Source organism: Streptomyces sp. NPDC025793 (assembly GCF_055558375.1).
The window spans coordinates 111,813-225,625 of sequence record NZ_JBVHMR010000011.1 but is presented as its reverse complement, the minus strand read 5'-3'; the positions used below and the strand labels follow the sequence as shown (position 1 = coordinate 225,625).

At 73.3% G+C, this 113,813-nt stretch carries 91 protein-coding genes and 5 pseudogenes (2 of these 96 cut by a window edge); 46 read left to right on the top strand and 50 right to left on the bottom strand.

The features are described 5' to 3' along the window. Window positions 1–1,006 carry the 5' portion of a ricin-type beta-trefoil lectin domain protein gene (locus tag ACZ4MF_RS22480; RefSeq protein WP_467493753.1) on the bottom strand. The gene continues 965 nt to the left of window position 1, outside the view, so the window shows 1,006 of its 1,971 coding nt (coding positions 1–1,006); the start codon lies at window positions 1,004–1,006; its stop codon lies beyond the left edge, outside the window. 258 nt (window positions 1,007–1,264) lie between these two features. Here ACZ4MF_RS22480 and ACZ4MF_RS22475 point away from each other — a divergent pair, with 258 nt between their 5' ends. Next, window positions 1,265–2,497, top strand: a complete 1,233-nt coding sequence (locus ACZ4MF_RS22475) for a glycosyltransferase (protein WP_467493752.1) — start codon at window positions 1,265–1,267, stop codon at window positions 2,495–2,497. A 133-nt stretch (window positions 2,498–2,630) separates the two neighbouring features. Here the strand turns inward: ACZ4MF_RS22475 and ACZ4MF_RS22470 are convergent, their stop codons facing one another. Further along, window positions 2,631–3,656: an alcohol dehydrogenase gene (locus ACZ4MF_RS22470; RefSeq protein WP_467493700.1), complete on the bottom strand. Its 1,026-nt coding sequence runs from the start codon at window positions 3,654–3,656 to the stop codon at window positions 2,631–2,633. A 201-nt stretch (window positions 3,657–3,857) separates the two neighbouring features. Next, window positions 3,858–4,517, bottom strand: coding sequence for a TetR/AcrR family transcriptional regulator (locus ACZ4MF_RS22465; protein WP_467493699.1), 660 nt, complete (start codon window positions 4,515–4,517; stop codon window positions 3,858–3,860). A gap of 165 nt (window positions 4,518–4,682) precedes the next feature. On the opposite strand from ACZ4MF_RS22465, the gene ACZ4MF_RS22460 reads away from it, so the two are divergent. Further along, window positions 4,683–5,936 (top strand): YncE family protein, encoded by a 1,254-nt coding sequence (locus tag ACZ4MF_RS22460; RefSeq protein ID WP_467493698.1) that lies wholly within the window; start codon window positions 4,683–4,685, stop codon window positions 5,934–5,936. Window positions 5,937–6,010: 74 nt separating this feature from the next. Here the strand turns inward: ACZ4MF_RS22460 and ACZ4MF_RS22455 are convergent, their stop codons facing one another. Both ACZ4MF_RS22455 and ACZ4MF_RS22450 read right to left on the bottom strand, forming a co-directional pair. Further along, window positions 6,011–7,879: a cellulase family glycosylhydrolase gene (locus ACZ4MF_RS22455; protein ID WP_467493697.1), complete on the bottom strand. Its 1,869-nt coding sequence runs from the start codon at window positions 7,877–7,879 to the stop codon at window positions 6,011–6,013. A 74-nt stretch (window positions 7,880–7,953) separates the two neighbouring features. Beyond that, window positions 7,954–9,936, bottom strand: coding sequence for a GTP-binding protein (locus ACZ4MF_RS22450; RefSeq protein WP_467493696.1), 1,983 nt, complete (start codon window positions 9,934–9,936; stop codon window positions 7,954–7,956). A 282-nt stretch (window positions 9,937–10,218) separates the two neighbouring features. Between ACZ4MF_RS22450 and ACZ4MF_RS22445 the strand changes: the two genes are divergently transcribed. Next, window positions 10,219–11,322: an XdhC family protein gene (locus ACZ4MF_RS22445; protein WP_467493695.1), complete on the top strand. Its 1,104-nt coding sequence runs from the start codon at window positions 10,219–10,221 to the stop codon at window positions 11,320–11,322. A gap of 121 nt (window positions 11,323–11,443) precedes the next feature. Here ACZ4MF_RS22445 and ACZ4MF_RS22440 read toward each other — a convergent pair whose 3' ends face one another. Both ACZ4MF_RS22440 and ACZ4MF_RS22435 read right to left on the bottom strand, forming a co-directional pair. Next, window positions 11,444–12,037 (bottom strand): GNAT family N-acetyltransferase, encoded by a 594-nt coding sequence (locus ACZ4MF_RS22440; protein ID WP_467493694.1) that lies wholly within the window; start codon window positions 12,035–12,037, stop codon window positions 11,444–11,446. 23 nt (window positions 12,038–12,060) lie between these two features. Continuing rightward, entirely contained in the window at window positions 12,061–12,561 is a 501-nt protein-coding gene (locus ACZ4MF_RS22435; protein ID WP_467493693.1) for a metallophosphoesterase family protein, read from the bottom strand. A gap of 159 nt (window positions 12,562–12,720) precedes the next feature. Between ACZ4MF_RS22435 and ACZ4MF_RS22430 the strand changes: the two genes are divergently transcribed. The 4 genes from ACZ4MF_RS22430 to ctaF all read left to right on the top strand — a co-directional run bounded on the left by ACZ4MF_RS22430 (window position 12,721) and on the right by ctaF (window position 16,200). Next, on the top strand, window positions 12,721–13,158 hold the full coding sequence (locus ACZ4MF_RS22430; RefSeq protein WP_356029516.1) for a MarR family winged helix-turn-helix transcriptional regulator: 438 nt from the start codon (window positions 12,721–12,723) through the stop codon (window positions 13,156–13,158). Window positions 13,159–13,441: 283 nt separating this feature from the next. Further along, complete coding sequence (locus ACZ4MF_RS22425) at window positions 13,442–14,026, top strand: hydrolase (RefSeq protein WP_467493692.1); 585 nt, start codon at window positions 13,442–13,444, stop codon at window positions 14,024–14,026. 114 nt (window positions 14,027–14,140) lie between these two features. Next, entirely contained in the window at window positions 14,141–15,820 is a 1,680-nt protein-coding gene (gene ctaD, locus ACZ4MF_RS22420) for an aa3-type cytochrome oxidase subunit I (protein WP_467493691.1), read from the top strand. Beyond that, entirely contained in the window at window positions 15,817–16,200 is a 384-nt protein-coding gene (gene ctaF / locus ACZ4MF_RS22415) for an aa3-type cytochrome oxidase subunit IV (protein ID WP_467493690.1), read from the top strand. The genes ctaD and ctaF overlap by 4 nt, the downstream gene beginning before the upstream one ends. Here ctaF and qcrB read toward each other — a convergent pair. The 3 genes from qcrB to ACZ4MF_RS22400 all read right to left on the bottom strand — a co-directional run bounded on the left by qcrB (window position 16,136) and on the right by ACZ4MF_RS22400 (window position 20,483). Next, window positions 16,136–17,671, bottom strand: a complete 1,536-nt coding sequence (gene qcrB, locus ACZ4MF_RS22410; protein WP_467493689.1) for a cytochrome bc1 complex cytochrome b subunit — start codon at window positions 17,669–17,671, stop codon at window positions 16,136–16,138. The two genes, ctaF and qcrB, sit on opposite strands and share 65 nt — an antisense overlap. After that, window positions 17,668–17,943: a hypothetical protein gene (locus tag ACZ4MF_RS22405; RefSeq protein WP_467493688.1), complete on the bottom strand. Its 276-nt coding sequence runs from the start codon at window positions 17,941–17,943 to the stop codon at window positions 17,668–17,670. The genes qcrB and ACZ4MF_RS22405 overlap by 4 nt, the downstream gene beginning before the upstream one ends. An 80-nt stretch (window positions 17,944–18,023) precedes the next feature. Further along, the gene (locus tag ACZ4MF_RS22400; RefSeq protein ID WP_467493687.1) at window positions 18,024–20,483 is read right to left on the bottom strand and encodes a SpoIIE family protein phosphatase; all 2,460 of its coding nucleotides are present in this window, start codon (window positions 20,481–20,483) and stop codon (window positions 18,024–18,026) included. A 262-nt stretch (window positions 20,484–20,745) separates the two neighbouring features. Between ACZ4MF_RS22400 and lanKC the strand changes: the two genes are divergently transcribed. The 4 genes from lanKC (at window position 20,746) to ACZ4MF_RS22380 (ending at window position 27,252) form a co-directional block, all read left to right on the top strand. After that, entirely contained in the window at window positions 20,746–23,358 is a 2,613-nt protein-coding gene (lanKC, locus tag ACZ4MF_RS22395) for a class III lanthionine synthetase LanKC (protein ID WP_467493686.1), read from the top strand. Between the two features lie 36 nt (window positions 23,359–23,394). Next, a complete protein-coding gene (locus ACZ4MF_RS22390) occupies window positions 23,395–23,508 on the top strand; it encodes a SapB/AmfS family lanthipeptide (RefSeq protein ID WP_356029508.1) in 114 nt (37 codons plus the stop codon). 11 nt (window positions 23,509–23,519) lie between these two features. Beyond that, window positions 23,520–25,340, top strand: a complete 1,821-nt coding sequence (locus ACZ4MF_RS22385) for an ABC transporter ATP-binding protein (protein WP_467493751.1) — start codon at window positions 23,520–23,522, stop codon at window positions 25,338–25,340. Between the two features lie 112 nt (window positions 25,341–25,452). Continuing rightward, entirely contained in the window at window positions 25,453–27,252 is a 1,800-nt protein-coding gene (locus tag ACZ4MF_RS22380; RefSeq protein WP_467493685.1) for an ATP-binding cassette domain-containing protein, read from the top strand. 10 nt (window positions 27,253–27,262) lie between these two features. Here the strand turns inward: ACZ4MF_RS22380 and ACZ4MF_RS22375 are convergent, their stop codons facing one another. Then, window positions 27,263–27,874 (bottom strand): response regulator transcription factor, encoded by a 612-nt coding sequence (locus ACZ4MF_RS22375; RefSeq protein ID WP_356029506.1) that lies wholly within the window; start codon window positions 27,872–27,874, stop codon window positions 27,263–27,265. 372 nt (window positions 27,875–28,246) lie between these two features. Here ACZ4MF_RS22375 and ACZ4MF_RS22370 point away from each other — a divergent pair, with 372 nt between their 5' ends. After that, entirely contained in the window at window positions 28,247–30,397 is a 2,151-nt protein-coding gene (locus ACZ4MF_RS22370; RefSeq protein ID WP_467493684.1) for a SpoIIE family protein phosphatase, read from the top strand. 116 nt (window positions 30,398–30,513) lie between these two features. Here the strand turns inward: ACZ4MF_RS22370 and ACZ4MF_RS22365 are convergent, their stop codons facing one another. After that, window positions 30,514–31,968, bottom strand: a complete 1,455-nt coding sequence (locus ACZ4MF_RS22365; protein WP_467493750.1) for a S1 family peptidase — start codon at window positions 31,966–31,968, stop codon at window positions 30,514–30,516. Between the two features lie 207 nt (window positions 31,969–32,175). Here ACZ4MF_RS22365 and ACZ4MF_RS22360 point away from each other — a divergent pair, with 207 nt between their 5' ends. From ACZ4MF_RS22360 to ACZ4MF_RS22340, 5 genes are all read left to right on the top strand, one after another. Continuing rightward, complete coding sequence (locus ACZ4MF_RS22360) at window positions 32,176–32,589, top strand: PaaI family thioesterase (RefSeq protein ID WP_467493683.1); 414 nt, start codon at window positions 32,176–32,178, stop codon at window positions 32,587–32,589. 526 nt (window positions 32,590–33,115) lie between these two features. After that, on the top strand, window positions 33,116–33,331 hold the full coding sequence (locus ACZ4MF_RS22355) for a hypothetical protein (protein WP_067044133.1): 216 nt from the start codon (window positions 33,116–33,118) through the stop codon (window positions 33,329–33,331). A gap of 153 nt (window positions 33,332–33,484) precedes the next feature. Next, complete coding sequence (locus ACZ4MF_RS22350) at window positions 33,485–34,288, top strand: HlyD family efflux transporter periplasmic adaptor subunit (protein ID WP_356029501.1); 804 nt, start codon at window positions 33,485–33,487, stop codon at window positions 34,286–34,288. Next, window positions 34,285–36,522 (top strand): NHLP family bacteriocin export ABC transporter peptidase/permease/ATPase subunit, encoded by a 2,238-nt coding sequence (locus ACZ4MF_RS22345; protein ID WP_376292320.1) that lies wholly within the window; start codon window positions 34,285–34,287, stop codon window positions 36,520–36,522. The genes ACZ4MF_RS22350 and ACZ4MF_RS22345 overlap by 4 nt, the downstream gene beginning before the upstream one ends. Window position 36,523: 1 nt before the next feature. Further along, entirely contained in the window at window positions 36,524–39,349 is a 2,826-nt protein-coding gene (locus tag ACZ4MF_RS22340) for an NHLP bacteriocin export ABC transporter permease/ATPase subunit (protein ID WP_467493682.1), read from the top strand. On the opposite strand, the gene ACZ4MF_RS22335 is transcribed toward ACZ4MF_RS22340, so the two are convergent. The 3 genes from ACZ4MF_RS22335 to ACZ4MF_RS22325 all read right to left on the bottom strand — a co-directional run bounded on the left by ACZ4MF_RS22335 (window position 39,350) and on the right by ACZ4MF_RS22325 (window position 41,172). After that, complete coding sequence (locus tag ACZ4MF_RS22335; protein ID WP_467493681.1) at window positions 39,350–40,216, bottom strand: ribonuclease BN; 867 nt, start codon at window positions 40,214–40,216, stop codon at window positions 39,350–39,352. Window positions 40,217–40,296: 80 nt separating this feature from the next. Next, window positions 40,297–40,821: an SRPBCC family protein gene (locus tag ACZ4MF_RS22330; RefSeq protein ID WP_467493680.1), complete on the bottom strand. Its 525-nt coding sequence runs from the start codon at window positions 40,819–40,821 to the stop codon at window positions 40,297–40,299. 6 nt (window positions 40,822–40,827) lie between these two features. Continuing rightward, entirely contained in the window at window positions 40,828–41,172 is a 345-nt protein-coding gene (locus ACZ4MF_RS22325) for an ArsR/SmtB family transcription factor (RefSeq protein WP_356029495.1), read from the bottom strand. 212 nt (window positions 41,173–41,384) lie between these two features. Between ACZ4MF_RS22325 and ACZ4MF_RS22320 the strand changes: the two genes are divergently transcribed. After that, on the top strand, window positions 41,385–42,911 hold the full coding sequence (locus ACZ4MF_RS22320; protein WP_467493679.1) for an MFS transporter: 1,527 nt from the start codon (window positions 41,385–41,387) through the stop codon (window positions 42,909–42,911). Window positions 42,912–43,287: 376 nt separating this feature from the next. Here the strand turns inward: ACZ4MF_RS22320 and ACZ4MF_RS22315 are convergent, their stop codons facing one another. After that, window positions 43,288–43,722 (bottom strand): subtilase-type protease inhibitor, encoded by a 435-nt coding sequence (locus ACZ4MF_RS22315; protein ID WP_467493678.1) that lies wholly within the window; start codon window positions 43,720–43,722, stop codon window positions 43,288–43,290. A 421-nt stretch (window positions 43,723–44,143) separates the two neighbouring features. On the opposite strand from ACZ4MF_RS22315, the gene ACZ4MF_RS22310 reads away from it, so the two are divergent. Further along, window positions 44,144–45,316, top strand: coding sequence for a lactate 2-monooxygenase (locus tag ACZ4MF_RS22310; protein ID WP_467493677.1), 1,173 nt, complete (start codon window positions 44,144–44,146; stop codon window positions 45,314–45,316). A gap of 430 nt (window positions 45,317–45,746) precedes the next feature. Here the strand turns inward: ACZ4MF_RS22310 and ACZ4MF_RS22305 are convergent, their stop codons facing one another. The 3 genes from ACZ4MF_RS22305 to ACZ4MF_RS22295 all read right to left on the bottom strand — a co-directional run bounded on the left by ACZ4MF_RS22305 (window position 45,747) and on the right by ACZ4MF_RS22295 (window position 48,404). After that, entirely contained in the window at window positions 45,747–47,489 is a 1,743-nt protein-coding gene (locus tag ACZ4MF_RS22305) for an RICIN domain-containing protein (RefSeq protein WP_467493676.1), read from the bottom strand. Between the two features lie 294 nt (window positions 47,490–47,783). Further along, the gene (locus ACZ4MF_RS22300; protein WP_071371403.1) at window positions 47,784–48,161 is read right to left on the bottom strand and encodes a toxin Doc; all 378 of its coding nucleotides are present in this window, start codon (window positions 48,159–48,161) and stop codon (window positions 47,784–47,786) included. Window positions 48,162–48,164: 3 nt separating this feature from the next. After that, window positions 48,165–48,404: a hypothetical protein gene (locus tag ACZ4MF_RS22295; protein ID WP_071371402.1), complete on the bottom strand. Its 240-nt coding sequence runs from the start codon at window positions 48,402–48,404 to the stop codon at window positions 48,165–48,167. A 178-nt stretch (window positions 48,405–48,582) separates the two neighbouring features. On the opposite strand from ACZ4MF_RS22295, the gene ACZ4MF_RS22290 reads away from it, so the two are divergent. Beyond that, on the top strand, window positions 48,583–49,098 hold the full coding sequence (locus ACZ4MF_RS22290; protein WP_467493675.1) for a methylated-DNA--[protein]-cysteine S-methyltransferase: 516 nt from the start codon (window positions 48,583–48,585) through the stop codon (window positions 49,096–49,098). Between the two features lie 13 nt (window positions 49,099–49,111). On the opposite strand, the pseudogene ACZ4MF_RS22285 reads toward ACZ4MF_RS22290, so the two are convergent. After that, window positions 49,112–51,169, bottom strand: a pseudogene (locus ACZ4MF_RS22285) (glycoside hydrolase family 2 TIM barrel-domain containing protein); the annotation flags it as partial. Window positions 51,170–51,283: 114 nt separating this feature from the next. On the opposite strand from ACZ4MF_RS22285, the gene ACZ4MF_RS22280 reads away from it, so the two are divergent. Continuing rightward, on the top strand, window positions 51,284–53,662 hold the full coding sequence (locus ACZ4MF_RS22280) for a SpoIIE family protein phosphatase (protein ID WP_467493674.1): 2,379 nt from the start codon (window positions 51,284–51,286) through the stop codon (window positions 53,660–53,662). A 13-nt stretch (window positions 53,663–53,675) separates the two neighbouring features. Here ACZ4MF_RS22280 and ACZ4MF_RS22275 read toward each other — a convergent pair whose 3' ends face one another. Next, window positions 53,676–54,224, bottom strand: coding sequence for an RNA polymerase sigma factor (locus ACZ4MF_RS22275; protein WP_356029477.1), 549 nt, complete (start codon window positions 54,222–54,224; stop codon window positions 53,676–53,678). A gap of 47 nt (window positions 54,225–54,271) precedes the next feature. Here ACZ4MF_RS22275 and ACZ4MF_RS22270 point away from each other — a divergent pair, with 47 nt between their 5' ends. The 4 genes and pseudogenes from ACZ4MF_RS22270 (at window position 54,272) to ACZ4MF_RS22255 (ending at window position 58,475) form a co-directional block, all read left to right on the top strand. Further along, window positions 54,272–55,669, top strand: a complete 1,398-nt coding sequence (locus ACZ4MF_RS22270; RefSeq protein ID WP_467493673.1) for a serine/threonine-protein kinase — start codon at window positions 54,272–54,274, stop codon at window positions 55,667–55,669. 152 nt (window positions 55,670–55,821) lie between these two features. Beyond that, on the top strand, window positions 55,822–56,523 hold the full coding sequence (locus ACZ4MF_RS22265) for a DUF4232 domain-containing protein (protein WP_467493672.1): 702 nt from the start codon (window positions 55,822–55,824) through the stop codon (window positions 56,521–56,523). 223 nt (window positions 56,524–56,746) lie between these two features. Then, window positions 56,747–57,991, top strand: coding sequence for a polysaccharide deacetylase family protein (locus ACZ4MF_RS22260; RefSeq protein WP_467493671.1), 1,245 nt, complete (start codon window positions 56,747–56,749; stop codon window positions 57,989–57,991). Window positions 57,992–58,083: 92 nt separating this feature from the next. Continuing rightward, window positions 58,084–58,475: pseudogene (locus ACZ4MF_RS22255) on the top strand (universal stress protein). Here ACZ4MF_RS22255 and ACZ4MF_RS22250 read toward each other — a convergent pair. Then, window positions 58,445–60,337: an RICIN domain-containing protein gene (locus tag ACZ4MF_RS22250; RefSeq protein ID WP_467493670.1), complete on the bottom strand. Its 1,893-nt coding sequence runs from the start codon at window positions 60,335–60,337 to the stop codon at window positions 58,445–58,447. The pseudogene ACZ4MF_RS22255 and the gene ACZ4MF_RS22250 overlap by 31 nt on opposite strands. Window positions 60,338–60,629: 292 nt before the next feature. Then, window positions 60,630–61,514 carry a helix-turn-helix domain-containing protein gene (locus ACZ4MF_RS22245; protein ID WP_467493669.1) on the bottom strand — a complete coding sequence of 295 codons (885 nt, stop codon included), beginning with the start codon at window positions 61,512–61,514 and terminating at the stop codon, window positions 60,630–60,632. Between the two features lie 70 nt (window positions 61,515–61,584). On the opposite strand from ACZ4MF_RS22245, the gene ACZ4MF_RS22240 reads away from it, so the two are divergent. Next, window positions 61,585–62,394 carry a phytanoyl-CoA dioxygenase family protein gene (locus ACZ4MF_RS22240; protein WP_467493668.1) on the top strand — a complete coding sequence of 270 codons (810 nt, stop codon included), beginning with the start codon at window positions 61,585–61,587 and terminating at the stop codon, window positions 62,392–62,394. Window positions 62,395–62,409: 15 nt separating this feature from the next. Here the strand turns inward: ACZ4MF_RS22240 and ACZ4MF_RS22235 are convergent, their stop codons facing one another. Then, window positions 62,410–63,378, bottom strand: coding sequence for an aldo/keto reductase (locus ACZ4MF_RS22235; RefSeq protein WP_467493667.1), 969 nt, complete (start codon window positions 63,376–63,378; stop codon window positions 62,410–62,412). Between the two features lie 468 nt (window positions 63,379–63,846). On the opposite strand from ACZ4MF_RS22235, the gene ACZ4MF_RS22230 reads away from it, so the two are divergent. Continuing rightward, window positions 63,847–64,710: a hypothetical protein gene (locus tag ACZ4MF_RS22230; RefSeq protein ID WP_467493666.1), complete on the top strand. Its 864-nt coding sequence runs from the start codon at window positions 63,847–63,849 to the stop codon at window positions 64,708–64,710. A 4-nt stretch (window positions 64,711–64,714) separates the two neighbouring features. Here the strand turns inward: ACZ4MF_RS22230 and ACZ4MF_RS22225 are convergent, their stop codons facing one another. After that, on the bottom strand, window positions 64,715–65,248 hold the full coding sequence (locus tag ACZ4MF_RS22225) for a flavoprotein (protein WP_356029455.1): 534 nt from the start codon (window positions 65,246–65,248) through the stop codon (window positions 64,715–64,717). A 25-nt stretch (window positions 65,249–65,273) separates the two neighbouring features. Next, window positions 65,274–65,732: a nuclear transport factor 2 family protein gene (locus ACZ4MF_RS22220; RefSeq protein ID WP_467493665.1), complete on the bottom strand. Its 459-nt coding sequence runs from the start codon at window positions 65,730–65,732 to the stop codon at window positions 65,274–65,276. 144 nt (window positions 65,733–65,876) lie between these two features. Between ACZ4MF_RS22220 and ACZ4MF_RS22215 the strand changes: the two genes are divergently transcribed. Next, window positions 65,877–66,464: a TetR/AcrR family transcriptional regulator gene (locus ACZ4MF_RS22215; protein WP_467493749.1), complete on the top strand. Its 588-nt coding sequence runs from the start codon at window positions 65,877–65,879 to the stop codon at window positions 66,462–66,464. Here the strand turns inward: ACZ4MF_RS22215 and ACZ4MF_RS22210 are convergent. After that, window positions 66,439–66,645 carry a ferredoxin gene (locus ACZ4MF_RS22210; RefSeq protein ID WP_467493664.1) on the bottom strand — a complete coding sequence of 69 codons (207 nt, stop codon included), beginning with the start codon at window positions 66,643–66,645 and terminating at the stop codon, window positions 66,439–66,441. The genes ACZ4MF_RS22215 and ACZ4MF_RS22210 overlap by 26 nt on opposite strands. Before the next feature lie 12 nt (window positions 66,646–66,657). Beyond that, the gene (locus ACZ4MF_RS22205) at window positions 66,658–67,887 is read right to left on the bottom strand and encodes a cytochrome P450 (protein WP_467493663.1); all 1,230 of its coding nucleotides are present in this window, start codon (window positions 67,885–67,887) and stop codon (window positions 66,658–66,660) included. Window positions 67,888–68,406: 519 nt separating this feature from the next. On the opposite strand from ACZ4MF_RS22205, the gene ACZ4MF_RS22200 reads away from it, so the two are divergent. After that, window positions 68,407–68,856, top strand: a complete 450-nt coding sequence (locus ACZ4MF_RS22200) for a nitroreductase family deazaflavin-dependent oxidoreductase (RefSeq protein ID WP_467493662.1) — start codon at window positions 68,407–68,409, stop codon at window positions 68,854–68,856. A gap of 141 nt (window positions 68,857–68,997) precedes the next feature. Here ACZ4MF_RS22200 and ACZ4MF_RS22195 read toward each other — a convergent pair whose 3' ends face one another. Both ACZ4MF_RS22195 and ACZ4MF_RS22190 read right to left on the bottom strand, forming a co-directional pair. Next, complete coding sequence (locus tag ACZ4MF_RS22195) at window positions 68,998–69,462, bottom strand: pyridoxamine 5'-phosphate oxidase family protein (protein ID WP_467493661.1); 465 nt, start codon at window positions 69,460–69,462, stop codon at window positions 68,998–69,000. A 44-nt stretch (window positions 69,463–69,506) separates the two neighbouring features. After that, window positions 69,507–70,226, bottom strand: a complete 720-nt coding sequence (locus ACZ4MF_RS22190) for a TetR/AcrR family transcriptional regulator (protein WP_467493660.1) — start codon at window positions 70,224–70,226, stop codon at window positions 69,507–69,509. Between the two features lie 146 nt (window positions 70,227–70,372). On the opposite strand from ACZ4MF_RS22190, the gene ACZ4MF_RS22185 reads away from it, so the two are divergent. Beyond that, complete coding sequence (locus ACZ4MF_RS22185) at window positions 70,373–71,884, top strand: APC family permease (protein WP_467493659.1); 1,512 nt, start codon at window positions 70,373–70,375, stop codon at window positions 71,882–71,884. 33 nt (window positions 71,885–71,917) lie between these two features. Next, window positions 71,918–73,543, top strand: coding sequence for an amidohydrolase (locus ACZ4MF_RS22180; RefSeq protein ID WP_467493658.1), 1,626 nt, complete (start codon window positions 71,918–71,920; stop codon window positions 73,541–73,543). 1 nt (window position 73,544) lies between these two features. Here ACZ4MF_RS22180 and ACZ4MF_RS22175 read toward each other — a convergent pair whose 3' ends face one another. Next, on the bottom strand, window positions 73,545–74,513 hold the full coding sequence (locus tag ACZ4MF_RS22175; RefSeq protein WP_467493657.1) for a GlxA family transcriptional regulator: 969 nt from the start codon (window positions 74,511–74,513) through the stop codon (window positions 73,545–73,547). 71 nt (window positions 74,514–74,584) lie between these two features. Between ACZ4MF_RS22175 and ACZ4MF_RS22170 the strand changes: the two genes are divergently transcribed. Continuing rightward, entirely contained in the window at window positions 74,585–75,535 is a 951-nt protein-coding gene (locus ACZ4MF_RS22170) for an NADP-dependent oxidoreductase (RefSeq protein ID WP_467493656.1), read from the top strand. Between the two features lie 157 nt (window positions 75,536–75,692). Beyond that, the gene (locus ACZ4MF_RS22165) at window positions 75,693–76,073 is read left to right on the top strand and encodes an anti-sigma factor antagonist (RefSeq protein ID WP_467493655.1); all 381 of its coding nucleotides are present in this window, start codon (window positions 75,693–75,695) and stop codon (window positions 76,071–76,073) included. Window positions 76,074–76,105: 32 nt separating this feature from the next. Here the strand turns inward: ACZ4MF_RS22165 and ACZ4MF_RS22160 are convergent, their stop codons facing one another. Together ACZ4MF_RS22160 and ACZ4MF_RS22155 are read right to left on the bottom strand one after the other, a co-directional pair. Beyond that, on the bottom strand, window positions 76,106–77,050 hold the full coding sequence (locus tag ACZ4MF_RS22160; protein ID WP_467493654.1) for a ribose-phosphate diphosphokinase: 945 nt from the start codon (window positions 77,048–77,050) through the stop codon (window positions 76,106–76,108). Between the two features lie 42 nt (window positions 77,051–77,092). Then, window positions 77,093–79,549 carry an ArnT family glycosyltransferase gene (locus tag ACZ4MF_RS22155; protein WP_467493653.1) on the bottom strand — a complete coding sequence of 819 codons (2,457 nt, stop codon included), beginning with the start codon at window positions 79,547–79,549 and terminating at the stop codon, window positions 77,093–77,095. A gap of 258 nt (window positions 79,550–79,807) precedes the next feature. On the opposite strand from ACZ4MF_RS22155, the pseudogene ACZ4MF_RS22150 reads away from it, so the two are divergent. Further along, window positions 79,808–80,656 (top strand): annotated as a pseudogene (locus ACZ4MF_RS22150) (glycoside hydrolase family 16 protein); the annotation flags it as partial. Window positions 80,657–80,674: 18 nt separating this feature from the next. Here ACZ4MF_RS22150 and ACZ4MF_RS22145 read toward each other — a convergent pair. Further along, entirely contained in the window at window positions 80,675–80,920 is a 246-nt protein-coding gene (locus ACZ4MF_RS22145; RefSeq protein WP_467493652.1) for a hypothetical protein, read from the bottom strand. Between the two features lie 125 nt (window positions 80,921–81,045). Here ACZ4MF_RS22145 and ACZ4MF_RS22140 point away from each other — a divergent pair, with 125 nt between their 5' ends. Beyond that, window positions 81,046–82,080, top strand: coding sequence for a PHP domain-containing protein (locus ACZ4MF_RS22140; protein ID WP_467493651.1), 1,035 nt, complete (start codon window positions 81,046–81,048; stop codon window positions 82,078–82,080). 160 nt (window positions 82,081–82,240) lie between these two features. On the opposite strand, the gene ACZ4MF_RS22135 is transcribed toward ACZ4MF_RS22140, so the two are convergent. The 4 genes and pseudogenes from ACZ4MF_RS22135 to ACZ4MF_RS22120 all read right to left on the bottom strand — a co-directional run bounded on the left by ACZ4MF_RS22135 (window position 82,241) and on the right by ACZ4MF_RS22120 (window position 88,674). Then, a complete protein-coding gene (locus ACZ4MF_RS22135; protein ID WP_467493650.1) occupies window positions 82,241–83,122 on the bottom strand; it encodes an alpha/beta fold hydrolase in 882 nt (293 codons plus the stop codon). A gap of 141 nt (window positions 83,123–83,263) precedes the next feature. Then, complete coding sequence (locus tag ACZ4MF_RS22130) at window positions 83,264–84,553, bottom strand: ROK family transcriptional regulator (protein WP_467493649.1); 1,290 nt, start codon at window positions 84,551–84,553, stop codon at window positions 83,264–83,266. Window positions 84,554–84,645: 92 nt separating this feature from the next. Then, a pseudogene (locus tag ACZ4MF_RS22125) lies at window positions 84,646–85,151 on the bottom strand (phosphotransferase family protein); the annotation flags it as partial. Window positions 85,152–85,494: 343 nt separating this feature from the next. Continuing rightward, window positions 85,495–88,674 (bottom strand): cytochrome P450, encoded by a 3,180-nt coding sequence (locus tag ACZ4MF_RS22120; protein ID WP_467493648.1) that lies wholly within the window; start codon window positions 88,672–88,674, stop codon window positions 85,495–85,497. A gap of 260 nt (window positions 88,675–88,934) precedes the next feature. Between ACZ4MF_RS22120 and ACZ4MF_RS22115 the strand changes: the two genes are divergently transcribed. Further along, window positions 88,935–89,582 (top strand): response regulator transcription factor, encoded by a 648-nt coding sequence (locus ACZ4MF_RS22115; protein ID WP_467493647.1) that lies wholly within the window; start codon window positions 88,935–88,937, stop codon window positions 89,580–89,582. On the opposite strand, the pseudogene ACZ4MF_RS22110 reads toward ACZ4MF_RS22115, so the two are convergent. Next, a pseudogene (locus ACZ4MF_RS22110) lies at window positions 89,527–90,367 on the bottom strand (DUF3626 domain-containing protein). The gene ACZ4MF_RS22115 and the pseudogene ACZ4MF_RS22110 overlap by 56 nt on opposite strands. 87 nt (window positions 90,368–90,454) lie before the next feature. On the opposite strand from ACZ4MF_RS22110, the gene ACZ4MF_RS22105 reads away from it, so the two are divergent. From ACZ4MF_RS22105 to ACZ4MF_RS22090, 4 genes are all read left to right on the top strand, one after another. After that, a complete protein-coding gene (locus ACZ4MF_RS22105) occupies window positions 90,455–90,949 on the top strand; it encodes an FBP domain-containing protein (protein WP_356032873.1) in 495 nt (164 codons plus the stop codon). A 75-nt stretch (window positions 90,950–91,024) separates the two neighbouring features. Beyond that, complete coding sequence (locus ACZ4MF_RS22100; RefSeq protein WP_467493646.1) at window positions 91,025–92,278, top strand: FUSC family protein; 1,254 nt, start codon at window positions 91,025–91,027, stop codon at window positions 92,276–92,278. 70 nt (window positions 92,279–92,348) lie between these two features. Beyond that, on the top strand, window positions 92,349–93,374 hold the full coding sequence (locus tag ACZ4MF_RS22095; protein ID WP_467493645.1) for a hypothetical protein: 1,026 nt from the start codon (window positions 92,349–92,351) through the stop codon (window positions 93,372–93,374). A 109-nt stretch (window positions 93,375–93,483) separates the two neighbouring features. Then, on the top strand, window positions 93,484–94,686 hold the full coding sequence (locus ACZ4MF_RS22090) for a lactonase family protein (protein ID WP_467493644.1): 1,203 nt from the start codon (window positions 93,484–93,486) through the stop codon (window positions 94,684–94,686). Here the strand turns inward: ACZ4MF_RS22090 and ACZ4MF_RS22085 are convergent. Together ACZ4MF_RS22085 and ACZ4MF_RS22080 are read right to left on the bottom strand one after the other, a co-directional pair. After that, the gene (locus ACZ4MF_RS22085; RefSeq protein WP_467493643.1) at window positions 94,654–95,379 is read right to left on the bottom strand and encodes a DUF2470 domain-containing protein; all 726 of its coding nucleotides are present in this window, start codon (window positions 95,377–95,379) and stop codon (window positions 94,654–94,656) included. The two genes, ACZ4MF_RS22090 and ACZ4MF_RS22085, sit on opposite strands and share 33 nt — an antisense overlap. An 81-nt stretch (window positions 95,380–95,460) precedes the next feature. After that, a complete protein-coding gene (locus ACZ4MF_RS22080) occupies window positions 95,461–96,066 on the bottom strand; it encodes a TetR/AcrR family transcriptional regulator (protein ID WP_467493642.1) in 606 nt (201 codons plus the stop codon). Between the two features lie 142 nt (window positions 96,067–96,208). Between ACZ4MF_RS22080 and ACZ4MF_RS22075 the strand changes: the two genes are divergently transcribed. Continuing rightward, window positions 96,209–97,807 carry a cytochrome P450 gene (locus ACZ4MF_RS22075; RefSeq protein WP_467493641.1) on the top strand — a complete coding sequence of 533 codons (1,599 nt, stop codon included), beginning with the start codon at window positions 96,209–96,211 and terminating at the stop codon, window positions 97,805–97,807. Here ACZ4MF_RS22075 and ACZ4MF_RS22070 read toward each other — a convergent pair. From ACZ4MF_RS22070 to ACZ4MF_RS22030, 9 genes are all read right to left on the bottom strand, one after another. Beyond that, the gene (locus tag ACZ4MF_RS22070) at window positions 97,769–98,644 is read right to left on the bottom strand and encodes a pentapeptide repeat-containing protein (RefSeq protein WP_467493640.1); all 876 of its coding nucleotides are present in this window, start codon (window positions 98,642–98,644) and stop codon (window positions 97,769–97,771) included. The genes ACZ4MF_RS22075 and ACZ4MF_RS22070 overlap by 39 nt on opposite strands. A 36-nt stretch (window positions 98,645–98,680) precedes the next feature. Further along, window positions 98,681–99,982, bottom strand: coding sequence for an alpha/beta fold hydrolase (locus tag ACZ4MF_RS22065; protein WP_467493639.1), 1,302 nt, complete (start codon window positions 99,980–99,982; stop codon window positions 98,681–98,683). Window positions 99,983–100,079: 97 nt separating this feature from the next. Next, window positions 100,080–101,105, bottom strand: coding sequence for a LacI family DNA-binding transcriptional regulator (locus ACZ4MF_RS22060; RefSeq protein WP_356032897.1), 1,026 nt, complete (start codon window positions 101,103–101,105; stop codon window positions 100,080–100,082). A gap of 58 nt (window positions 101,106–101,163) precedes the next feature. Continuing rightward, window positions 101,164–102,525 carry a BNR repeat-containing protein gene (locus tag ACZ4MF_RS22055; RefSeq protein WP_467493638.1) on the bottom strand — a complete coding sequence of 454 codons (1,362 nt, stop codon included), beginning with the start codon at window positions 102,523–102,525 and terminating at the stop codon, window positions 101,164–101,166. Next, window positions 102,522–102,842 (bottom strand): L-rhamnose mutarotase, encoded by a 321-nt coding sequence (locus ACZ4MF_RS22050; protein ID WP_467493637.1) that lies wholly within the window; start codon window positions 102,840–102,842, stop codon window positions 102,522–102,524. Before ACZ4MF_RS22050 ends, ACZ4MF_RS22055 begins: the two co-directional genes overlap by 4 nt. A 17-nt stretch (window positions 102,843–102,859) precedes the next feature. Further along, window positions 102,860–103,936 carry a rhamnose ABC transporter substrate-binding protein gene (rhaS, locus tag ACZ4MF_RS22045; protein ID WP_467493636.1) on the bottom strand — a complete coding sequence of 359 codons (1,077 nt, stop codon included), beginning with the start codon at window positions 103,934–103,936 and terminating at the stop codon, window positions 102,860–102,862. Between the two features lie 38 nt (window positions 103,937–103,974). Beyond that, window positions 103,975–104,964, bottom strand: a complete 990-nt coding sequence (locus ACZ4MF_RS22040) for an ABC transporter permease (RefSeq protein ID WP_467493635.1) — start codon at window positions 104,962–104,964, stop codon at window positions 103,975–103,977. Further along, complete coding sequence (locus ACZ4MF_RS22035) at window positions 104,957–106,027, bottom strand: ABC transporter permease (RefSeq protein ID WP_467493634.1); 1,071 nt, start codon at window positions 106,025–106,027, stop codon at window positions 104,957–104,959. The genes ACZ4MF_RS22040 and ACZ4MF_RS22035 overlap by 8 nt, the downstream gene beginning before the upstream one ends. Next, window positions 106,024–107,541: a sugar ABC transporter ATP-binding protein gene (locus ACZ4MF_RS22030; RefSeq protein ID WP_467493633.1), complete on the bottom strand. Its 1,518-nt coding sequence runs from the start codon at window positions 107,539–107,541 to the stop codon at window positions 106,024–106,026. Before ACZ4MF_RS22030 ends, ACZ4MF_RS22035 begins: the two co-directional genes overlap by 4 nt. 276 nt (window positions 107,542–107,817) lie before the next feature. Between ACZ4MF_RS22030 and rhaI the strand changes: the two genes are divergently transcribed. The 5 genes from rhaI to ACZ4MF_RS22005 form a co-directional block, all read left to right on the top strand. Then, complete coding sequence (gene rhaI / locus ACZ4MF_RS22025) at window positions 107,818–108,984, top strand: L-rhamnose isomerase (protein WP_467493632.1); 1,167 nt, start codon at window positions 107,818–107,820, stop codon at window positions 108,982–108,984. Window positions 108,985–109,116: 132 nt separating this feature from the next. Continuing rightward, complete coding sequence (locus ACZ4MF_RS22020; RefSeq protein ID WP_467493631.1) at window positions 109,117–111,156, top strand: bifunctional aldolase/short-chain dehydrogenase; 2,040 nt, start codon at window positions 109,117–109,119, stop codon at window positions 111,154–111,156. Next, entirely contained in the window at window positions 111,153–112,601 is a 1,449-nt protein-coding gene (locus tag ACZ4MF_RS22015; protein ID WP_467493630.1) for a rhamnulokinase, read from the top strand. The genes ACZ4MF_RS22020 and ACZ4MF_RS22015 overlap by 4 nt, the downstream gene beginning before the upstream one ends. 118 nt (window positions 112,602–112,719) lie before the next feature. Next, window positions 112,720–113,475, top strand: a complete 756-nt coding sequence (locus ACZ4MF_RS22010) for a (Fe-S)-binding protein (protein ID WP_467493629.1) — start codon at window positions 112,720–112,722, stop codon at window positions 113,473–113,475. Next, window positions 113,472–113,813, top strand: partial view of a LutB/LldF family L-lactate oxidation iron-sulfur protein gene (locus ACZ4MF_RS22005; protein WP_467493628.1) — the beginning only. It continues 1,170 nt past the right edge of the window; only the first 342 of its 1,512 coding nucleotides appear in the window; it begins with the start codon at window positions 113,472–113,474; its stop codon lies beyond the right edge, outside the window. Before ACZ4MF_RS22010 ends, ACZ4MF_RS22005 begins: the two co-directional genes overlap by 4 nt.

Sequence of the window (113,813 nt, the reverse complement as noted above, 5' to 3'; positions counted from 1 at the left end):
GGTCGACGGCGACGACCTCGGGGTTCTTGAGGATCCCGGCCGTCGCGCTCGTCATCGTCGTCAGGTCGTTTCCGGCCAGCAGCGGGGCGCCGGAGATCGCCCACAGGGCCATGTGGGTGCGGTTCTGCGCGGCGGTGAGGCCGGGCATACCGGTCATCAGCATGTCGGGGTCGTTGTAGTACCCGGTGTGCTGGGCGGCCGGGTGCTGGGCCTGGTCGAAGTTGGACAGCATGTTCGCCTGGGAGGGCGTGTTGCCGTAGTAGATGATGTCCGTGCTGGTGCGCCACATGGTGGCGAGGCCCGGCGCCCAGTTCCAGGGGTTCCGCCTGCCCCAGTTGCACGCGGACAGGATGAGCGGGCGGCCGGTGGCCGCGGTCGCCCTGGTGACGGCGGAGCTGATCGAGGTGTACGCCGTCTTCGCGTCCAGGCCCTCGGCGTCGCCGCCGCACCAGTCGACCTTGACGAAGTCGAAGCCCCACTTCGCGAACTGGAGCATGTCCTGGTCGTAGTGGCCCTCGCTGCCGGTGTTCGGGGCGGCGGGGCGGCCGGTCGGGTAGTAGTAGCCGCAGCCGTTCTTGCCGGCGTCGGTGTAGATGCCGACCTTCAGGCCCTTGCTGTGGATGTAGTCGGCGACGGCGCTCATGCCGCCGGGCCACTCACCGGTGTCGACGGTGATGTCGCCGGCGCTGTCGCGGGTGCCCTGCCACCAGCCCTCGTCGATGTTGATGTACCGGTAGCCCGCGGCGGGCAGACCGGCCGCGACGAACGCGTCGGCCTGCTGTTTGATGACGTTGTAGTCGATCTTCGCGGCGAAGCTGTTCCAGGAGGCCCAGCCCATCGGCACGGCGGGCACCGCGATCTGCCGGACTGTCGCCGCCCGGGCGGGGCCGGGCTGGGCGAAGAGGAGGGCGGCGGCCGCGGTCAGCGCCAGGACGAGCGCGCGGACGGCGCCGGCTCTGCACCGGTGCAGCAGGCCTTGGGCGGTCGGAGGGGGTGGGGGATACATCGGCGCCTCCGCGTGCGGAACGGAATCCACGCTGATCGATACGTCGACCGGTCTGGTCGTCGGTATCGTCGACATGGCCGACATGGTCGATATTTCGAACACAGATCGACAATCCGAACGTGTCGCGGGCCGACCGTAGAGCCGCCCGGGGGTGAAGTCAACGGCTGCGACGCGGGCGAACCAGGTGTACCCGCAGGGCCGTTGGGTCCCGCGCGGGGGGTCGTGCCGCCATACTGGGTCATCGTGCGCATTGCGATCATGACGGCCGGATCCCGGGGCGACGTCGCCCCCTACACCGGACTGGGGCACCGACTCGCCCGCGCCGGGCACGAGGTCACCCTGGTCACCCACGCCCGCTTCGAGCCGTTGCTCCGCGGCTCGGGCGTGCGCTTCCACCCGCTGCCGGTCGACCCCCGGGCGGAGCTGGAGTCGCCGCGCGGCCGGGGCCTGCACCGCAGCACCGGCGAGGCCACGAAGCTGCTGCGCCTCGCGGACATGGCGCGCCGGCTGGTCGGGCGGATGACGGAGGACCTGCTCATGGCGGCCCGGGACAGCGAGGTACTGCTGCTGTCCGCCTCGCTCGCCCCGCTCGGCCACACGATCGCCGAGGGACTGCGCCTGCCGAGCATGGGGGTGTACCTCCAACCCCTCGCCGGAACACGGGAGTTCGCGCCTCCCGCGCTCGGCGGCGGCTCCTGGGGGCCGGTCGTGAACCGGGTCGCCGGGCACGGGGTGTGCCTCGCCACGGAACACATCTTCTCGGGCGCCCTGCCCGGCGTGCGGGGGCGGCTCGGACTGCCCCCGGTGCGCTCCGGCGCCGCGCTGCGGGCCCGGGAGCGGCGGCTGTGGCCGGTGCACCACGGCTTCAGCCCGCTGGTGGTGCCCCGGCCCCGGGACTGGCGGCCGGGGCTGGCGGTGAGCGGCTACTGGTGGCCGTACGACACCGAGGATGAACTACCAGCTGCCGTAAGGGCGTTCCTCGACGCCGGTCCGGCGCCGGTCTTCGTCGGGCTGGGCAGCGCGACGGTGCCGGACGCCGCACGGCTCAGTGCCCAGGTGGTGGCGGCGCTGCGGCGGGCCGGGCTGCGCGGGGTGATCCAGCGCGGCTGGGGCGGGCTCGCGGCCGACGGCGACGACATGCTGACCATCGACGACGTGCCGCACGCGCTGCTCTTCCCGCGCATGGCCGCCGTGGTCCACCACGCGGGTGCGGGTACGACCGCGGCGGGCCTGCGCGCCGGGGTGCCCGCCGTGCCGGTGCCGATCCAGTTCGACGCCGGCTTCTGGTCCGCCCGCCTGGTCGCGCTGGGCGTCGCCCCGGCCGCCGTACCGCTGCGTCGCCTCACCGTGGACGCCCTCTCCTGCGCCCTGCTGCGGGCCACCCGCCGGCCGGGGTACGGGCAACGGGCCCGCTCCCTGGCCGCCCGCATCCGCGCGGAGGACGGGGCGGCCCCGGTCCTGGCCGCACTGGAGCGGCTGGCCGAGGGCTGACCCGCCCGGCCGGGGCACATTCGCACAGGCAGCCGCGGGGCGACCGGGAGACGGCTGGGGGTGCCGCCGGGGCCGCTCTCGGTCGTCGCCGCCCGGAAGGATCCCGCCATGGCCCGGGGCGGCGTCGCCCGGGTCAGCCGTTCGTGAGGACCATGCGGAAGCGGGCCTTGCCGGCCATCATCTTCTGGAAGGCGCCGTCGACGTCGTCCAGCGGGACCGTCTCGGTCATCGGGCGGATGCCGTGCAGGGCGCTGAACTCCATGGTGTCCTGCACGTCCTGCGCCGTGCCGGACGGGTGTCCGCGCACGACCCGGGCGCCCATGATCAGCTGGAGCGGGCTGATGCCCATGGCCTCCGGGTCCGCGCCGATCACCACCAGCTCTCCGCGCGGTGCGAGACCGTCCACGGTGGCCGTGATGGCGCCGGAGTTCCCGGCGGTGGCCAGCACGACGTTCGCCCCGCCCAGGGACTGCAGGGCCTCGGCGACCGGGGTGCCCGCGGTGCTGTCCACGTAGTGGTGGGCGCCCAACTGCTTGGCGAAGTCGGCCTTCTCGGCGCCGCGGGCGATCGCCACGGTCTCGAAGCCCATCGCCGCCGCGTACTGCACCCCGAGGTGGCCGAGGCCGCCGAGGCCGAGCACCGCGACCAGGTCCCCGGGGTGGGCGGAGCTGTGCCGCAGGCCGTTGTACGTGGTCACGCCGGCGCAGGCCATGGGGCCCGCGTCGCCCGCCGCCAGCGCGTCCGGGATCCGGGCCAGGGCGTCGACGGGCGCGATCATCTTCTCCGCGAAGCCGCCGTCGTAGGCCCAGCCGGGCACCTTGAGGTTGGCGCACACGATGAAGTCGCCCCGCCGGCAGGGCGTGCAGTGGCCGCAGCTGCCGCCGAACCAGCCGACCGCCACCCGGTCGCCGATCCGCCAGCCCCAGTCCTGGGTGCCCTCGCCGAGCGCGTCCACGCGGCCGGCGATCTCGTGCCCGGGGACCTCCGGGAAGGTGATGCCCGGCACCGCGGCGTGCACGAACATGGCGTCGCTGTGGCAGATGCCGCACGCCTCGACGGCGATGCGCACCTGGCCCGCCCCGGGCTCCGGCACCTGACGCTCGGCCAGCTCGAACGCGCCGCCCGCGCCCCTCACCTGCGCGACTCGATACGTGCTCATCACACTCCCTCTCTCCCGCTTTCCCGCTCTCCCATGTCTCGCGGTGGCCGTGCCGCCCGGCGCACGGGTACCGCACGGGTACGACGCCCCCGCACCAGCAGACCAGCTCCGGGCCGATCCCGCGCGCCGAACGGCACGGACCGGCGCTGACCTGCGCCGACAGGCGATCAGCAGCCGGGGGCTCAGGCAGCGCCCCGGCCGTCAGGTGCGGGTCCGCCAGCCCTCGGGCCGGAGCATCCCGAGCAGCAGCCGCACCAGCTCGTCCACCAGCTCGTCGAGCGTGGCGTCCACCCAGCCGGCGCTCCAGTCGTGCAGCAGGCCGTTGACACTGCCGATGAAGGCCGTCGCCGCCAGCCGGTAGTCCCGGGGCGCCGCCTCGCCGCGCACGACGGCCGCGTCCGCCTCGGCGCGGATGAGGTCGACCCAGCGGGCCCGGCGGGCCAGCCGCTGCTCCTCCAGCCGGGAGCTGACGCCGACGATCTCCACGAAGGCGATGCGGATACGGCGCGGATCGCAGGTCACGTCGCGGGCGTAGGCCCGGAAGAGCACCGTGGCCCGCTCGGCCAGCGGCAGCCCGTCCGCCGCGCCGAGGGCGTCCAGCACCGCCTGCTCGGCCCAGCCGTTGACTTCCAGGTGCAGCGCCGCGAGGACGTCCTCCAGGGTGCGGAACTCCTCGTAGAACTGACGCGTGGACAGTCCGGCGGCCTGGCTGAGTGCGGCGACCGTCGTGCCCCGGTAGCCGGGCGGTCCGCCGAACAGTTCCAGGGCCGCGTCCAGGAAACGCCGGCGCCGTTCGGCCTGCCGTGCCTCGGCGGACCGGCCGCCGTAGCGGCCCGTCGGCGCCCTGAGCCTTCCCGCCACCTGTCCCCCTCCGTCTCCCCGCCGCCGGCCCGCCCTCACCGCACCGGCTCTCAATCCTGTCGTGCACACCTCTTGTCGAGTAACCCACCCCCTCCTTACTTTTCAGTAAGTTCACTGTGAAAGCACGCGTGTTCAGACTTCTCCCCCCGAGGAAGGAGAGCAGTCATGCCTGCCTCCAGAACCAGGCACCTGTGCTCCGTGGCCGCCGCGCTCGTCCTGACCGTCGCCGGTCCGGCGACCGCCGCCTCCGCCGCCACGGCCGGCTCCCACGGTCTGCGCGAGGTGATGTTCGTCGGCAACAACTGGGACGGCACCGCCGACGTCATCAGGTCCACGGGTGACTTCGCGAAGATCGGCCGGATCGATGTCGTCCCCGACAAGGCGGCGCGACTGGCCGAGATCAACGCCGACCCGATCAAGTGGATCTACTACACGTCCATCCGCAACGAGGTGGGCCAGGGGCACGACCAGTACGTGGACGACATGTACTCCACGCCCGACGGCAGGTCCGTGGTCGTCTCCCGGCCGAGCTTCGCCGACGTGGTCTCCATCGACCTGGCCACCGACAGGATCAACTGGCGCTTCCCGGTGGCCGGTTACCGCGCCGACCACATGGCGGTCTCCCCCGACGGCACCCGGGTCGCCGTGTCGGCGTCGACCGCGAACAAGGTGCAGGTGCTGGACATCGACACCGGCAGGGAACTCGGCGAGTTCGCCACCGGGGACAAGCCGCACGAGAACTTCTTCACCGACGGCGGAAAGTACCTCTGGAACATGTCCATCGGCGAGGTCACGACCTCCCTGGACGATCCGGGCTGGGACTGGACCAAGGGCGACCGGCACATCACGATCGTCGACGCGACGACGTTCAAGCAGGTCAGGACCATCGACATGCGGCAGCGGCTGGACGCGATCGGGCTCAAGGACTTCTCCGGCGCGGTCCGACCCGCCGCCTTCACGCCCGACTGGTCCAAGCTGTACTTCCAGGTGTCGTTCTTCAACGGCTTCCTGGAGTACGACGTGGCCGCGGACAGGATCACCCGGGTGAAGACGCTGCCGGCGAACCCGGCGACGAACCCGGACCGCACCACCTGGCTGCTGGACTCGCGCCACCACGGCATCTCGATGAACCCCGAGGGCACCAAGCTGTGTGTCGCCGGAACCATGGACAACTACGCGACCGTGGTCGACCGGGCCTCCTTCGACGTCGGCCCGCTCATCACCGCCTCGACGCCGTACTGGGCGACGGTGAGCGGCGACGGCAAGGACTGCATCATCTCGGAGGCCGGCGCCGACCAGGTCACGGCCATCGACTTCGCCACCGGCCAGAAGGTGCTGTCCGTACCGGTCGGCGACCATCCGCAGCGTGTCCGGCTGGGGCATGTCCAGGCCGACTGGACGGGCCCGACGGGGAGTTGAGCGCCGGCGGCCTCCGGGGGGACCCCACTCTCCACGGGGGCCGCTCGGCTTCCTCGTCAGGGGTCACGGGTGTCTCAGAAGTGGGCCGCCGCCCACGCGGCCAGCTCGGAGCGGGCCGCGCTCAGCAGGTCCGCCGAGGGGGACGTGGCCCCGTCGGTCACCAGCGCGTAGTGCAGGACGCCCGAGTCGGTGTCGCCGAGCAGCAGCCGGCGGCTTCCGGTGCCGCCCGGTTCGGGGGCGAGGGCGACCGGTGTGCCGGCCCCGGTGTAGGCGGGCGGGGCGTACACGGTGCCGAGGTCGGAGACGACGGTGGTCGACGCGGCCGGGAAGGACGCCGGCAGGTGCAGTTCGGTCGGCGCGGTGCCGTCCCCGGAGCGCCACACGAGCAGCCCGTACCGGCCGGAGCCCACCAGTTGGGCCACGTGCGGCAGGCTGCTGGGCACCGGGTTCCAGGTGAGGGTGGTGGAGCCGTCGCGGGAGCGGTCCTCGTAGGTGAAGGCCAGGGCCGTACCGGCCGTGGCGCTCGGGTACAGGCGGTCCAGCAGCCGCGCGTCCTGCCGGAGGGTGACGTCGCCGGAGCCGTCCAGGTCCACGGCGGAGAGGTCCTCGCCGTTCCAGGCGTCGCCGGAGGTCTGCACCTTGTCGGGATTGCCGTTCATCAGCTCGTGGTGCCGGCCGCTGTAGATGTCCCACTGCCACTGGGTGCCGGACAGGACCGGGCCCGAGGCGGCGGGGTCCGACCACCAACTCGCCCCCGGCAGGCGGGAGTCGAGGGACTGGTACATGGCCTTCAGGACGGTCGGCGCCTTGTCGGACACCGTGCCGGACAAGGGGTGCCCGAACTCGCTGACCAGGGCCGCGGTACCGGCGGAGGCGGCGCGGTCGCGGACGGCGGCGAAGTCGGAGGCGTACTGGCCGTCGGCCGCCTTGCCCCACATCAAAATCCCGGAGATGGCCTTCTGGTCGTAGAAGTGCGTGTTGAAGACGTACCGCGGGCCGAGGGTGCCCGCGTCCAGCAGGCCGCCCTCCTGCTTCTGGGTGGAGATGTTGGAGTTCCAGAAGAGGCCCGGCTCCACGAAGGCGGGCTTGTCCTGCCAGCCGGCGGCGTCCATGGCGGCGCGGAACCTCACGTAGAACGGCCACAGCAGATCGCGTTCCCAGGCGCGGGAGGTCTGCCCGGAGTCGTAGCTTCCGGCGTAGGGCTCGTTGTACGGGTCGAATCCGGCGACGGCGGCGAACTCCGCGGCGGTCAGGTGCTGTTGGAGGTAGGCCATGGCCGTCCGCGCGGTGGCGAGGAAGGCGTCCTGGAGACCGTGGGTGTCGTGCCAGAAGTCGTACTGGGCCTTCTGCACGGCCGCGTTCTGGGTGATGTTCTGGCCCCAGAAGAGGCAGACGCCGCAGGACTCGGCGGGGTAACTCCCGGCGTCCACGGCCCACTTGGGGGCGCCGTCGCCGGTGTACCAGCTGCCCGTGTTGAACAGGTGGCGGGAGTAGAGGTCCTGGTGGAAGTCGGGGAAGACGCGGATTCCCTCGTCCAGGAAGGCGCGCATCTGGTCGGTGACGGCGGCCAGATAGGCGGTGTCGACCTGGCCGCGTACGGGTTCGGCGTGGGCCCAGGAGAGCAGGAAGCGGACCGCGTTGCCGCCGCCGAGGGCGCGCAGCGCGGTCGCGGACGTGCGGGCGTCGGCGACGGAGGCGAACGGCAGGCCGCTGTTCTCCTCCAGTTTGGTCTCGCCGGAGACGTTGTAGCCGCGCAGGACGATCTCGCGCCCCCGGCCGTCGGTGAACCGGCCGTTCTGCACGGTGAGCGCGGAGCCGTCGAACCAGAGGGAGTCGGAGGGGAGAGCCGAGGTGGCGGCGGTGGCGGGCGGGGCGCCCGCCACCGTCAGGAATCCGCTGAGGACGACCAGGACAACCAGCAGACGTGCCCGGGTGTTCGACATGTCCACCACAGTCCGGCCCGCCGAAAGCCGCGTCAATACCACCTGACCCATAAGTAAGTTGACTCACAGTCAGTTCATGCCGTCCCGTCCCCGGTCCTGCGCATCACGTTCAGCAGGTACTCCTTGCGGTGGAGCGGGTTGTGGTCGGTGCGCGGCCGCTCGGGGACGGCGCCCCGGGTGATCGGCGCGTAGTGGTCGAACGCCGTCTCCAGCTCGCCCTCGCCGCGGGTGAGCCCGGGCAGCCGCTGCTGCAGCTCGTGCACCCGGGCGGCGGGCACCGTACCCTCCAGCACGGCGGCGGCCCCGGCCGCGGCGGTGCTCTCCGGTACGGCGCCGAGCCGGGCGAGCACCGGCAGCAGTGCGCCCAGCGTGTCCGCCGGGGCGTCGAGCCGGAAGCGGTGCACCGGCTCGTGCACGACGGTGCCCGCGCGGCGCAGCGCCTCGGCCAGCACGAGCGGCGTCAGGCCCCGGAAGTCGTAGCCGGTGCTCGACATGCTCTTGTCGAAGCCCTGGTGGGCGTGGCTCTGCCGGGGCGAGTACCCGCTGTGGGTCATGGTCACCGTGCAGTCGGGCACCTGCCAGCCGTGCAGCCCCTGGCCGAGGCTCTCGCGGACGGTGTCCTCGACGGCCTTGAAGAAGGCGTACGGCATCGAGCCGAGCTCCACCTCCAGCCGGAACGCCACGCCCGCGCCGGGCGGTGCGGGCTCGACGCGCAGGCCGACGGTGGCGAGGAACGGGTTGCCGTCCTTGTTGTTGAACTCGACGGCGTGCCCGGTGCCGACGGGCCGTTCGACGCACAGGGTGGTCGTCTCGCGGAAGGCGACCTCCAGGCCGAACTCCTCGGCGAGGGTGGCCTGGACGACCTCCTTCTGGACCTCGCCGTAGAGGGACACGGAGGTCTCCCCGCGCCGTTCGTCGTGGCGGACGCAGATGAGCGGGTCCTGTTCGGCGAGGTGGGTGAGCACCAGGTGCAGGGTGCGCCGGTCCGTGCCGGGGCCGGGGAGGACGACGGTCTCCAGGGTCGGCGGCGCGAAGTGGTGCTCGTACGCCCGTCCGGGCGTGCCGAGCGTGTCCCCGATCCGGATGCCGTCGAGGCCCCACACCTTGACGATCCGCCCGGCACCGGCGTGGTCCTGCCGGGTGTCGGTACCGCCGTCGAAGACGCTCACTGCGGTGACCCTGCCCGTCACGCGGCGGGCGGCGCCGTACGGGACGCGGTCGCGCACGCGCAGGGTGCCGGTGCGGAGCCGCGCGTAGGCGATCTTCTCGCCCGCCGAGCCGCGTTCGACCTTGAAGACCGTGCCCGACAGCGGGCCGTGCGGGTCGCCGCCGGCGCGGGGCAGCAGCCGTTCGACGCCGCCGACCAGTTCTGGCACCCCGGCGCCGGTGATCGCGGAGCCGAAGTAGACGGGATGGACACGGGAGCTGCGGGTCTGGGCGGCGAGGGCCTCGTGCAGACGGCCGTCGGGGATTCCGCCGTCGAGGTAGGCCGCGAGCAGTTCGTCGTCGTGCTCGGCGAGCACCTCCGGGGCGGCCGGGGCGAGGCCCGGCACGAAGCGGGCGGCGCGGGTGCCGCTCGCGGCGGGGCGGCCCATCGGGACGAGCGGCACGGCCAGCCGCCGGGACAGCTGGTCGAGCACGGCGGAGCCGTTCGCGCCGCGCCGGTCGATCTTGTTCACGAAGATCAGCGTGGGGATGCCCAGTCGGCGCAGGGTACGCATCAGCACCCTGGTCTGCGCCTGGACGCCCTCGACCGCCGAGACGACCAGGACGGCGCCGTCGAGGATGCCGAGCACGCGCTCGACCTCGGCGATGAAGTCCGGGTGACCGGGGGTGTCGATGAGGTTGACGGTGACGCCGTCGAGCGGGAACGACACGACGGCGGACTTGATCGTGATGCCGCGCCGCCGTTCCAGCGCGAGCGTGTCGGTCCGGGTGTTCCCGTCGTCGACGCTGCCGATCTCCTCGATGACCCCGGCCGTGTGCAGCAACCGTTCGGTCAGGCTGGTCTTACCGGCGTCGACATGGGCGAGAATTCCGAGATTGAGCAGGTGCACTGAGCGTGATGTCCTTCGGCATGGGGTGGATTCCTTCCTGGGCGGACATGCACGCAGCGCGCATCGCTGGACCTTCCTGTGTGACGTACGTCGGAACCCGCGCAGTGCAGCAGACTCCGCTACCCGGCGGCAATGGATTAACGTTCAACGAAACCCCCTCCGCCGCGCTCGCCGCACCCCGGACGCGGCCGTAATGTGACGTACGGCCGTCATTGGGTCGCTTTCTCCACGGTGCCGACCCGGCGGGCGGTGTTCACGCGGGGGCGGGGAGAGGAGTGGAGCGTGCGGGAGATTCTGCCGACGTTGGCGCGCTGGCACGCGGCCGGGGCCCCGTTCGGGCTGGCCACGGTCGTCGCCGTCAGCCGCAGCGCCCCGCGCGGTCCCGGTGCCGCGATGGCGGTGGGCCCGGACGACGAGGTGGTGGGGAGCGTGTCCGGGGGCTGTGTGGAGGGGGCCGTGTTCGAGCTGGCGCGGGAGGTCGTGGCGAGCGGCGAGGCGCGGCTGGAGACGTTCGGGTACAGCGACGCGGACGCCTTCGCGGTCGGCCTCACCTGCGGCGGCGAGATCACGCTGCTGGTGCGGCCGGTGACTCCCGCGTCGGATCCGGCGTTCGGGGCGGTCGCCGCGTCCGTCGCGGCGGGCGAGCCGGTGACGGCGGCCACGGTGGTGGACGGGCCCGCGCCGCGCGGCGCCACGCTCGCCGTCCGGCCCGACCGGGCCGACGGCACACTCGGCGCGCCCGGCCTCGATGTCGCCGTCACCGCCGACGCGCGCGGCGAACTCGCCCTCGGCGCCTCGGTGATGCGGCACTACGGGCCCCACGGCGAGCGCCGCGAGGACGATGTGACGGTGTTCCTCCAGTCGTTCGCGCCGCCCCCGCGCATGCTGGTCTTCGGCGCGATCGACTACGCGGCCGCGGTGGCCCGCGTCGGCGACTTCCTCGGCTACCGGGTGACCGTGTGCGACGCCCGCCCGGTCTTCGCCACGCCGAAGCGTTTCCCGGCCGCGGTCGAGGTCGTGGTCGACTGGCCGCACCGCTACCTCGCCGGCACGCGGACCGACGACCGCACGGTGATCTGCGTCCTCACCCACGACCCGAAGTTCGACGTCCCCCTGCTGGAGGAGGCCCTGCGCCGCCCGGCCGCCTACGTCGGCGCGATGGGCAGCCGCAAGACCCACGACGAGCGGCGCGCCCGGCTCGCCGAGGCCGGTCTGGGCGAGGCCGAGCTGTCCCGGCTGCGCTCGCCGCTCGGGCTGGACCTCGGGGCCCGTACGCCCGAGGAGGTCGCGGTGTCCGTCGCCGCCGAGATCGTCGCCCTGCGCTGGGGCGGCTCCGGCGCACCGCTGACCACGACCGCCGGGGCCATCCATCCGCCCGCCGTGTGAGAGGGCCCACCGCGTCCGGGAAGCGCGGGTCGCGCAGCAGCGCTTGGCGCAGGGCGTGGGCAGGTCGTGGGGCGAGTCGTGGGGCCGCGCCACGAGTTCGCCGCCCCGCGGCGGCGCCCCGCTACGCGGTGTCGCCCGCCACGCGTGCGTGCAGGTGCTGGTCGTGCCAGCCGTCGGCGTGCAGGAGGGCGCTGCGCTGGGTGCCCTCGTAGGTGTATCCCGCCTTCTCGGCGACCCGGCAGGACGCCGGGTTGGCGACCGAGTGGCACAGGCGCAGGCGGTGCAGGCCCAGGTCGTCGAGGGCCCACTGGCTGAGCCTGCGCGTGGCCTCGACGGCGATGCCGCCGCCGCGTGCCTCGGGCAGGAGCCAGTAGACGATCTCGGCACTGCCCTCGTGCAGATCGATGTCGCCCCATGCGCACAGTCCGACGGCGGGTCCGCCCGGCGCGGCGACGGCCCACACCGCGAAGGTCTCGGCTCGCCAGCGCGCGTGCATCCGCTCGATCCTGGCGAGCGCGTCCTCACGGCTGCCGACGGCGAGCCGGTTCCACCGGCGGATCGCGGGGTCCTGGGCAGCGGTCAGCAGTGCGCCGGCGTCGTCGGGGCGCCAGGGGCGCAGCTGAAGTCCGCCGGGCAGGGCGAGCACGGGCTGCTCGCTGCCGGCCATGCGACCCGCCGGAACGACGTCCCCCGGTATGCCGTTGTCAGAGGTCATCCCGGCATCCTGGCACAGGGCCGCTACCGCTGCGGCAGCCGGTGCAGGGTCACGTCGGTGAGGGTGCCGTCGGCGAGCATCGCGGTGAGGTGGGTGCAGTACGGCTGGCGACGGCGGTCGGTCGGGGAGCCCGGGTTGAGCAGGCGCAGGCCGGTTGGGGCGGTGGTGTCCCAGGGGATGTGGCTGTGGCCGAAGACCAGCACGTCGAGGTCGGGGAAGCGGGCGGCGCAGCGGGCCTCGCGGCCCTGGGCGGGACCGGTCTCGTGCACGACGCCGAAGCGCAGGCCGTCCAGTTCGGCATGGGCCACCTCGGGGAGCCGGGCCCGCAGCTCGGGGCCGTCGTTGTTGCCGTGGACCGCGATCAGACGGCGACTGCGGCTCTCCAGCAGGTCCAGGGTGGCGGTGTCGACCCAGTCACCGGCGTGGAACACCACGTCCGCGCGCGGGAGTTCGGCCAGCAGTTGTTCGGGGAGCCGCTTGGCGCGCCGGGGCAGGTGGGTGTCGGACATCATCAGCAGACGCACCCGGCCAATCTAGCTAGGGGGTGTCGTTTGGATCATGCCGGCGTCGCGGGGCCTGGCACGCACATCTGCCGAGTCGCGGCCGGCGGACGCCAAATCAATCAGTCGGAACTGAACAGTTCGAGCTGGACAGTTTCGACTGTCGGACCTACGCTGGTGGGCATGGCCGACACCTCCGACTCCGCCACCCGCGCCGCGCGCGATCTGCGCGTGGTCTTCAGCCGGCTGCGGCGCCGGCTCCGCGAGGTCGCGCAGGACACCGATCTCAGTCCGTCCCAGGAGTCGGCGCTCACCCTGGTCGGCAAGCACGGTGCCGCCACGGCCAGCGCGCTCGCCGCCACCGAGGGCGTACGCCCGCAGTCGATGGCGACGACACTGGCCGCCCTGGAACAGCAGGGGCTGATCCTGCGCGCCCCCGATCCGGCCGACGGCCGCCGCCAGCTGGTCACGCTGACCGAGGCCGGCCGGGCCCGCGTGGAGGGCAACCGGCAGGCGCGCAGCGAGTGGCTGGCCCGCGCCTTCCAGGAGCGGTACACCGAGGAGGAGCGGCAGGCCGTCCTCAGGGTGCTGGAGCTGATGGACCGGCTGTCGGAGCCCTGATACGACCGTGGCGGCGGGGCCCGCCGGACGCACGGAGCGGACCAATCCGCCCCTGACCCGGTCGACTCCTCGATGACCGCCGTGGCGCCGTGGCGCTGGTGCCCGTCGGCGCGATCAGCGTCGCCTGCGGGGCCCTGCCCGCCGAGACTCCCGGGCCGTACCGCGCCCGGCCCCGTTCCCGCTCGCCCGCTCCGTCCTGTTGCCGGCGACGACCTTGCCGGACCGTTTCCCCGGCCGGCTCACCCCCTCCCCCACCGCACCACTCGGAAAGGCCTGACCGACCATGTCGCTCACCACGCTCGACCCCCGTACCGCCCTCGTCGCGATCGACCTCCAGAACGGCATCGCCGCCATGCCCACCCAGCCGTACGCCGGCCCCGAGGTCGTGGCGCGCACGGCGGAACTCGCCGACGCCTTCCGCGCCCGCAACCTCCCGGTGGTCCTCGTCCGCGTCTCCTTCTCGGCCGACGGCGGGGACGTCGTGCCCGGCCGTACCGAGCGCCAGGCCCGCGGCCTCGCCTTCCCCGAGGGCTGGGACGTCATCGTCGACGAACTGAACGGCCACGCCGGCGACATCCGCGTCACGAAGCACAACTGGAGCGCCTTCCACGGCACCGACCTGGATGTCCAGCTGCGCCGGCGCGGCATCACGCAGATCGTGCTGACCGGCATCGCCACCAGCATCGGCGTGGAGTCCACCGCCCGTGACGCATACGCGCACGGCTACCACGTCACCCTCGCCACCGACGCGATGGCCGACGCCGACGCCGAGGCGCACGCGAACAGCGTGGAGCGGATCTTCCCGCGGCTCGGCGAGAGCGGCACCACCGCCGAGGTCCTGGAACTGCTGGCCAAGACCCACGCCTGAGCACCGCCCGACCGCCCCGGCCCCTGCGCCCCGGACATCGACGGCGGTTTGCCGGGCGGTGCCCAGGCGTGGCGTGGGCGGGGCGTTCGGGCACCCGGAGTAGCGTCGCCCGGGATGACCGAACTACCACAGATGTCCGACAGCCGCGAGGCCGTCGAACGGTACACGGCCCCCGCCCCGCGGCCCGGCCGGACCCTGCTGCGCTGGGCGGCCACGACCGACCACAAGGTGATCGGCCGGCTGTACATGGTCACGGCGTTCTGCTTCTTCCTGTTCGCCGGGCTGTTGGCGCTCGCCATGCGGGCCGAACTGGCCCGGCCGGGGCTCCAGTTCCTGAACGAGCACGGCTACGACGAGTTCTTCACCGTCCACGGCACGATCATGATGCTGCTGTTCGCGACGCCCATGTTCGCCGGGTTCGCCAATGCCGTGATGCCGCTCCAGATCGGCGCCCCGGACCTGGCTCTGCCGCGGCTGAACGCGATGTCGTACTGGATGTACCTGTTCGGGGCGCTGATGGTGGTGTCCGGCTTCCTGGTGCCGGGCGGGGCCGCCGCGTTCGGCTGGTTCGCGTACGCGCCGCTGAACAGCGCCTACTTCTCGCCCGGGGCGGGCGGCGACCTGTGGGCGATGGGGCTGGTGGTCACCGGTGTGTCGACGACCCTGACCGCGGTCAACTTCATCACCACGATCCTGTGCCTGCGCGCGCCGGGCATGACCATGTTCCGGATGCCGATGTTCACCTGGAACGTGCTGTTCACCTCGATCCTGGTGCTGCCCGCGTTCCCGGTGTTCGCGGCGGCGCTGCTCGCACTGGAGGCGGACCGGAAGTTCGGGGCGCACGTCTTCGACGCGGCGAACGGCGGCGCGATCCTGTGGCAGCACCTGTTCTGGTTCTTCGGGCATCCGGAGGTCTACATCGTGGCACTGCCGTTCTTCGGGATCATCTCGGAGATCGTGCCGGTGTTCTCCCGCAAGCCGCAGTTCGGCTATCTGCCGATGATCGGCGCGACCGTCGCCATCACGATGCTGTCGGCGGTGGTGTGGGCGCACCACATGTTCGCCACGGGCGCGGTACTGCTGCCGTTCTTCTCCCTGATGTCGTTCCTGATCGCGGTGCCCACCGGGATCAAGTTCTTCGCGTGGATCGGGACGATGGTGAACGGATCGGTGTCGTTCGAGACGCCGATGCTGTGGGCCATGGGCTTCCTGGTGTCGTTCCTGCTCGGCGGGTTGAGCGGGGTGCTGATCGCCTCCCCGCCGCTGGACTTCCACGTGACCGACAGCTACTTCATCGTGGCGCACCTGCACTACGTGCTGTTCGGCACCGTGGTGTTCGCGATGTTCGCCGGGTTCTACTTCTGGTGGCCGAAGTTCACCGGGAAGATGCTGGACGAGCGCCTCGGCAAGCTGCACTTCTGGCTGCTGTTCCCGGCGTTCCAGCTGACCTTCCTGGTGCAGCACTGGCTGGGCGCGGCGGGCATGCCGCGCCGGTACGCGGACTATCTGCCGACGGACGGCTTCACCCTGCTCAACACCCTGTCCTCGGCGGGCGCGTTCCTGCTGGGGATCTCGACGCTGCCGTTCCTCTACAACGTCTGGCGCACCGCCGCCCGGGGCGAGAAGGTCACCCTCGACGATCCGTGGGGCTGGGGCCGGGGCCTGGAGTGGGCCACCTCCTGTCCGCCGCCCCGGCACAACTTCACGGCCCTGCCCCGGATCCGCTCGGAGTCGCCCGCGTTCGACCTGCACCATCCGGAGGCCGCCCGGGCCGGGGAGGAGACGGCCGGATGAAGACCGAGTCGATGCTGTTCGGCGGGGTGGCGCTGTTCTTCGGCGGGTCCGCCGCGCTGTACGGGGTGTGGTCCGGGGACGAGACGGGCACGGTCGCGCTGGTCGTCGCGTGCGGGATGGCGGCGCTGGTGTCGTTCTTCTGCCTGATCCAGTACCGGCGGCGGGGCAGCCGGGCGCAGGACCGCGCGGAGGCGGAGGTGGCCGACGGGGCGGAACCGGTGGCGTTCTTCCCGGACGAGAGCATGTTCCCGATCATCACCGCGCTCGGGTTCGCCCTGAGCGCCGGCGGGGTGGTCTACGGACTCTGGCTGTTCCTCATCGGTCTGGGGGTGCTGGCTCGCGGGGTGTTCGGGATGGCGTACCAGTACGCGCAGCGGTGAGCGGCCTGCGCGGGGCACCGGGCCGGAAGGACGCCACGGGTGCGTGGTCGCTCTCGTAACCGCCGGCGATGTTCTGCCGGATCTCGCCGGTGGACACGCCCTGCGCCAGCCGGTCCCGCTCGGCCTCGGTGAGGGCCCTGCACAGCCAGCGGGTCACCAGGAACGCGAGGACGGGCAGGACGACGACGGCGACGCGCAGCACCCAGGTGAGGGCGTTGACGGAGATCCGGAAGGTCTGCGCGACGACGTCGTTGCCGCCGGCCAGCAGCAGCACGCCGTACCAGACGATGCCCGCGACGCCGAGGCCGGTGCGGACGGGGCGTTCGCGCGGGCGGTCGCAGAAGTGCTGCTCGCGGCGCCACTCGCCGGTGCGGCGCTGCTCGACGAACGGATAGGCGTACAGCACCGCGAAGAGCAGGCCGGGCAGGACCACGGCGGGCAGCAGGACGTTCCACATCAGGGTGTGTCCGGCGAGGTTCGTCTCCCAGGCCGGCATCAGTCGCAGCGCGCCCTCCAGGAAGCCGACGTACCAGTCGGGCTGGGCGCCGGTGGAGGCCTGGTCGGGGCGGTAGGGGCCGTAGTTCCAGACCGGGTTGACCTGGGCGAGTGCGGCGAGGAGCACCAGGACGCCGAAGACGATGAGGGACAGCCCGCCCGAGGAGGCCGTGAACTGGGGGAAGAAGGGCTTGCCGACGGCGTTGTCCACGCGGCGGCCCGCGCCGCGCCACTGGGTGTGCTTGAGGCGGACCACCAGGATCAGATGCACGGTGACCAGGGCGATCAGGGCGCCCGGGAGCAGCAGCACGTGCACCGGGTACAGCCGGGTGACGATGTCGTGCGCGGGGAACGCACCGCCGAAGACGAAGAAGGCCACGTACGTGCCGACCAGCGGGATCGAGGTCATGATGCCCTGCGCGATGCGCAGTCCGGTCCCGGAGAGCAGGTCGTCGGGGAGCGAGTAGCCGGCGAAGCCCTCGGCGAGCGAGACCACGAACAGGGTCAGGCCGATCACCCAGTTCAGCTCGCGGGGGCGGCGGAAGGCGCCGGTGAGGAAGATCCGCAGCAGGTGCACGCCGATCGCGGCGACGAAGACCAGCGCGGCCCAGTGGTGGGCCTGCCGCAGCAGCAGTCCGCCGCGCACGTCGAAGCTGATGTGCAGGGTGGAGGCGAAGGCGGTGGACATGCGCACCCCGCGCAGCGGCGCGTAGGGGCCCGCGTAGACGACCTCGCGCATCTCGGGCGTGAAGAACAGGGTCAGCCAGACGCCGGTCAGGAACAGCACCAGCAGGCTGTAGAGCGCGAGTTCACCGAGCAGGAAGGACCAGTGGTCGGGGAACGCCTTGCGCAGCAGCGGGCCGCCGTCGAGGACGGGCAGCCGGGCGTCGGCCGCCCGTACGAGCCGCTCGGCGCGGCTCACCTCCCCGCCGCCCCCACGGCCGACGCCGCTCGTGTCGCCTGCCGCTGCGCTCATGTCTCCTGCGGCTCCGCGGCCGCCCGGACCACCTCGGCCTCGATGTCGGCGCGCGTGCGGCCGGTCTCCCTCGCGTAGTCGCTCAGCGCGGTCTGCGCCTCGCGGGCCAGGTCCCGCGAGGCGCGCAGCGCCGTTTCGTAGGTCTCCGACTGAGCGCCCGTCATACCCCGCTCGGCCGGCGGGCCGTAGGCCTCCCGCAGTTCGTCGACCGTGCGCTGGGCCGCGTCGGCGGCGCGCTGCTTCGCGACCAGTTCTTCGAAGGTGTGTGCCACGCCGATCGACCCTAGGCACGGCCGCCGGGCGAGCCCCTTCGACCTGCCGGGGGCGCGCGTACCCGTACCCGAGTGGCGGGTCAGCCGCCGGGCACGAGATCGGCCCACACCTGTTTGCCGCCGCTGACCGGGACCGTCCCCCAGGCCGCCGAGACCGCCTCCACCAGCAGGATGCCGCGCCCGCCGGTGGCCTCCCAGCCGATGCTCGTGGGCTTGACCGGGCTGCGCGGCGAGGCGTCGGCGACGGCCAGCCGGAGCCGGTGGTTGACCAGGCTGAGGTCGAGGCGGACCTGGCCGCCGGTGTGCACGAGGGCGTTGGTGACGAGTTCGGAGACCACCAGCAGGGCCGCGTCGAGCGTGTCCGGGCTCACGCCCCAGGTGCGCAGGGTGCGCCGGGTGAAGCGGCGGGCGTGCCGGACCGCCTCCGGTACGCGCCACACCGTCCAGCTCTCGCGCAGGGGTCGTACGGCCATCCCGTCGTAGCGCATCAGCAGCAGGGCGACGTCGTCGGCGCGGTGGGCGTCGGTGAGCAGCGCGTCGGCGACCAGGCCGAGGTGGGCGGGGTCGGCGGCGGACAGGGCGTGGGCGAGCCGCTGCATGCCGGTGTCGAGGTCGGTGTCCGCGGACTCCACCAGGCCGTCGGTGGTCAGCGCGACCACCGTGCCGGGTGCCAGGCGCAGCGGGGTCATCGGGAAGTCCGCCTGCGCCGTCACGCCGAGCGGCGGCCCGCCCTCGGTGCGCAGGATCTCGGTGCTGCCGTCCGGGTGACGCAGGACCGGTTCGAGATGGCCGGCGCGCACGATCCAGGCGGTGCCCTCCTCCATGTCGACGTCGACGTAGGCGCAGGTGGCGAAGAGGTCTGTCTCCATGTCCAGCAGCAGCCGGTTGGCGTGGGCGACGACCACGTCCGGGGTGTGGCCCTCGGCGGCGTAGGCGCGCAGCGCGGTGCGCATCTGGCCCATCAGGGTGGCGGCGCCCGCGTTGTGGCCCTGTACGTCGCCGATGACGAAGGCCACGTGGTGGTCGGCGAGCGGGATCACGTCGTACCAGTCGCCGCCGACCTCCAGCCCGGCGGTGGTGGGCAGGTAGCGGGCGACGGCGACCGCGCCGGGCAGCCGGGGCAGGCGGCGCGGCAGCAGGGTGCGCTGGAGCATGCCGACGAGTTCGTGCTCGGCGTCGAAGGCGTGGGCGCGCAGCAGAGCCTGGCCGGTCAGGGCGGCGCAGGCGGTGAGCAGGGCGCGTTCGTCGGGCCCGAAGTCGTGCGGGTCGTCCCAGCCGATCAGGCAGGCGCCGGCCACCCGGCCGGCGGCGGGCAGCGGCAGCACGGCGAGGCCGCCGGGGCCGACCTCGGCGAGGGCGGGCTCCAGGGTGCTGCCGGCGGGCCAGATCCGGGCGCGGCCCTCGCGCAGCGCGGCCGCGAGCGTGGGCATGGCGCGCACCGGCGCGTCGGGCCACTCGGTGCGCCATTCGGTGCGCCACACCTCGGGCCACGCCTCGGGTTCGGGCGGGTCGAGGACGGTGACGACGAGGCGGTCGTGCTCCAGTTCGGCGAGCGCGATCCGGTCGGCCCGCAGCGGTACGCGCAGGGCGTCGACGACGGCCCGGCCGACGTCCTTGACCGTGCCGGCGGTGGCGAGGGCGGCGGCCAGGCGCTGCACCCGGGCCACGTCGGTGACGTCGGAGCGCAGGGTGGAGGCGTCGGCGACCGTGCCGACCAGCCGGGCCGGGCGGCCCTCCCCGCCGGACAGCAGCCGGCCGCGCAGCCGCAGCCACAGCGGCGCGCCGGAGGGCTGCAGGATGCGGAACTCCAGCTCGCGGTCGCCGATGGACATGTGGTCGGCCTCGACCACGGACATCAGCGCGGGCAGGTCCTCGGGCACGGCGCGCGCGAGCAGGGTCTCCACCCGGCCGTCGAAGGAGTCCCGGCCGAGCCCGAACAGCCCCAGGATGGCGGCGCCGACCTCGACCCGGCCGGTGTCCATGGCCAGGTCGAAGGCGTTCTCGGAGAGCTCACCGGGCTCCCCCGCGGCGGCCGGGGCGGGGACGGCGACCGCGCCGGCGACCAGCTCCAGGCAGGCCCGGTCATCGGTGCCGAAGCCGCCCGGACGCTCGCTGACGGCCACCAGCGCGCCCGCGCCCGGCGGGTCGAGCGGCAGGACGGCCACGGAGAAGTCCGGGGAGGGCGTGCGCCGCGCCTCGGGGCACCCGGCCAGTTCCTCGGGGCCGAGCCACCGCGGGCGGCCGGTGCGGTGGGCCTCGGCGACCGGCGACGTGCCGGCGGCCGGGTAGCCGTCGCGGAGCCCGTACAGGGTCCGCGGCAGACCCGCCGATTCGGCGAGAGACAGCTGCGCGGGATCGTCGCCGGGCGTGTACACACCGACGAAGGCCGCGCCGGCGAACACCAGCGCCTGTTCGAGGACGCGGTGGAGCCGGTCCGGGGTGCCGGGCGAGGCGCCGAGGGCGTCGAGAGCGGCTGCGGCGCGCTCCGGCCCCGTCCTCGTGCCGCCGACCGCCGCGCCCTCGCTCACCACGTTCGCCATTACAGCGCGTGTGAGGCTCCTGCGCAGCCCCTGTGAACGCTACGGGTGGCCCTGGCGAACGCCCGGGGCCGCGCGGGCCGGATCCGCTCGAAAGCCGCCGAACACATCTTGACCCGTGAGTTCCGCACGGTGACCTCGTGACAGTCGTGACTGTCCGCGGCCGTGCGACGCCTGCGAGTGTCTCTTCCGGTCACCGGGGACGAGGGTCCGGTGACCGAGAACAGGGCGCCGAGGGTGCCGGGGACGACGAGGGCGGAGGGGCATGGACAAGCGGTACGAGGTGTACGCGCTGGCCGACGGGCACTTCTACGACACGCCCGACCGGCTCCCGGACGCCGGCGGCGCGCAGACCGCCCAGTTCACGGCGGCGCGCCGCACCGTTCCGGACGGCTGGCACGCGTCCCGCTCCGGCGACTGGCTGAATCTGACCCCGCTCGGCGCGGACGGCGCGCCGCTGCCGGCGCCGGCCCAAGGCTGGAAGATCCACTCCTCGGCGACCGCCGCGAACGCGGAGCGGATCGCCGAGATCGTCTGGGACTACTGCGTACCGCGCCGCATCCCCTTCAAGTTCGTGCCGGGCCCGCAGCTGCTGCATCTGCGCAACGCCAAGTACGCGGGCCGCGACACCAGCGGCAAGTTCGTCACCGTCTACCCGGCCGACGAGACGCGGCTGCACGAGGTCCTGCGCGAACTGGGCGCCCTGCTGGCGGGGTTCGAAGGGCCGTACATCCTCACCGACCTGCGCTGGGGCGAGGGTCCGCTCTACGTCCGCTACGGCGCCTTCGCCCGCCGGTACGTCGTCGACGAGCGCGGCACGCTGGTCCTCGCGGTGGCCGACGGCGAGGGCAGGCTCGTGCCGGACCGCAGGGCGCCGTCCTTCCAGGTCCCCGAGTGGGTGACCCTGCCCGCGTTCCTCCGGTCGCATCTCGCGGCCCGCAACACCACGACGGTCGGCGAACTGCCGTACCGCATCGAGAAGGCGCTGCACTTCTCCAACGGCGGCGGGGTGTACGCCGGCACCGACACCCGCGACGGGCGCAAGGTGGTGCTGAAGGAGGCCCGGCCGCACGCGGGGCTGGCGGCCGACGGCGCGGACGCGGTGACCCGGCTGGAGCGGGAGAAGGCGGCGCTGGAGCGGGCCGCCGGGACCGGTGTGGTGCCCGGGGTGCGGGACTGGTTCCTGCTCGGCGAGCACCGGTTCCTGGTCATGGACTTCCTGGCGGGCCGCCCGCTCAACTCCTTCTTCGCCGAGCGGCATCCGCTGCTCACCCCCGACCCCGACCCGGCGCGGGTCGCCGCGTACACGGCGTGGGCGCTGCGGATCCACGCGGCGGTGGAACGGGCGGTCGAGGCGGTGCACGCGTGCGGGCTGGTCTTCAACGACCTGCACGTCTTCAACATCATGGTGGCCGAGGACGAACAGACCGTGCATCTCATCGACTTCGAGGCCGCCGCCCCCGCCGCCGACAACGCCCGGCAGACCGTCGCCCATCCCGGCTTCTTCGCCCCGCCGGACCGCCGCGGCCCGGACGTGGACCGCTATGCGCTGGCCTGTCTGCGGCTCGCCCTGTTCCTTCCCGTGACCACGCTGTTCGTGGTGGACCGCGGCAAGGCCGCCCATCTCGCGGACGTCATCGCGGACCAATTCCCGGACGTACCCCGGGAGTTCCTGGACGAGGCCGTCGCGGAGATCACCCGGGACACGGCGGGCGGCCGACGCGCCCGCACCGCCCCGCCCGTGGTGCCGGGCGACTGGCCGTACAGCCGCGACTCGATGGTGAAGGCGATCCTCGCCTCCGCCACCCCGGAGCGCGACGACCGGCTGTTCCCCGGTGACATCGCCCAGTTCTCCGACGGCGGCGGCCTCGGCCTCGCGCACGGCGCGGCCGGGGTCCTGTACGCCCTGGAGGCGTCGGGCGCGGGCCGCTACGACGAGGGCGAGCGCTGGCTGCTCGACCACACCGCCCCGCCGCCGCCCGGCACCCCGCTCGGCCTGTACGACGGCCTCGCCGGCGTCGCCCTCGTCCTCGACCTGCTCGGCCACCGGCAACGGGCGTTGGACCTGGTCGACGGCATCCTGCGGGAGAACTGGCGCAATCTCGCCTCCGACCTGCACGGCGGGCTCGCCGGACTCGGCCTGGTCCTCGGCCGGCTCGCGGACACCACCGGCGAGCCGTCCTTGCGGCAACACGCCGCCGAGGCCGCCGACATCGTCGTACGACGGCTCGCCGAGCCCGTGCCGGACAGCCCACGCCGGCGCGCCGGGCTGCTGCGCGGCGCGAGCGGTCCGGCGCTGTTCCTGCTGCGGCGCCACCAGGAGACCGGCGAGGACCGCTATCTGGCCGCGGCGGCCGTGGCGCTCCGCCGTGACCTGGACTGCTGCGTGACCCAGAAGGCGGGCGGCGGCCTGGAGGTGGACGAGGGCCGGCGGACGCTGCCCTATCTCGGCGACGGCAGCGCGGGCATCGGCCTGGTCCTGGACGACTACCTCACGCACACCGACAACGAGGCGTTCGCCCGCGCCCGGACCGGCATCCTCACCGCCGCCACCTCACGCTTCTACGCCCAGCCCGGACTGTTCCAGGGCCGCGCCGGAATGATCCTGCACCTCGCCCGCTCCACGGCGCCCGGCGCCGACCGGGAGCGGCTGGCGCGGCAGATCGAGGGGCTCGGCTGGTTCGCCATGGACTACCAGGGCCAACTCGCCTTCCCCGGGCACCAGATGATGCGTCTGTCCATGGACCTCGCCACCGGTACGGCGGGCTGTCTGCTCGCGCTCGCCGCGGCCTGCGACGACCCCCGCACCGCGCACCTGCCGTTCCTCGCGCCGCCACCGGCGGCCCCCGCACGCGGCTCCGCACGGACGGAGCCGTGATCCAACCCCCGTCCCCGACAAGGAAAGGACCCTGCCATGGCACTGCTCGACCTTCAGACCCTCGACTCCGACGAGCACGACGGCGGCGGCGCGAGCACCGTGAGCCTGCTCTCCTGCGTCTCCGCCGCGAGCATTCTGCTCTGTCTCTGACCGAGCGGGTGATCCACCGGCTCCGGACGGCCCCCTTCCGCCGGGGAGGGGCCGTCCGGGGCCACCCCGGTGCGCCGCCTGCCGACTCCCGCTCCGGCGGCGGCACTTCGGCGGCCGGCCGCGCCCTGTCGCGCGCGGTGCTGCGCCACGGCCGCGCCCGCTGTGCCGCGCTGTGCGCCGTGAGTACGGCCGACACGGCCGCCGGCCTGCTGCTGCCGGCCCTCCTCGGCCACACCCTGGACCTGCTCCTCGCCCATGCGCCGGCCGCCCGCTGGGTCGCCTGCTGTGCCGGTGTCGTCCTGCTGCTCGCCCTGCTGGACGGCTGCGCGGGCGTGCTCACCGGCACGGCCACCGCGCACGCCACCGCCTGGCTGCGCCGCCGTGTCACCGGGCACGTCCTCGCGCTGGGCCCGCGTGCGACGGCCCGGTTCGGCGCCGGGGACCTGGTGGCGCGCGGGGTCGGCAACGCCGCGCAGGCCGGGACGGCGCCGGGTGCGGTGGCCGTGCTGCTCTCCGCGCTCGCCGGGCCGGCCGGGGGCGTGGTGGCGCTCGGCGTCATCGACCCGTGGCTGGCGGCCGTGTTCCTCGCCGGAGCGCCGGTCCTGGCCCTGCTGCTGCGTGCCCTCGCCCGGGACACGACGGAATGCGTGGCCGAATACCAGCAGGTGCAGGGCAGGATCGCCGGCGCGCTGGCCGAGGCGATCGGCGGCTCCCGGACGATCCGGGCGGCGGGCGTGGCGGACCGGGAGACGGCCCGCATCCTGGCGCCGCTGCCCGAACTCTCGCGCGCCGGGCGGCGGATGTGGCAGGTCCAGGGGCGGGCCGCCGCGCAGGCGGTCACCGTGGCACCGCTGCTGAACCTCGCGGTTCTCGCGGTGGCCGGGCTGCTGCTGGCCCGGCACCGGCTGTCGGTCGGCGACCTGCTGGCCGCCTCCCGGTACGCGGTGCTCGCGACCGGCGTCGGCGCGCTCGTCGGCCGGCTGACCGCGCTCGCCCGGGCCCGCGCGGCGACCGGCCGGCTCGCCGAGGTGACCGCCGTACCCCGCCCGGACCACGGCACCCGCCGTCTGCCCCCCGGACCCGGCCGGCTGGAGCTGCGCGCGGTGACCGCCGTCCGGGGCGGCCGCGCGGTCCTCGACGGACTGGATCTGACCGTCGCGGGCGGTACGACCCTGGCGCTCGTCGGGCGCTCCGGTGCCGGGAAGTCCCTGCTCGCCGAGGTGGCCGGCCGGCTCACCGACCCGGACGCGGGCGAGGTCCTGCTGGACGGCGTCCCCCTCCCCGGCCTCACCCACGACGAGCTGCGCCGCGCGGTCGCCTACGCCTTCGAACGCCCGGCCCTGCTGGGCACGACGATCGAGGACGCCCTCGCCCTCGGGCTCGCCGACCGGAGCCCGGCCGCCGTCCGGTCGGCCGCCCGGCGCGCCCACGCCGACGACTTCGTCCGCAGACTGCCCGACGGTTACGCGACGCGCGTCGCCGACGCCCCCCGCTCCGGCGGCGAGTCCCAACGCCTGGGCCTCGCCCGCGCGTTCGTCCGCGAGAGCCGCCTCCTCATCCTCGACGACGCCCTGTCCAGCCTCGACACGGTCACGGAACACCGCATCACCCAGAGCCTGTTGGCCTCCGGCCCGGCCCGTACCCGCCTCCTGATCGCCCACCGCCCGACGACAGCGGCCCACGCGGACCGCGTCGCCTGGCTGGACGACGGCCGCGTCCGGGCTCTGGGCACCCACCGGGAACTGTGGCGGGACGCGGCGTACCGGGCGGTGTTCGGGGTGCAGGGGGAGAGCGACGCCGGGGCCGCGCCGGGGTGCGAGGAGCGGGGCTGATGGGAGGCGCATGGGGCCGGACGGCCATCGGAACGCAACGGCCCGAGGGCTTCATGTGCCTTGCCGGGGAAGGGAGTTGAGCGGGGTGCGCGGTGAGGAGGACCGGCGCGGGGTGGCAGCGGATGCGGCCGGCGGGCGTCCGGTGCCGCTGCGCGGGCGGGCGGCCCGGTTTCTGCGGGACCGTTGGCGGGTCCTGGTGCGGCTCGGGGCGTGGTCCGTGCTGGAGGCGGGGCAGACCTTTGTCGTCGGTTACGCGCTCGCGCGGGCGCTGGACTCCGGGTTCCTGGCCGGAAGCGTACGGACCGGGCTGGGGTGGCTGGGGGCGGCGGGGCTCGCCGTGTGCGCCGGGGCGTACGGGACCGGGCGGGTCTACGGCGTGGTCGCCGAGCTGGTCGAACCGGCCCGGGACCGGCTGGTGACCGCCGTGGTCGGGCGGGGGGTGCGGGAGGCGGACCCGGGTGCGCTGTCCGGGCTCACCCAGCAGGTGGAACTGGCCCGGGACACGCTCGCGGGCGTGGTGATGGTGTCGCGCTCGTTCCTGTTCACGGCCGCCGGCGCCCTGATCGGCCTGATCTCGCTGGCCCCTCTGCTGCTGACCGTCGTGCTGCCCCCGCTGCTGGCCGGGGTGGCCCTGTTCGTCGTGACCCTGCGGCCGCTGGCCCGCCGTCAGGAGGCGTTCCTCACCACCGACGAGGCGCTCGCGCGGGAGCTGGGCGCGCTGTGCCCCGGACTGCGGGACGTCACGGCGTGCGGCGCCGAGGAGCGCGTCGCGGCGGACCTGGGGCGACGGATCGACGCCGAGCTGGCCACCGCACGCGCCCTGGCCCGCTGGAGCCTGGCGCGCACGGCGGCGCTGGCCGTCGGCGGCGAGCTGCCCGTGGTGCTGCTCCTGGTCACGGCCCCCTGGCTGCTGCGCCACGGAGTGACCGCGGGCGCCCTGGTCGGCGCGCTCGCCTACGTCACCCAGTCCCTGCTCCCCGCACTCCAGAACCTGGTCCACGGCCTCGGCACGAGCGGCTCGCGCCTGACGGTGGTGCTGCGCCGCCTGACGAGCCGAGGACCGCGCACCCTTCGACTCCGGGAGGCGCAACCGGCCCAGGGGCGCGGAGCCGCGTCCGTCAGCGGCTCCGCCGCGGGGCGTGACCAGCCACCACGGACCCGCACCCGCCCGCCCATCACGAGCCCCCCGTCCGCGCCCGCCCTCGCCCTCACCTCCCTCACCTTCGCCTACGGCCCCGCCAGCGAGCCGATCCTCGACGGCCTCGACCTCACCCTGCCCACCGGCGCCCACCTGGCCGTCGTGGGCCCCAGCGGCATCGGCAAGTCGACACTCACCAGCCTGATCGCCGGCCAGCTCACCCCGGACCGAGGCACGATCCGCGTGCACGGCCACCCCGTGCCCGCGCCGCGGGCGACCGTCCTCATTCCCCAGGAGGCCTACGTCCACGGCGGCACCCTCGCCGAGAACCTGGCCCTCTTCCGGCCGGGCCCCGTACCGGAGGCCGAGCTGCTGGCCGCGGCCGACTCCGTCGGACTGACCCCGTTGCTGCGGGCACTGGGCGGGCCGGACGCCCGGGTCGAGCCGACGGCGCTGTCGGCCGGGGAGCGCCAACTGATCGCGCTGACCCGGGCCTATCTCTGCGCCGCCCCTCTCGCCCTGCTCGACGAGGCGACCTGCCATCTCGACCCGGCGGCGGAGGCACGCGCCGAGCGGGCCTTCGCCGAGCGGCCGGGCGGCACGCTGCTGGTCGTCGCCCACCGGCTCGGCTCGGCCCGCCGGGCCGGGCGGATCCTGGTCATGGACGGCGCGCACACCGCCTGCGGCACCCACGACGACCTGCTGCGCACCTCGGCCCTGTACCGGCAGCTCACCACCGGACGCCCCCCGTCACCGACCGCACTCCCCCGCTAGCCGGTGCCGGTCAGAGCCACCCTTCCCCCCGCGATATGCGTATGGCGTCGATCCGGTTCCGCGCGCCCGTCTTGCGGGTGATCGACGCCATGTAGTTGCGGACCGTGCCGTGCGACAGGTGCAGGCTTCCGGCGATCTCCGCGATCGACGCGCCCCCGGCCGCCAGCGACAGCACGCTCAGCTCGCGTCTGGTCAGTGGCATCTGGGCCGCCTTGAGGAAGCCGAAGCCCAGTGAGGCGTCGACGAAACGTTCCCTCGCGGCGACGCTGCGGATCGCGCGCAGCAGCCGGTCCGGTGAGCCCGCCTTGTCGACGAAGCCGAGGGCGCCCGCCTCGGCGGCCCGCTTCAGCAGGCCCGGCCGGTTCGCGTGGGCCATGACCACCAGCGCCGGCGGCCGGCCCGCCCCGGCCCGCGCCGGGGACAGATCGCCGAGCGGCGGTATGCCATGGCCGTCGACGCAGTCCAGGTCCGCCGCGCACACGTCCGGCGACGACGACCGTATCCTCGCCGCGGCGCCGCGCCACGGTGTGTCGTCCACGTCCAGCCCCGGTTCCCGGCCCAGCCACTCCGCCAGCACCGCCCGCACCAGACACGCGTCGTGCACCAGAAGCAACCGAATCACTGCCCGCCCCCTCGCAAGCTCGTCGTACCCCGCGCTCATCGCCCGGCCCCACCGTCGCGATCCGCCCCCTCGTACCCGCCCGCCCGCTCGCTGTGCGGTCGGTGCGGAAAGCGCCTGCCCATTCTTGGGCGCGTCCCGTGTTCACGGGCGCGGAGAATCGGCCATCAGGGTGCGCGGGGGCGCACGCGGAGCGCCCGTACGCCGCCCGCGCTTCCGATGTCTGCGGCACATGTCCGGGCGGACCGGTTGGCCAGCGGCTCCGTGGCACGGGCGAGCAGGGCGGGGCCGGGGGCGCTCGCCGTGCGCGGCGCGCTCCCGCGAGGGAGTCTGGTGCCCGGGGCACGACGCGCGGCCGTACGAGGAGGTGGTGGCGTGTCCGACGGGCCGGGCTCAGGGCCGGTACCGGCACCGGCGGCCGAGGACACGGTGGCCGCCCGGCCGGTGCTGTCGCTCGCGCTGGCCTCGATGCTGGAGGAGGTGCGCGCCCACTCCGGCGCGGTGTATCTGCTCCGACCCGACCAGCAGGTCCTGGAGATGGCGGTGCACGCCGGCATGCCCCGGGCGTTCGCGGCGCCGTGGGAGCGGGTCGGGCTGGGCGCGCGGATCCCGGTCGCCGACGCGGCGCGCGAGCGCCGGCTGGTGTGGGTGGGCGGCGAGGAGGAGATGGCCGGCAGGTATCCGCGGATCGCGCTGGTGCTGCCGTACCCGTTCGCGCTGGCCGCGATGCCGGTGGCGACCGAGAACCGGCTGTACGGAGCGGTGTTCGTGACGTGGCCGGGTGCGCATCCGCCGGAGCTGTCGGACGTGGAGCGCGCCGGTCTGACCGCGGCCTGCGACCGGCTTGCGCTGCGGCTGGAACGGGCCGCGGCACAGAACCGGCCGCTCGGCCCCGAGGCCGACGTGCTGGCGGTGCCGGTGCCGGCGGTCGCGGCGGGCACGGCGGGTTCGGCCGAGGCGGCGCGGATGGTGGCCCGGCTGCCCTGCGGGCTGCTGTCGCTGGATCTCAACGGCCGGATCGCGTTCGCCAACGCGGCCGCCACCGAACTGCTCGGCCGGACGGCCGGGGAACTGCTCGGGACGCTGCCGTGGGCGTCGGTGCCCTGGCTCAACGACCCGATGTACGAGGACCGTTACCGGGGAGCGCTGCTCAGCCAGCAGGTGACGTCGTTCGTGGCGCTGCGTCCGCCGGGCGAGTGGCTGTCGTTCCGGATGTATCCCAGCCGCAGCGGGCTGAGTGTGCGGATCACCCGGGCCGGGGCGGTGGCGGACATGGCTCAGGAGGCGCCGCGGGCCGGTCCGGCGCCCTCCCGGCTGGTGACGATCTCGCAGGTGCTGAGCCTCGCGGGCGCGCTGACCGAGGCGGTGGGCGTGCAGGACGTGGTGCGGCTGGTGTGGGACGAGGTGACCCCGGCGGTCGGCGGGCAGGCGATGGTGATCCTCGGCTCGCAGGGCGGGCGGCTGCATGTGCTGGGCCACCGGGGGTACGACGACCCGCACATCGTCGAGCGGTTCGACGGGCTGCCGCTGGCCGAGCGCACCCCGGGCACCCATGCCCTGACCAGCGGGGTGCCCGCGTTCTTCGACTCGCGGGAGCAGTTGGAGCGGTTGTATCCGCAGCGGCACGAGACCCCGGACGGCTTCGCGGCCTGGGCGTATCTGCCGCTGATCGCGTCCGGCCGGCCGGTGGGCACGTGCGTGCTGGCGTACGCCGAGCCGCATGTCTTCCCCGCCGACGAGCGGGCCGTACTGACCTCCCTCGGCGGGCTGATCGCGCAGGCGCTGGAGCGGGCCCGGCTCTACGACGCCAAGCACCGGCTGGCGCACGGCCTCCAGCAGGCCCTGCTGCCCAGCTCGCTGACGCCGCCGCCCGGCATCGAGGCCGCCGCCCGCTATCTGCCGGCCATGCACGGCATGGACATCGGCGGCGACTTCTACGATCTGGTGCCGACGCTGCCGCTGTCGTCGGCGGTGATCGGGGACGTCCAGGGGCACAACGTGACGGCGGCGGGCCTGATGGGGCAGATCCGTACCGGCGTGCGGGCGTACACCACGGTCGGGCAGGAGCCGCACGAGGTGATGAGCAGCACCAACCGGCTGCTGATCGACCTCGGCGCGGAACTGTTCGCCAGCTGTCTGTATCTGCGGCTGGATCCGGCGCGCGGGCGGGCCGTGATGGCGCGGGCGGGGCATCCGCCGCCGCTGCTCAGGCGGCCGGACGGCCGGGTGCGGGTGCTGGACCTGGCGGGCGGCCCGCTGCTCGGGATCGACGCGGGTGCCGTGTATCCGACGACCGAGGTGTCCCTCGCACCGGGTTCGGTGCTGGTCCTCTACACCGACGGTCTGGTGGAGTCCCCCGGCATCGACATCGAGGACGCGCTGGTCGACCTCGGCGGGCTGCTGTCGGAGTGCGGGCAGCGGCCGCTGGAGGACCTGGCGGACGAGGTCGTACGGCACAGTACGGCGGCCCGGGGCCGGGCGGACGACGTGGCGGTGCTGCTGCTGCGGGCCTGCCCCGTTCTCTGACTCACCTCGACGAGAGGAGTCCGGCCCTCCCGCCGGAGGGCCGGACCGTGACCCCGCCGGCCGGGAACCGCGGGTGGGGCCTGGCGGGGCGCGGGGGTGGGCCGTCCGGCTCGCGGTCAGTTCGAACCGGTCACGGACGAGCCGTTGTTCGCGGTGCTCGCGGTGCCGCTGCCGGACTGATCGCCGGTGCCGGTGCCGGACTGATCGCCGGTGCCGCTGCCGGACTGATCGCCGGTGCCGGTGCCGGTTCCCGCGCCGGACTGGTCGCTGCCACCGGCGCCGGCGCTGCCGGACGGGTCGGTGGCCGAGGCGGACGGGTCGGCGGAGCCGCCGATCTGGGCGCCGCCGGCGCCGGCCGGGTCGCTCGCCGAGGCCGACGGGGCGGCGGAGCCGGACTGGCCGCCCGCGCCGCCGTTGCCCGCGTTGCCGCCGGCGCCCAGCGTCGCACCGGTGGCCTGGAGGGCGGCGGTGACCGGCTGGAAGAAGGTCTCGCCGCCGCTCGTGCAGTCGCCGCTGCCGCCGGAGGTCAGGCCGACCGCGCTGCCGTCCTGGGTGAACAGGGAGCCGCCGCTGTCGCCGGCCTCGGCGCACACGTTGGTCTGGATGAGGCCGTTGACGGTGTCGGTGCCGCCCGGGACGGTCTCGCTCGCGAAGTTCACGGTGGCGTCGAGGCCGGTGACCTGGCCGTTGTGCAGGCCGGTGGTGGAACCCATGCGGAACACGGTCTCGCCGACGGTGGCGTCCGCGGCCTTGGTGATCTGCACGGTCTGGCCGTTGCCGGCGTTGACCTCGCTGGGCGCCTGGGTGGTCTTGTCGTTGTACTTGACGAGCGAGAAGTCGTTGCCGGGGAACTTCGCCTGGTCGACGGTGGCGATCGGCTGGCCGGTCTGCGAGTCGGACCAGTCCTTGGCCGCGACCCCGCAGTGACCGGCCGTCAGGAAGGCGGGGCTGCCGTCGGAGGCGGTGACGTTGAAGCCGAGGGAGCAGCGGACGCCGCCCTGCTGGGTCTGGGCGAAGATGGCGTCGCCGCCCGAGACGAAGGTCTTGAAGGTGCCGGCGGACTTCTTCAGGGTCGCCATGTTCGAGCCGAGGCTCTGCACGGTCGACTGCAGCCTGTTCCACTTGGCGCCGGTGACGCTGGAGTCCGCGGTGACGAGGATCTTGTTGGTGCGCGGGTCGACGGCCCACGAGGTGCCGGGGATCGTCGCCCTGGTCTTGAGCGTCCCGGCGGCGGTCCTGAGCGCCTTGGTGCTGTTCTGCACCTCGCGGACGATCGCGCCCGCCTTCTTCGCCTGGGCCGTCAGGGTGTTGTCGCCGTTGACCACGTTCACGACGAGCTGCTGCTTGGCGCTGTCGTAGTACGAGCCGGCGAAGGCGGTGCCGAGGGTCTTTTCGAGCTGGGCGGCGAGGCCGGAGGCGTCCGAGGCCTTCAGGGTCCGCGCGGTGCCGAGGGTGCCCGCGGCGTTCGTGTCGTTCTTGTCCTGGGACGCCATGGCGTTGGGCAGCAGGAGAGCCGCCGCTCCGAGCGCCGCGACACCGCCCACCGCTATCGCGGCCTTGCGCTTGGGCATTCGCTTGTGACTCAACTTCTCGACCTCCTGGGGACGGGGGTCTGCCGCTCTTGGGCAGTTCGATTCGGCGCCTGGATGGCCGTACGTACGCACCGGGCGCGCGCCGTGTTCAAACGGGCGGCGCAACTGCCGTACGGGGTGGGGGGAATCGGCCAGGGTCGGCCGCGGTGTGCGTGGTGGCGGGGGCGGCTGGGAACAATCGCCCATATGACGATGACCACCGCCGAAGCCGACACGATCCTCGCCGACCGCTTCGCGCCCTGGGTGCGCGATCTCGGGCTGAGTGTCGAAGGTATCGGCGAGGACCGGGCGGTGCTGCGTCTGCCCTGGTCGCAGCGGCTGGCCCGGGAGGGCGGCGGGCTGTCGGGGCAGGCGCTCATGGCGGCCGCCGACACGGCGACGGTGATCGCGGTGTCGGCCGTGCGGGGCGCCTTCGTGCCGATGACGACGGTGCAGCAGTCCACGTCGTTCCAGCGGCCGGTGACCGGCGCGGATGTCCTGATCGAAGCGGTCCTGACGAAACTGGGCCACCGGATGGCGTTCGCGGACGTCACACTGTCCGACGCGGACTCGGGGGCGCTCGCCGCCCGGGCGAGCACCGTGTACGCGATTCTGGACTGACGCCCGGCGGCTCCCCGGCCGGCTCCGGCTCCCCCGTCGGCTCTCAACCGACTCCGATCCGACACGTTCCGCCACCGATCAGTAACGGTCTGTTTCGCGCGCGTAACGGAATCCTGGCTTCAGCGAATCTGCACATCCAATACCCACGCGGGTCACCGACGGCGACGGATCTGCACATCCCCGCGTCTCCGGACACGGCTTTGGCGCGGAGTGCCGGATTCGCCGTCGGTAAGACAAGGGGAAGACCAGCAAGCGATTGCGACGATGCCGCGCGGCTTGTGAAGGAGTCGCCGACAAGCCGTGCGCACACCTGCACGGATGAACCCGTTCCCGGGCCAAGTGCCCTGGTGAGCGCGTGGATTGATTGGAAGCCCGCCCGGCGTGCGTGCTTTGATCCATCGCACCGCAGGGTCGCTGCGGCCTCCGGGCCACGGGGGTCGGCCGCCCGCGGTCGCGGCCGTCCGTCTGTCCCCAGAGGGGGCCGCTCCCCCCTTGTGAAATATCCTTTAGGAAGGGAAGTTCCATCATGAACTCCACCCCCCAGGTTGAGACCGTCGAGATCTCGGACGCCGAGCTGGACAACGTCTCCGGCGGTCTGTCCGTGAACGCCCTCAACACCGTGACGGGCGCCGTCAACGGCATCGCCCCGGTTTCCGGCCTGGTCAACACCGGCATCAGCACCGTCGAGGGCGTCACCGGCCTGAACGTTCAGCCGGTCACCGACCTGGTCGCCGGTCTCTGATCGCACCCAGTGTCAACCGAAGTCCCGGAGCCGTTTCCCGGCTCCGGGGCTCTCGGGTGCCCGCCCGCGGGAGCCGGACCGTTTCCCTCGGTCCCTCGGCGGGTGCCCGTCCCTTCGTCGTAACGCTGTCTCATCTCGGGTGAGGGAAGTCCCGTGCAGTTCCGCCAACAGGCCCTCGCCAAGCTCCAGTCGCCGGAAGAGCTGGACCTTCCGGTGCGCCTGGCCCGTCCCCAGGGCTGGCTCGCGCTGGGGGTCACCGTCGTCGTCATGGCCGCGGCCTCCGTCTGGGCGGTGACCGGTTCGGTCGCCTCCACGGTGAGCGCGCCCGCCATCCTCACGCACGGCCAGGGCAGTTACCTCCTGCAGAGCCCGGTCTCCGGCCAGGTCACGGCCGTCCTCGCGCAACAGGGCGAACAGCTGCCCGCGAACGCGCCCGTGCTCAAGGTCCGTACCGTGCAGGGCGACTCGGTCGTCCGCACCGTCGCCGCGGGCCGCGTCAGCGCGCTCGCCGCCACCATCGGGCAGATCATCCAGACCGGCACGAACGTCGCCTCCGTGGAGAAGGTCGCCCACGCCTCGGACCCGCTGTACGCGACCGTGTACGTCCCCGCCGAGGACGGCGCCTCCATCCCCGCGCACGCCTCGGTCGACCTCACCGTCTCCTCGGTGCCGACCCAGACGTACGGCGTGCTGCGCGGCCGGGTGAAGTCGGTGGACCGCGAGGCGCAGTCCGCCCAGTCGATCGCCGCGTTCCTCGGCGACAGCCAGCTCGGCCAGCAGTTCACCCGCAAGGGCCGCCCGGTGGCCGTCACGGTGCTCCTGGACACGTCGGCGACGAAGAGCGGCTATCGCTGGTCCACCTCCGACGGGCCGCCGTTCGGGCTCGACTCGATGACCCTCGCCTCCGCCTCGGTCAAGCTGGCCGACCAGCGTCCGATCGATTGGCTGCTGCCGTGAGCCCTCAGACAGGAACCGGCCAGGACACCCGCGGCCGCAGAAGGGCCGCCCCCGCCAAGCGGCCGGTGCCGAGGCCCCGCGGCGGCACCGTCCGCACCCCCACGGTCCTCCAGATGGAGGCCGTCGAGTGCGGCGCCGCCTCGCTGGCCATGGTCCTCGCCCACTACGGCCGGCACGTCCCGCTGGAGGAGCTGCGCATCGCCTGCGGAGTCTCCCGGGACGGCTCACGCGCCTCCAACCTGCTCAAGGCGGCCCGCAGTTACGGCCTGACCGCCAAGGGCATGCAGATGGACCTGGCCGCGCTCGCCGAGGTCGCGGCGCCGGCCATCCTGTTCTGGGAGTTCAACCACTACGTCGTCTACGACGGCATGGGCCGGCGCTTCGGCCGCCGCGGGGTGTACATCAACGACCCCGCCAAGGGCCGCCGGTTCGTGCCCATGGAGGAGTTCGACGGCTCCTTCACCGGTGTGGTGCTGGTGCTGGAGCCGGGCGACGGCTTCAGCAAGGGCGGGCGCAAGGCGGGCGTGCTCGGCGCGATGCCGGCCCGGCTGCGCGGCACCGCCGGCACCCTGCCCGCCGCCGTCCTCGCCAGCCTGCTGCTGGTCGCGGTCGGCGCCACGGTGCCCGCACTCAGCCGCACCTACATCGACACGTTCCTCATCGGCGGCCGGACGTCCCTGCTGGGCGTGCTGTTCGCCTCGATGGGCACCTGTGTGCTGCTCACCCTGGTGCTGACCTGGCTCCAGCAGGCCAACCTGCTGCACGGCCGGATCATCTCCTCCACCCTGTCCAGCGCCCGCTTCCTGCGCCATCTGCTGCGGCTGCCGGTCACCTTCTTCTCCCAGCGCTCCCCCGCCGACCTGGTGCAGCGCCTGCAGTCCAACGACCAGGTCGCCGAGACCCTGGCCCGCGACCTCGCGGCGGCCGGCGTGGACGCGATCGTCGTCGTGCTGTACGCCGTGCTGCTCTACACCTACGACCCGCAGCTGACCTTCGTCGGCATCGGCGTGGCCCTCCTCAACGTGGTCGCCATGCGCCTCGTCGTACGGCTGCGGGCGACCCGGACGGCGAAGCTGCGCGCGGACACGGCACGGCTGACGAACACCTCGTACACCGGTCTGCAGCTGATCGAGACGATGAAGGCGACCGGCGGCGAGGACGGCTACTTCCGCAAGTGGGCCGGGCAGCACGCCACCACGCTGGAGGAGCAGCAGCGGCTCGGCGTGCCGAGCGCCTGGCTCGGCGTGGTCGCGCCCGCGCTCGCGACGTTCAACAGCGCGCTGATCCTGTGGATCGGCGGGATGAAGGCCGTCGAGGGGCACATCTCGGTCGGTCTGCTGGTCGCCTTCCAGTCGCTGGTGACCCGCTTCACCGCCCCGCTCACCCGGCTCAACGGCGTGGCGGGCCGCATCCAGGACTTCGCGGCCGACGTGGCCCGCCTGAAGGACGTGGAGAACTTCCAGGCCGACCCGCTCTACGCCCGCCCCGGTGGCGGCGGCGACTCCACGCGCCGGCTGCACGGGCACATCGAGCTGGAGAACATCACCTTCGGCTACAGCCCGCTGGACAAGCCGCTGCTGAGCGGCTTCGACCTGACCGTGGGCCCCGGGCAGCAGGTGGCGCTGGTCGGCGGCTCGGGCAGCGGCAAGTCGACGGTCTCCCGCCTGATCTCGGGCCTGTACGCCCCCTGGGACGGCGTGATCCGCATCGACGGCCGCCGGCTGGACGACATCCCGCGCGGGGCGCTCGCCTCCTCCGTCTCCTTCGTCGACCAGGACGTGTTCCTCTTCGAGGGCTCGGTCCGCGACAACATCGCCCTGTGGGACCCGTCCATCCCGGACGAGGCCGTGGTGGAGGCGCTGAAGGACGCGGCGCTCTACGACGTCGTCATGCGCCGCCCTGGCGGCATCCACAGCAAGGTCGAGCAGGACGGCCACAACTTCTCCGGCGGGCAGCGCCAGCGCCTGGAGATCGCGCGGGCGCTGGTGCGCCGGCCGAGCATCCTCGTGCTGGACGAGGTGACCAGCGCGCTGGACGCGGAGACCGAGCTGGTCGTGATGGACAACCTGCGCCGGCGCGGCTGCGCCTGTGTGGTGATCGCGCACCGGCTGAGCACGGTCCGCGACAGCGACGAGATCGTGGTGCTCCAGCACGGCACGGTCGTCGAGCGCGGGCGGCACGAGGAGCTGGTGGCGCACGGCGGTGCGTACGCGGCACTGGTCAGGGAGCGGTGAGATGACGACTGTTCAGGAGGGGTACGACGGCGACCTCGTCCTCGGCGCGCTCGGCTCGCTGGGCGCGCGCGTGGACTGCGCGGGCTTCAACCGCGTGGACCTGGAGGGCCCGCAGGTACTGTGGCTGGTCGCGGCCGGCGCGCTGGACCTGTTCGCGGTGGACGCGGCGCAGCAGGGCCACTGGCACCACCTCGGCCGGCTGGAGGCGGGCACCCTGTTGCTCGGCCCGGTCGCCGGCCCCCAGCACACCCTCGTCGCCCGCCCGGTGCGCGACTGTGTGCTGCACCGCGTCAACCTGCGCGAGCTGTACCAGCCCGCGAACACGCAGACCTGGTCGTACGACGAGTACGGCAACCCGCAGTACGTCCCGCCGGCCACCAGCCCGCTGGAGTACGCGGTCGCGCTCGGCGTCGGCCGCGGTCTGTCCGTCCTGTTCCAGGCGCCGATGGCCGAGGACCGCTCCCAGGCGCCCACCGACGACGACGTGTTCTGGATGCAGGTGCCGCCGGGCAGCGTGCAGTACGGCTCCCTGTACGGCGCGGAGGCCGCCGCCGATCTGCTGATGGACCCGGCGCTGTGGCAGTCCATGGTGGACCAGCAGTACCGGCTGCTGACCGCGCTGGACCGGTGGATCGAGCAGCTGGAGCGCACCCACGAGACGCGGGCCGCCGCCGGCATCAAGGCCGGTGAGGAGGTCCGCGCCCAGGCCGACCAGACGCTGCTCGCCTCCATCGGCCGCCGCTCGGCCCGCCGGACCACGGCCGCCGACGCGGACGCCGGGTACGCGGCCTGCAAGCTGGTCGCCGAGGCGGCCGGGATCACCCTCGCCGAGCCCGCGCAGAGCGGCACCGAGAGCGAACGCCTCGACCCGGTGGAGCGGGTGGCCCTCGCGTCCCGGGTGCGCACCCGCACCGTTCGGCTGGACGGGCGCTGGTGGCGGGAGAACGTGGGCCCGCTGGTCGGGCACCGGGCTCTGTCCGGGGCGCCGGTCGCGCTGCTGTGGCGCCGCGGCGGCTATGTGGCCGTGCATCCGGGCACGGGGCGCGAGACGCCGGTCGAGAAGGCGAACGCGGAGGAGTTCGAGCCGCGTGCGGTGATGTTCTACCGGCCGCTGCCCGACAAGGCGCTCACCCCCTTCGGACTGCTGCGGTTCAGCCTCCAGGGCACCCGCGCCGACCTGGTCGGGCTGCTCCTCGCCGGACTGGTGACGGTGGCGATCGGCGCGCTGGTCCCGGTCGCGACCGGCAAGGTGCTCGGCGAGTACGTGCCGACGGCGCAGTCGGGCCTGATCGTCCAGGTGTGCCTGGCCGTGATGGTGAGCGGTGTGGTGGCTGCGGCCTTCACCCTGCTGGAGAACCTGTCCATCCTGCGCCTGGAGGGCCGTATCGAGGCGGCGCTGCAACCGGCCGTGTGGGACCGGCTGTTGCGCCTGCCCACCCGGTTCTTCACCCAGCGCTCCACCGGTGAACTGGCCAGCGCCGCCATGGGCATCAGCACGATCCGCCGGCTGCTGGCGGGCGTCGGACCCGTGGTCGCGCAGTCGGTGACGGTCGGCGCGATGAACCTGGGCATGCTGTTCTGGTACAGCGTGCCGATGGCCATGGCGGCGCTCGGCATGCTCGTCGTCATCGGGGCCGTCTTCCTCGGGCTCGGGCTGTGGCAGGTGCGCTGGCAGCGGCGGATCGTGGTGCTCGGCAACAAGCTGAACAACCAGGCCTTCCAGACCCTGCGCGGGCTGCCCAAGCTGCGGGTGGCGGCGGCCGAGAACTACGCGTACGCCGCCTGGGCGCGGGAGTTCGCGCGCAGCCGGGAGCTCCAGCAGAAGGTCGGCCGGATCAAGAACCTGTCGTCGGTGCTCGGCGCTGTCTACCTGCCGATCGTCACGCTGCTGATGTTCATGCTGCTGGCGGGCCCGGCGAAGGGCGCGATGTCGGCGGCGGACTTCCTCACCTTCAACACCTCGGTGACGATGGTGCTGACCTCGGTGACCCAGCTGACCGGCTCCTTCGTCTCGGCGGTGGCCGCGCTGCCGCTGTTCGAGGAGATCAAGCCGGTCTTCGAGGCGACCCCCGAGGTGCGCTCGGCGAGCACCCGGCCGGGCCGGCTGTCCGGCGCGCTGGAGGCCCGGCGCCTCTCCTTCCGCTACGCCGACGACGGTCCGCTGGTCCTGGACGACGTGTCCTTCGCGATCCGGCCGGGCGAGTTCGTCGCGGTCGTGGGCCCGAGCGGCTGCGGCAAGTCCACCCTGCTGAGGCTGCTCATCGGCTTCGACAGGCCGGTCTCCGGCAGTGTCCTCTACGACGGCCAGGACCTCGCGGCCCTCGACCAGTCCGCCGTCCGCCGCCAGTGCGGAGTGGTCCTCCAGCACGCCCAGCCGTTCACCGGCTCGATCCTGGACGTCATCTGCGGCACCGAGCCGTACACGCAGGAGGAGGCGATGGCGGCGGCCGAGATGGCGGGCCTCGCGGAGGACATCAAGCGGATGCCGATGGGGCTGCACACGATCGTGTCGGCGGGCGGTGCGATCTCCGGCGGCCAGCGCCAGCGCCTGATGATCGCCCAGGCCCTGATCCGGCGCCCGCGCATCCTCTTCTTCGACGAGGCGACCAGCGCGCTGGACAACGACACCCAGCGCATCGTCATCGACAGCACCCGCAAGCTGAACGCGACCCGCGTCGTCATCGCCCACCGGCTCTCGACGGTCCTGGACGCCGACCGGGTGATCGTGATGGAGGACGGCAAGGTCGTCCAGCAGGGCAGCCCGGCCGAACTCCTCGCCGACACCGGCGGGCGGCTGCACGAGCTGGTGCGCAGGCAGATGGCCTAGCTAGGGGATGTCGTCGCGGTCGCCCGGCCCCCGGGGGGCCCTTCCGGCCCGGTGGGGGCGCAGGGACGGCCAGTGGTGCTCGCAGAACCAGCGGCCGAGCAGGGCTCCGCCGTAGATGACGAACCCGACGCCGATCAGCCAGGACTCGACCACGAGGACGGTGCCGACCGCGCCGTAGCTGAGCGCGTTGGTGACGATCAGCGGGGTGAAGACGAGGTAGGAGAAGGCGCGCAGGCCGGAGAGGCCGAGGACGGTGGCGACCGCGCCCGGCAGCAGGGCGCGCCAGTGGACCTGGCCGCCGAGCAGGAAGCGCTGCCCCCACCAGAAGAAGAGCACGCCGGTCACCGCGGACAGCACGATCCTCTGGCCCCCGGACAGCGCCGTCTTCGTGGCGGCTTCCTGGTAGAGGTAGGCGGTGAGCACCACGAGCCAGGTCGCCTGCCGCCACACCCGGTGCCAGGGGCCGGAGGCCAGGCCCCAGATCCGTTCGTAGGCGTTCTGCACGCTGCCGCCGAAGGTGACACCGAAGACGCCGAGCAGGACGAGACTGAAGGCGCTCGTCGTGCCGATGACGTTGCGCGACGGGCTGATGACGTCCGTGAGCGCGCGGGCGGACGCGCCGGACAGGCCCATGCCGTCGGTGAGCCAGGCGGCGAAACCGCCCCGGGCCAGCGGGTCGGCGGCGGCGACCACGATCAGCAGCGGGGCCAGCGTCACCAGGGCCAGGGTGGCGAACCCCATGGCCCGGTGCAGCAGTTCCAGCTCACGGCCGTCCTCGAACAGGGCCCGCACCCGAAGCCACCGCCAGGCGCGGTGCAGGCCGCGCCGCCACCGCTTCACGGCTCCTCCCGGGCTCGCCACCGCCATGCTCTCCTGAGCCGATTCATCCACCCCCACGCGCTCCGGGCAACTCGCGCGCACCCCCGTGCGGCGGCCGGCCCGCCCCGTCAGTCCAGCCCCGGCACCGGCGCCCCGGACGGCACGCCCGCGTCGAGGTAGGCGGCGTAGAACTCCTTCCAGGGCGCGCTCACCCCGGCATGCGGGCCCTCGAAGCGTTCGCCGCGTGCCTTGGCGTCGAGGGCGGCGAGGCACACCTCCCAGCCGGCGCCGTTGCGGGCGGCCGTGTTCGTCTCGCCGAGCACGTGGGTGAGCGTGAACCGGGTGCGCCGCTCCCCGACGGCCTCCAGGTCGAAGTGGAGTTCGTCGCCGCCCCACTCGAAGGACAGGTGCCGCAGCGGTTCGACGGCGAGCACCGTGCCGGTGAACTCGGGCGTCTTCGGGTCGGTGAAGCGGATGCTGCCGCCGGGACGCAGCTCCATCTCGGCGCGGAACGGGAACCACTGCTCCAGTTCGTCGGGATCGGTGGCGAACTGCCAGACGCGGTCCACCGGGTGGTCGTAGGTGCGGGTGAACCGGACGGCGGGGCGGCCGTCGTCGAGGGTGAGATAGGTGCCGGTGAGGTCGACGGGCATGGTGTCTCAGTCCTTCGGTGGTGGAGGGTGCGGGGTGTCGTCCGAGGTCGCGTCGAGGCGCCGGCCCAGGGCGTCCAGGCTGCTGTTCCACAGCCTGCGGTAGGGCGCCAGCCAGGCGTCGAGGGCGGCGATCGGGGCCGGGTCCAGGGCGTGGACACGGCGCTGGGCGTCCTGCCGGACCCGGACCAGGCCCGCCTCGCGGAGCACCTTCAGATGCTTGGACGTACTCGGCTGGCTCAGCCCGCAGGCCTCGGCGATCTCTCCGACCGGCCGGGGGCCGGCCAGCAGGAGGTCCACGATCGCCCGCCGCTGGGGGTCGGCGAGGGCGGACCAGAGCGCTGCATCGGACATACAGCGAATATGCATCGCCAGTTATATGCCCGTCAAGGAATGCAAGCGCGCGTGACGTGCGACACCCAGCGAAACGTTGCCGTTTCGCAGCGGGTGCCCTAGGCTCGCCCTGTACGAAACCGTTTCGTTTACGTGTCGTCCACGGCGGCACGCTCGCTGTGCCCCTGTTCTGTCCCGAAGTTCCGTCCCGAACGACTTCCCTGGAGTGGTTCATGTCCCAGAAGACCCTCGCCGAGGGCTCCCGCGCCGGAGCCGTCGGGATCGACAAGGCCGGTGCGGACGCCGGACCGGGCACGGCCCCGGCGAAGCGCTGGTGGATCCTCGCGGTCGTCGCCGTCGCCCAGCTGATGGTCGTGCTCGACGCCACGATCGTGAACATCGCCCTGCCGTCCGCCCAGACCGACCTCGGCTTCTCCGACGGCAGCCGGCAGTGGATCGTGACGGCCTACGCCCTCGCGTTCGCCTCACTGCTGCTGCTCGGCGGCCGCATAGCCGACCTCTTCGGCCGCAAGCCCGCCTTCCTCGTCGGTGTCGTCGGCTTCGCCGGGGCCTCCGCGCTCGGCGGCGCCGCGAACGGCTTCACCATGCTGGTGATCGCCCGCGCCCTCCAGGGAGCCTTCGGCGCCCTGCTCGCGCCCGCCGCGCTCTCGCTGCTCAACACCACCTTCACCAACCCCAGGGAGCGGGCCCGCGCCTTCAGCGTGTACGGCGCGATCGCCGGCGCCGGCGGCGCCGTGGGTCTGCTGCTCGGCGGCGTGCTGACCGACGCCCTCGACTGGCGCTGGACCCTGTACGTGAACGTGGCCATCGCCGTCGTCGCCTTCGTGGGCGGCTGGCTCCTGCTGAGCAACCACCGCGACGCGGCGAACGCCAAGCTCGACGTGCCCGGCACCGTCCTGGTCGCCGGCGGACTGTTCTCCCTGGTGTACGGCTTCTCCAACGCCGAGACCCACCACTGGGGTTCGCCGCTGACCTGGGGCTTCCTGATCGCCGGCGGTCTGCTGCTCGCGGCCTTCGCCTGGTGGCAGACCCGCGCCGCGCACCCGCTGCTGCCGCTGCGCATCCTGCTCGACCGCGACCGCGGCGCCTCCTACATCGCGGTGCTCATCACCGGCGCGGGCATGTTCGGCGTGTTCCTCTTCCTGACCTACTACCTCCAGCTCAACCTCGGCTTCAGCCCCACGAAGACCGGTGTGGCGTTCCTGCCGATGGTCGGCGCGCTGATGGTGACCGCCCAGGTGGGCACCACCCTGCTGCTGCCCCGCATCGGTCCCAAGGCCGTCATACCGCTGGGCTTCGCGATCGCCACGGCCGGCATGGCCTGGCTGACCGGCATCGGCCTCGGCGCGCACTACGCGAGCGCGGTGCTGCCCCAGCTGATCGTGATCGGAGTCGGGCTCGGCCTGGTCATGCCGCCGGCCATGCAGCTGGCCACCGGCGGGGTCGCGGCGGAGGACGCCGGCGTGGCCTCCGCGGCCGTCAACGCCATGCAGCAGGTGGGTGGTTCGATCGGTACGGCGCTGCTGAACACGCTCGCCTCGACCGCCGCCACCCACTATCTGACCGGGCGGGACGCCACCAGCAAGCTGGTCCGGGCGCAGGCGACCATCGAGAGCTACACGACCGCGTTCTGGTGGTCCGCGGGACTCTTCGCCGCGGGCACGCTGATCGCCTTCCTGCTCTACCGGCGCGGGGTGCCGCAGCAGGACGCGGGAGCCGCTCCGGTCGTCCACATGTGACCGCCGGAAGCCGATGAGCCCGAGGGGCCGCCGTCAGCAGGGAGACGGCGGCCCCTCGGCCCGTTCCGGCCCCGGGCCGGACCTGAGCCGTGTCGCTCTGCGTGTCCGAAACGTCCGGCATGTGAGACGCCTCTTCAGGGCGGTGCTGACGGCCCTGATTGAAACCGGTGTTTTTTCGCCGCTCCCCGGGAAGGCCCCCCACGGGCCGTACCCGGGGAGCGGCTGTGTGCCCGGAAGCCGGCGGGCGGCCCCACTCCGCCCGTCGGCCCCGGCACGAGATCGCTGGTTCCCCGCTCCAGTGGCCGCACTCCCCAGTTGCGGACCTGCTCCGGCGCGTACGGGTACCCTGCGATCCCGGTCCTGACAGGCGGGTCGCCTAGAAGGCGAAGACACCGCCGGTGATGGAGTCCTTGACGCAGGCGTTGCCGAAGGTCCGCTCGTAGGAGACGCGTTGGCCCTGCCAGACACCCTGGACCGTGACGACGACCGGGTTGTACAGCTCGGTGCACCACACGCCCTCGGCGGGCTTCAGCGCGTTGAAGTCACCGCCGGTGCCGCGCAGTTCCGCGCAGGCGCGGGCCGCGTCCGGGTGGGTGCCGGAGGCCGTGGGGGCACAGGTGAGGGTGACGGCGCGCTCCGGCATGGCCGTCGCCGCGTCGTTGCCGTGCCCCACGGTGAGCACCAGCGCCGAGGGTGCGTACAGCGACGACGGGGCGGCGCCCGGTGCAGCGACGGCGGCCCCGGTCAGGGGTCCGCAAACGGCGGCGGCCGTGAGGCCGAGGGCCGCTGCCCAGCGCGCGGTGTTCCGCATTGTGTGCATCCTTCCGCTCAATCGGACGAGGTGCCACCCCGTGCCCGGATCGGACGCCGGAGCGGCGAGCGCCACTCTGCCGAGTCCCCGGTCGAAACACACATCGAACGCACAGGTTTCGGTAACCTTTCGTGTTGAATCAGTGGCGTGATGTCACGGAATTTGCACACCGTGACCCGGGAACTGAGCGGGTTCCGCGCTCCGCGAGCCATCCGATGGCCGAAAATCACCGCATCGTTAATCGTCCTGAAACACTCCGGCCCGGTCGCCCTTGAAGCGATTCATGACTCCTCGTGTTCATCTGGCGATCATGAAGTGATCACCGGCCCCGGGCCCCGGCCGACGCCCGCCCGGCTACCCGCCAGTATGGTCGGGCTGCACCTGAACCCCATCTCATCGGCGACGAGAGGCGGACGGCCGGATGGCGAAGCACTGGGCCGACTTCCAGTACGAGATCTATCTGAACGGGATGACGGGTGCCGTGCCCCGGCTGCCCACCGATCTGACCCGGCTGGAAGAGCTGGCCGAACACCGGCTCGCCCCGGGTCCGGTGGGGTACGTGGCGGGCAGCGCGGGCGACGGCAGCACGGCCCGCGGCAACCGGGCCGCGCTCGCCCGGCGCCGGATCGTGCCGCGCATGCTGCGGGACGTCGGCGAGCGCGATCTGTCGACGGAGGTGCTCGGGCGGTCCCTGCCGGCGCCGCTGGCGCTGGCCCCCGTCGGCGTGCTGAAGATCATGCATCCCGATGCCGAACTGGCCGCCGCCCGGGGCGCCGCCGCGCAGGGCGTGCCGTACATCCTGTCGTCGGCGTCCAGCACGCCGATGGAGCAGGTGGCGCAGGCGATGGGGGACGCCGAGCGGTGGTTCCAGCTGTACTGGGGCAAGGACCGCGAGGTGACCCGGAGTTTCCTCGGCCGGGCGAAGGCCGCCGGGTTCTCGGTGCTGGTGGTCACGCTGGACACCCAGCTGCTGGCGTGGCGGCCCCGAGACCTGGACCAGGCGTACCTGCCGTTCGTGCACGGGGTGGGCACCGCCAACTACTTCACCGACCCGGCCTTTCGCGCGGGGCTCGCCCGGCCCGTGGAGGAGGATCCGAACGCGGCGGTCCTGCACTTCCTGGGCCTGTTCGGGGATCCGGGCAAGTCCTGGCCCGACCTGGCCTTCCTGCGGGAGCACTGGGACGGCCCGATCGTCCTGAAGGGCATCCTGCACCCGGACGACGCGCGGCTGGCCGCCGACGCCGGGATGGACGGCGTGGTGGTCTCCAACCACGGCGGCCGGCAGGTGGCCGGGGCGGTCGCGGCGGCCGACGCGCTGCCCCGGGTCGCCGCGGCCGTCGGCGACCGGCTGACGGTGCTGTTCGACAGCGGGGTGCGCACCGGCGACGACGTGTTCAAGGCACTGGCTCTGGGCGCGCGGGCGGTGCTGCTGGGGCGGCCGTACGTCTACGGGCTCGGCCTGGACGGACAGGCCGGCGTCGAGCATGTCGTCAAGTGCCTCCTGGCCGAGTTCGACCTCACGCTGGCCCTCTCCGGGCACACCGACCCGGGAAGCGTGTCAGCAGCCGACCTCGCCCCGGACCCCGCGCACTGACGGCCCGTCGGCCGCACGGCCCCCACTGAGGGAGCACCGCATCGCACACGGCCGCCTGCCCCTCACCCTCTCCGGGCACACCCGCCCGGGAAGCATGTCAGCGGCCGACCTCGCCCCGGACCCCGCGCACTGACGGCCCGTCGGCCGCACGGCCCCCACTGAGGGAGCACCGCGTCGCGCGCGGCCCCGCCTGCCCCTCGCCCTCTCCGGGCACACCCGCCCGGGGAGCGTGTCAGCGGCCAACCTGACCCCGGCCCCGCACGCTCAGGGGCCGTTGGGCGCACGGCCCCCGCCCTCCGGGAGCACCGCATCGCACACGGCCGCCTGCCCCTCGCCCTCTCCGGGCACACCCGCCCGGGAAGCATGTCGCCCCGGACACCGCGCGCTGACGGGCCGTTGCCGGTGGCGGGCGGAGCGCCACCGGCGGGGGTCAGGCGTCCTTCTCCGGCGGCCGCGCGGGCCGTGCGGAGGGGGCGCCCGTGCCGGCCACGGACAGGGAGCCTGGGCTCGCCGACGGCGTGTCGGTGACCCAGCGCTGGCCGGCCGACCGGTCCCGGGCCTTGACGACGAGGTCGGCGCCCGGGGCCGCGCCGGCGCCCGCGAGGGCCAGGGTGCGGTCCCAGCGGGTCAGCAACTCGCCCTGGGCGGTGCGGTCGTAGCGCACGTCGGCGGCCCGCTGCGAGCCCTCCTCGGCGCAGTCGCCGAGGATCACCACCCCGGCGTCGGCGTGCGAGTCCAGGCACAGGCCCGATTCGGCCGCGCTGCGCAGCAGCCCGTCCGTGCCGTACGTCCACTGCTGAGTGGCCGCCGGGGAGCAGACGGCCAGCACCGCGCCCGCCCCGGCCCTCGGTGTGCCCCTGATGTCGAGGCACAGGTCGGAGTCGGCGTTGCGCAGCCGGGTGGGCCGACCGGACGTGGGCAGGCCCGCGGTGCCGGGGGCGCCGGCGGAACCGGCGGCCGACGTGCCGTCGGTGCCGGGGACGGCGCTGGTGGAGGCGACCGGGTCGGTGCCGTCGCCGCCGTTCGGCCACACGCTGATCACCAGTACGGTCGCGAGCAGCCCGGCCGAGGCCAGCCCGACCCCGGTGAGCAGCGTCCGGGAGGAGACGGCGGTGCCGGACACCCGGAGCACGGCCGCCGGTGTCCGGGCGAGCGGTCCGCTCGCGCCGCCGCCGCGCCGCCGGCCGCGGGGCGCCCGTGCGCGGGCGCGCGGTTCGCCCGGTTCGCCGTCGGCGTCGCCGCGCCCGCCGGACCGGGCGACCCGGTCGAGCAGCCCGGGTCTGCCGCCGCCGCGGCGGCGTCCGCCCGAGCGCCGGGAGCCGCCGCGGGCGGGGCCACCGCGGCGGCCGGGGCGGGAGTCGAGGTAGCGGCGGGCGCCCCAGCCCAGCACGGCCTCGGCGAGCAGCACGCCGGGCGCGGCGTCGGCGTGGCCGAGTTGCTCGGCGGCGTGCCGGCAGTAGGGGCAGGCGGACAGGTGCTCCTGGACGTCGGGCAGCAGGGCACCGCCGCGGCGGATCGGGACGTCGAGCAGGCGGTTGTAGTAGCGGCAGTCCTTTCCCGGGGCGAGTTCCCGGTGGGCGCGCACCAGGCCCTCGCGGAATTTCTCCCGCGCCTGCGCGAGCGCGGCCGTCGCGCTGTCGGTGTCGATACCGAGCAGTGCGGCGGGGACGGTTATCGGCTCGGCCTCGACCTCGGTGTGCCAGAGCAGCGTCTGGTCCAGCCGGGGCAGGGCGTGGAAAGAGCGGTCGGACAGGGCGCGGTTTTCCGGTATCAGCGTCTTGGCCGCGCGCATACCGCGGCCCCCGGCGGGCTTTCCGAGGCCGGGCAGTACGGCGGTGATCCGGTCCGTGGCGGACCAGTTGACGACGGTGTCCCGGACTGCCACGAGCAGCCGGGGACGCAGCGCCTCGGCCGGTTCGCCGAGTGCGAGGCGCCCGAGGACCTGGTGGAAGGCGGTGGCGGTGACCATGTGGGCGAGCGGCCCGGACAGGGCGAGGCAGATGACCGCGTAGTCCTGGGCCGGCTGCCAGTGCCGGGCCATGAGCAGGGCGGCGGACCGCGAGCCTTCCGCATCGGAACCGGCCCGCAACGGGCCGGCGAGGGACTCGTCCGGTTCCCCGGGATCTCCGCCGGGCGGCGGATAGGGGGGACGAGGAGGGTGGGGGGTGGGCACTGAGCGGATTCCTTTGATGCGTGATGCGTGATGCGTACCTCTGCGGCGCGCACGGGGAGGCGAGTTCATCGGCGCTCGGCCGGTGAAGGATCCGCAACTGCCGGAAGAACTCCGGACTTTACCCCCCGCACGGGCGTGCCAACCCTCGCACAACTTCCACACGAGCAACAAGGCGCCCGCACAACATCGACAGTTTTGAAAGAAAGTCAGAAATCAAACGCTCACGGCTGTTCGCGGGTGACCGCATTCGATATTCCGAGCACCCCGGTCGCGCTCGGATCCGCCAGGAACCGTTCAGATCTGCCAGGAACGCAGCCGGTCGGCCGCGCCGTACACGTCCGCCTTGCCGGAGATCAGGTCGCGGGCGAGGTCGACGAGGGCGCCGTAGGGCGGGTCGATGCCGACGCCGCTGACGAACATGTAGGCCACGGCGGTCGCACAGGCGAAGCGGGCGTTGGCCGCGGGCAGCGGTTTGAGCAGGGCGAGGGTGTGCAGCAGGGCGGCGGCCCGCCAGGCGGGGTCGGAGTCCACGCCGAGCCGGGGCGGGTCCACCCGGTGCCGGGCGACGGCGGCGACCAGCGCGGAGAAGTCGTCGACCGCGGGCTGGTCGGGCAGGACCTCCTCATGGCGCTGGAGCAGCCAGGGCACGTCGATATGGATGACGGAGGACATCGATCAGGCGGCCTCGTCCTTGGTGGCGGGTTCGTCGTCCGGGAAGGCCGCGGCGAACTCCTCGGCGTGCGCGGCGAAGAACTTCCGGAAGGCCTCGGCGCCCTCCTGGAGCGCCCGGTGCCGGGCGATGTCGGCGGCGGCGGCCTCACGCACGAGGGCCTTCATCGACGTACCGCGCTCCTTGGCGATCTGCCGCAGGTCCTCAAGTTCCCGGTCGCTGAACTCCACGTTGAGAGCTGGCATGTCCCTCACGGTACCGCGCGGGTACTCACCCGTAAATACCAGCAGGTCAGACACTCCCCGGCACGGTACCTGCGGCGCCCGACAGCCATGTCCGATTCCCGCCGGTCCCGGGGCGCACGACGCACCAGACTCGGCAGCGGAGGACAGGAACAGACGCCAGGAGACAGAAGGAACCGCCATGGACACCCGAACCCGCACCGTGCACACCGTCCACCCGAGCCCGCTGGGCGATCTGCTGCTGACCGGCACCGTCTCGGCGGCCGGCTGCGCGCTCACCTCGCTCACCCCGCCCGGGCAGCGCGGCGCGCCCGCCGTGCGTGCCGAGGACCGTGACGACGCGCCGTTCGCCGCGGCGCACCGGCAGCTCGACGGCTACTTCGCGGGCCGCCCGATCCGCTTCGACCTGCCGTTCTCGCCCGCCGGCACCCCGTTCCAGCGGACGGTGTGGCAGGCCCTGGACGGCATCGCCCACGGCACCACGACGACGTACGGCGAACTGGCCGCCCGGCTGGGCGTGCCCCGCGCCGAGCTGCGCGCGGTGGGCCGGGCCCTCGGCTCCAACCCGCTGCTCCTGCTGCGCCCCTGCCACCGGGTGATCGGTGCGGACGGCTCGATGCGCGGGTACGCGGGCGGCGTCGAGAACAAGGTGTGGCTGCTGACGCACGAGGGCGCGCTGCCGCCCACCTTGTCATGAGTGGACGACCTCGCTACACGTCCAGCCGGCTGATGCGCACGGCGCCCTTCGCCGTGCCGGGGTCGGCGCTGGTGAGCGTCAGCCGCAGCCGTGAGCCGCGCACCGCGTCGAAGGTGATCACCGTCGGCGTGTCCGAGGCCGTGGCCCACTGCGTCCTCGCGCCCCTCACCGGCACGTACGCCCGCCCGTCCCACACCGCCACCTCGGCCCGCGCGGGCACCGTGTGCCCGGCGTCCACGGTGAAGGAGACCTCCACCCGGTCGAAGGCGCGGGTCCGCCCGGCGTCGACGCAGACCCAGTCCGTCGCCCGGGCCCCGCTGAAGGCGGGCAGCAGCCCGGTGGCCTGCTTCACGAAGGCGTTGGACCAGCCGGTGGCCGGATCGCCGTCCAGCATCGCGGCGGGCGGGGTGTCCTCGCGGCCGGAGTAACCGGCGTCGGCGTAGGGGTAGTCGACGGGCGCCGGGTGGTCCGGCCGGAACTCGGGCGCCGGGGTGCGGGACGCCTCGCGGGCCGCGGTGGCCGGCACACTCACCCGTCCCGTGCGCAGACCGGCCACGCGCGCGGTGACCGTCAGCTCGCCCGGTCCCGTGCCGGACCGCACGATGGCGAGGGCCTTGCCGTGGAACGCGGTGCGGGTGCTCGCCTGGTAGCGCTCGGCGCTCTCCTCACGGCCGTTGTCGACCCCGGCCAGTGAGCCGCCGGTCACGGCGAAGGTGATCAGGTGCTCGGCGTCGGGCACCACCACCCCCTGTGCGTCGACGATGTCGGCGGTGACGAAGACCAGGGAACGGCCGTCCGCGGCGACGGAGTCGCGGTCGGCCGTGAGGCGCACGGCGTGCGGGGCGCCGGCGGGGCGCAGCACGTCGGTGGCGACGACCCTGCCGTCCCGCCGGGCCACGGCCTTCAACTCGCCCGTACGGTACGGCACTTGCCACATCAGGTGCAGTTTGCCCGCGCTGCCGTTGGGGCTGGTGCAACTGCCCGGGTAAGGGCCGTCGGTGAAGGTCTTGTCGTCGCCGGTGGCCTCGGTGGTCTCCAGGTACGCGCGCCCGTCCGTGGTGCTCTTGACGTCGAACTCCCTTGTTCCCAGGGACTCTCCGTTGAGGAACAGCTCGACGGACGGCACGTTGGCGTACGCCCAGACCTCCACGGTGGCGCCCTCGCCGAGGTTCTCGTGGTTCCAGTTCATCGGCAGCAGATGGACCATCGGTTCGGTCGTCCACTGGCTCTTGAAGAGGTGGTACATGTCCTTCGGGAATCCGGCCGTGTCGACGGCGCCGAAGAAGGACGCCTTGACCGGGAAGACGCCGTACGGCGTCGGCTCGCCGATGTAGTCGGTGCCGGACCACAGGAACTGCCCCGCGAACCACCTGCGGTCCCGGTCCTTCTTGTGGCCGTACTCGCCGCTCATCGTCCAGGAGGCGAGGTTGTTGTCGTAGGAGGAGGTCTCCCGTCGGCCGGGGGTGTGGTTCTCGCCGGTGTTGAGGTGCTCCGGCTCCTGGTAGGCGCCCCGGGTCGAGGTCTCCGAGGAGGACTCGGACTCGAAGAGGAACAGGTGCGGGTACTTCGCGTGCAGGGCGTCGACCGACTTCGCGGTGTTGTAGTTGAGGCCGAGGTCGTCGAGCTTGGCGAGCATCAGGTCGGCGGGCGAGCCGGTGGCGGGCACGCCGTGGTACTTGTTGGAGCCGATGACCACCGGGCGGGCGTCGTCGGCGGCCTTGATCGCGCCGATGATCCGGTCGGCCATGGCGAGCCCGGCCGTGGTGGTGGAGTCGGGGATCTCGTTGCCTATGGACCACAGGACGACGGCGGGCGAGTTGCGGGCGGCCGGCACCATCTCGGTGGCGTCCCTCTCGCACCACTCGTCGAAGAACCGGCCGTAGTCGTATGCCGTCTTGCCGGTGCGCCAGCAGTCGAAGGCCTCGACCATCATCACGATGCCCAGTTCCTCGCACGCCTGGATCATCTGCGGCGAGGGCGGGTTGTGCGAGGTACGGAAGGCGTTGACGCCCATCGACTTCATGATGCGCATCTGTCTGCGGACCGCGTCGAGGCTGATCGCCGCGCCGACGACCGGCCCGGCGCGGCGCCGGGGGCGGCGGTTCACGGGCGCGCCGGAAGCACTACCCTGGAACGGAAGCGGTGCCACCTGTTCACTGTGAGTGTGCGCTTGGGAGCGGCGACGATGAGCCGGGTCTATCCGTTCGACGACGCGGCGACGGCCCGGGCTGTCATCGACGACGCCGGAACAGTGGTGGAGTGGAACGAGGGTGCCCATCGCCTGCTCGGCCACCCCCCGCAGGCCGTGGTGGGCCGACCCGCCGCCCTGCTGCTGGCCGACGAGCCCCCGGCCGTCCCCACGGGCCGCCGCTGGGAGGGAACGCTCGGATTGCGCCACCGGGACGGCCGTACGCTGCCCGTCTGGCTGCTCGCCCACCGCAGACCGCCCCGCGGCGCGCACGCCGGCGGCTGGCTCGTGGTCACCCCGCTGACCGGCGGCGAGCCGCCCGCCGCGGACGACCCGCTCGCCGAGGCGGTCCTGGTCCAGTCGCCGTGCGCCCTCGCCGTGTACGACGACACGCTCCGGCTGCGCCGCATGAACGACGCCATGGCCGAAGTCGTCGGCCTGCCGGAGGACCGGGTGCGCGGACTGCGGCTCGCCGAGATCGGCGGCAGGGCGCAGAGCGAGGAACTGGAGCAGGCCCTGCTCCAGGTGCTGGTCGACGGCCGCGCGCAGGACGTGCAGACCGTCACCCGCACCGGCGGCGAGGACCGCTCCCACGCCTGGCTCGCCCGGCTGGCCCCGGTCCGGGACGGCGACGGCCGGGTGCGCGGGGTATGCCTGGCCGCGCACGACATCACCGACAACTACCGGGCCCGGCAACGGCTCCAGCTGGTCAACGAGGCGAGCGTGCGCATCGGCAGCACCCTCGACGTGAGCCGGACGGCCGAGGAGCTGGCCGACGTGTGCGTGCCCGCCCTCGCCGACTTCGTCACCATCGACCTGCTGGACCCGCAGGAACAGGGCGGCGAGCCCCCGGCCCGCGTCACGGCGCCGGTGACCCTGCGCCGGATCGCCCACCGGTCGGTGCACCCGCACGTGCCGGAGGCCGTGATCAGCCCCGGGCAGGCCGAGGCGTACCCGGCCGGCTCCCCGCAGGCCGACTCGCTGACCGCGGGCCACACGATCGTCGCCTCCGTGGCCGAGGGCGACATCGACGAGTGGCTTACCTGGCACACCGCGCGCGCCCGGCGGGTGCGGGAGTTCGGCATGCACTCCTCGATGTCGGTGCCGATCCAGGCGCGCGGGCTGACCCTCGGGGTCGCGGTCCTCACCCGGTACCGGCGCCCGGACCGGTTCACCGCGGACGACGTGCTGCTGGCCGAGGAGATCACCGCCCGCGCCGCCGTCTGCGTCGACAACGCCCGCCGCTACTCCCGCGAGCGGGAGACCGCCCTCGCGCTCCAGCGCAGCCTGCTGCCCCGCACCCTGCCGCGCACGGCGGCGCTGGACGCGTCCTCGCGCTATCTGCCGGCCGCGCGGGCCGGGGTGGGCGGCGACTGGTTCGACGTGATCCCGCTGTCCGGGATGCGGGTCGCCATGGTCGTCGGGGACGTCGTCGGACACGGCGTAGAAGCCTCGGCCACCATGGGCCGGCTGCGCACCGCCGTGCGCACCCTCGCCGACATCGACCTGGCCCCGGACGAGCTGCTCACCCACCTGGACGACCTGGTGGTCCGGCTGTCGCAGGAGTCCGGCGGCGAAGACAGCCCCGGCGAACTCGGCGCGACCTGCCTGTACGCCGTCTACGATCCGGTGTCACGGCGCTGCACCGCGGCCCGCGCCGGGCACCCGCCGCCGGTGGTGATCCGGCCCGGCGGCACACCTCAGGCGCTGGAGCTGCCCGCCGGTCCCGCGCTGGGCCTGGGCGGGCTGCCCTTCGAGTCCACCGAGGTGGAGCTGCCCGAGGGCACCGTCCTCGCGCTGTACACGGACGGGCTGGTGTCGGCCCGGGAGCAGGACCCGCAGACGAGCCGGGACACGCTGTTCGAGGCGCTCGGGGTGTACGCGGGCTCCCTGGACGAGACCTGCGACCGCGTCCTGCACCGCCTGCTGCCGCCGGGCGGCTGCGCCGACGACGTGGCGCTCCTGCTCGCCCGCACCCGGGGCCTGCCCGCCGCTCAGGTGGCGACCTGGCACGTCCCGGCCGACCTGGCGCTGGTCGCGCCGATCCGCAAGCAGGTGGTGGAGCAGCTGGACACCTGGCGGCTGAGCGAGGCGTCGTTCACGGCGGAACTGGTGGTCAGCGAGCTGGTCACCAACGCCCTCCGGTACGGCGCCCACCCCGTGCGGCTGCGGCTGATCCACGACGCGGCCACGCTGATCTGCGAGGTCTCCGACACCAGCCACACCGCCCCGCATCTGCGCCGCGCCAAGATCTTCGACGAGGGCGGCCGGGGTCTGCTGCTGGTCGCCCAGCTCACCCAGCGCTGGGGCAGCCGGCACACCCCCGACGGCAAGACGATCTGGGCGGAACTGCCGCTGTACGAGGCGGACCGGTAGTCCGGGACGGGCGCTACGACCCCGCCAGCCAGGGCCGTACCTGCTTGCGGGCCTCGTGCAGGCGGGACTTGAGGGTGCCGAGGGGGATGCCGACACGCTCGGCGACCTCGGCGTAGTCCAGCTGGCAGATGTCCCGGTAGACCAGCGGTGCGACCAGGTGGGGGTGGGTGCGCTCCAGCCGGTCCAGGGCCTCCAGCAGGTCGACCCGGGAGCCGGCGATGACGCTGGTGGTGCGCGGGTCGACGGCGTACGCCGGCTCGATCGTGGCGGGCTGCTCGGCGGCGCGCCGCTTCAGCTCCCGGTACTTCTGCCGGCAGCAGTTGGCGACCACGGTGTACAGCCAGGTGCCGAAGCGGCTGCGGCCCTCGAACGCGGTGATGTGCCGGGCCACCTGGAGCAGCACGTCCTGCGCGGCCTCCTCGGCGTCCTCGCGGCAGGGCAGGAAGCGCGCGCAGCGCCGCACCACCTCCGGGCGGATCTCCGCCAGGAGCCGCTCCAGGGCGACGTGGTCGCCGGCGGCGGCCCACCGGGCGAGGTCTTCCAGCGGCGTCTGGTCCTGCACGGACAAGCCCCTCTTCGAGTCGATCTCAGGCCAGGCATGATAGTCGTATGCACCCCCTGGAGCGGATCGGCCGCTACCGACTCGAACGGCCGCTGGGCAGCGGCGCCTTCGCCACGGTGTGGCTCGCCCGCGACGAAGAGCTCCAGGCGCCGGTAGCGGTGAAGGTCCTCGCCGAGAACTGGACGCACCGGCTCGACATCCGCGAACGCTTCCTGTCCGAGGCCCGGCTGCTGCGCCGGGCCGGCTCCAGCCGGATCGTGCAGGTCTACGACATCGGCCAACTCCCCGACGGCAGGCCGTACTTCGTGATGGAGTACGCCGACGGCGGCACTCTCGCCGACCTGCTGGCCGGCGGCCCGCTGCCGGTGCGGGACGCGCTCGCGCTGACCGCGGAGGCCGCGCGCAGCGCCGCCGCGCTGCACGAGGCGGGCATCGTGCACCGGGACATCAAGCCGACCAACGTGCTGCTGCACACCGCCCCGGACGGCACCCGGCGGCTGCTCCTGGCCGACCTGGGCCTCGCCAAGAGCCTCGCGCAGGCCTCGGTGCTGACCCTGGCCGCGGGCTCGGCGGGCTATCAGCCGCCGGAGCAGGCCGAACCGGGCGAGGGCATCGACGAGCGGGCCGACGTCTACAGTCTGGGCGCGGTCGGCTACGAGCTGCTCACCGGCACCGTGCCGGGTCCCCCGGGCCGGGTCGTACCGCCCCGGCGACTGCGGCCGGACCTCGGCGAGGAGGTGGAGCGGGCGGTGCTGCGGGCCCTGGAGCCGGACCGGTCGCGGCGCTGGCCCGGCGCGCAGGCTCTCGCGCGGGAGCTGGACCGGCTGGCGGCGGCCCCGGCCGTGGCGCCGGGCGACGCCCGGCGGCTGGACGGCGTGCGCGGGCGGCTGAACGTCGTGACGATGTCGCTGGCCGCGGTGCTCGCCGCCGCGGCGGCCGCGGTCACGGTGACCGTCGTTCTGCACCACCGCGCCGCCTCCCCGGACGGGACGCGCGTGACGGACTCGACCGGGCGCGTCGTCGTCCAGGTGCCCACGGGCTGGGGCCACGAGCTGCGGGACTCCGGCTGGGACCCGGGGGCGCTGGGGCTGGCCAAGGGGCACGAGCCGGGGCTGGTGGTCGCCGACGACCTGACCCGGTGGTCCGACCTGGCCAAGCCGGTGAACGGCGTGTTCGTCGGGGTCAGCGAGCACGGCGACCTGGCCGGGAAGGTCAAGGCCCTCACCCACTCCGGCTGCCGCTACTCCGGCGGCCGCACCTTCGCCGGCACCGGCTTCCACGGACTGGTGCGGACCTGGAGCGGCTGCCCCGACGGCGGCTCGATCACGGAGTCCGCGCTGACCCCGGCGAACGGCTCCGGTCAACCGCAGGTGTACGTACAGGTGCGCGAGCAGGGAACCGGTGACGCCACGGACGGGATACTCCGTTCGCTGCGGGTCGGCTGAGGGACGCCTGCCGGGGGTCCCGGCGGGGAAGAAACCCTGCGTGTGCCGAACTTTTCGGGCACTGTGCGCATCGGATCCCCATGACGGCGCACTCGGCGCCTCGGGCACCCGGTCCCTCGTGTGCCCTGACCCCCACAGGAGTGTTGAGCGACATGGTGTACGCACCCCGGTCCACGCGGCACGGGGCCCTGCTCGTCGGTACGTTCGCCGTGCTGGGCCTCCTGACCGCCTGCGGCAGCAACAGCCACGACGTCCACAGCAACCCGCCCCTGACCGCGTCCGGTACGGCCGCGCCCGCGACTGGCGACACCCAGAGCCCGGGGTCGGCCGCGTCCGCCCCGGGCTCCGCCACCACCGGCCCCGGCGCCGCCGCGTCGTCCGCCCCGCACGCGACGACCACCAAGGGCGGCGGTACGGCCTCCTCCGCGGCTTCCTCCGACCGCTGCCACACCTCGCAGCTGCGCGCCTCCGTGGGCGGCAACGACCCGGGCGCCGGCCAGGAGAACTTCCCGGTCGTGCTCACGAACACCTCCGGCCGCACCTGCACCCTGCACGGCTTCCCGGGCGCGGCCTTCGTGAGCGCCTCCGGCGGCCGGCTCGGCCCGGACCCGAGGCGCGAGTCGGGCTCCCCGGTGACGGTCACGCTCAGGCCGGGGCAGAGCGCCTGGGCGGGGTTGTCCTTCTCCAACCCCGGTATCAGCGGCGCCAGGACGGCCACCCCGGCCGCTCTGCTGGTCACACCGCCGGACGAGCGTGACTCTCTGAAGGTCACCTGGACGGGCGGGGCGGTGCCCGTGGGCGGAAACTCCTCGTCCGTCTTCCTCTCGGTCCTCGCCCCCGGCACGGCTCCCTGACCTTCCGGCCGGCTGACCTGCTGAGCTGCTGAAACGACTCCCGCGACGAACCCCGCCGCCCCTGCCGGGCCGGCGGGGTTCGTCATGAGCGCGCCACGACTGTCACAGGACGGCAACAGCCGCCGCCCGCCCCGATCTTTCTCGCCGCTTCCGCGATCGAACCCGACGACCGCACGGTGAACAGGCCCCGCAGAGGGCCTTGGAGAAGGAATTCGGGGACAAGATGAGCGGGATCTCACGCAGGCGGGTGCTGACGGCGGGCGCGGCGGCCGGCGCCCTGGGCACGCTGGCCGCGTGCTCCTCCGGCACCGGCCTCTCGGTCGGCGGCCCGGACTCCTCGGGCGACAAGGGCACCGCCCAGGCGCGGCCGGCCAAGCTGATAGGCGACGGCTCGACCGCCGACACCGGCCCCCAGCCGCACCAGCCGACGCCCGACCGGCTGAAGCCGGGCCAGAAGCCGCCGCAGTTCGTGGTGTTCTCCTGGGACGGCGCGGGCGAGCTGAGCAACAAGCTGTTCTCCCGGTTCCGCAAGGTGGCCGGCGACCACGGTGCCAGGATGACGTTCTTCCTCAGCGGCATCTACGCCCTGCCCGAGTCCAAGAAGACGCTGTACCGCCCGCCGCAGCACGCGGTCGGCGCCTCCGACATCGGCTACCTCGCCGACCGGCACATCCACAACACGCTCCAGCAGGTCCGGGCGGCCTGGCTGGAGGGCCACGAGATAGGCACCCACTTCAACGGCCACTTCTGCGGGGCGACCGGGGTGCGCAACTGGTCCTCGGCCGAGTGGCGCAGCGAGATCGACCAGGCGATGGGCTTCGTGACGCAGTGGAAGACCAACACCGGCTTCACGGACCTCGACCCGCTTCCCTTCGACTACCACAAGGAGCTGATGGGCGGCCGTACTCCGTGCCTGGAGGGCCAGTCCAACCTGCTGCCCACCGCCGCCGCGCTCGGCTGGAAGTACGACGCCAGCTCCCCCGGCGGCCTGCAGATCTGGCCGGGCAAGGTGCAGGGCGGGAAGATCTGGGACTTCCCGCTCCAGTCGATCCCGTTCCCGGGACACTCCTTCCAGGTGCTGTCGATGGACTACAACATGATGTTCAACCAGTCCGCCGGCAACCCGAACGGCGACCGCGCCCAGTACGACACCTGGCGCACCCAGGCCCGCGACGCGTATGTCGCCGGCTTCGACCGCGCGTACACGACCAACCGCGCCCCCTTCTTCATCGGCAACCACTTCGAACGCTGGAACGGCGGCATCTACATGGACGCCGTCGAGGAGGCGATCGGCAAGATGGCCGCGTACGGCGACGACGTGCGGTTCGTGTCGTTCAAGCAGCTCGTGCACTGGCTGGAGGCACAGGACCAGGCGGTGCTGCGCAAGCTGCGCACCCTGGTGCCCGGGCAGTCCCCGGTGGGCGGCTGGGCGGAGTTCCTGGGCGCGGCGGGCAGCCGGTCCTCCTGAGCCGTTCAGGACGGCAGGTCTTCATGGGCGGCACCACGTGATCCACTCGGGAATTCTCCGAGAGGGTGTCCGAGACCCGGGGAGGCCGGCGGATGCATGTGCTCGCCCGGCTCGTCGAGGGCACCTGGCCCGCTTGCGTGGACGCCGTGCGCGACCACACTCCGGACGGCGCCGAGGTGGTCCTGCCGCACGTCACCGGCACCGAGTCCCGGGGCTCGCGCACGGCGCGGCGCTGGGCGGGACGTCGTCGGCCGAACTGCGGGGCGCGGCCGCCGAGCGCCTGGGCCGCCCCTGTGGGCGCGAGGAGCGGTCGGGCCGGGTCGAGCGGGAGGCGGTGGCCGCGTGCGAGGGCGCCGGCCTGCTGGTGCCGGCCCGCGACGGCGGCCGCTCCCGGCTCGGCCCGCACAGCCTGGGCCCGGCGGTCGGCACCCTCTCCCCCGCACCACCCCTGAGTCAGCGGTGGTGCCACCCGCCGCCCTCGTAACCCCCGCCGCCCCAGCCGCACTGGTACGGGTACGCCGCGCAGGGATCGGACGGGACGGACGGTGTGGGCGTCGGGGCGGCCGAGGTGGGCGTGGGGGCCGGAGCCGGTGCGGTGGTGGCGCCGGACGCCGTGGGGGTGGGCTTCGGTGCGGGGGGCGCGGGGTGGCGGGTGGCGGCCGGTGCGGCGGGCCTGTCGCTGTCCCAGTTGACGTTCTGCATCTGGAGCTCGGGCTTCGCGGTGTCGACGGACCAGCGCTGGTCGGTGCCGGTGGCGCGGTTCTTGGTGACCAGGGCGCCGGAGCCGTCGGTGGCGGCCGGGGTGAGCGCCAGCTCCTGGTTCCAGCGCGGCACGAGCACGCCCTGGAGCGTGAAGTCGTAGCGGATGGCGCGCGCGGCCGCGCCGGTGGCCGAGCAGGGGGCGAGGCGCACCGAGTAGCCGAGGCTGGAGTCCAGGCACAGATCGGGCGCGGCGGAGTCGCGCAACAGCCCGTCGGACTCGTACGTCCACTGCTGGCTCGGAGTCGCGCCGCAGGCGGCGAGTTCGGTCTCGGCGCCCTGGACGGCCTTGCCGCCGACGACGCCGATGCAGAGCCCGGAGGCGAGGTTGCGCAGCCGCCCGCGCACCGCGCCCTGCCCGGCCGCGCCCGCCCCGGCCCAGGACGCGCCGGGGCTCGACGTGCCCGTGCCCGGCGCTCTGGACGCGTCACCGCCCGTGCCCGGCGCCGGGTGGTTCCCGGAGCCGAGCACCGACCACAGCGCCAGGGGCAGCACGACCAGAGCGCTCACGGTCCCCACGGCCAGGGCGAGGTTGCGGCGCCGGGCGCGTCGGGCGGCGCGCCGGTCCGAGCGGCGCGAGGGGGCGGGCTCGCCGTCGGAGCCGGCGGGGGCGGACGTGCCGGGCGCGGCCGGGGCGGTGGTACGGCGGCGGCCCGGGGCCGGTACGGGGCCGCGACGACGGGTGGGAGCGGCGGGGCCGGCGTGGTGGCCCGTGGCGGCGGCCGAGGTGAAGGACTCGCCGGACGGGGGTGTCAGGGACGCGGGGTCCGGGGCGGGCGGGGGCGGCTCCTCGGTGCGGCGCGCCCGGGACTCGACGTAGTCCCGGGCGCCCCAGCCGAGCACCGCCTCGGCGAGCGCGAGCCCCAGCCCGGTGTTGAACGCGGCGAGCTGGTCGGCGGTGCGGCGGCAGTGGGTGCAGCGGGCCAGGTGTCCGGTGAGGTCCGGGTCCAGGTCGATACCGCCGCGCCGGTAGGTCACGTCGAGCATGCGCAGATAGCTCCGGCACTCGGCCTCGGGGGCGAGCTCGCGGTGGACCTGGAGGCACTCCTCGCGCAACCGCTCGCGCGCCCGCCGCAGTTCGACGCGCGTGTCCTCCTCGTCCAGGCCGAGCAGCGCCGCCGGTACGGCGAGCGGTTCGGCCTCGACCTCGGTGTGCCACAGCACGGCGCGGGAGGTCTGCGGCACCCCCTGGAAGGCGCGGGAGAGCAGGCGGCGGCCGGGCGGGGGCAGTAGCCGGGCGGAGGCGCGCTCACCGGTGGCGCTGGAGCGCAGTGCGGGGTGCAGGAGTTCCTGGCGGCCGTCGGCGTCCCACTCGGCGGCGATCCGGCGGACGGTGACGAGCAGCTGGGGCCGCCAGGCGGCGCTCGGGCCGGCCTGCCGGAGCGAGGCGCCGAAGAGCCGGGTGAAGGCGGCGGTGGTGAGCATGCCGGCGCCGTGCGTGCCGTCCGTGCACAACCGGGCGTAGGCGAAGGCGGCCTCCCAGTGCCGGTCGAGCAGTTCACCGACGGGATGCAGCGCGGGAGTCGTGCCCGTCCACTTCTTCAGTTCGGCGCTCAGTTCCTCGTCCGACAGGCCTGCCTCATTCACGGCCGCAATTCCTCCAGACGGATACGGGAATTAGTCCATACCAACTGGTATGGCGAGGTGATGGGGCAGCTCGGACGTCCACCGGAGGCGGCTCTTTTGAAGCGTGGGGGTGTACGGGGAGCGGCCTGGCGCATGCAGCGGGGAATGTAATTGTCTGCACGCGGACAGCGCACACTTTTGCACAACGCGGCACTTCGGAACAAGGGATCTCGCGCTTCTCGCGATTCCGGGCGGAAGGTCTTCGGCTGACTATTTGTCAAAGGAGGTCGGCCCGGGCAAACCAATTCCTCTCCTACCGTCGCTCACCCGCCCGGTAGGCGCCGGGCGGCATCCCGTGGTGTTCCCGAAAGATCCGGCTGAAGTGGTAGGGACTCGGGAATCCCGAGGCGGCCGCCACCCGCTCCACCGTCAGGTCGGTGCCCCGCAGCAGCCGGGCCGCGTGCCGCAGCCGGGCCTCGCGCAGGGCCCGCATCGGGGACCGGCCGGTGCACCGCGTGAACAGGTGGGCGAAGCGGGACGGGGACAGCGCGACGCTCTCGGCGAGCGAGCGGACGGTGTGCGGGGCGCCGGGGTCGGCCGCGATCAGTTCCTCGGCCCGGCGCACCCGGGGATCGTCCTGCGCTACGGACGGCACGGCCCGGGCACCGGACACCGCGAGCAGGACGGCCTCCTCCAGCGCGCAGAGCGCCAGTTCGCGGGCCGGGAAGCCGTCGGCCACGACCACGGGATCCGGCCCGCGCGCGGCGCCCCGGTCCGTGAGCATCCGGGCGAAGGCCGCCGCGATCCGCTCGTGCGGCGCGGCGGGGGCGGAGGGTACGGCGTACAGCCCGTCGCCCACGGCGTACGGCGCGAGCCAGGGCGTCCAGGACGGGCGTGCCCCGCAGTGCGCCCACCAGAACCGCCAGCGCTCGGCGCCGGGCGCGACGGCGTACCGGTGAGCGGTGCCGGGCGCGAGCACCACCAGGTCCCCGGCGCCGGCCCGGGCGCGGGCTCCGCCCTGGCGGAGCAGGCCGTGTCCGCCCGTGGTGAAGGTGAACAGCCAGCTCGCCGAACCCCCGGGCCGGTGGACGCGGTAGCCCGGACCCTGGTCGTAGCGCCCGGTCACCACCAGGTCCGACGGTGGGGACGGGTCACCGGCGGCAGCCGTCACGGGCAGGTCCTCAGCACGCACGGACATCCTCCCCTCGGGCACATGCGCCTAGCGTGCCGGACGGACGACCGGGCCAGCGGACCTGAGGAGCGGACACATGACAGCCACGGACGACGCCGGCAGCCTGCCCGGGACACTCCGGCAGCGGTTCGAGGAGGATGGATTCACGGTCGTACGCGCCCTGTTCGGCCGGGCCGAGACCGAGCGGCTGTGCGCCCGCTTCGCGGCGCTGCACGCGGCCGGTCCGGTACCGGGCCGCTTCGAGCCCCGCCCGGCCGACCCCGACCCGCTGCGCCGCCATCCCCGGGTGATGCAGCCGCACGAATTCAGCCCGCTCGCCCGGGAGTTCCTGCTGGACGCCCGGCTGCGGGCCGTGCTGGAGGTGCTGTTCGGCGAGGAGGTGCTGGCCGCGCAGAGCATGTTCTACTTCAAGCCTCCGGGGGCGCGCGGGCAGGCCCTGCACCAGGACAACTTCTACCTCCGGGTCGAGCCGGGCACCTGCATCGCCGCATGGGTGGCCTGCGAGCCGATCGACCGGGACAACGGCGGCCTCGACGTCGTCCCGGGCACCCACCGGATGGACCTGTTCTGTCCCGAACTCGCCGACGAGGAGGTGTCGTTCGCCCGCGAGTACGTGCCGCCGCCGGCCGGACTCGTGCCGGTCCCGGTGGATCTGGCGCCGGGTGACGTGCTGTTCTTCAACGGCAGCCTGGTGCACGGCTCGGGGCCGAACCGCACCGCCGACCGCTTCCGGCGCTCGTTCATCGGGCACTATGTCGGCCGGTCGGCCGAGCGGATCGGCGCGTACTACCGGACGCTGACGATGAGCGGCGAGCGGGTGCCGCTGCCCGTGAGCGAGGGGGCCGGTCCGTGCGGCACGGAGTTCGTACCGCACGGACCGCACTGACCGGTCGACGACCGTTCAGTGGCCGCTGATCGCCCGTGCCGTGTACGGCTGTTCCAGTTCCTCGATCTCCTTCTCGCTCAGCTCCAGTTCGACGGCCGCGACGGCGTCCTCGATGTGGTGCGGCTTGGCGGCGCCGACGATCGGGGCCGCCACCGTGGCCCGGTGCAGCAGCCAGGCGAGGGCGACCTGGGCGCGGGGGACGCCACGGGCTTCGGCGATGCGGGTGACGGCCTCGACGATCGAGCGGTCGCTCTCCAGGTACAGCCTGCTGCCGAAGTTGTCGTTCGCGCTGCGCTCGGTGACCGTGCCCCAGTCACGGGTGAGCCGGCCGCGCGCCAGCGGGCTCCACGGCAGCGCGCTGACGCCCTGGTCCGCGCAGAGCGGCAGCATCTCCCGCTCCTCCTCGCGGTAGAGCAGGTTGTAGTGGTTCTGCATGGACACGAACGGGGTCCAGCCGTGCCGCTCGGCCGTGTACTGCGCCTTGGAGAACTCCCAGGCGAACATCGAACTCGCGCCGATGTAGCGGACCTTGCCCGCCTTGACCAGGTCGTGCAGGGCCTCCATCGTCTCCTCGACCGGGGTGGCGTGGTCGTAGCGGTGGATCTGGTAGAGGTCGACGTAGTCGGTGCCGAGGCGGCGCAGGCTGTGGTCGATCTCGGTCATGATGTTCTTGCGGGACAGTCCGGCGCCGTTGGGGCCCGGCCGCATCCGGCCGTGCACCTTGGTGGCCAGCACGACCTCGTCGCGGTTCGCGAAGTCGCGCAGGGCCCTGCCGACGATCTCCTCGCTGGTGCCGTCGGAGTAGACGTTGGCGGTGTCGAAGAAGTTGATGCCCGCCTCCAGCGCCTGCCGGATGAGCGGGCGGGACGCCTCCTCGTCGAGGGTCCACTCGTGGACGCCGCGGTCGGGCAGGCCGTAGGTCATGCAGCCCAGACAGATCCGCGAGACGTCCAGGCCCGTGGAACCGAGCTTCACGTACTGCATCGATGCTGCTCCCGCCGTCGGAAACGATGGTCGGGACCGAGCCTACGACCTGACCGGGCCCGGACTTGACGGGGCGAACACGCGGGCGACGTGATCCTGACACGTGCCGCGCCGCGGGTTCCTTGAGGACCGCAGGCGCCCTGACAGTGACGTGGCCGCTGGGGCGAGCGGCTGAGCATCGTCCTCCGGGACCGGGACGTCTTTGCTCCGAAGAGCGCGCAGTACGTCCGAAAAGCACGGTGGCGCTCCGCTGGGGGGCGGATGCGCCGTCGGGGTGCCCTGACATGCCGTCCGGCGCCCGCGCGGCGGAGCCGTACATCGATGCAGCCCGCGCTCCTTCGGGGCGCTGTGGTTGCTGCCGTCAGGTGATCGTCCGGCGTGGGAGGCGCGGATCGTCGTACTGTCGGCTCATCCTCGGCGGCAGACGACCGGCGTCCGGCCGGTCACGGCCGCCTCGGAGGAAACGCGGTGCCGACACGTTCCACCACGTTCAGAACCCTGGCCGGGGCAGCGTTGCTGCCCCTGGCCCTCGTCACCCCCGCCTGCGCGCAGTCCACCGCCGCATCCGCATCCGCCCCCGCGCCCGAGACGCCGGGCACACTGTGCGCGGCCGCGGGCACCCTGCGCGGCTCGCACGGCGAGCAGGCCCAGGTCAGCCTGTGCGCGGACACCGGCTCGCCGAGACTGAACATCACGGCCCCGGCCACCTGTCGGGGCACGGACGCCAAGGTGCAGTACGTCTGCCGCACCGAGGGTTCCTGGGAGGTGCACCGCGCCGGCAAGTCCCTCGGCACCGGGTCGCTGCCCGGCTCGCGGCTGTACGCCGGTCCGGGCGCTTACGACATCTCCGCCACGGTGCGCGTGAGGTCGGTGCCGGCCGGGGTCGACCTGAAGGGCACGGTCAAGGCCACCGTGTCGCTGACCGCGCCGATGGCGAAGGCCACGCACGTGGTCAGTGCCGACAACACCGTGCTGCGCCGCAACGCCACGACGACGGTGACGTACACGATCCGCCGCAACAGCGACGAGGGCGACGGCAACGCGCGACTGGGCATGATCGGCGAGGAGGGCACCGGCGTGCAGATCCGCAGCGCCGACCACCGCTGTGTGAACCCGCTGGTGGGCCGCTACCCGTCGAAGACCCGGCTGGCGAACTCGCTGGACTGCACGGTGACCGAACTCCAGCCCGGCCACCCGGAGAAGCTCCGGGTCAGGGTCACCCTCGGGGCCAAGTGCTCCACGGTGGTCTCGAAGCTCGGCTACTGGGTGCCGCAGGGCCAGAGCATGTACACCGGAGCCATGCTGGAGGGCCCGAAGCTGACCTGCCGTTAGGCCCCTAGAGCGGCCCGAGCAGGTCCAGGGCCCGCTCCCATGCGAAGTCCGGCCGGCTGCCGTCCGGCCGGACTTCGCCGTTGTACGGCTCGCCGAAGCGGACGCCCATGCCGCGCAGCCGGGCCAGGCTGTCGAGGTAGGCGGGGTGGGCGGCCAGGGCGTCGGCCACGCAGGGCAGGACCGCCACGGGTATGCGGAGGCCGGCCGCCTCGCACAGGGTGCCGAGGGCGAGCGTGTCGGCGATGCCGGCCGCCCACTTGTTGACGGTGTTGAAGGTGGCCGGTGCCACCGCCACGGCGTCCGGCGGCGGGAAGGGACGCGGGTCGGCCGGGGTCCGCCAGGCCGAGCGCACGGGACGGCCGGTCTGGGCCGCCGCGGCTTCCAGGTCGAAGAAGCCGCCCGCCGCGACGGGGGTCGCGATGACACCGACCGCCCAGTCCCGCGCTTGCGCGGCGGTGATCAGCCTGTCCACGCCGGCGGCGACGCCCGCCGCGCAGACGACGACGTAGAGGAAGGGTTTCTCGGCCTGTCGGGTCATCCCGGAACCCTACTGAACGCCGGACCTACCGGAGCGGGAAGGACGCCCCGCGCTCGCTCCCGGGCCGGGGTCCGGCGATGCGGCGCTCCTGCTCCTCGATGGCGACGTCGTTGATGCTGGCCTCGCGCCGGGTCATCAGGCCGTGCTCGTCGAACTCCCACAGCTCGTTGCCGTACGAGCGCCACCACTGCCCGGCGGCGTCGTGGCACTCGTACTGGAAGCGGACGGCGATGCGGTTGCCGTCGAAGGCCCACAGGTCCTTGCGCAGGGCGTAGTCCAGCTCGCGCTCCCACTTCGCGGTGAGGAACGCGACGATCTCGGCGCGTCCGGTGACGAAGGTGCCGCGGTTGCGCCAGACCGAGTCCTCCGAGTAGGCGAGCGCCACCGTGTGCGGGTCCCGGGTGTTCCAGGCGTCCTCGGCGGCCTGGACCTTCTGTACGGCGCTCTCGCGGGTGAACGGCGGCAGCGGCGGGCGGTCGGCCATGGTCTCCTCCTGGGTTCGGACCGCGGCTGGGCAGCGGCCGAGGCGGCGGAGAATGAGCGTTCTCCATGTGTCTGCTACCGTAGGAGAACGATCGTTCTCGCGTCAAGGAACCTGTCGGGGAGTCAAGGAGCGCCGATGCCACCCATGGACACCGCGGTCGCCCGGGACCGCGCGCTCGACGCCGCGGAGGAGCTGTTCTACGCCCGCGGCATCCAGGCCGTCGGCATGGACGAACTGCGGGGCGCCTCGGGGCTGTCGCTCAAGCGCCTGTACCAGCTGTTCCCGGCCAAGGAGCAGCTCGTCACGGCGTATCTGGCCCGGCGGGACGAGCGCTGGCGCGGGCGCCTGGCCGAGCACGTGGCACGGCAGCGGGACCCGCGGGAGCGGATCCCGGCCGTGTTCGACTGGCTCCAGGAGTGGTTCGGCGAGGCCGGCTTCCGCGGCTGCGCCTGGCTCAACGCGTACGGCGAGCTGGGCACGGCGTCCACCCCGGTGGCCGAGCAGGTCCGCGCCCACAAGGAGGCCTTCCGGGGTTACCTCGCCTCGCTCGTGGACGCGGCCGGGCTGCCCGCCGCGCTCACCGGCCCCCTCTTCCTGCTGGCCGAGGGGGCCATGGTCACGGCGGGTGTCACGGGCGACGCGCGGCCGGCGGCCGAGGCCCGCGAGGCGGCGCGGGCGCTGGTGGCGGCCGCCGGCGCGGACGGGATCAGCCGGTGGTCTCCGACACCGTGATCGCCGAGACCGGGCAGGCGCGGGCCGCCTCCTTGACCATCGGCTCGTCCGTGCCGTCCTCGTGGCCGGGGAGCAGCGTGCTGAAGCCGTCGTCGTCCTGGGAGAAGACCTTCGGGGCGGCGAGCGCGCACTGCCCCGCGCCGATGCAGACGTTCGTGTCGATGCTGACCTTGAATCGCATGAGCTGAGCCTCTTACCAGGTCACGGGGAGTTCCAGCATCCCCTGGATCGTGTCGCCGCGCTTGAAGGGGATCTCCTCGGCCGGCACGGCGAGGCGCAGGCCGGGCAGCCGGGACAGCAGCGTGCCGAGGGCGATCTCCAGTTCCGCGCGGGCCAGGTTCTGCCCCAGGCACTGGTGGATGCCGAAGCCGAACGCCACGTGGTGACGGGTGCCGCGGTGGAAGTCCAGGCTGTCGGGGTCCTCGTACTGGGCCGGGTCGCGGTTGATCACCGAGGTCGAGAACAGCACGCCCTCGCCGGCCCGGATCGTCTCGCCACCGATCTCGATGTCCTCCAGCGCCACCCGTTGCAGCCCCTCCGCGATGGAGAGCATCCGCATCAGCTCCTCGACGGCGGCGGGCAGCAGCGCCGGGTCGGCGCGCAGCTCGGCGAGCCGCTCGGGGTGCTGGAGCAGGGTGAACGTGCCCAGCGAGATCATGTTGGCGGTGGTCTCGTGGCCCGCGACCAGCAGGATCAGGGCCAGGGAGACGACGTCGGCACGCTCCAGGACGCCGTCGTGCAGCTGCTGGTGGACGAGGTCGTCGAGGATGCCGTCGCCCGGCTCGGCCGCCTTCGCCTTGTCGTCGACCAGCCCGCCGATGTACTCCTCCAGGCGGGCGCGGGCGGCCACGGCCTCGTCGGCCGTCCGGCCGCGCAGCAGTCTGCGGGACTGTTCCTCGAAGAACTCGTGGTCGGCGTACGGCACGCCGAGCAGATAGCAGATCACCGTCGACGGCACGGGCAGCGCGAAGGACGCGACGAGATCGGCGGGCGGCCCCTGGGCGATCATCGCGTCCAGCAGACCGTCCACGACCCGCTGGATCCAGGGCCGCAGCTCGGTGGCGCGCCGGACGGTGAACTCCGGGATCATCATCCGCCGCTGCCGGTTGTGTTCGGGGTCGTCCAGCCCGAGCAGGGCCACCCGGCGGTCCTGGATGCCCCGGAAGCGCTCCGCGGGCACGGGGAACTCGGGGCGGCGGCGGTCGGAGGAGAGCCGGGGGTCCGCGAGCAGGGCGCGGGCGGCGGCGTGTCCGGTGACCGCCCAGACCTCACGGCCGTCGAAGAGGGTGACACGGGACAGGGCACGCCCGTCCCGCAGTGGCGCGTATCCGGTGGGCGGGTGGTAGGGACAGGTGCGGTCCTGCGGGAAGGCGACGGGGTCGGCCGGGGTCGCCGGGCCGGTCATGTCCGTCAGTTCCGTCATGAGTAGACCTCGCAGACGAAGAAGTGCGTGGTACCGATCTTCATTAGATGCCCGAGGCACCTATAGGTCCACGACAAGTTCGGCCACTTCGGTGAACCGGGGGATCTGGCTGAATATGAGGGGTGCGAGAGAGGACAACCGGCCGGATTCCGGGGCCCTGGGCCGCCGGCCGGCCGTCGCGGATCCACCCGGATGGCCGGTCATGACTCCAGGGTACGGCTCTCCTACGACGCGAAGGCGCAGGATCCACGGGGTGCCGGCGCGGCCCTTCTCGCCCTCCGGCCGGTCCGGCCGCCCGCCGCAGCCGTCCGCGTACGGCTCGGCGATCCGCCGCGGTTCGCCCTCGCCGGTGGTGCGCGGCCGGGACGGGACCACCGTGCCGCCGGGGAATGTGGAGTTCGATCGCCTGTGAGGTGCGGGCCGTACGGGGGAAGGGATCCTCGGTGCGGATGATCCGCGCGGCCGCCGGTGTTGTGCGCGGTGGCAGACAGCCGTTGAACCGACGAAGGGGATGAACCCGTGCCTCTTGAGGGTGAGTACGAGCCCAGCCCGACCCGGTGGGTGCGCGAGCAGGTCGAGCTGTACGAGGGCTCCGGCGGGACGAAAGGGACGACGCTCATGGACACCGGGCTTCCGGTGATCATCCTGACGACCCGGGGTGCGAAGAGCGGCAAGCTCCGCAAGACGCCGTTGATGCGGGTGGAGCACGACGGGACCTACGCGGTGGTCGCCTCGCAGGGCGGCGCACCCAAGCACCCGGTCTGGTACTTCAACGTCACGTCCGATCCGCACGTCGAACTCCAGGACGGCCCGGCCAAGCGGGACATGCGGGCGCGTGAGGTCACCGGCGGGGAGAAGGCGCTGTGGTGGGAGCGGGCCGTGGCCGCGTACCCGCCGTACGCCGAGTACCAGGAGAAGACCTCGCGGGAGATCCCGGTCTTCGTTCTGGAGCCCGTCGACGGGAGCTGATGACGCGCCGGGAACCGGCGGAATTTAGAAAAATCTGCGCCGGGGAGGTGTGACCCCGTATCGGGGTGGGCAGTCGTGCATCAAGGCCCCGCCGCGTTCCCCCGTCGCGGCGGGGCCGCATGTCTGTGCGGCCCCGCGCCGCTACGGGGCACTGAGCCACGCACCGTCTCTCATCAGCTCCCTGCCCTCCAGTTCGTTCTCCTCGCGCCAGGCCTGGACGCGTCGCGGGAGGACTTTGAAGTACAGGTAGCGGGTGGCGAGTTGGCGGGGGTCGAAGCCGGTCTTGCCGGCGAAGACCTCCGCGTCCTCCTCCGGGAGGTCCTCCGGGGGCACCGTCTGGACGGTGCCCTCGATGACGACGACGTCCCGGGTGGAGCCGAGGCCGAGGCGGGTGCGGCCCGTCGCGGCGAGATTGCGGCCGGTGGGGCTTTCGGCCGGGGTGGCGAGCAGCAGCGTGGCGCCGTCCCACACGAAGGACAGCGGCACGAGATGGGGAGCGCCGGCGTCGGGGCCGGCGGTGGCCACCCAGGCGTCGACGTCGTGTTCCAGCCGGTGCAGGGTGTCCTTCGTGCGCTCCGCGGTGGTGCGGGCGGGCGGTGGGGTCATCGCGTACGGCCTCCTCGGGATACGGATCCCGTCCAGTGTGACCGTCAGCCCGCCCCGTCCGCACGGACGTGGTCGAGGCGTGTCCGCGCGGCCGTCAGGAACAGATCGAGGGCGGCCGGGTAGGAACTGGCCCGCATGGTGGCCACGAGGTGGCGGGACGTGGCCGCGATGTGCGGGTGGGTGGCGGCGGGCAGCCGGCCGTAGGTCTCGCGCCACACCTCCGCCTCGGCCTCGCGGGCGGCCCGGGGCAGGGCGGTGCCCGCGGAGTCCAGGGCGCCGAAGGCGAGGGCCTGGTCGACGAAGGCGTGGTAGATCCGCACCGCCTCCCGGTCCGGGAACCCGGCCCGCCGCAGCACCCCGAGGATGGTCTCCACGGCCTGGATCTCCTGCGCGCGGCCGGTGACCCGGTGGGCGCTGAGCACCGCCGCACGGGGGTGCGCGAGGGCGCCGGCGTGCATGCGCAGGCCCAGGTCGCGCAGGTCGGCCAGCCAGTCGCCGGTCGGCCGCCAGGAGCGCATGGAGCGGCCGATCAGCTCGTCGGCGACGGCCAGCATCAGGTCGTCGGTGTGCCGGAAGTACCGGTACAGGGAACTGGGATCGGCGCCGAGGGCCCGGCCCAGGCGGCGCACGGACAGCGCATCGGAGCCGTGCTCCTCGATCAGCCGCAGCGCGGTCTCGACGATCAGCTCCGCGGACAGGACGACGCCCTGTTTGGTGGGGCGCCGGCGCTGCCGCGCGGCGGGCGGGACGACCCGTTCGCTCATCAAAGCCCTCCCTCGGATCCCGGAGGCCCTCCCCCGGACGTGCCCGGCACCTTATGACAACACCGTTGACCTGTGAAGTGCACCGGCGGTTTCATCTGCGGTCACCGGGGCCGACCAGGCCCCCCGGTGCGAGCGGAGAGCCGGCGATGAGCGATACCCCCCTCGGTGTGGATCCCCCCGCGCAGCCCGAGCTGCGCAAGTCCCTGGGCGTGCTGGACGGCATCGCCGTCGCCGCCTCCAGTACGGCCGCGACCACGAGCATCGGCATCGGTCTCGGGGTGACGGCCGGGGTGGTCGGCCTGCACCTGCCGGCCATCATGCTGCTGGCGTTCCTGCCGGTCCTCGGCATCGCCGGGGCCTACTCCCGGCTCAACCGGGTGGAGCCGAACGCGGGCAACGGCTATGTGTGGGTGGGCCGTTCGCTCAGCCCCTGGCTCGGCTTCATGGTCGGCTGGGTCAACTGCGCGGCGAGCGTGGCGTTCCTCGCCTACACCACGGCGGTCACCGGCTCGGCGCTGCTCCAGCTGGCCGGGGAGGCGGGAGTGCACCGGATCGGCTCGCTCGCGCTCGATGCGGGGTCGACGGCGCAGACGACGGCGGTCGGCATCGTGGTGCTGGTCGCGGTCACGCTGACGGCCGTGACGGGCGTGCGTACGGCGGCCCGGCTGCAGACGGGGCTGCTCGTCTTCGAGTACGCCGTGCTGCTGGGCTTTTGCGGATACGGCATCGCCGTGGGCCCGCACCCGTTCCGGCTCTCCTGGTTCGACCCCTTCGCGATCCCCTCGGCGTCCGCCCTGGCCCAGGGGATGCTGCTGTCGGTGTTCTGCTACTGGGGGTTCGAGGCCGCGTTCACCGTCAACGAGGAGGTGCGCGACCCGCGGGACGCCTCCCGGGCCGGGACGATCACCCTGGTGACCATGCTCGGGTTGTTCCTGCTCGGCTCGATCGCCTTCCAACGGGTGCTTTCGGAGCGGGAGTTGGCCGGGCACGGCGCCGAGGGGCTGGCGTACTTCGGGGACCGGCTGGCCCAGCAGCCGCTGGCCGCGCTGCCGCTCGTGGCGCTGATGTTCTCGGCCGTGGCCTCGCTCCAGGCGGGCGTCATCCCGACGGCCCGGGGGATGTTCGCGATGAGCCGGGACCGTACGCTCGGGCCGGTGTGGTCCCGGGTCAGCCGCCGGTACGGCACGCCGGCGGCCGGGACGCTGCTGATCGGGGGGCTGTCGGTGGCGGTGGCGCTGCTCGCCCTGGTGATCCCGCGCCTCGCCGACATGATCGACGCGACGGTGAACGCGGTCGGGATCGTGGTCGCGCTGTCGTACGCGCTGACCGCGCTCGCCGCCGCCGTGCGCTTCCGCGCCGCGCTGCGAAGGGACTGGCGGCTGGGCCTGCGCGCAGTGGTGCTGCCCGCGCTGAGCGCGCTCGCGCTGCTGGGGCTCGGCGGGTATCTCGGCTGGTCCTTCTACCGCTCGGCCGACCATCTGGAACTGCGCGCGGACAACGGCTGGTTCCTGCTGCTGATGCCGGTGGCGATGATCGCCTCCGGGTTCGGGGTGGCCGCGTGGGCCAAGTGGGCGCGCAGATCGCCGTACTTCCGCACGGGCGCGGGCACCGACGCCGACGCACCCGAGCTGCTCCCCTCCTCCCCCACCACCAACTGACCTGTCGAGCACGTGATTTCAGGGAAAGGCATCATGCACGCTGATCTTCTCTTCACCGGCGGCCCCGTGTTCACCCCGACGGGCCGCACGGCGAGCGCCGTGGCCGTCACCGGTGACCGGATCACCGCCGTCGGGCACGACGAGGTGCGCGCGCTCGCCGGGCCGCGCACCGAGGTGGTGGACCTCGCCGGACGCCTGCTGCTGCCCGGCTTCCAGGACGCGCACGTCCATCCGGTGCCGGCCGGGCTGGAGCTGAGCCAGTGCGACCTGACGGGGGCGAGGACGGCCGAGGAGTCCGTGGCCGCCGTGCGCGCCTACGCCGAGGCCCGCCCCGAGCGGACGTGGATCCTCGGCGGGGGCTGGTCGATGGAGGCGTTCGCGGGCGGTACGCCGGCCAGGGAACTGCTCGACGCGGTCGTACCGGACCGGCCGGTGTACCTGCCCAACCGGGACCATCACGGCGCCTGGGTCAACAGCCGGGCGCTCCAGCTGGCCGGCATCGGCCGGGACACCCCCGACCCGGCCGACGGACGGATCGAGCGGGACGCCTCCGGCGAGCCGAGCGGCACCCTCCAGGAGGGGGCGATGCAGCTGGTCGGCCGGCTGGCTCCGCCCGCGACCCCGGCCGACCGGCTGGCCGCGCTGCTGCACGCCCAGTCGCATCTGCACGCGCTCGGCATCACCGCGTGGCAGGACGCGCTGGTCGGCGACTTCCTCGGCATGGACGACCCGGCCGGGGCGTATCTCGCCGCGGCCCGGGACGGTTCCCTCACGGCGCGGGTGCGAGGCGCCCTGTGGTGGGACCGGGAGCGCGGCGCCGAACAGATCCCCGAACTGGTCGCAAAGCGCCGGGAGTTGAGCCATGGGCGGTTCCGGGCGACCGCCGTGAAGCTGATGCTGGACGGGGTCGCCGAGAACCGTACGGCCGCGCTGCTCGACCCCTATCTGGACCGGTGCGGGTGCGCGACGGCCAACCGGGGCAAGAGCTTCGTCGATCCTGATCGACTGCCCACGTTCGTCACGGAGTTGGACGCCCTCGGCTTCCAGTGCCACTTCCACGCGCTCGGCGACCGGGCCGTACGCGACGCGCTGGACGCCGTCGAGGCGGCGCGGGCCGCGAACGGGCCGGGCGACACCCGGCCGCATCTCGCCCACCTCCAGGTCGTGCATCCGGACGACGTACCGCGGTTCGCCCGGCTCGGCGCCACCGCGAACATCCAGCCGCTGTGGGCCGCGCACGAGCCGCAGATGGACGAGCTGACGATCCCCTTCCTCGGGGCCGAACGGGCCGCCTGGCAGTACCCGTTCGGGGCGCTGCTGCGGTCCGGGGCGCGGCTCGCGGCGGGCAGCGACTGGCCGGTGAGCAGCCCCGATCCGCTCCAGGGCATCCATGTCGCGGTCAACCGGGTCGAACCGGGCGGCGGCGGACCGGTGTTCCTGCCCGGGCAGCGGCTGGACCTCACGGACGCGCTGACCGCGTACACGGCCGGGTCGGCGTACGTGAACCACCTGGACGACACCGGCCGGGTGGCCGTCGGGGCGCTCGCCGACCTGGTGGTGCTCGACCGGGATCCGTTCGCCGGGCCGCCGGAGGCGATCGCCGAGGCGGCCGTGGCGCTCACCTATGTGGGCGGGGACCTGGTGTACGCCGCGCCGTGATTCAGCGGGCCTGCTGGAACGTCCTGCGGTAGGCCTGCGGGGACACCCCGATCGCCGCGTGCAGGTGCTGGCGCAGCGAGGCGCCGGTGGCGAAGCCGACCTCGGCGGCGATCCGGTCCACCGGCAGGTCGCTGGACTCCAGGAGATGGCGGGCGCGGGCGACGCGTTGCTGGATCAGCCAGCGGCCGGGGCTGAGGCCGACCTCGTCGTGGAAGCGGCGGGCGAAGGTGCGCAGGCTCATCCGGGCGTGGCCGGCGAGGTCGGGCAGGGTGAGCGGCTCGCCGAGGCGCTCCAGGGCCCACAGGCGGGTCCCGGCCGTGCTCGCCGCGCCGCTCTGCGGGACGGGCTGCTCGATGTATTGGGCCTGGCCGCCGTCCCGGAACGGCGGGACGACACAGCAGCGGGCGACGAAGTTGGCGAGCTCGCTGCCGTGGTCGGTGCGCACCATGTGGAGGCAGACGTCGACCCCGGCGGCGGCGCCGGCCGAGGTGAGAATGCGCCCGTCGGCGACGAAGAGGACGTCCGGGTCGAGGTCGACCTGCGGGAAGCGGCGCCGGAACGTCTCCGTCATGTGCCAGTGCGTGGTGGCGCTGCGGCCGTCGAGCAGGCCGGCCTCGGCGAGGACGAACGCGGCCGTGCAGATCGAGACGATCCGGGCGTCCGGGCGGATGCGGGCGAGGGCGGCGGTGACCTCGGCGGGCAGTTCGTCGGGGATATAAGCCGGGGGCATCGAGGTGACGACCACCGTGTCCGCCGTGTCCAGGATCTCGGGGCCGTGCTGGACGCCGATCGTGAAGTCGGCGCTGCTGCGCACCGGCCGGCCGTCGACCGAGCAGGTCAGCACCTCGTAGCGGCCGTCGGCCGCGCCGAGGATCCGGCTGGGGATGCCCAGCTCGAAGGGGTAGACGCCGTCCAGGGCGAGGACAGCCACCCGCTCGGGGCGCCGGGCGCGCAGCGGTACATCAGCCATGGCAGAATCCTATCGAAAGGTGACTGTCATGCCATTTCCCGGCCGCGCGAACCCGGGCAGGCTGGGTGACCATGAGCGATGTGAACACGATGCGAGCCATCAGCCAGGACGTCCTCGGCGGTCCCGAGGTGCTGCGGGAAGTGGAGCTGGAGCGGCCGAAGCCGGGACCGAACCAGGTGCTGGTCCGGGTGCGGGCCGCGGGGGTCAACCCCACCGACTGGAAGCACCGGGCCCTCGGCGTCTTCCTGGGCGAGCCGCCGTTCGTGCTGGGCTGGGACGTGTCCGGCGAGGTCGCCGAGACCGGGATCGGCGTGGCCGCCTTCGCGCCGGGCGACGAGGTCTTCGGCATGCTGCCCTATCCCTACGGCGCCGGCTCGCACGCCGAGTACGTCCTCGCGCCGGTGCGTGCCCTCACCCGCAAGCCGGCCTCCCTCGACCATGTGCAGGCGGGCGCGCTGCCGCTGGTGTCGCTGACCGCCTGGCAGGCGCTGACCGAGCACGCGGACGTCCGGCCCGGGCAGCGCGTGCTGATCCACGCGGCGGCCGGCGGGGTCGGGCACGTGGCCGTGCAGATCGCCAAGGCGCGGGGCGCGTACGTGATCGGGACGGCGAGCGCGGGCAAGCACGACTTCCTGCGGGAGATCGGCGTGGACGAACCGATCGACTACCGGACGACCGACGTCGGCGAGACCGTGCGGGACGTCGGCGTCGTCCTGGACACCCTCGGCGGGGACACCTCCGTCACCTCGCTGCGGACGCTGCGGCCCGGCGGTGTCCTCGTGTCGATCCTGCCCGTGGGCTCCCGGGAGCTCTACGACGAGGCCGAGCGGCTCGGCGTACGGGCCGTGCGCATGCTGGTGGACGCCGACCGCGCCGGGATGGAGGCCATCGCCGGGCTGGCCGTGTCCGGGAAGCTGACGGCGACGATCGCCGGGACGTTCCCGCTGGCCGACGCGGCGAAGGCGCACGCCCTGGGCGAGACCGGCCGGACGACGGGGAAGCTGGTGCTGCTGGCCGACTGAGCACGCGCACCCGGCGTTCATCGGACATCCGATCGACAGGCGTCGAAAACCGTCGACATATGTCAATCGAACATGCTCAAATTCCTTCCGCGGAGGGTAACTTGACGGTCGGGGACCGACCCGGAACGGCCGGGCGCGGGCGGGAGGTGAGACGGTCGTGCGGGACGAGCGCGCACCCTTCCACCGCCATCTGCGGGTCTACGAGCACCGGGCGCACACGGTGCTGGAGCTGCGGGGCGAGATCGACCTCGTCTCGGCGACGGAGATCGGTCCGCTGCTGGACCGGTTCACCGGCCGGCCCGGCGCCCGGCTCGTGATCGACCTGGGCCCGGTGGAGTTCTTCGACTGCTCGGGGCTGCGGTTGCTGCACCGGGCCCGCACCCGGGTACTGGACGGCGGCGGGCAGTTGTACCTGGTGTGCGCGCAGCCACTGGTCCTGCGCGTCCTGGAGGCCACCGGGCTGTCCCTGCTGCTGCCCGCGCATCCGAGCCTGGACGCGGCCCTGGCCCGGCCCGGAGCCGCGTCCGGCTCGCTGTGACCGTCACCTGCCGCCGATCCCTTCCAGGGCCGCTACGCGTGCTCGAACAGGGCGCTCACCGACTCGCCGTTGTGGATGCGCCGTACCGCCTCGGCCAGGGCCGGGGCGATGGACAACACCCGGAGTTTCCCGGTGTGTTCGTCCTCCGGCACCGGCACGGTGTTGGTGCAGACGATCTCCAGGACGTCCGGCTGCTCGCTCAGCCGCTTGGCGGCGCCGCCCGCGAACACCCCGTGCGTGCACGCCACCCGGATCGAACGGGGCCCCGACTCACGGAGCTTGTCGAGGAGTTCGAGTACGGTGCTGCCCTTGGCGATCTCGTCGTCCAGCACGATGACATCGCGGCCGGTGACGTCGCCGATGACGGAGCTGATGCTCACCCGGTCGTCGGCGTAGCGCTGTTTGGCGCCGGCCGCCACCTGCGCCCCGATCAGCCGGGCGAAGGCGGCGGCCTGCTTGGCGTTGCCGAGGTCCGGCGAGACGACCGTGGTGCGCGTCAGGTCGTACTGCCTGAAGTGCGCGGCCAGTTCGCGCAGCGCGTGCAGATGGTCCACCGGCACCGAGAAGAAGCCGTGCACCTGCGGGGCGTGCAGGGTCATGGCGAGCACCCGGCGGGCGCCGGCCGCGACCAGCAGGTCGGCGACCAGGCGCCCGCCCAGTGAGATGCGCGGCGCGTCCTTCTTGTCGGAGCGGGCGTAGGAGTAGTGCGGCATGACGACCGTGATCCGGGCCGCCGAGGCGCCCCGGGCGGCGTCGCACATCAGCAGCAGCTCCACCAGGTGCTCCTGCACCGGCCGGACGAGCGGCTGGATCAGGAAGACGTCCCGCTCCCGGCAGTTGGCCTGAAGCTGCACCTCCAGGCAGTCGTTGGCGAACCGGCTGACCCGGGTCGGGCTGAGCGGCACTCCGAGGTGGGCGCAGACCTCCCGGGCCAGTTCGGGATGCGCGCTGCCGCTGAAGACCGAGATGTCCCGCACGATCCGCTCCTCGCATGATCGGCACCAGCTGCCGGGCTCATGCTACTGGCCCCGTCCGCACAGGTAGAGCGTCTGTGCGGTGGCCGCCGCCCCGATGCGCCCCGCCGGGGACGGCGGTGCGGCGGCAGCGTCCGTGCCGCCGTAGGCCGAGGCCGGGACCTTGGTGCAGGTGGCCTGGACCCAGGCGGTGATCTGCGTGACGGCCGTCTGTCCCGTGGCCGCCGTGGCCCCCTCAGCGGTACCGGCGGCCGTCTTCGCACCGGTGCCGGGCTGCGCGGCGCCCCCGAACATGCCGCCCATGCCGCGTCCGCCGCCGAGCACCACGTACCGCAGCTCGCCGCTGTCGACGAGCTGCTGGAACCGGCCCTCGGTCGGGAACGGCACCCGGCCGCTGAAGCCGCCGATGGACAGGACGTGGGCGCCGTCCGCCAGGATGTACGGCGATGCCGTGCTCCAGCTGGTGGTGGCGAACACATAGGCAGCGGAGCCCTGGTGGGCGCGGGTGTAGTCGAGCAGCCGCTGCTGCGCCGCGGTCAGCGCGCCGCTCCCTGAGGGGCCGCCGAATCCGCCCATGCCGCCCATGCCGCCGGCGGCTCCGGTCCCGGTCATGCCGCGCGTGCTGCCCCGGCTCGCCCGCCCGAAGGCGCCGGCGCCGGCCCAGGCCGTCTGCCCGAGCCGTCCGGTCCCGGACCGCGTCGTGCCGAAGCCGCGCCCGGAGGCGGACGGGCCGACCGCGCCCATGGTGTTGGTGCGGTACGACGGGGCGAAGACCTGCACCGCCCAGGCGCTGGGGGCGATGAGGAGGGCGGCCAGCGCGGCGGCGAGCCCGCCGAGCGCGAGCCGGCCGCCGGCGCCCCGCCCGCCCGGCCGGGCCAGGAAGAGCAGCACCAGGCCGGCGACGGCGAGCACGCCCACGGTGGGCGCCAGCCATGCCGCGAAGGACGTGAACTGCCCGGCGAGATAGGCGGCCCAGGCCGCCGTCGCCGCCACCGCGCCCGGCAGCGCCCAGGCGCGGGGCCCGCCGGCCCGGTAGGCGCGCCACATCAGCACGGTCCCGGCCCCGGTGAGCGCGGCGAGCGGTACGGCGATCACGCCCATGTAGTAGGTGTGCCCGGCGACGCTGCCGGCGCTGAAGACCAGGAAGTACAGGGCGAGCCAGGTGCTCCACAGGACGTACCCGGCGCGCAGCCGGTCGGTGCGCGGCCGCCCCCGGGACCACAGCAGTCCGCACACCGCGGCAATGGCGGCGATCGGGTAGAACCAGCCGGTCTGGGAGGCGAGCGACGTGCCGAACATCTTCGACCAGCCGTTCTGGTCGCCGCCGAAACCGCCGCCGCCACCGGTCCGCGCGGCAGCCGCGCCGGTGCCCTGCGCACCGCCCGCGCCGAGGGCACCGGCACCGCCGAACGCGCGGTCACCGCTGTGCGCACGGTGACCGGTGCGGGCGACGTCCCCGCCGAACGCGCCGGCACCGCCGTACGCGCCCACGCCGCCGGAGTCGGTACCCGCGGCGCCCGTGCCCGCCACCCGGCCGGATCCCGGTCCGGCCCCGAATCCCGTCGCCTGGCCGGGGCCCTGCCCGGTGCGGGCGTGGCCGCCTCCGCCGCCCTGGGTCGAGGTGACGCTGCCCGTCGAGGCCGCGCTGATGCCGAGCGAGGAGAAGCGGGTGAGGAAGTTGTAGCCGACCACCATGCTGAACGCGGAGTTGTTCGTGGTGCCGTCCACATAAGGCCGGTCCTTGGCCGGGGTGAGGGTGACGGCGAGCATCCAGGACGCCGACACGGCCGTCATCACCGCGGCGGAGATGCCGAGGTGGGCCAGCCGCCGGCGCACTGTGAGCGGCGCCGAGATCAGGTAGACCAGGGCGAGCGCGGGCAGCACGGCCCACGCCTCCAGCATCTTGGCCTGGAAGCCGACGCCGACCCAGACGCCGGCCATGATCAGCGGGCGCAGCCGGCCGGCGAGAGCGGCCCGCTGGGTGGCCTCCGCCGCGAGCAGCACACACAGCGTGAACATGGGATCCTCGACCGAGGTGCGGAACAGCCCGACCGCGACGGGGGTCACCAGGAACACCGCGCCGGCGATCAGCGCCGCGTGCACCCCGGCCCAGCGGCGCACGATGCGGTGGAGCACCAGCAGGCTCGCCACGCCCTCCAGGACCTGGGGCAGGGTCAGCGACCACGGATGGAATCCGAAGAGCCGCGCGGACAGCGCCTGCGGCCACAGGAATCCCGGCAATTTGTCGAGAGTGATGGAATTACCGGGATCGAAAGAGCCGTAGAAGAACGCCTTCCAGCTCTCCGTCATGCTGCGGGCGGCACTCGCGTAGAACGTGTGGTACTCGCTGCGGTCGATGCCCCAGGCGTAGAGCACGGCGGCGAGTACGACGAGAACCAGCAGCACAGGGCGTGCGTACAGGGGATCGCCCTGTGGTGATCGCCAGGGCGGGCGGCGATCGGCGCCGGTGGGGACGGTTGCGTCGAGGACGTTCGTGGCCATGCGCAGCAGTCTTCGGCACGCCGTGTGCCCGCAGCGACGATGCGGCCCCATTTCAAGGAAACTCTCACCGCCCCAAGGGTAATTCTTTAACCGCATGACATCGCAATTACGCCGGTCAAGCGAACCCCTTACCAGCGAAGTAACGCATTTTCATCTGACGTATCGTCAGGAATAGGTACGGACCAGAGTGTTGACGACCTCTTATCTCACCCCTTAAATCAAGAGGCGACTCGCCCCCCCCACAGTGAACGGAGAGTCATGGCTTCCCCACGCCTGCTCCGCAGTTGCCTCTTCGCCGCCCTGTCCGCCGCCCTGGTCGGCACCGCCGCCGTCGGACCGGCACGGGCCCAGACCGCCGCTCCGCGGGCGGCAGCCGTCAACACCTTCTCCGACACCTTCGACGGGCCCGCGGGCGCCGCGGTCGACTCCTCGAAGTGGACGCTGGAGACCGGCGACAACGTCAACAACCACGAGCGGGAGTACTACACGTCCGGGACGAACAACGCGGCTCTGGACGGCCAGGGGCATCTGGTGATCACGGCCCGCAAGGAGAACCCGGCCGGCTACCAGTGCTGGTACGGCACCTGCCAGTACACCTCGGCCCGGCTGAACACGGCCGGGAAGTTCGACGCCCGGTACGGGCACGTCGAGGCGCGCATGAAGATCCCGCGCGGGCAGGGCATGTGGCCGGCCTTCTGGATGCTCGGCACGCCGGTCAACTGGCCGGACTCGGGCGAGATCGACGTGATGGAGAACGTCGGCTTCGAGCCCTCGACCGTGCACGGCACCATCCACGGCCCCGGCTACTCGGGCTCCGGCGGCATCGGAGCCGGCTACACCCTGCCGAACGGCCAGGCCTTCGCGGACGCCTTCCACACCTTCGCCGTGGACTGGGCGCCCGGCTCGATCACCTGGTCGGTGGACGGGACCGTCTACGAGCGGCGCACGCCCGCCGACCTGGGCGGCAGGACATGGGTGTTCGACGACAAACCCTTCTTCCTGATCCTGAACCTCGCCGTCGGCGGCTACTGGCCCGGCGACCCCGACGGCTCCACCCGGTTCCCGCAGCAACTGGTGGTGGACTCGGTGTCGGTGACGACGGGCAACGGCTGAGCGGTGCCGGGCTCAGTGCAGCGACCAGGTGTACTTGCCCCCGCCGACCCAGCGGACCGCGTCGGGGTCGTCCAGGTCGTGGATGGTGATGCCGTACGACGCGGCGGTCTCCAGTACGTCGGTGACGTTGCGGACCGCACCGATCACCTGACCGTCGATCTCCATGATCCGGAAGGGCGGCTCGCCCGGCTTGCCCGGGCACACCCCGAGCACCAGGACCCGCGGATGGGAGATGTGGGGAGCTGCTTGTTCGGTCATGCACATCAGCGTAGAACGCATCCGGGTTCGGGGTGATTCGGAGCGTTTCCGACCGCGCGGACCGCATGCGGTCGGTCGCGCCGCTCCCCGCGCCTCCTCGGCGCGCCTGAGGCAGCCTTGGTTGCGTGCAACCCGTCGCCGCGCTCGAACGCATCGCCTTCCTCCTGGAGCGGTCACTGGCACCCACCTATCGGGTGAAGGCCTTCCGTACGGCCGCCCGGACGCTGGCCGCGCTGCCCGAGGGCGAGGTCGCCGAGCGTGCGGCGGCGGGGACGCTGGAGGCGCTCAAGGGGATCGGGCCGAAGACCGCGCAGGTGGTGCGGGAGGCGCTGGCCGGCCAGGTGCCCGGGTATCTGCGCGGGCTGGAGGCCGAGGGCGGGGGCGGCGTGCCCGCGGAGGGCGCCGGGGCCGGGCTGCGGGCGCTGATCCGGGGGGACTGCCACACCCACTCGGACTGGTCCGACGGCGGCAGCCCGGTCGAGGAGATGGGGCGGACGGCGGCCGCGCTCGGCCATGAATGGACGGCGCTGACCGACCACTCTCCCCGGCTGACCGTGGCCCGGGGCCTGTCGCCGCAGCGGCTGCGCGAGCAGTTGGACGTGGTGGCGATGCTGAACGCGCGCTGGGCGCCGTTCCGGCTGCTCACCGGCATCGAGTGCGACATCCTGGAGGACGGCTCCCTGGACCAGGAGCCGGAGCTGCTGCGGATGCTGGACGTGGTCGTGGTGTCCGTGCACTCCAAGCTGCGGATGGACGCCCGCTCGATGACCCGGCGGATGGTGGCCGCCGTACGCAATCCGCACGCGGACGTGCTCGGACACTGCACCGGGCGCCTGATCACGGGGCGGGGACGGCCGGAGTCGGAGTTCGACGCGGACACGGTGTTCGCCGCCTGTGCCGAGTCCGGTACGGCCGTGGAGATCAACAGCCGGCCCGAGCGGCTGGACCCGCCGCGGCGGCTGCTGCGCCGGGCCGTGGCGGCGGGGGTGCTGTTCTCGGTCGACACCGACGCGCACGCTCCGGGCCAGCTGGACTGGCAGATCCTCGGCTGCGCCCGGGCCGAGGAGTGCGGGGTGCGGGCCGAACGGGTGGTCACCACCTGGTCGGCCGGGGAACTGCTGGCCTGGACCCGTGAGGGCCGGGTCCCGGCGCGGGCGTGAGCGACGTGGAAAGCCCCGGTCGCGACGGGGGAATCACGACCGGGGCGGTCTGGCGGTGGGCACGGAGGACGGTCGCCTCCCGGCGAAGGCCTCGCCCGCACCCACATGTGATTCAACGGGCAACCATCCCCGGGTGTTCCGGAGCCGTACGTGACCCGCGTCACCGTGCGCCGGAGCCCGCCCCGGCGAGTTCGGCTGTCTGCCGCACGGCCCCCGCCTCGATGAATTCCCGCAGGTCGGCCGTGAGCCGGTCCGCGTGGGTGGCGAACAGGCCGTGGCCGGCCCGTTCGTACACCTTCAGGGTGCCGTCCGGCACCAGCCGGGCCGCACGCTCGCCGGTGAGGGCCAGGGGCGCGGAGGCGTCGTGGGTGCCGTGCACGACCAGCACCGGGAGGTCGAGGCCGGGCAGCTCGTCGGCGATGTCCAGGCCGGCGACCACCGCCCGGACCGCGGTCGAGGCGCGCGGCCCGGCGGTCAGGCAGAGGTCGATCAGATGGCGGACGTAGGCCGGCGAGACGTCGTTGCCGGGGAAGCGGACGGCGAAGAAGTCGTCCGCGAGGAGCGTGTAGTAGGCGGGCCGGTCGCGCCGGAACAGCTCCTCGTCGGCGCGGATGTCCGCGGGATCGACGCCCTCGGGGAGGTTCGGGCAGCGGACGATCCCGGGGCAGACGCCGGCGACGAGGGCGACCCGGTGCACGCGAGCGGTGCCGTGCCGGGTCACGCAGCGGACCACCTCGGCGGTGCCGACGGAGTGCCCGACCAGGGTGACCTCGCCGAGGTCGAGGTGGTCGAGCAGGCCGTGCAGGTCGTCGGCGAGGGTGTCGAGGTCGTAACCGGACCAGGTGTCGTCGGAGCGTCCGTGGCCGCGCCGGTCCAGGGCCACGCAGCGGAATCCGGCCTCCGCGAGCGGCAGGGTCTGGTACTCCCACATCTCGTGGCCGAGGTAGGCGCTGGCGACGAAGACGGCGACGGGGCCGGTCGCGGGGCCGTGGTCGGTGTAGTGCAGCCGGGTTCCGTCGACGGGGCTCTCGAAGTACGGCATGGGGTGCCTCCGCAGGGTGTGGGGCGGTCGGGACCAGGTGCGACGCTGCTCGGTCGCCCTGACAACACCGATGCTCCCCGGATCCCGCGCACGGGTCGATTACCCGCGACGTCATCCCTCTTGGCCGGGCCGCGGCGCCACTCAGCGCGGTGCGCGTTCGCGCAGGGCGGCTCGCCAGGCCGGCAGGCGGTCCTCGGCGAGGGGTTCGGGACGGCGGCCGCCGCTCGCGAAGAAGTCGGCCAGGGGGAGGATCGCGGCGCCGACGGTGACCGCGTCGGGGCCGAGCCGGCCGAGGTCGATGGTGACCCGGTCGGCCGGGTGGCGCAGTGCGTACGTCGCCGCGTGCCGGCGTACGGCGGGCAGGAACCGGGTGCCCAGCTGGAGCCCGGCCCAGCCGCCGACGATGATCCGCTCGGGCTGGAAGAGGTTGATCAGGTCGGACAGGCCCGCGCCGAGGTACTCGGCGGTCTCCTCCAGGACGGCGAGGGCCACCGGGTCGGGCGCGGTACCCTCGGGCGGGTAGGCGGCGACGAGCATCGCGGCGAGCGCGGTCTCCTCGTCGGCGCGCTCGGGCGGCCGGCCGCCCTCCTCGCGCCAGCGGGCGAGCAGCGACTCGGCGCCCGCGTAGGCCTCCAGGCAGCCGGGCGCACCGCACCGGCAGCGGCGCCCGCGCACCCGGACCGTCAGATGCCCCCACTCGACGGCGCGCCCGTGCTCCACCTCCGGGGTGACCAGGCAGGCGCCGACGCCGGAGCCGAAGAGCACGACGACGGCGTTGCGGGCCCCGCGTCCGGCGCCGAACCACATCTCGGCCTGGCCCAGGGTCTTGGCGCCGTTGTCGATGAAGTACGGGATCTCGTCCGGGAGTCGGGAGGCGGAGCGGAGCAGCCGCTCCAGCGGTACGGCGTCCCAGCCGATGGTCTGGCCGTGCACGACGGCGCCCCGGTCCGGGGTGTGCTCGACGATGCCGGGGACGCCGACACCGACGCCGAGCAGCCGCTCGGCAACGGCCTGTTCGGCACCGAGGACTTCGGCGATGCCGTCGCGGATGTGGCCGGCGATCACCTCGACGTCGTAGCCCTGCGGCGTCAACGGGCGTTCCGTGCGCGCGAGTTCGGTCAGGGCCAGGTCGAACAGCTCGACCCGGACCCGGGTCTCGCCGACGTCGACGCCGATCATCTGTCCGCTGCGCGGACTGACGCGCAGCAGGGTGCGCGGCCTGCCGCCGTCGGAGTCGACGCTGCCCGCCTCCTCGACCAGGCCGTCGGCGACCAGATCCGCGACGACGTTGCTCACCGAGCCGGAGCTCAGGCCCGTCGCGGGGCCCAGCTCGAACCGGCTGAGCGGGCCGTCGAAGTACAGCTTCTGCAATACGGCCGTGCGGTTGCCCCGCCTGAGGTCGCGTACCGTGCGCCCGTTCCGCCCCGCCATGCCGCTCCCTTCACAAACCCTTCCCGACCTGCAACATACCCCTTCGGGCGGCCGGAACGCGACTTTCCCACCGTCTTAGTTCACGCTATGAGCTAAGAGGGGTTCCGCTGTGCGTGTCCCGTGGGCCGCGTGATCTCGTCCAGCGCGGCCACGAGGTGCGGCGAGACCGTCTCCCGCACCTGGCGGGCATCGGCCTCCCCGACCTGCCGCGGAACGGTCTCCACGAGCATGATCAGGTACAGATAGGCGCGGTACAGGGCGAGCCGGATGCGCTCCGGGCGGCCGAGGTCGGCCCGGCCGCCGGCCGCCCGGTAGCCGGCCAGGAAGTCCCCGTCCCGCTCGATGTCGTCGAGCAGCGCGAGGGAGACGAAGTCGGCGATCGGGTCACCCCAGAACATGCGCTCGCCGTCGATGAGCCCGCCGACACGGGGCCCGTCGGGGGTGCGATGGACGAGGTGTTGCCCGGCCACAGGTCGAAGTGGACCGGACGCGCGACGGTGACCTCGTCCAGGGCGTCGTACCCGGCCGCCAGCGCCTTCGCCACCTCGTCGGCGGGGAGCGGCAGTTCGGCGCCGTAGCGGCGGGCGTCGTCCAGGACGTTCCGTCGCCGCCTCGCCGGTCGCCGCAACGCCGGGCACCACCGGATCAGTCACCACCCGGCCGATCGCCCGGACACCGGCCGCCGCCGCATCCGCCACCACCCGATCCACCCCCACCGATCCGGCCACCACACACCCGGTCACCACCGAACCCTGCGCCATCAAATCGGCCGGCGCAGACCCGGTCGCCACCGGATCCTGCGCCACCGAACGGGCCACCACAGACCCGGTCGTCGCCGGGTCCGCCGGCGATTCAGTGGCCGGCGGATTCGCCACCGGTGAGTTCGCCGCCGGGAAGTTGCCCGCTCCTGCGTCCCCCACCGCGTGCCCCTCCCCCGCGGCTCAGCCCGCCGCGTACACGTCCTCGACGTAACGCCCGTCCGCCACCAGCGAGTTCAGCCAGTCGTCGGCCGCGGACCCGTCGGCGTCGTGGGAGCGTTCCCGGTACAGGGTACGGAACGCCTCGCGTACGCCGGGGGCCATGCGGGAACCGTCGCCGCAGACGTAGACCCGGGCGCCCGCGTCGAGCAGGTCCCAGACCTCGTCGGCCTCGGCGGCGATACGGTGCTGGACGAACAGGGCGCCGTTCTCGGGCGCCGCGCTGAAGGCAGGGCGCAGTGAGACGGCGCCGGCGGCCTCGGCGGCGGTCAGCTCGTCCGCGTGCAGGTAGTCGGCGTCGGGGGCGTCGCAGCCGAAGTACAGCAGAGCGGGCGGGAGTTCGGCGCCCGCGGCGCGGGCCGCGGCACGCTCGGCGACGGCTCCGCGGAACGGGGCGAGACCGGTACCGGCGGCGATCATGACGACCGGCGCCGAGCCGTCGATCCGGAAGACCTCGCGGCAGGGCTGGACCCGGGCGTACACGGTGTCGCCGGGCTTCAGGGCGGCCAGATGGCCGGAGCCGGTGCCCCGGTAGCGGCCGCGGCCCGAGCGGGCGGGGGCGTCGAGCACGGAGACCATGAGGTCGACGTGGTGCGGGTCGGACGCCGGGGAGGAGGACACCGAGTAGTGGCGCGGCTTGAGCGGGGTCAGCAGGTCGAGCAGGAGCGGCCAGCCGAGGGCGCCGCGCAGCGCGGGGTGGTCCTCGGCGAGTTCCAGCAGGGTGCGCGGGTCGTCGTCGCCGAGCGCGGCGAGGGCGGCCCGCTCGGGCGGGCAGGGGTTGGCCTCGGCGAGCAGGGACCGCTGCCGGGCCGTCGGGTGCTCCTGCAACTCCACGTGGTGCGTGAGGAGTTGGCGTACCGTCAGCGGGCGGTCGACGGCGAGACCGTCGCGGCGAGGGCGGGTGGCCCGGATGTCCAGGACGGTGTCGGCGTCGAGGCCGAACGCGGTGAGCGCGCGGTCCACCGGCTCCGGCGCGTTGGCGGGGAGCACGGTGAGGTGGTCGGCGGTGCGGTAGGTGACGCCCTCGGGCAGGGCGATGCGCAGGAACCGCTTGGTGCGCGGGTAGCCGGGCGCGGTCAGGTCGTGGGCCTCGGTCACCGTCATCGGGACCAGCTCGTGCCGCTCGGCGAGGGCGTCCAGCGGGCCGCCGGCCAGGGTGCGGACCTCGTACGCGGGGGCGGGCTCGTCCGTGGTCCGCGGCGCGGCGTCGGGGTCGCCGTACCCGGTCAGCAGGGCGGTGCGCAGCCGGGCGGTGAACTCCCGTACGGCGCCGGTGAGATCGCCGGAGGCGTCGGCGGCGGCGCGCTCGGTCAGCCTCGTCGCGCCGAGTTCGGCGAGTCGGGCGTCGACACGGGTGGGGACGTGCTGGTAGGTGGCGGCCCAGTTGCGGTCGCCGACGCCGAGGACGGCGTAGGTGACGCCGGTCAGGTCGGGGGTGCCGTCCAGCCACGCGGCGAAGGCGGTCGCGTCGTCGGTGGGGCGGCCGTTGTAGGAGGCGGCGGTGATGACGACGGGCCGGTCGGTGGGCAGCCCGTCGGCGTACGCGTCCAGGGCGGCGACCTCGGTGGCGCAGCCGACGGCGGCGGCCTCGTCGGCGAGCTGGGCGGCGAAGGCGCGGCAGGTGCCGTAGTTGCTGCCGTGCAGGAACAGGGCGCCGGTGCCGGGGCGGACGCGGGCCGGGAGCGTGTCCGGGGTCCGGCCGGCGTCCTCCTGCGGGCTCGCGGCGCCGGGCAGCGGGGCGTGGACGCGGTCGGCGGCGGTGCGCGGGGTCAGCGTGAGGGTGAAGCCCTCGGGCTTGAGGGTGAGGGTCTCCTTGACGTGCAGCCGATAGTCGGCGTGGTCGTGCAGCCGGTAGCGGTGGACCAGCATGGCGAGCAGCATGGTGGCCTCGTGCAGCGCGAACTGCCGTCCGATACAGGCGCGTTCTCCGGTACCGAAGGGCTTGAAGGCGTGCACCGGGCGGGCCGCCTCCGCCTCGGCGGTGAACCGCTCGGGGTCGAAGTGCTCGGGGTTGTCGCCCCACACCGGCTGCCGGTGCAGCATCGGGGCCATGACGGTGACGGCCTGTCCGGCGCGCATCGGGATCCGGCCGCCGAGCAGGGTGTCCTCGCGGGCCCTGCGGCTGAAGGCGGCGGCCGTCGGCCACAGCCGCAGGGCCTCGTTGAGGACCTGGCGGGTGTAGGTGAGCCGGCCTATCTCGTCGTACGTCGGCTCGGGGTCGGCGTCGTCGCCCCACAGCGCGTCGGCCTCGCGCTGCACCAGACGGAGCACGGCCGGGTGCTTGGCCAGGTAGTACAGGGCGAAGGACATCGCGCCGGAGGTCGTCTCGTGTCCGGCGATGAGGAAGGTGATGACCTGGTTGCGGATGTTGGCCGGGTCCAGGGTGGTGCCGTCGGCGGGGTGCGGGGCGCTCAGCATCAGGCCGAGCAGGTCCTCGGCGCCGCTCTGGTCGGTGCCGGCGCGGGAGGCGATGACGTCGTCCACGACCTGGGCGAGATAGTCGGCGTCGCGGCGGAAGGCGGCGTCGGCGGCGGAGTGGTCCTGGCCGGGAGTGCGGGCCAGGCGGGTCATGCTCCACTCCAGGCAGCGGACCATCGACTCCACGAAGGGGTGCGGCTCTGCCCGCTCGAAGGAGCCGAAGTCGTAGTCGAACCCGGCCAGTCCGATGGTGTCGAGCGTCATGCGGGTCATGTCGTCGGGCACGTTCACGGCCTGGCCGCCCTGGGCCGCGCGGTCCCAGGAGTCGATGAGCCGGCGGGCCACCTTGAGCATGACCGGGTGGTAGGTGCGCATCGACCCGAGCGCGAAGGCGGGCATCAGGATGTCGTGCGCCTTGGCCCAGTTGGGCTCGTCGTTGTACGCCGTGAACAGGCCGTCGGCGGCGAACTCGCGCACGTTCTCCAGGGCAGGACCGATGTGCTTGGCGAACCGGTCCTCGTCGGCGAGGTCCGCGACGAGGTCGGCGTCGGCGACGAACATCACGTCGCGGCCGTGCAGCCGGCGCACCAGCACCGGGCCGTGGGCGCGCATCAGCTCCATGACCTGCTGGATCGGGGTGCGGCCGGGACCGGTGGCGGTGATGTCGACGACGGGGACGCCGGGCAGGGCCGCGGCCGGGTCGGGGTGCGGTGCGGTGGGGGGCATGACGCGACAACTGCCTTTCGCCGTAACGGAGTACTCGCGGTAACGGAGCACTGGATCCAGCGTGGGCGACCGGTGGCACGTGCCAGCGCCGTGGCACTACACGATCGCGCAGTCAAAACTCGGCCGCGGGGCTTGCGCCGGCCCGCGCAAGGCGTGCGGTTTGCCGCTGGCCTGGATTCTCGTCTTGGATGTGCGGGGACCGACGAGCGGCGATCGACGAGCACGGACCGAGGGACGGCTCGGCGCATCGGGAGGTGGACATGGACCTGGGGCGGGCCGACGCGGTGGTCTGGCGCAACCGGGCCCTGCTGGTCTTCGACCGGGTGTCGGTGCCGGTCGCGGTGTGCGACGTGTACGGCCAGGTGGTGCTGGCGAATCCCGCGATGGCGGCGGAGTGCGGTACGACCCCGGGGCGGCTGCGCGGCCGGGACGTGCTGGAGCTGTTCCGGCCGCAGGAGGCCGGGCAGGTGGAGCGGATCGCCCAGGCGCTGCGGCTGCGGCACCGCTCGCGCTACCAGGTGTCGGTGCGCTGGCGCGCGCCCGGCGGGGCGGAGCGGTTCGGGGAGCTGACGGCGGACCCGGTGAGCGACACCGTGGACGAGACCCCGGCCCTGCTGGTGATGCTCCGGGTCCAGGGCGAGTGCGCGCCGCCCGAGCCGGAACCGGCCCCGGTCACCCCGGTGGAGGGGCGGGTACTGGCCCTGCTGGCGGGCGGCGCGAGCACGGCCGAGGCCGCCCGCGAACTGGGCCTCAGCAAGGACGGCGTCACCTACCACCTGCGCCGGCTGTCGGCCCGCTGGAACGCGGCGAACCGTACCGAACTGGTCGCCCGCGCCTACGCGTCGGGCGTCCTCAGGCCGGGGGTGTGGCCGCCCCGGGCGCGGAGCGGGGCGGCGCGGACGGAGTAGGGCGCGCCCGCGCCGCGGGCACCCGGGCCGTGCCCGCGCCCTCCGGCGCGCCGAAGCGGGCCAGGGTGTGCCAGACCATCGTCAGGTGCTGGAGTTCGTGGCGGCCGGTGCGGGCCGCGTCGCCGAGGACACGCGGGGTGAGCAGTCCGCGCTCGGCGATCCGGGCGCCGAGGTCGGCGTACCGCGGCCCCCGGTAGCCGGCGTGGCGGCGCAGCGCCGTGACGGTGAGCCGGTAGCCGGGGTGCCGTTCGACGGGGAAGGGCAGGCGCCGGGCCGCCGCTGTCTCGACCTCGGTGCCCCGGTAGCCCGCGTCGAGGGCGAGGGCCTCGACGTCGGTGTCCAGGAGCACACCGGTGTGCACATGGCTCTCGACGTAGTCGTTGAGCGGGTCCTGCTCGTCCCGCTCGGCGAGCGCGATCAGCGGCATCGCGGCGGCCATCCCGAAGCCGGTGGGCTCGGCCGCGCTGTCGGGGTAGCAGAAGGTGGCGCGCCGCAGGACCGCGCCGGTGAGCCTCAGGTGCGAGGAGCCGAAGCGGGGAGCCTCGCCGACCACCTGCCGACGGAAGTTCAGGGCGCCGTACAGCGGGCGCTCCGCCGCGGGCGCGTCGTCGTACGCACCCCCGAAGATCCGGCTCTCCCCAGCGTGTGCGCTCGCCGCCCGGGTGCGCGGTGAGCCCGCCGTCGCTGGTGCCGGTGACGTACTGCGAGTGGTAGGCGCCGTCCCTGGCGAGCGCCGCGAGGAGGATGGGTGCTCCGGCGGAGATCCGGAGAAATCCATTGGCCACTCCCCTTTTGGCTACATAAGCTAGTCGAAAACCTAGGCCTCCTAGGCTGAGGCTGACCGTCGCCTGCGCACCCAGAAGGACTCCCCCATGAAATCGCTCACCGAGCAGGACATCCGCACCTCCTTCGTCAACTGCTCGAAGGGGGAGGCCAAGCGGCTGGCGGTCCCGCGCGACCTCGACGAACGTCCGTGGGACGACCTGGACTTCCTCGGCTGGCGGGATCCGGGCGCGCCCGACCGCAGCTATGTGGTCGCCGAGCGGGACGGCCGGCTCGTGGGTGTCGCCCTGCGCTTCCAGGCCGCGCAGCGCGGGTTCCTGCACCGCAGCATGTGCTCGGTGTGCCTGACGACGCATCCGCGCGGCGGGGTGACGCTGATGACCGCGCGCAAGGCGGGACCGGCGGGCCGCGAGGGCAACTCGGTCGGCCTGTACATGTGCACCGACCTGGCGTGTTCCCTGTACGTGCGGGGCAGGAAGGTGCCGGAGTCCGGCATCCGGATCGAGGAGAGCCTGAGCGTGGCGGAGCAGATCGCCCGCGCCCGGGGCCACCTGCACGCCTTCCTCGACAAGCTGTACGCCTGACCTGGCCCGCCCGCCGGGGCGCGGCCCCCGACCGGGGGCGTTCGAGGCGTCCGGGGAACGGGAACAGGCCAAGGGATGCACGACGTACCGAAGTGGCGCCGGGGACTGCTGCGCCTGGTGGAGCGCCGCCGGGAGCCGGTGGTCGTCCAGACGCTGCGCTCGGCGACTGCGGCGACGATCGCCTATGTCATCGCCCTGCGGCTGAGCCCCGAGCCGGCCCCCCTCACCGCACCCCTGACCGCGCTGCTGGTGGTCCAGGTGACCTTCTACGCCACCCTCACCAACGGCATCCGCCGGGTGAACGCCGTGGTGGCCGGGGTGCTGGTCGCCATCGCCTTCAGCGTGCTGGTGGGCCTGACCTGGTGGAGCCTCGCGCTGCTGATCGTGGCCGCGCTGGCCGTCGGACATCTGGTGCGGGTCGAGGAGTACGTGGCCGAGGTGGCGATCAGCGCCATGCTCGTGCTCGGCGTCACCACGATCGGGTTCACCGCGTGGGCGCGCATCGTGGAGACGCTGATCGGCGCGGTCGTCGGCACGGCCTGCAACCTGCTGCTGCCGCCCCCGGTGTGGGTGGACGAGGCGGGCCGCTCGATCGAGGACCTGGCGCGCCGGCTGCGGCAGTTGATGCTGCGCATGGGCGAGGAGGCGGCCGGCGGGATCCCCTGGCAGCGGGCGGCCGAGCGGCTGCACGAGGCCCGGCGGCTGGACCAGCACATCGCCCACGTGGACGCGTCGCTGCGGCAGGCCGAGGACAGCCTGCGGCTCAACCCGCGCGTCAAGGAGGGTCTGCTGCACCGGGTGGTGCTGCGCACCGGTCTCGACACGCTGGAGATCTGCACGGTGGTCCTGCGGGTGCTGGCCCGTTCCTTCACGGACCTGGCGAAGGCCCGCGGGTCCGAGGAGCTGTTCCCGCCGCGGATCGGGGCGACCGTGGAGCAGTTGCTGTCCGAGATGGGCGACGCGGTGGTCAGCTTCGCGGTGCTGGTCACCACCCATCTCAGCGAGGACGCCGAGTCGGCGGAGGCCCGGCTGACGGCCGAGCTGCACACGGCCGCCGGCACCCGGGACCGGCTGGCCGTGCTGCTGCGGGAAGAGGTCGCCGGGAACTGGGAGAACTGGCAGCTGCTGGGTGCCGTGCTCACCGAGGCGAACCGGATCATCGACGAACTGGACACCGAGCACCGCACCCGCCGCCTGCTGGAGGAACTCGACCGGGTCTCCCGCGAGCAGCGGGCCAAGCTGCCGCGCACCACCCGGCTGCGCGAGCGCCTCGGTGTGCAGGACGAGCTGTGGCGGAACCGTACGGGGTTCGGCGAGCGTTCACGGTGAGGACGGACGTTCTCGGCCGAGGCGCACGTTCTGCGGCGCGGCGGACAGCGCGACAGGAGGGGGCCACCGGATGACCGAGGCCGGGGTACGGATCACCGGGAACACGCTGCGGCTGCCGGGCGGGGCGACCGTGCGGTTCGTGCGCACGCTGCGGCTGCCCGAGACGGGCACGCACCGGCTGCCGCCGGGGCTCGGCGAGTTCCCGGTCCGGCCGGTCGCCGACCACGCGGACCGGGTGCCCGAGCGGTGGCGGGCCCGCGGGGGCGTGATGCTGCCGGTGTATGTGCGCGAGGCGATGTGGCTGAGCTTCGCGGGCACGACGGAACCGGCCGCGCTCCAGGTCGGCGTCGGCAAGGTGTGCGCGGTCTCCGGCAAGCCCTGGAGCGAGCGGCTCACCCGGGATCCGCAGAACTACGTGGTACTGCCCCGCCAGCCCTGGCTGGACGGCGTCAACTCCGGCGAGGGGACGGTCCGGCAGTTCGTCGCCGTGCCACTGGGCCTCGGCGCGACGGTGGAGGGGCAGGTCACCGGCGAGGAGGTGTGGGGCGGGGTGCAGCTCCGGTCCTTCGCGCTGCGCGCGGACCCGCTCGCCGAGTGGCGGCGCCGCGAGCAGGAGAGGCAGGCGGCCGGGAACCGCGCCCGGACGGCCCGTCCGCCGGTCGGCGGATACGGCGCGGCGATGATGCCGGCCGCGCCCGGGGCGGCGGCGCCCGCCGCCATGGGGCTCGGCGTCGGCGGCTCGATGCGCCAGGAGGTGTACCGGGACGACCGCCCCCTCACCGACTGGTCCGAGCAGCCCGCCGGGCGCGTGTTCGTTCACCTGGTCACGCCGCCTCAGTGGCGGCACATCACGGGCGAGGCGCCTCCGCCGTCGCCGGTGGACCGGGCGGCGTACACCCGCGCGGGCCTGCCCTGGTTCGACTACTACGACGCCGATGCCGAGGATCTGGCCCCGGCGGACGCCCTCCAGGAGGTCAAGCCGGTCGGCGAGTGGCTCGGCGACGACCTGGACCCCTGGCAGGAGCCGTCGGCCGGCCAGGTGACCCCGCTGAAGGACGCCCCGCCGGGCAGGCCGGTCGAGGACGGCGAGTGGTGACCTCGCGTTGCACGGTGCGCAATCTCCGTTGCCCTACTTGTCGTTGACGGCCGAGGGGGCCAAGGTGGCTGCTGTCACGACCGGGGCGAGCGACGACCTGAGGTGCGGCATGGACACGGAGGAAACGGCGGAGAGCGGGCGCTGGAGCAGGCGCCGGTTCGTCGGGGCCGTGGCGGGCACGGCGGCCGTGGTGGCGGTGCCGTCCCCGTCGGCCCCGCCGGCCGACGGCGCGCTCCCGGCCGGGAAGCCGCGGTCCGCCGCACCTCCCGGAGACCCGTCCGGCCCCCGCCCGCTGTTCATCGGCACGTACACCTCCGTCGACGGCGGCGGCACGGGTATCGGGCTGGCCTCGTACGACCCCGTGACCGGCCGGATCTCCGGCGCGGGCACGCTCACCGGCGTCCCCGACCCGTCGTACCTCACGGTGCACCCGGACGGGCGCACGCTGTACGCGGTGGACGAGCGCGACGACGGCGGGGTGACGGCCGTACGGCTCGCGGACCGACACGTCCTCGGCACGCGCGCGACCGGCGGCGCGGGCCCCTGCCATGTGTCGGTGCATCCGTCCGGGCGCTGGCTGCTGAGCGCCGACTACGGCTCGGGCAGCGTCGCCGTGCACCCGATCGACGCCTCGGGCGCCCTCGGCGAACGCACCGCCCAGGTCACGCACACCTCTCCGGCCCCGGGACCGGGTCAACAGGGGCCGCACGCGCACCAGTTCATCACGAGCCCGGGCGGCGGCCACGTCCTCGCGGTCGACCTCGGCACCGACACCGTCTACACCTACCGCCTGGACGAGGCCGAGGGCACGCTCACGGAGGTGTCGCAGGCGCACACCCGGCCCGGGGCGGGCCCGCGCCATCTGACCTTCCACCCGGGCGGGCGGTACGCGTACCTGGCCGACGAGGTGGACGACACCGTCGCCGTCTGCGCCCACGACCCGGCCTCCGGCCGACTGACGATCGGCGCGCCGCAGTCCACGGGGTCGGCCGGCGGCACCACCAACTACCCGGCGCAGTTCCTCGTGACGGCGGACGGCCGGTACGCGTTCCTGGCCAACCGGGGCGACAACACCCTCGCGCGGTACGCGGTCGAGGCCGACGGCGCCCGGCTGCGACTCCTCGGCACGGTGCCGGTGGGCGGGGACTTCCCGCGGCAGATCGCGTTCTCGCCCGACGGCACGCTGCTGTTCGCGGCGAACCAGCGCTCGGGCACGGTCACCGTCTTCCACGTGGACCGGGGCAGCGGTGAACTCCGTCCGGCCGGCGAGCCGTTCGCCTCACCCGTCGCCGTCTGCGCGCTGCCGCTGTAGCGCGCGGGGGCAGCCCGCGGTCGCGGCCCGGGCGAGCAGGGCGTGGACGCGCTCGGTGAGTTGGGTGACGTCGTCGGCGGGTGCGTGGAAGGGCAGGCGTACGTCGCCGTGGGCGCGGGTGCGCTCGATGCGCAGGGTCAGTCCGTGCCGGTCGACGGCGAGGGGCAGCACACGGGTCGCGGCGTGCAGGCTCTCGGGCCGCACCAGCCGGGTGAGCCGTTCGACGGCGTCCGGGTGGGCGTCGGCGAGGTGCGTCAGCAGCCGGGCCTCGGCGCTGGCCAGGGGGTCGGGCCGGGCGGCGGCGAACTCGCCGGGGTCGACGACCACGGCACCGCCCGACTGCCGCAGCACCACCCGGGTGGGCCGGAACAGCAGCTCGCCGCCGTCCGCGGCGAACCAGCCGGCGAGATGGAGCCGGGCCCGGATCCGGCCGCGCACCGGTACGGGGGCGACGTCGGCGAACTCCAGCACGGCGGACGGCTCCTGGCGCGGGGCGCAGATCGCCGCGGTGAGCAGGGCGCTGTCGTCGGGCACCGCGAGCCGTACCGCGCCGTCGTCGGTCACGGTGTGCGCACCGACGTACTCCTCGCGGACGCCGTCCGCGGTCACCGCGCACGACCATGCGGCGGCGAGCACCGACCGCGCCCGTTCCGCCGCGCCGGGTGCGGCCGTCCAGTCCTGTGTGTCACCCATCCCGAGACCTCCTTAGGTAAGCCTTGCCTAACTTACCGAAGAACAGGACGTGCGCCAACCGCGCCTCCATGGCACGAGAGGTCAGCCGAGGACGCCCAGCAGCGCCCGGGCGCACAGATCGCGCACCTGCTCCTGGCTCAACTCCCCCTCGCGCAGCCACTCCAGGCACACGGCGGTGGTGAAGGCGAGCCAGCCGCGCACCGCCAGCCGCACCTGGGGAGCGGTCTCGAAGGCGGGCCCGAACTCGGGGTCGGCGGCGAGCGCGGCGAGGATCTGCTCCTCCTGGGCGGCCAGCGCCCGCTGGTAGACCCGGCGCACGGCCTGGTCCCCGGCCGCGTCGGCGCGATGGAAGGCGCGGAAGCCGTGGGCGTGGGCTCGGACATAGCCGAGGTAGGTGTCGAGTCCGGCGGCGAGCTGCTCGCGCACCGGCACACCGGGCACGGCCGCCGTCATGCGCAGCATCCGCTCGCTCTCGCGCTCCACGACCGCCGCGAAGAAGTCCCGCTTGGTCGGGAAGTAGTGGTACAGCAGCCCGCGCGAGACCCCGGCGATCTCGGCGACCTGCTCGATCCACACCTCGTCGTAGGGACTGTCCGAGAACAGCTTCGCGCCGACCGACAGCAGCTGCTCGCGGCGCTCCCCGGTGCTCAGTCGGCGCCGGGCGCGCTCCCCCTCGTTCGCGGCCATGCCGTCACTTTACTGGACGCCGGTTCAACAAGCCTTGACGCCGGTTCGAGGGACGGATCACACTGGGGCCGCGTTATTGAACTCACGTACAACACGGGCGGCACCGGCTCAACAGCTCGCTGGATCAAGGGAGATCGGCGTCATGGCGCGGACGACGAAGACGGCGGAGACGGCGGAGAGCAGGGAAACCGAGCTGCCGAGGGGTTTCCGCAGTGCCGAGCTGGGCTGGCCCGAACTGGACCGCATCCCGCACCCGCCGCGCCGGGTGCCGCTGCTCGGTGACGTCCTCGGCGTGAACCGGCGCACGCCCGTCCAGGACTCGATGCGCCTCGCACGCGAGCTCGGCCCCGTCTTCCGGCGCCGCGCCTTCGGCAAGGAGTTCGTGTTCGTGTGGGGCGCGGCGCTCGCCGCCGACCTCGCCGACGAGACCCGGTTCGCCAAGCACGTCGGACTCGGGGTGGCCAATCTGCGCCCGGTCGCCGGCGACGGGCTGTTCACCGCCTACAACCACGAGCCCAACTGGCAGCTGGCGCACGACGTCCTGGCGCCCGGCTTCAGCCGGGAGGCCATGGAGGGCTACCACGGCATGATGCTGGCGGTCGCCGAGCGGCTGACCGGCCACTGGGACCGGGAGAGCGCGGCCGGGCGCACGGTGGACGTGCCCGGGGACATGACCAAGCTGACCCTGGAGACGATCGCGCGCACCGGGTTCGGGCACGACTTCGGCTCCTTCGAGCGGGACCGGCCGCACCTCTTCGTCACCGCGATGGTCGGCACGCTCACCTACGCCCAGCGCCTGAACAGCGTGCCCGGGCCGCTCGCCCCGCTGCTGCTGCGCTCCGCCGCCCGGCGCAACGCGGCCGACATGACCTACCTCAACCGCACGGTGGACGACCTGGTCGCGGCCCGGCGCCGGGGCGGCCCCGGGGAGGGCGACCTGCTGGACCGGATGCTTCGGACGGCGCATCCGGAGACCGGCGAGAAGCTGTCGGCCGAGAACGTCCGCAAGCAGGTGATCACGTTCCTGGTGGCGGGCCACGAGACCACCTCGGGCGCGCTCTCCTTCGCCCTGTACTACCTCGCCCGCCATCCGGAGATCGCCGCCCGCGCCCGCGCCGAGGTGGACCGCGTCTGGGGCGACGCCGAACGACCCGCGTACGAGCAGGTCGCCAAGTTGCGCTACGTCCGCCGGGTGCTGGACGAGTCACTGCGCCTGTGGCCCACCGCGCCGGCCTACGCCCGCGAGGCCGTGCGGGACACGGTGCTCGGCGGCGACCATCCGATGCGCCGGGGCGCGTGGGCGATGGTCCTGACGCCGATGCTGCACCGCGACCCTCAGGTGTGGGGCGAGGACGCCGAGCGCTTCGACCCGGACCGCTTCGAGGCGGCGGCGGTACGAGCCCGCCCGCCGCACACCTTCAAGCCGTTCGGCACCGGCGCCCGGGCCTGCATCGGCCGTCAGTTCGCCCTGCACGAGGCCACCCTGGTCCTCGGCCTGCTGCTGCGCCGCTACGACCTGCGGGCCGACCCCGCCTACCGGCTGAAGGTGATCGAGCGGCTGACGGTGATGCCGGAAGGGCTGCGGTTGGGGTTGGACAGACGCTCTGAAGGGGCGCGGGGCCGTGCTGAACATGCGGCCACCGCCGCGGGCGCGCGATCCACCACGACGCCGCCGCGGCCGAACGACGACACGTCCCGGCACTCAGCCGCTGGTTGCCCAGTGCGCCGGCCGGCCGACTGACTCCGGCAACCGAGTACCGGCACTGCCCCGCGCGGCGTTAACCTGCGGCTGGGTGAGGAAGAAGGCACCGGTCAGGTCGGCGTCCGTCAGGTCCGCGTCGCGCAGATCGGTACCGATCATGTCCGCGCCCCGCAGATCCGCCCCGGTGAGGTCCGCGGCGATGAGCAGGGCGCCCCGCAGAGTCGCCCCGCGCAGGTCGGCGCCGCGCAGCCGGGCCCCGACGAGATCCGCGCCCCGCCGGTCCTTGCCACCGCCCTTGCCCTTCTTTCCGCTCTTTCCGCTCTTACCGCTTTCCCCGTCGCCGACGCCCGCCCGGGCCAGCTCGCTGGTGCGCAGCAGAAGCACGTTGACCCGCTGTCGGTGCGCGGTCACGTCCAGGGCGGCCAGTTCCTGGGGGCTCTGCCGGGTCAGCCGTTCGGTCTCCTCCAGCATCCGGCGCAGATCGGCGTGGACGGGCCGGGCGGCGGGCAGGCCGAGCGCCTCGGTCAGGTACCACAGCAGCTCGTGCAGCTGCCGTACGACCGGGAACACGTCGAACATCCGGCGGGCGTGCTCCTCGGTCCCGGTCCGCCAGTCCTGCCCGCCGAAGGTGACCTGCGCGACCTTCTGCCCGGCGCCGAAGCAGTCGTAGACCGTGCAGCCGGTGAAGCCCTTGGTGCGCAGGTCCGCGTGGATGCCGCAGCGGTGATCGCGCCGGAGGTTCGCGCACGGTGTGCCGGCGGGCTTGTTCAGCGCGAAGTCGGCGGACCTGGCGAAGGGCAGGGCGACACAGCACAGCCCGAAGCACTGGGCGCAGTCGCCGCGCAGGTCGGAGAGGTCGGCTATCTGTTCCGGCATGGGCTCCACCCTACTGACCTGCGGGAGTGCCGCGCGCTACACCTCGTCCCTCGTCAGCGCCAGCAGCCGGTCCAGCACCCTCGGCGCCCCCGTCCGCAGCCCGTCGTGCTCGAACTCGTCCGTCACCCAGGTCCGCAGGCCGCGCACCGCGCGTGCGGTCTGCAGGGAGTGGGTCGCGTCGACGTACATGTCGTCGTGGTAGACCGCCGCGGCGACCGGCACCTCGTTCGCGGCGAGGCGGGCCGGGTCGTACAGCGGGGTCCAGTCGGTGCGTGCGGCGAGGAGTTCGGCCGTCTCGCGCAGCGGGCGCAGGGCCGGGTCGGCGTCGAACATCCAGGGGTGGACCGTCTCGCCGGTGAAGAGCACCGGGGCGTCGCCCGCGAGGGCCTTGGCCGCGTCGAACTGCGGGAACTCGGCCCGGATCCGTTCGGCGGCCCAGGCCGTGGGCCGTGCGCCCTGGCCGTAGATCGTCTCGTGGACGAGGGCGTACAGCGGGTAACTGGCGTACGACAGCAGGCTCATGACCTGTTCCAGGAAGGCGTCCGCCAGCTCCGGGCCGGCCGGGGTGCGGACGAAGGCGTCCTCCAGGAGCAGGTGCAGACGGTGGCTGCCGTCGCTCATGCCGAGCATCAGGCCGAGGGACTGGAAGGCCTCGGCCGTGAAGCGGTAGCCGCTCGGGAGGACCACGTCGTGGGTGAGGAGGTGGTCGGCGATGCGACGGGCCCGCTCGACGTCCTGCGGGTAGCGGGCGTAGTGCGCGGTGACCTTGCGCTCGACGCGCGGGTAGGCGGCGCGGTAGACGTCGTCGGCGTGGGCGTGCAGGGACGGCAGACCGCCGGTGACGACGGCGGCGGCGAGGCCCTCGGGCGCGAGGGAGAGGTACGACACCGTGCAGAAGCCGCCGAAGCTCTGGCCGAGCACCGTCCAGGGGGCACCGCCGGTGACCTCGGGGCGGATGGCCTCACAGTCCCGGACGATGGAGTCGGCGCGGAAGCGGGCGAGGTAGTCGGCCTGCTCGGCGGGGCCGCCGCGCAGCGGGAGCGTCTGCCGGGTGGCGGGCGTGGAGCTGCCGGTGCCCCGCTGGTCGAGAAGGAGGACGCGGTAGTCCTTCAGGGCCCGGTCGAGCCAGGCCTGACGTCCGACGAAACGATTCGCCCCGAAGCCGGGCCCGCCCTGGAGGTACAGCAGCCACGGCAGATCCTGCCCGGCCTTGTCGCTCGCGACCACCTCACGGGCGTACAGCTCGATGGTCTCGCCGCCCGGGTCGGCGTGGTCGAGGGGCACGGCGAAACGGCGGTCGGTGAGGACGACACCGGGCTGGCGGTAGCTGAGGCTCAACGGGGCTCCCGGGGCGGACGGTACGGACGGGACCCAGTTCAGCACATGACCGGCCGTCGGCCGACCCCGGGGATCATGGTTTCTACTGAACTTCGGGTCAGCGGGCGGCCAGGCTGGAGCGGCGCACCACCAACTCCGGCTGGAGCACCACCCGGCGGTGCTCGTGCGGCCGCCGTCCCTCGCCCTGCTCGGTCTCCTCCAGCAACAGCTCGGCGGCGAGCGCGCCCATGGTGACGGCCGGCTGCCGCACGGAGGTCAGCGGTACGGCGGCCGCCGCCGCGAACTCGATGTCGTCGTAGCCGACGATCGCCAGGTCGTCCGGGACGCGCACGCCCGCCGCGTACATGGCCTGGAGCACGCCGAGGGCGAGCAGGTCGTTGGCGCAGAAGACGGCGGTGGGACGGTCGGCGAGGCCCAGCAGACGGGCGCCCGCGTCCCGGCCTGCGGCCACGTCGAGACGCTCGGTGGGCAGCTCCCGCAGCGCGCCCTGGCCGAGCCCGGCCTCGGCGAGCGCGCTCAGCGCGCCGGTACGGCGGTCGCGGACCTGGTTGAGGCCGGGCGGTCCGCTGACGTAGGCGATCGAGCGGTGCCCGGCGTCCACCAGGTGACGCACCGCGAGGGCGCCGCCCGCGACGTCGTCCATGGAGACCGAGCACTCCGTGGTGCCCTCGGCGACCCGGTCGACCAGCACGAACGGGATGCCGTGGCGCCGGAACGCCTCGATGTTGCGGCCGGTGGCGTCGGCCGGGGTCAGCAGCACGCCCCGCACCCGCTGTTCGGCGAACAGGGACAGGTACTCGGCCTCTTCGGCGGCGTTCTGCGCGCTGTTGCAGACCATCACGCCGAGCCCCGCCTCCCGGGCCGCCCGCTCGGCACCGCGTGCCACGTCCACGAAGAAGGGGTTGCCCATGTCGAGCACGAGCAGGCCCATGATCCGGCTGCGGCCCGCGCGCAGCTGGCGCGCGGACTCGCTGCGGACGTAGCCGAGCCGGTCGATCGCGGACAGCACCCGGGCCCGGGTCTCGCTCGCGACGGTGTCCGGGCGGTTGATGACGTTCGACACCGTGCCCACCGAGACTCCGGCGGCGCGGGCGACGTCCTTGATACCCACCGACTGGGTCATCGGGCGAGGACCTCCAGGGACGAAAGGGACGGACGGCGGGCGGCCCTTCACATTACCGTCATGCGGGCAGGGCGAAATCGGCCACGCACACGGGCGAGGGCGCCTGACCGGTGGACCTCTCCTGGTACAGGAAGGACAGGACGCCCTCCGCCACGGCCCGCGTCTCGTCGATCACCACCTCGCCGAAGGCGTTCAGCTCGCCGCCGTCGTACAGCGCCGTCCAGTCGGTGTACCCGGAGGCCTTCGAGGCGGCGGCGATGCGGCCGCGGGGAAGGACCGCGTAGGCGTTGTCGTACCGGTCGAGGACGAGCTTGGTGCGCTGGCTGGAGTTCAGGGGGACGGGGATCTCGGTCTTCCGCCACGTCCCGTCCGGGCTCTTGCGGAGGTGGAAGGCGCGTCCGTGGGCGATGCGGTCGGCGACGTAGTCCGTGGTGCGCGGCCCGAAGCGGCCCGGTACGTGGCTGATGATCGCGTGCGGCAGCCCGGCGGAGTCGGTGGCCTGGCTCTCCTGGTTCATCAGGCAGTGGTCGGGGCCGAGGGGGTCCACGACGAGACCGGGATCGGTGACGGCGACCGGATCCGGGCCGCCGGTGGTGGCGACGACCGCCCAGGCGTCGTTGCGCCAGGTCCGGCCCCGGTCGGTGGAGTGGACGTAGCCGGTGTCGTGATTGGTCAGCCCGCCACCGCCGCACATCACGGCGTGGTCCTGCTCGCGCCAGGTGAACAGGGCGTGCAGCCGGCCGTGGACGTCGTAGTCGATGCCGTGCAGATACATGTTCCGCGCGGTGCTGGAGCCGTGAGCGGTCGTGTACGTGCCCGTCGACGCGGTCCACTCCCCCAGCACCGTCCAGCCCGAACGGCCGTACTCGGCAAGGGCGTTGCGGCCGTCCCCGGAGATGCCGACGCGGTAGCTGAGCTGGAGGCCGCCCTCGGGCGTCGTGAGGAACTGCGGGTAGGTGAACCGGGTGGTGAGGGCGAGTCCGTCGAGGGTGGTCCGTACGGCGCCGAAGACGGACCGGTCCCAGGGCGTGTCGGCGGGGCGGTCGAGCAGTCCGGCGACGGACTTCACGTACCGGAAGCCGCTGCTGTGCGCGTCCATGACCAGGTGCAGCCGGCCGTCGTTGCGCGAGACGCCCATCGAGATCACGTTGTGCGAGTCGTCGCACCCCAGCCGGTGGTCCAGCGGCACCGCCGCCCAGTCCGCCCGGCCCGCGGTGCGGCGGGCGACGGTCGCGCGGCGGTCTTCCGCGTACCAGGCCGCGTACTGCCGGCCCCGGTAGGTGAACAGGCCGTTCTTCTGGAAGGAGTTGTTGTTGACGAGCCCGTCGTACGAGACGAAGTACAGGGCCCGGGGATCGAGGAGGGTGCGGCCGAGGGGGGTGACCCGGGGTGCCGCGAGCCCGCTTCCGGCGGCGGTCATGACAGGTGGAACACCTCCGTGAGCGGTCTCATGGCCTCGTCGGGCCGGGCACCGTCCGCCGACTCGAAGAACGGCGCCATCTCCGCCTGCCAGCGGGCGTTGACGCCGGTGGCCGCCATGCCGGCCCGGGCGGCGGCGAAGTCCTCGGTCTCCAGATAGCCGACGAGCAGGCCGTCCTCGCGCAGGAAGAGCGAGTAGTTGTGCCAGCCGGTCGCCCTCAGGGCGTCGAGCATCTCCGGCCAGACGGCGGCATGCCGCTCCCGGTACTCGTCGAGGCGGTCCGCCCTGACCTTCAGCAGGAAACACACGCGCTGCATCAACGCTCCCCGATTCACTAGAAGTCGAACCGGTCGACGTTCTTCGCGTCGAACACGGTCGGCTTGCCGAGGGTGATGACACCGTCCTTGCCGAGGGCGTACGTCGTGGCACCGGCCTTGAAGGTCTCCCCCTCCTTGCCGGTGATCTGCCCCGAGGCCAGCGCGACCGCGGCCCGCGCGGCCAGGTCGCCGAGCGCCGCCGGGTCCCACAGCTCGAAGGCGTCGACGGTGCCGTTCTTGACGTACGTGCGCATGTCGTTCGGCGTGCCGAGACCGGTGAGCTTGACCTTGCCCTTGTACTTCGAGCCGGACAGGTACTGGGCGGCGGCCTTGATGCCGACGGTGGTCGGGGAGATGATCCCCTTCAGGTCCGGGTGCTCCTGGAGCAGTCCCTGGGTCTGCTGGAAGGACTGCTGGGCGTCGTCGTTGCCATAAGCGATCTTGACGAGCCTGACGTCCTTGTACTTGGGGTCCTTCAGCTCGTCCTTCATGTAGCCGATCCAGGTGTTCTGGTTCGTCGCGGTCTGCGCGGCCGACAGGATCGCGATCTCGCCCTTGTACCCGATCTGCCGCGCGAGCAGCTGCACCTCGGTACGGCCCAGGTCCTCGGCGGACGCCTGCGAGACGAAGGCGTCGCGGCAGCCGGGGTCGGTGTCGGAGTCGTAGGTGACGACCTTGATGCCGTTGCCCATGGCCTGCTTCAGCGCGGTGCACAGCGCCCCGGGGTCCTGCGCGGACACGGCGATCCCGTTCACCTGCTGCTGGGTGAGCGTGTTGACGTAACTCACCTGCCCCGCGGTGTCGGTGGCGCTGGAGGGGCCCACCTCCTTGTAGGTCGAGCCGAGTTCGGCGAGTGCCTTCTCGCCGCCCTTGTCGGCGGTGGTGAAGTACGGGTTGTTCACCTGCTTGGGCAGGAAGCCGACGGTGAGCCCCTTCTTGAGGGCCGCATGCGGATCGGCCTTGCCCGTGGGGGCGACGGAGTCGTTGTTCCTGACGTCGTTCTTGGTGGTGCCGCCGCAGGCGGTGAGGGCGAGGGCGAGGGAGGTTCCGACGGCGAGGGCGGCGCAGGTACGGCGGAGGGACGGCTTGCGCATGGCGGAGGGTCCTTTGTGAGGGAGGGGGTGAGGACGGGCTACGGGGTCGGAGCCGAGGCGGCTCTGCGGCTCACCCGCGCGACGGTGATCTGGCGCGCGACCCGGGGGCCGAGCACGGAGACGACCAGCAGCACACCGGTGACGACGATCTGGGACTGCGCGGAGACGTTCAGCAGGCTCATCACGTTCTGCAGCGCACCGAGCAGAAACACCCCGGCGATCGCACCGCCCAGCGTCCCGCGGCCCCCGTCGAAGTCGATCCCGCCGAGCAACACGGCGGCCACGACGGAGAGTTCGAGTCCAGTGGCGTTGTCGTAGCGCGCACTGGCGTAGTGCAGCACCCAGAAGACACCGGTGAGCGCCGACATGAACCCGGTGGCGACGAAGAGCAGCAGCTTGGTCCGCTTCACCCGGATCCCGGCGAAGCGCGCCGCCTCCTCGCTCGCGCCGACCGCGAACAGCGAGCGCCCGAACGGCGTGGCGTGCAGCACGAGCACGGCGATGGCGAGCAGGGCGAGGAAGGGCAGGAACGCCTGCGGCAGGAACGTGCCGCCGAGCCGGCCGGACGCGAAGTCCAGGTACTGGGACGGGAAATCGGTGACCGCGTCGGAGCCGAGCACGATCTGGGCGAGGCCCCGGTAGGCGGCGAGGGTGCCGATGGTGACGGCGAGCGAGGGCAGGCCGAGCCGGGTCACGAGCAGGCCGTTGACCAGTCCGCACACCACGCCCAGCAGCAGGCACAGCGGGATGATCGTCTCGATCGCCATGCCCTCGTTCCAGAGCTTGCCCAGCACGGCCCCGGACAGCCCGGCCGTGGACGCCACCGACAGGTCGATCTCGCCGCAGACCACGAGCAGGGTCATCGGCAGGGCGATCAATGCGATCGGAAGCGTGTTACCGATCAGGAAGGACAGGTTCAGCGCGTTGCCGAAACCGTCCACGAAACCGAACGACAGAAGCAACAGGACGATCAGGAGCGCGCCGACGACGGTGTCCCAGCGGACGGCGCGGGTCAGTGACTCAGGCACCGGCGTTCTCCTTCGGCAGGGCGGTCCCCGGCCGGACCGACTTCTTCTTCAGGGCGGCGGCCACCCGCAGCGCGACGATCCGGTCGACGGCGATGGCGAGGAGCAGCAGGACCCCGTTGATGGCGAGCGCCCACACGGAGCTGACGCCGAGCGCGGGCAGCACGCTGTTCACGGAGGTGAGCAGCAGGGCGCCGAGCGCGGCGCCGTAGACGCTGCCCGAGCCGCCGGTGAAGACGACACCGCCGACCACGACCGCGCTGACGACGGTGAGTTCGTAGCCGTTGCCGGTGCCCGAGTCGACGTTGCCGAACCGGGCCAGGTACATCGCCCCGGCGAGTCCGGCGAGCGCTCCGCAGACGGTGTAGGCGGTGAGGATCCGCCGGCGCACCGGGATGCCGGCCAGCCGGGCGGCCTCCGGGTTGGAGCCGAGGGCGTACAACTCCCGGCCGCCGCCGAAGTGTTTGAGGTAGTAGGCGGTGGCGACGAGGACGGCGAGCGCGATCACGGCGAGCCAGGGGATCGCTGCGACGCCGCCGGAGCCGAAGTCGACGAACCCTCCAGGGAGGTCGGCCGCGGTGATCTGGCGTGAGCCGACCCAGATGGAGTCGATGCCGCGGATGATGTAGAGGGTGCCGAGGGTGACGACGAGGGCCGGCACCTGGCCGAGGCTGACGAGCAGGCCGTTGAGGAGGCCGAAGCCGACGCCGAGCAGGACGGCCAGGACGATCGCGAGGACGGGGTTCCCGCCTTGGTGGAGGTAAGTGCCCGCGGCGAAGGCGCTGATGCCGAGAGTGGAGCCCACCGACAGGTCGACGTTCCTTGTGATCACCACCAGAGACTGGCCGGTGGCGACCAGCACCAGGATGGTCGCGTTGAGCAGCAGGTCCTTGATGCCCTGCTCCGACAGGAACTGGCTGTTACCGGCCTGGGTGATCGCGATCATCACCAGGAAGACGACCAGGATGGCGAGTTCGCGCATCGTGAAGACGCGATGGACCAACCGGGTCCCTTGCGACCGGGTTGCTTCGGCGACGGGGGTGGAGCCAGGGGTGGTCACCGTCATGCGGCGGCCCTCCCGGTGGCTGCGGCCATCACGGTCTCCTCGGTGGCTTGGGAGCGGGGGATCTCGGCGGTGATCCGGCCCTCGTGCATCACCAGCACCCGGTCGGCCATGCCGAGGATCTCGGGCAGGTCGGAGGAGATCATCAGCACCGCCACCCCCTCGGCGGCGAGTTGCGACAGCAGCCGGTGTACCTCCGCCTTCGTACCGACGTCGATCCCCCGCGTCGGCTCGTCCACGATGAGCACCTTCGGGCCGGTCGCGAGCCACTTGGCGAGGACGACCTTCTGCTGGTTGCCGCCCGAGAGGGTGCCGACGGCATCCGCGATCCGGGCGTACTTCACCTGGAGCCTCACCGCCCAGTCCAGGGAGCGGCTGCGCTCGGCGCCCCGGTCCATCAGTCCGGCCTTCACGGTCGCACGGAGTCCGGTCAGCCCGATGTTCCGCTCGATGGACATGTCCATCACCAGGCCCTGGGCGCGCCGGTCCTCGGGGACGAGGGCGAGGCCCGCGGCCATCGCCGTGGAGGGCGCGCCGTTGGTCAGCCGGCGCCCGTCGATCTCGACCTCGCCCGCGTCCCACCGGTCGACGCCGAACACGGCGCGGGCCACTTCCGTACGACCGGCGCCCACCAGCCCGGCGAGAGCGACGATCTCGCCGCGCCGCACCTCGAACGACACGTCGGTGAAGACGCCCTCACGGGTCAACCGCCGTACGCTGAGCGCCACTTGACCGGGCTTCACCTCCTGCTTCGGATACAGCTCGGCCAGCTCGCGACCGACCATCCGCCGGACCAGGTCGTCCTCTGTCATGCCGTCGAGCGGCTCGCAGGCGATCCCGGCGCCGTCCCGCAGCGTGGTCACCCGATGGCAGATGCGGAAGATCTCCTCCAGGCGGTGGGAGATGAACAGGACGGCGGCGCCCTGCTCGCTCAGGGTGCGCACGACGCCGAAGAGCCGGGCGACCTCGCTGCCGGTCAGGGCGGCCGTCGGCTCGTCCATGATCAGGACCCGGGCGTCGAAGGAGAGCGCCTTGGCGATCTCGACGATCTGCTGGTCGGCGATCGACAGTCCGCGGGCGGGCCGGTCGGGGTCGAGGTCGACGCCGAGCCGTTTCATCAGGGCGGCCGTGGCCGCGCGGGTGGCCTTGTGGTCGATCCGGCGCAGGGCCCGCCGGGGCTGGCGGCCCATGAAGATGTTCTCGGCGATCGACAGGTCGGGAAAGAGCGTGGGCTCCTGGTAGATGACGGCGATCCCCGCGTCGCGGGCGTCGCCGGGGCCATGGAAGACGACGCCCTCGCCGTCGAGCAGCACCTGGCCGGTGTCCGGCCGGTGCACCCCGGCGAGGGTCTTGATCAGCGTCGACTTGCCCGCGCCGTTCTCTCCGGCGAGGGCGTGCACCTCGCCGGGCAGCAGCTCCAGGGAGACGTCCCTGAGGGCACGTACGGCGCCGAAGGACTTGGAGACGCCCCTCAGTGCCAGCACCGGCGCCGGTCCCGTGTCGGGCGGGTGGGTCATGGCAGGCTCCTCGACGACACCGGCGGAAACGGCCGCGAGGCCCGCGCCCACAGCGTTGTGAAAGGTTTCAACTGGATTGCCGGGACCGTAGGCACCGCGGCCATGTCACGTCAATGGGTCCGTATCGAAAAAATTTCGATAGCCCAAGGTCACGGCGGAGTCACGGAAAACCGGCTCGACCGGAGTCCTTGACACCCTTTCGAGAGGCCCCTAGCTTGCGGTTCTGAATCGTTTCACATGCCTCGTTGTTCCGACCGACACCTCCAGGAGCCCGCAGTGACCGACCTCGCCGCGGTGAAGGCCGCGCTCAAGACACAGGCAGTCGAGACGCCGTCGTGGGCGTACGGGAACTCGGGAACCCGTTTCAAGGTGTTCGCCCAGGCCGGCGTGCCCCGCGATCCCTGGGAGAAACTCCAGGACGCGGCGAAGGTGCACGAGTTCACGGGTGTGGCCCCGACCGTGGCCCTGCACATCCCCTGGGACAGGGTCGAGGACTATGCGGCGTTGGCCAAGTACGCCGAGGAGCGCGGGCTGAGGCTGGGCGCGATCAACTCCAACACCTTCCAGGACGACGACTACAAGCTGGGCAGCATCTGCCATCCGGACGCGGCGGTGCGGCGCAAGGCGGTCGATCATCTGCTGGAGTGCGTCGACATCATGGACGCGACCGGCTCCGCCGATCTCAAGCTGTGGTTCGCCGACGGCACGAACTACCCCGGCCAGGACGACGTCCGCGCCCGGCAGGACCGGCTCGCCGAGGCGCTGGCCGAGGTGTACGAGCGGCTCGGCGAGGGGCAGCGGATGCTGCTGGAGTACAAGCTCTTCGAGCCGGCGTTCTACGCGACGGACGTGCCGGACTGGGGCACGGCGTACGCGCACTGTCTGAAGCTGGGGCCGAGGGCGCAGGTCGTGGTCGACACCGGGCACCACGCGCCGGGGACCAACATCGAGTTCATCGTCGCCACGCTGCTGCGGGAGGGGAGGCTCGGCGGGTTCGACTTCAACTCCCGGTTCTACGCCGACGACGACCTCATGGCGGGGGCCGCCGACCCGTTCCAGCTGTTCCGGATCATGTACGAGGTGGTGCGCGGCGGCGGGTTCGCGGCGGAGGCCGGGATCGCGTTCATGCTCGATCAGTGCCACAACATCGAGGCGAAGATTCCGGCGATCATCCGGTCCGTGATGAACGTGCAGGAGGCCACGGCGAAGGCTCTGCTGGTCGACCGGGCGGCGTTGGCGCAGGCTCAGGCCGCCGGTGATGTGCTCGGCGCCCATGGAGTGTTGATGGATGCGTACAACACCGATGTGCGGCCGTTGCTGCGGGAGGTGCGCGGGGAGTTGGGGGTGGACCCGGATCCACTCACCGCCTACGCCAGGTCCGGGTGGGGTGAGGAGATCGTCGCCTCGCGCGTCGGGGGGCAGCAGGCCGGTTGGGGGGCGTGAGCGTCTGCCCGGTTCAGCGCCGTTGCGGGGCGCAGGTGCGTCGTGGCTCGTCGCGCCCACGCGGCGGAGCCGCACATCGATACAGCCCCGCGCCCCCTCGATACTCACCCACTCTTGAAAAGGACCGTAATCATGACCACCCACCCCCAGGCCGCCGCCCTCCTCTCCCGCTCCCATCGGCTCGGCTCCGACCCCCGTAACACCAACTACGCCGGCGGCAACGCGTCCGCGAAGGGCACCGGGACCGATCCCGTGACCGGTGGTGACGTCGAGCTGATGTGGGTGAAGGGATCGGGTGGTGACCTGGGCACGCTGACCGAGGCGGGGCTGGCCGTCCTGCGGCTGGATCGGCTGCGGGCGCTCGTGGACGTGTATCCCGGCGTCGAGCGGGAGGACGAGACGGTCGCCGCGTTCGACTACTGCCTGCACGGCAGGGGCGGGGCGGCGCCGTCCATCGACACCGCCATGCACGCTCTGGTGGACGCCCCGCACGTCGATCATCTGCATCCGGACTCGGGAATCGCGCTCGCCTGTGCGGCCGACGGGGAGAAGCTGACCGCCGAGTGCTTCGGGGACAGCGTGGTCTGGGTGCCGTGGCGGCGGCCGGGGTTCCAGCTGGGGCTGGACATCGCCGCGGTCAAGGCCGCCCACCCGCAGGCCGTCGGATGCGTCCTCGGCGGGCACGGCATCACCGCCTGGGGCGACACCTCCGAGGAGTGCGAGCGCAACTCGCTGCACATCATCCGCACCGCCGAGGAGTTCCTCGCCGAGCGGGGGAAGGCGGAGCCCTTCGGGCCGCTCGTGGAGGGGTACGGCGCCCTGCCCGAGGCCGAGCGCAGGCAGCGGGCGGCGGCGCTCGCGCCGTACGTACGGGCCCTCGCCTCCCAGGACGAGCCGCAGGTCGGGCACTTCGACGACGCCGACGTGGTGCTGGACTTCCTGGCGCGGGCCGAGCATCCCCGGCTGGCCGCGCTGGGGACGTCGTGCCCGGACCACTTCCTGCGCACCAAGGTACGGCCGCTGGTGCTCGACCTGCCGCCGGCCGCGCCCCTGGCGGAGGCCGTCGCGCGGCTGAAGGAGCTGCACGCCGCCTACCGGGAGGAGTACGCCGCCTACTACGAGCGGCACGCGCTGCCCGACTCCCCCGCCATGCGCGGTGCCGACCCGGCGATCGTGCTGATCCCGGGCGTGGGGATGTTCTCCTTCGGCAAGGACAAGCAGACCGCGCGCGTGGCAGGCGAGTTCTACGTCAACGCCGTCCACGTCATGCGGGGCGCGGAGGCCGTGTCGGCGTACGCGCCGATCGAGGAGTCCGAGAAGTTCCGTATCGAGTACTGGGCGCTGGAGGAGGCCAAGCTCCGCCGGATGCCGAGGCCGAAGCCGCTGGCCACCCGGGTCGCGCTCGTCACGGGCGCCGGCAGCGGGATCGGGAAGGCCGTCGCACTGCGGCTCGTCGCCGAGGGGGCGTGTGTCGTCGTCGCCGATCTGGACGCGGACAGCGCCGCCGCCGTCGCGCAGGAGCTGGGCGGGTCCGACAGGGCCTTCGCCGTCAGCGTCGATGTGACGGACGAGGAGCAGATCGCCGCCGCGTTCCGGGCCGCCGTGCTCGCCTTCGGCGGGGTCGACCTCGTCGTGAACAACGCCGGGATCTCCATCTCCAAGCCGCTGCTGGAGACCACCGCCGAGGACTGGGACCTCCAGCACGACATCATGGCGCGCGGTTCCTTCCTGGTCTCCCGGGAGGCGGCACGCGTGATGGCCGCGCAGGGACTGGGCGGCGACATCGTCTACATCGCGTCCAAGAACGCCGTCTTCGCCGGGCCCCACAACATCGCCTACTCGGCGACCAAGGCCGACCAGGCCCATCAAGTGCGGCTACTGGCGGCCGAGTTGGGTGAGCACCGGATCCGGGTCAACGGGGTCAACCCGGACGGGGTGGTGCGCGGGTCCGGGATCTTCGCCGGCGGCTGGGGCGCGCAGCGGGCCGCCGTGTACGGGGTGCCGGAGGAGAAGCTGGGCGAGTTCTACGCACAGCGGACCCTCCTCAAGCGGGAGGTGCTGCCCGAGCACGTGGCCGCTGCGGTCTTCGCACTCACCGGCGGCGACCTGACGCACACCACCGGACTGCACATCCCGGTCGACGCGGGTGTGGCGGCCGCGTTCCTGCGATGAGCGCGGGAGTGAGGTCGTACGCCGCGGTCGATCTGGGCGCGTCCAGCGGGCGGGTGATGGTCGGCCGCGTGGGGGCCGACGCACTGGAGCTGGGTGAGGCGCACCGGTTCCCCAACCGGCAGGTGCGCGTCCCGGAGGGGCTGCGCTGGGACGTGCTCGCCCTGTACGGCGGTGTCCTGGACGGGCTGCGGGCGGCCGGGCAGGTGGCGTCCGTCGGCATCGACGGCTGGGCCGTCGACTACGGCCTGCTGGACGCCGACGGGGCCCTGCTGGGCAACCCGGTGCACTACCGCGACGCCCGCACCGAGGGCGCCGCCGAGAAGGTGTGGGCGACGGTGCCCGCCGGGGAGCTGTACAGCGCGACCGGCATCCAGTACGCGCCGTTCAACACCCTCTTCCAGCTCACCGCCGCCCGGTCGTCGCGTCAACTCGCCTATGCGGAACGGCTGTTGCTCATCCCCGATCTGCTCAGCCACTGGCTCACCGGTGAGCAGGGCACCGAGCTGACCAACGCCTCCACCACCCAGCTCATCGATCCCCGGACGCGGACGTGGGCGCACGGGATCGCCGAGCGGCTCGGCATCGACCTCGGGCTGTTCGCGCCGCTGCGGCAGCCGGGGGATCCGGCCGGGGTGCTGCGGCCCGAGGTGCTGGAGGAGACCGGGCTGGCCGGACCCGTGCCGGTGACGGCCGTCGGCTCGCACGACACCGCCTCCGCGGTCGCCGCCGTCCCGGCGACCGGGAGGAACTTCGCGTACATCTGCACCGGCACGTGGTCCCTGGCCGGGCTGGAGCTGACCGCCCCCGTGCTCACCGAGGAGAGCCGGGTCGCGAACTTCACCAACGAACTGGGGCTGGACGGCACCGTCCGCTACCTGCGCAACATCATGGGGCTGTGGCTGCTCCAGGAGTGCCAACGCTCTTGGGGCGAGCCGGACTTGGGGCTGCTGCTGCGCGAGGCCGGCACCGCGCCGGGCCTGCGTTCGGTGGTGGACGCCGGGGACGAGGCGTTCCTGGCGCCGGGACGGATGCCGCAGCGGATCGCCGCGGCCTGCCGGACATCGGGGCAGCCGGTGCCCGGGACACGGGGCGAGGTCACCCGGTGCGTCCTCGACTCGCTGGCCCTCGCCCACCGGCGGGCCGTCGCGGACGCGCGGCGCCTCGCCGACCACCCGGTGGACGTGGTGCACCTCGTCGGCGGCGGCACCCGCAACGCGCTGCTGTGCCAGCTGACGGCCGACGCCTGCGGGCTGCCCGTGGTGGCGGGACCGACGGAGGCGGCCGCGCTCGGCAACGTGCTCGTGCAGGCCCGCACCCACGGGCTCGCCGGTGACCTCGCCGCCATGCGCGGGCTGCTCACCCGGACCCAGCCGCTGACCCGGTACACGCCGCGCGGCGACGACGCCCGCTGGCACGCCGCCGAGGCGCGGCTCGCCCGGAAGTGAACCCGCCGCACGGTCAACGCGGCGCACCATGAACGCGGCGCACGGAGTCGCCCTCTCGCCCCGGCGGTACCCGCCCACTAATCTGCACTCGTCCGATGACCGACCCCGAGGAGCCGCGATGCGTGTCGCCCTGTTCCTGACCTGTGTCAACGACACGCTCTATCCCGACACCGGCCGGGCCGTGGTGAAACTGCTGACCAGACTGGGCGTCGACGTCGACTTCCCGATGGACCAGACGTGTTGCGGGCAGGCCCACTACAACACCGGCTACCGCTATGAGGCGGAGCCCCTGGCCCGGCACTTCTCCGATGTCTTCGGCGGGTACGAGGCGATCGTCACGCCGTCCGGGTCGTGCGCGGCGATGGTGCGGGAGCTGTACCCGAGGATGGGCGAACGGGCGCGCGCCGAGGGGCGCGGGGACACCCTGGCCCGCACGCTGGCGCCGTTGGTGCCGAAGACGTACGAACTGACCGAGTTCCTGGTCGACGTCCTGAAGGTCACTGACGTGGGCGCGTACTACCCGCACCAGGTCACCTACCACCCGACCTGTCACGGGCTGCGCGGCCTCGGACTGGGCGACCGGCCGCACCGGCTGCTGCGAGCCGTCAAGGGGCTCGAACTGGTGGAGCTGCCGGGGGCCGAGGAGTGCTGCGGGTTCGGCGGCACGTTCGCGGTGAAGAACGCCGCGGTGTCGGCGGCGATGGGCGCGGACAAGGTGCGCGCCGCCGAGTCCACGGGCGCGTCGGTGCTGTGCGCGGCCGACAACTCGTGTCTGATGCACATCGGCGGCACGATGAGCCGGCTGCACACGGACATGCGGCCGGTGCACATCGCGGAGATCCTGGCGAGCACGGAGGAGGAATCAGCCGTATGAGCGGGACGTTCGTCGGCATGCCTGCATTTCCCCGACCCACCCACCCGGCGTTTCCCTCGTTTCCGGAGGCGGCCGCAGAGGCCGTCGGCGACGCGACCCTGCGCGGCAATCTGCGGCACGCCACCCACACCATCCGCGCCAAGCGGGCCAGGGCGGTGGCCGAGGTGTCCGACTGGGCCGAGCTGCGGGAGGCGGGCCGGCGCATCAAGGACCACACGCTGCGCCATCTCGACCGCTATCTGGTGCAGTTGGAGGAGTCGGTCACCGCGGCGGGCGGCACGGTCCACTGGGCGGCGGACGCCGACGAGGCCAACCGGATCGTCACCCGACTCGTCAAG

Excerpts from the sequence above, each read along its gene's own strand:
- ACZ4MF_RS22475 (WP_467493752.1), top strand. The coding sequence starts at position 1,265 with ATGACGGCCGGATCCCGGGGCGACGTCGCCCCCTACACCGGACTGGGG.
- ACZ4MF_RS22470 (WP_467493700.1), bottom strand. The coding sequence starts at position 3,656 with ATGAGCACGTATCGAGTCGCGCAGGTGAGGGGCGCGGGCGGCGCGTTC.
- ACZ4MF_RS22460 (WP_467493698.1), top strand. The coding sequence starts at position 4,683 with ATGCCTGCCTCCAGAACCAGGCACCTGTGCTCCGTGGCCGCCGCGCTC.
- ACZ4MF_RS22455 (WP_467493697.1), bottom strand. The coding sequence starts at position 7,879 with ATGTCGAACACCCGGGCACGTCTGCTGGTTGTCCTGGTCGTCCTCAGC.
- ACZ4MF_RS22440 (WP_467493694.1), bottom strand. The coding sequence starts at position 12,037 with ATGACCTCTGACAACGGCATACCGGGGGACGTCGTTCCGGCGGGTCGC.
- ACZ4MF_RS22430 (WP_356029516.1), top strand. The coding sequence starts at position 12,721 with ATGGCCGACACCTCCGACTCCGCCACCCGCGCCGCGCGCGATCTGCGC.
- ACZ4MF_RS22425 (WP_467493692.1), top strand. The coding sequence starts at position 13,442 with ATGTCGCTCACCACGCTCGACCCCCGTACCGCCCTCGTCGCGATCGAC.
- ctaD (WP_467493691.1), top strand. The coding sequence starts at position 14,141 with ATGACCGAACTACCACAGATGTCCGACAGCCGCGAGGCCGTCGAACGG.
- ctaF (WP_467493690.1), top strand. The coding sequence starts at position 15,817 with ATGAAGACCGAGTCGATGCTGTTCGGCGGGGTGGCGCTGTTCTTCGGC.
- qcrB (WP_467493689.1), bottom strand. The coding sequence starts at position 17,671 with ATGAGCGCAGCGGCAGGCGACACGAGCGGCGTCGGCCGTGGGGGCGGC.
- ACZ4MF_RS22400 (WP_467493687.1), bottom strand. The coding sequence starts at position 20,483 with ATGGCGAACGTGGTGAGCGAGGGCGCGGCGGTCGGCGGCACGAGGACG.
- lanKC (WP_467493686.1), top strand. The coding sequence starts at position 20,746 with ATGGACAAGCGGTACGAGGTGTACGCGCTGGCCGACGGGCACTTCTAC.
- ACZ4MF_RS22390 (WP_356029508.1), top strand. The coding sequence starts at position 23,395 with ATGGCACTGCTCGACCTTCAGACCCTCGACTCCGACGAGCACGACGGC.
- ACZ4MF_RS22365 (WP_467493750.1), bottom strand. The coding sequence starts at position 31,968 with ATGCCCAAGCGCAAGGCCGCGATAGCGGTGGGCGGTGTCGCGGCGCTC.
- ACZ4MF_RS22360 (WP_467493683.1), top strand. The coding sequence starts at position 32,176 with ATGACGATGACCACCGCCGAAGCCGACACGATCCTCGCCGACCGCTTC.
- ACZ4MF_RS22355 (WP_067044133.1), top strand. The coding sequence starts at position 33,116 with ATGAACTCCACCCCCCAGGTTGAGACCGTCGAGATCTCGGACGCCGAG.
- ACZ4MF_RS22340 (WP_467493682.1), top strand. The coding sequence starts at position 36,524 with ATGACGACTGTTCAGGAGGGGTACGACGGCGACCTCGTCCTCGGCGCG.
- ACZ4MF_RS22335 (WP_467493681.1), bottom strand. The coding sequence starts at position 40,216 with ATGGCGGTGGCGAGCCCGGGAGGAGCCGTGAAGCGGTGGCGGCGCGGC.
- ACZ4MF_RS22330 (WP_467493680.1), bottom strand. The coding sequence starts at position 40,821 with ATGCCCGTCGACCTCACCGGCACCTATCTCACCCTCGACGACGGCCGC.
- ACZ4MF_RS22325 (WP_356029495.1), bottom strand. The coding sequence starts at position 41,172 with ATGTCCGATGCAGCGCTCTGGTCCGCCCTCGCCGACCCCCAGCGGCGG.
- ACZ4MF_RS22320 (WP_467493679.1), top strand. The coding sequence starts at position 41,385 with ATGTCCCAGAAGACCCTCGCCGAGGGCTCCCGCGCCGGAGCCGTCGGG.
- ACZ4MF_RS22315 (WP_467493678.1), bottom strand. The coding sequence starts at position 43,722 with ATGCGGAACACCGCGCGCTGGGCAGCGGCCCTCGGCCTCACGGCCGCC.
- ACZ4MF_RS22310 (WP_467493677.1), top strand. The coding sequence starts at position 44,144 with ATGGCGAAGCACTGGGCCGACTTCCAGTACGAGATCTATCTGAACGGG.
- ACZ4MF_RS22300 (WP_071371403.1), bottom strand. The coding sequence starts at position 48,161 with ATGTCCTCCGTCATCCATATCGACGTGCCCTGGCTGCTCCAGCGCCAT.
- ACZ4MF_RS22295 (WP_071371402.1), bottom strand. The coding sequence starts at position 48,404 with ATGCCAGCTCTCAACGTGGAGTTCAGCGACCGGGAACTTGAGGACCTG.
- ACZ4MF_RS22290 (WP_467493675.1), top strand. The coding sequence starts at position 48,583 with ATGGACACCCGAACCCGCACCGTGCACACCGTCCACCCGAGCCCGCTG.
- ACZ4MF_RS22280 (WP_467493674.1), top strand. The coding sequence starts at position 51,284 with ATGAGCCGGGTCTATCCGTTCGACGACGCGGCGACGGCCCGGGCTGTC.
- ACZ4MF_RS22270 (WP_467493673.1), top strand. The coding sequence starts at position 54,272 with ATGCACCCCCTGGAGCGGATCGGCCGCTACCGACTCGAACGGCCGCTG.
- ACZ4MF_RS22265 (WP_467493672.1), top strand. The coding sequence starts at position 55,822 with ATGGTGTACGCACCCCGGTCCACGCGGCACGGGGCCCTGCTCGTCGGT.
- ACZ4MF_RS22260 (WP_467493671.1), top strand. The coding sequence starts at position 56,747 with ATGAGCGGGATCTCACGCAGGCGGGTGCTGACGGCGGGCGCGGCGGCC.
- ACZ4MF_RS22245 (WP_467493669.1), bottom strand. The coding sequence starts at position 61,514 with ATGTCCGTGCGTGCTGAGGACCTGCCCGTGACGGCTGCCGCCGGTGAC.
- ACZ4MF_RS22240 (WP_467493668.1), top strand. The coding sequence starts at position 61,585 with ATGACAGCCACGGACGACGCCGGCAGCCTGCCCGGGACACTCCGGCAG.
- ACZ4MF_RS22235 (WP_467493667.1), bottom strand. The coding sequence starts at position 63,378 with ATGCAGTACGTGAAGCTCGGTTCCACGGGCCTGGACGTCTCGCGGATC.
- ACZ4MF_RS22225 (WP_356029455.1), bottom strand. The coding sequence starts at position 65,248 with ATGACCCGACAGGCCGAGAAACCCTTCCTCTACGTCGTCGTCTGCGCG.
- ACZ4MF_RS22220 (WP_467493665.1), bottom strand. The coding sequence starts at position 65,732 with ATGGCCGACCGCCCGCCGCTGCCGCCGTTCACCCGCGAGAGCGCCGTA.
- ACZ4MF_RS22215 (WP_467493749.1), top strand. The coding sequence starts at position 65,877 with ATGGACACCGCGGTCGCCCGGGACCGCGCGCTCGACGCCGCGGAGGAG.
- ACZ4MF_RS22210 (WP_467493664.1), bottom strand. The coding sequence starts at position 66,645 with ATGCGATTCAAGGTCAGCATCGACACGAACGTCTGCATCGGCGCGGGG.
- ACZ4MF_RS22205 (WP_467493663.1), bottom strand. The coding sequence starts at position 67,887 with ATGACGGAACTGACGGACATGACCGGCCCGGCGACCCCGGCCGACCCC.
- ACZ4MF_RS22195 (WP_467493661.1), bottom strand. The coding sequence starts at position 69,462 with ATGACCCCACCGCCCGCCCGCACCACCGCGGAGCGCACGAAGGACACC.
- ACZ4MF_RS22190 (WP_467493660.1), bottom strand. The coding sequence starts at position 70,226 with ATGAGCGAACGGGTCGTCCCGCCCGCCGCGCGGCAGCGCCGGCGCCCC.
- ACZ4MF_RS22185 (WP_467493659.1), top strand. The coding sequence starts at position 70,373 with ATGAGCGATACCCCCCTCGGTGTGGATCCCCCCGCGCAGCCCGAGCTG.
- ACZ4MF_RS22180 (WP_467493658.1), top strand. The coding sequence starts at position 71,918 with ATGCACGCTGATCTTCTCTTCACCGGCGGCCCCGTGTTCACCCCGACG.
- ACZ4MF_RS22175 (WP_467493657.1), bottom strand. The coding sequence starts at position 74,513 with ATGGCTGATGTACCGCTGCGCGCCCGGCGCCCCGAGCGGGTGGCTGTC.
- ACZ4MF_RS22170 (WP_467493656.1), top strand. The coding sequence starts at position 74,585 with ATGAGCGATGTGAACACGATGCGAGCCATCAGCCAGGACGTCCTCGGC.
- ACZ4MF_RS22155 (WP_467493653.1), bottom strand. The coding sequence starts at position 79,549 with ATGGCCACGAACGTCCTCGACGCAACCGTCCCCACCGGCGCCGATCGC.
- ACZ4MF_RS22145 (WP_467493652.1), bottom strand. The coding sequence starts at position 80,920 with ATGACCGAACAAGCAGCTCCCCACATCTCCCATCCGCGGGTCCTGGTG.
- ACZ4MF_RS22135 (WP_467493650.1), bottom strand. The coding sequence starts at position 83,122 with ATGCCGTACTTCGAGAGCCCCGTCGACGGAACCCGGCTGCACTACACC.
- ACZ4MF_RS22130 (WP_467493649.1), bottom strand. The coding sequence starts at position 84,553 with ATGGCGGGGCGGAACGGGCGCACGGTACGCGACCTCAGGCGGGGCAAC.
- ACZ4MF_RS22120 (WP_467493648.1), bottom strand. The coding sequence starts at position 88,674 with ATGCCCCCCACCGCACCGCACCCCGACCCGGCCGCGGCCCTGCCCGGC.
- ACZ4MF_RS22115 (WP_467493647.1), top strand. The coding sequence starts at position 88,935 with ATGGACCTGGGGCGGGCCGACGCGGTGGTCTGGCGCAACCGGGCCCTG.
- ACZ4MF_RS22105 (WP_356032873.1), top strand. The coding sequence starts at position 90,455 with ATGAAATCGCTCACCGAGCAGGACATCCGCACCTCCTTCGTCAACTGC.
- ACZ4MF_RS22100 (WP_467493646.1), top strand. The coding sequence starts at position 91,025 with ATGCACGACGTACCGAAGTGGCGCCGGGGACTGCTGCGCCTGGTGGAG.
- ACZ4MF_RS22095 (WP_467493645.1), top strand. The coding sequence starts at position 92,349 with ATGACCGAGGCCGGGGTACGGATCACCGGGAACACGCTGCGGCTGCCG.
- ACZ4MF_RS22090 (WP_467493644.1), top strand. The coding sequence starts at position 93,484 with ATGGACACGGAGGAAACGGCGGAGAGCGGGCGCTGGAGCAGGCGCCGG.
- ACZ4MF_RS22085 (WP_467493643.1), bottom strand. The coding sequence starts at position 95,379 with ATGGGTGACACACAGGACTGGACGGCCGCACCCGGCGCGGCGGAACGG.
- ACZ4MF_RS22080 (WP_467493642.1), bottom strand. The coding sequence starts at position 96,066 with ATGGCCGCGAACGAGGGGGAGCGCGCCCGGCGCCGACTGAGCACCGGG.
- ACZ4MF_RS22075 (WP_467493641.1), top strand. The coding sequence starts at position 96,209 with ATGGCGCGGACGACGAAGACGGCGGAGACGGCGGAGAGCAGGGAAACC.
- ACZ4MF_RS22070 (WP_467493640.1), bottom strand. The coding sequence starts at position 98,644 with ATGCCGGAACAGATAGCCGACCTCTCCGACCTGCGCGGCGACTGCGCC.
- ACZ4MF_RS22060 (WP_356032897.1), bottom strand. The coding sequence starts at position 101,105 with ATGACCCAGTCGGTGGGTATCAAGGACGTCGCCCGCGCCGCCGGAGTC.
- ACZ4MF_RS22055 (WP_467493638.1), bottom strand. The coding sequence starts at position 102,525 with ATGACCGCCGCCGGAAGCGGGCTCGCGGCACCCCGGGTCACCCCCCTC.
- ACZ4MF_RS22050 (WP_467493637.1), bottom strand. The coding sequence starts at position 102,842 with ATGCAGCGCGTGTGTTTCCTGCTGAAGGTCAGGGCGGACCGCCTCGAC.
- rhaS (WP_467493636.1), bottom strand. The coding sequence starts at position 103,936 with ATGCGCAAGCCGTCCCTCCGCCGTACCTGCGCCGCCCTCGCCGTCGGA.
- ACZ4MF_RS22035 (WP_467493634.1), bottom strand. The coding sequence starts at position 106,027 with ATGACGGTGACCACCCCTGGCTCCACCCCCGTCGCCGAAGCAACCCGG.
- ACZ4MF_RS22030 (WP_467493633.1), bottom strand. The coding sequence starts at position 107,541 with ATGACCCACCCGCCCGACACGGGACCGGCGCCGGTGCTGGCACTGAGG.
- ACZ4MF_RS22020 (WP_467493631.1), top strand. The coding sequence starts at position 109,117 with ATGACCACCCACCCCCAGGCCGCCGCCCTCCTCTCCCGCTCCCATCGG.
- ACZ4MF_RS22015 (WP_467493630.1), top strand. The coding sequence starts at position 111,153 with ATGAGCGCGGGAGTGAGGTCGTACGCCGCGGTCGATCTGGGCGCGTCC.
- ACZ4MF_RS22010 (WP_467493629.1), top strand. The coding sequence starts at position 112,720 with ATGCGTGTCGCCCTGTTCCTGACCTGTGTCAACGACACGCTCTATCCC.